Source organism: Microbacterium sp. 22215, assembly GCF_052045655.1.
GTDB classification, from domain to species: domain Bacteria; phylum Actinomycetota; class Actinomycetes; order Actinomycetales; family Microbacteriaceae; genus Microbacterium; species Microbacterium phyllosphaerae.
This window is the reverse complement of sequence record NZ_JBQEPC010000002.1, coordinates 115,344-226,421: the sequence shown is the minus strand read 5'-3', so window position 1 is coordinate 226,421 and position 111,078 is coordinate 115,344. Positions and strand designations below refer to the sequence as shown.

The 111,078-nt window shown below is 67.5% G+C and carries 112 protein-coding genes and 4 tRNA genes (2 of these 116 running past the window's edge); 76 read left to right on the top strand and 40 right to left on the bottom strand.

Features of this window, described 5'->3' with window-relative positions:
- Window positions 1-784: the 5' portion of a lipoyl synthase gene (gene lipA / locus ACTJKH_RS04355; protein ID WP_210097807.1), read on the bottom strand. Its footprint begins 206 nt before the window's first position; 784 of the gene's 990 nt are visible here — the first part of the coding sequence; the start codon lies at window positions 782-784; its stop codon lies off the left edge, out of view.
- A complete protein-coding gene (gene lipB, locus ACTJKH_RS04350) occupies window positions 781-1,434 on the bottom strand; it encodes a lipoyl(octanoyl) transferase LipB (protein ID WP_440735895.1) in 654 nt (217 codons plus the stop codon). Before lipB ends, lipA begins: the two co-directional genes overlap by 4 nt.
- Before the next feature lie 96 nt (window positions 1,435-1,530).
- Between lipB and ACTJKH_RS04345 the strand changes: the two genes are divergently transcribed.
- The 4 genes from ACTJKH_RS04345 (at window position 1,531) to ffh (ending at window position 4,909) form a co-directional block, all read left to right on the top strand.
- Entirely contained in the window at window positions 1,531-2,133 is a 603-nt protein-coding gene (locus ACTJKH_RS04345) for a TetR/AcrR family transcriptional regulator (RefSeq protein ID WP_440735894.1), read from the top strand.
- A gap of 67 nt (window positions 2,134-2,200) precedes the next feature.
- On the top strand, window positions 2,201-2,824 hold the full coding sequence (locus ACTJKH_RS04340; RefSeq protein ID WP_440735893.1) for a hypothetical protein: 624 nt from the start codon (window positions 2,201-2,203) through the stop codon (window positions 2,822-2,824).
- Window positions 2,821-3,342 carry an RNA polymerase sigma factor gene (locus ACTJKH_RS04335; RefSeq protein ID WP_440735892.1) on the top strand — a complete coding sequence of 174 codons (522 nt, stop codon included), beginning with the start codon at window positions 2,821-2,823 and terminating at the stop codon, window positions 3,340-3,342. The genes ACTJKH_RS04340 and ACTJKH_RS04335 overlap by 4 nt, the downstream gene beginning before the upstream one ends.
- Before the next feature lie 13 nt (window positions 3,343-3,355).
- Window positions 3,356-4,909, top strand: a complete 1,554-nt coding sequence (gene ffh, locus ACTJKH_RS04330; protein ID WP_210097812.1) for a signal recognition particle protein — start codon at window positions 3,356-3,358, stop codon at window positions 4,907-4,909.
- A gap of 6 nt (window positions 4,910-4,915) precedes the next feature.
- Here ffh and ACTJKH_RS04325 read toward each other — a convergent pair whose 3' ends face one another.
- The gene (locus ACTJKH_RS04325) at window positions 4,916-5,827 is read right to left on the bottom strand and encodes an EamA family transporter (RefSeq protein WP_440735891.1); all 912 of its coding nucleotides are present in this window, start codon (window positions 5,825-5,827) and stop codon (window positions 4,916-4,918) included.
- A 78-nt stretch (window positions 5,828-5,905) separates the two neighbouring features.
- Between ACTJKH_RS04325 and ACTJKH_RS04320 the strand changes: the two genes are divergently transcribed.
- A complete protein-coding gene (locus ACTJKH_RS04320) occupies window positions 5,906-6,841 on the top strand; it encodes a LysR family transcriptional regulator (protein ID WP_440735890.1) in 936 nt (311 codons plus the stop codon).
- A gap of 2 nt (window positions 6,842-6,843) precedes the next feature.
- Here the strand turns inward: ACTJKH_RS04320 and glpK are convergent, their stop codons facing one another.
- From glpK to ACTJKH_RS04305, 3 genes are all read right to left on the bottom strand, one after another.
- Window positions 6,844-8,358 (bottom strand): glycerol kinase GlpK, encoded by a 1,515-nt coding sequence (gene glpK / locus ACTJKH_RS04315; RefSeq protein WP_440735889.1) that lies wholly within the window; start codon window positions 8,356-8,358, stop codon window positions 6,844-6,846.
- Window positions 8,359-8,387: 29 nt separating this feature from the next.
- Entirely contained in the window at window positions 8,388-9,140 is a 753-nt protein-coding gene (locus ACTJKH_RS04310; protein WP_056509723.1) for an MIP/aquaporin family protein, read from the bottom strand.
- A gap of 92 nt (window positions 9,141-9,232) precedes the next feature.
- Complete coding sequence (locus tag ACTJKH_RS04305; protein WP_440735888.1) at window positions 9,233-10,945, bottom strand: FAD-dependent oxidoreductase; 1,713 nt, start codon at window positions 10,943-10,945, stop codon at window positions 9,233-9,235.
- Between the two features lie 100 nt (window positions 10,946-11,045).
- Between ACTJKH_RS04305 and ACTJKH_RS04300 the strand changes: the two genes are divergently transcribed.
- Window positions 11,046-12,017: a sugar-binding transcriptional regulator gene (locus ACTJKH_RS04300; RefSeq protein WP_210097818.1), complete on the top strand. Its 972-nt coding sequence runs from the start codon at window positions 11,046-11,048 to the stop codon at window positions 12,015-12,017.
- 4 nt (window positions 12,018-12,021) lie between these two features.
- On the opposite strand, the gene ACTJKH_RS04295 is transcribed toward ACTJKH_RS04300, so the two are convergent.
- Window positions 12,022-13,173: a glutamate--cysteine ligase gene (locus ACTJKH_RS04295; RefSeq protein WP_440735887.1), complete on the bottom strand. Its 1,152-nt coding sequence runs from the start codon at window positions 13,171-13,173 to the stop codon at window positions 12,022-12,024.
- A gap of 209 nt (window positions 13,174-13,382) precedes the next feature.
- Here ACTJKH_RS04295 and rpsP point away from each other — a divergent pair, with 209 nt between their 5' ends.
- From rpsP to trmD, 4 genes are read left to right on the top strand one after another with little or no spacing between them, the layout of a single operon-like run.
- The gene (gene rpsP, locus ACTJKH_RS04290; RefSeq protein WP_056307932.1) at window positions 13,383-13,817 is read left to right on the top strand and encodes a 30S ribosomal protein S16; all 435 of its coding nucleotides are present in this window, start codon (window positions 13,383-13,385) and stop codon (window positions 13,815-13,817) included.
- A gap of 6 nt (window positions 13,818-13,823) precedes the next feature.
- Complete coding sequence (locus ACTJKH_RS04285) at window positions 13,824-14,054, top strand: RNA-binding protein (protein ID WP_440735886.1); 231 nt, start codon at window positions 13,824-13,826, stop codon at window positions 14,052-14,054.
- Window position 14,055: 1 nt separating this feature from the next.
- Window positions 14,056-14,658 carry a ribosome maturation factor RimM gene (gene rimM, locus ACTJKH_RS04280; protein ID WP_440735885.1) on the top strand — a complete coding sequence of 201 codons (603 nt, stop codon included), beginning with the start codon at window positions 14,056-14,058 and terminating at the stop codon, window positions 14,656-14,658.
- A gap of 19 nt (window positions 14,659-14,677) precedes the next feature.
- Window positions 14,678-15,388, top strand: a complete 711-nt coding sequence (trmD, locus tag ACTJKH_RS04275; protein ID WP_440735884.1) for a tRNA (guanosine(37)-N1)-methyltransferase TrmD — start codon at window positions 14,678-14,680, stop codon at window positions 15,386-15,388.
- On the opposite strand, the gene ACTJKH_RS04270 is transcribed toward trmD, so the two are convergent.
- Entirely contained in the window at window positions 15,385-15,978 is a 594-nt protein-coding gene (locus tag ACTJKH_RS04270) for a histidine phosphatase family protein (RefSeq protein ID WP_440735883.1), read from the bottom strand. The genes trmD and ACTJKH_RS04270 overlap by 4 nt on opposite strands.
- A 69-nt stretch (window positions 15,979-16,047) precedes the next feature.
- Here ACTJKH_RS04270 and ACTJKH_RS04265 point away from each other — a divergent pair, with 69 nt between their 5' ends.
- Window positions 16,048-16,785: a class I SAM-dependent methyltransferase gene (locus ACTJKH_RS04265; RefSeq protein WP_440735882.1), complete on the top strand. Its 738-nt coding sequence runs from the start codon at window positions 16,048-16,050 to the stop codon at window positions 16,783-16,785.
- 14 nt (window positions 16,786-16,799) lie between these two features.
- On the opposite strand, the gene map is transcribed toward ACTJKH_RS04265, so the two are convergent.
- On the bottom strand, window positions 16,800-17,582 hold the full coding sequence (gene map / locus ACTJKH_RS04260; protein WP_259159210.1) for a type I methionyl aminopeptidase: 783 nt from the start codon (window positions 17,580-17,582) through the stop codon (window positions 16,800-16,802).
- A 111-nt stretch (window positions 17,583-17,693) separates the two neighbouring features.
- Here map and ACTJKH_RS04255 point away from each other — a divergent pair, with 111 nt between their 5' ends.
- The 9 genes from ACTJKH_RS04255 to ACTJKH_RS04215 all read left to right on the top strand — a co-directional run bounded on the left by ACTJKH_RS04255 (window position 17,694) and on the right by ACTJKH_RS04215 (window position 24,699).
- The gene (locus ACTJKH_RS04255) at window positions 17,694-18,182 is read left to right on the top strand and encodes an MFS transporter permease (protein WP_440735881.1); all 489 of its coding nucleotides are present in this window, start codon (window positions 17,694-17,696) and stop codon (window positions 18,180-18,182) included.
- A 179-nt stretch (window positions 18,183-18,361) separates the two neighbouring features.
- The gene (gene rplS / locus ACTJKH_RS04250) at window positions 18,362-18,709 is read left to right on the top strand and encodes a 50S ribosomal protein L19 (protein ID WP_042542128.1); all 348 of its coding nucleotides are present in this window, start codon (window positions 18,362-18,364) and stop codon (window positions 18,707-18,709) included.
- A 118-nt stretch (window positions 18,710-18,827) separates the two neighbouring features.
- Complete coding sequence (lepB, locus tag ACTJKH_RS04245) at window positions 18,828-19,562, top strand: signal peptidase I (protein ID WP_259159196.1); 735 nt, start codon at window positions 18,828-18,830, stop codon at window positions 19,560-19,562.
- Window positions 19,559-20,218: a ribonuclease HII gene (locus tag ACTJKH_RS04240; protein ID WP_440735880.1), complete on the top strand. Its 660-nt coding sequence runs from the start codon at window positions 19,559-19,561 to the stop codon at window positions 20,216-20,218. Before lepB ends, ACTJKH_RS04240 begins: the two co-directional genes overlap by 4 nt.
- Window positions 20,219-20,265: 47 nt before the next feature.
- On the top strand, window positions 20,266-20,592 hold the full coding sequence (locus ACTJKH_RS04235; RefSeq protein ID WP_056509743.1) for a DUF2469 family protein: 327 nt from the start codon (window positions 20,266-20,268) through the stop codon (window positions 20,590-20,592).
- A gap of 102 nt (window positions 20,593-20,694) precedes the next feature.
- Complete coding sequence (locus tag ACTJKH_RS04230) at window positions 20,695-21,057, top strand: YraN family protein (RefSeq protein ID WP_259159186.1); 363 nt, start codon at window positions 20,695-20,697, stop codon at window positions 21,055-21,057.
- Window positions 21,054-22,583 carry a YifB family Mg chelatase-like AAA ATPase gene (locus tag ACTJKH_RS04225; RefSeq protein WP_440735879.1) on the top strand — a complete coding sequence of 510 codons (1,530 nt, stop codon included), beginning with the start codon at window positions 21,054-21,056 and terminating at the stop codon, window positions 22,581-22,583. Before ACTJKH_RS04230 ends, ACTJKH_RS04225 begins: the two co-directional genes overlap by 4 nt.
- Window positions 22,584-22,609: 26 nt before the next feature.
- Window positions 22,610-23,761: a DNA-processing protein DprA gene (dprA, locus tag ACTJKH_RS04220; RefSeq protein ID WP_440735878.1), complete on the top strand. Its 1,152-nt coding sequence runs from the start codon at window positions 22,610-22,612 to the stop codon at window positions 23,759-23,761.
- A gap of 35 nt (window positions 23,762-23,796) precedes the next feature.
- A complete protein-coding gene (locus ACTJKH_RS04215; protein WP_440735877.1) occupies window positions 23,797-24,699 on the top strand; it encodes a tyrosine recombinase XerC in 903 nt (300 codons plus the stop codon).
- A 21-nt stretch (window positions 24,700-24,720) separates the two neighbouring features.
- Here the strand turns inward: ACTJKH_RS04215 and ACTJKH_RS04210 are convergent, their stop codons facing one another.
- On the bottom strand, window positions 24,721-25,257 hold the full coding sequence (locus tag ACTJKH_RS04210; protein WP_440735876.1) for a murein hydrolase activator EnvC family protein: 537 nt from the start codon (window positions 25,255-25,257) through the stop codon (window positions 24,721-24,723).
- Window positions 25,258-25,563: 306 nt separating this feature from the next.
- On the opposite strand from ACTJKH_RS04210, the gene rpsB reads away from it, so the two are divergent.
- The 9 genes from rpsB (at window position 25,564) to ACTJKH_RS04165 (ending at window position 32,273) form a co-directional block, all read left to right on the top strand.
- Window positions 25,564-26,484: a 30S ribosomal protein S2 gene (gene rpsB, locus ACTJKH_RS04205; RefSeq protein WP_440735875.1), complete on the top strand. Its 921-nt coding sequence runs from the start codon at window positions 25,564-25,566 to the stop codon at window positions 26,482-26,484.
- 44 nt (window positions 26,485-26,528) lie between these two features.
- Window positions 26,529-27,356, top strand: coding sequence for a translation elongation factor Ts (gene tsf / locus ACTJKH_RS04200; RefSeq protein WP_056307904.1), 828 nt, complete (start codon window positions 26,529-26,531; stop codon window positions 27,354-27,356).
- Window positions 27,357-27,447: 91 nt separating this feature from the next.
- Window positions 27,448-28,164, top strand: coding sequence for a UMP kinase (pyrH, locus tag ACTJKH_RS04195; RefSeq protein WP_056307902.1), 717 nt, complete (start codon window positions 27,448-27,450; stop codon window positions 28,162-28,164).
- 66 nt (window positions 28,165-28,230) lie between these two features.
- Complete coding sequence (gene frr / locus ACTJKH_RS04190; protein ID WP_056307900.1) at window positions 28,231-28,785, top strand: ribosome recycling factor; 555 nt, start codon at window positions 28,231-28,233, stop codon at window positions 28,783-28,785.
- A 5-nt stretch (window positions 28,786-28,790) separates the two neighbouring features.
- On the top strand, window positions 28,791-29,930 hold the full coding sequence (locus tag ACTJKH_RS04185) for a phosphatidate cytidylyltransferase (RefSeq protein ID WP_440735874.1): 1,140 nt from the start codon (window positions 28,791-28,793) through the stop codon (window positions 29,928-29,930).
- Window positions 29,930-30,532 carry a DivIVA domain-containing protein gene (locus ACTJKH_RS04180; RefSeq protein ID WP_440735873.1) on the top strand — a complete coding sequence of 201 codons (603 nt, stop codon included), beginning with the start codon at window positions 29,930-29,932 and terminating at the stop codon, window positions 30,530-30,532. Before ACTJKH_RS04185 ends, ACTJKH_RS04180 begins: the two co-directional genes overlap by 1 nt.
- A gap of 65 nt (window positions 30,533-30,597) precedes the next feature.
- Entirely contained in the window at window positions 30,598-31,260 is a 663-nt protein-coding gene (locus ACTJKH_RS04175) for a transglycosylase SLT domain-containing protein (protein ID WP_440735872.1), read from the top strand.
- Between the two features lie 9 nt (window positions 31,261-31,269).
- Window positions 31,270-31,557 carry a hypothetical protein gene (locus ACTJKH_RS04170; protein ID WP_440735871.1) on the top strand — a complete coding sequence of 96 codons (288 nt, stop codon included), beginning with the start codon at window positions 31,270-31,272 and terminating at the stop codon, window positions 31,555-31,557.
- A gap of 2 nt (window positions 31,558-31,559) precedes the next feature.
- Window positions 31,560-32,273 (top strand): alpha/beta hydrolase, encoded by a 714-nt coding sequence (locus tag ACTJKH_RS04165; protein WP_440736145.1) that lies wholly within the window; start codon window positions 31,560-31,562, stop codon window positions 32,271-32,273.
- On the opposite strand, the gene ACTJKH_RS04160 is transcribed toward ACTJKH_RS04165, so the two are convergent.
- The gene (locus ACTJKH_RS04160) at window positions 32,270-33,331 is read right to left on the bottom strand and encodes an AI-2E family transporter (RefSeq protein ID WP_440735870.1); all 1,062 of its coding nucleotides are present in this window, start codon (window positions 33,329-33,331) and stop codon (window positions 32,270-32,272) included. The genes ACTJKH_RS04165 and ACTJKH_RS04160 overlap by 4 nt on opposite strands.
- Before the next feature lie 179 nt (window positions 33,332-33,510).
- Here ACTJKH_RS04160 and ACTJKH_RS04155 point away from each other — a divergent pair, with 179 nt between their 5' ends.
- Window positions 33,511-35,484 (top strand): glycosyl transferase, encoded by a 1,974-nt coding sequence (locus ACTJKH_RS04155; protein WP_440735869.1) that lies wholly within the window; start codon window positions 33,511-33,513, stop codon window positions 35,482-35,484.
- Window positions 35,481-36,431 (top strand): tetratricopeptide repeat protein, encoded by a 951-nt coding sequence (locus tag ACTJKH_RS04150; RefSeq protein ID WP_440735868.1) that lies wholly within the window; start codon window positions 35,481-35,483, stop codon window positions 36,429-36,431. Before ACTJKH_RS04155 ends, ACTJKH_RS04150 begins: the two co-directional genes overlap by 4 nt.
- 19 nt (window positions 36,432-36,450) lie before the next feature.
- On the opposite strand, the gene glgB is transcribed toward ACTJKH_RS04150, so the two are convergent.
- From glgB to glgX, 3 genes are all read right to left on the bottom strand, one after another.
- Window positions 36,451-38,655 carry a 1,4-alpha-glucan branching protein GlgB gene (gene glgB, locus ACTJKH_RS04145; RefSeq protein ID WP_440735867.1) on the bottom strand — a complete coding sequence of 735 codons (2,205 nt, stop codon included), beginning with the start codon at window positions 38,653-38,655 and terminating at the stop codon, window positions 36,451-36,453.
- Window positions 38,652-40,727, bottom strand: a complete 2,076-nt coding sequence (locus tag ACTJKH_RS04140; RefSeq protein ID WP_440735866.1) for an alpha-1,4-glucan--maltose-1-phosphate maltosyltransferase — start codon at window positions 40,725-40,727, stop codon at window positions 38,652-38,654. Before ACTJKH_RS04140 ends, glgB begins: the two co-directional genes overlap by 4 nt.
- A gap of 64 nt (window positions 40,728-40,791) precedes the next feature.
- Window positions 40,792-42,864, bottom strand: a complete 2,073-nt coding sequence (glgX, locus tag ACTJKH_RS04135; RefSeq protein ID WP_440735865.1) for a glycogen debranching protein GlgX — start codon at window positions 42,862-42,864, stop codon at window positions 40,792-40,794.
- A gap of 94 nt (window positions 42,865-42,958) precedes the next feature.
- Here glgX and ACTJKH_RS04130 point away from each other — a divergent pair, with 94 nt between their 5' ends.
- The 3 genes from ACTJKH_RS04130 to ligA are packed head-to-tail and all read left to right on the top strand — an operon-like array spanning window position 42,959 to window position 47,599.
- Window positions 42,959-44,134 (top strand): cysteine desulfurase family protein, encoded by a 1,176-nt coding sequence (locus tag ACTJKH_RS04130; RefSeq protein WP_440735864.1) that lies wholly within the window; start codon window positions 42,959-42,961, stop codon window positions 44,132-44,134.
- 9 nt (window positions 44,135-44,143) lie between these two features.
- Window positions 44,144-45,241 carry a tRNA 2-thiouridine(34) synthase MnmA gene (gene mnmA / locus ACTJKH_RS04125; protein ID WP_440735863.1) on the top strand — a complete coding sequence of 366 codons (1,098 nt, stop codon included), beginning with the start codon at window positions 44,144-44,146 and terminating at the stop codon, window positions 45,239-45,241.
- Between the two features lie 42 nt (window positions 45,242-45,283).
- Window positions 45,284-47,599 carry an NAD-dependent DNA ligase LigA gene (gene ligA / locus ACTJKH_RS04120; protein ID WP_440735862.1) on the top strand — a complete coding sequence of 772 codons (2,316 nt, stop codon included), beginning with the start codon at window positions 45,284-45,286 and terminating at the stop codon, window positions 47,597-47,599.
- A 230-nt stretch (window positions 47,600-47,829) separates the two neighbouring features.
- On the opposite strand, the gene ACTJKH_RS04115 is transcribed toward ligA, so the two are convergent.
- Both ACTJKH_RS04115 and ACTJKH_RS04110 read right to left on the bottom strand, forming a co-directional pair.
- Window positions 47,830-49,674, bottom strand: a complete 1,845-nt coding sequence (locus ACTJKH_RS04115; RefSeq protein ID WP_440735861.1) for a DEAD/DEAH box helicase — start codon at window positions 49,672-49,674, stop codon at window positions 47,830-47,832.
- A 47-nt stretch (window positions 49,675-49,721) separates the two neighbouring features.
- Window positions 49,722-51,428: a long-chain-fatty-acid--CoA ligase gene (locus ACTJKH_RS04110; RefSeq protein ID WP_440735860.1), complete on the bottom strand. Its 1,707-nt coding sequence runs from the start codon at window positions 51,426-51,428 to the stop codon at window positions 49,722-49,724.
- A gap of 68 nt (window positions 51,429-51,496) precedes the next feature.
- Between ACTJKH_RS04110 and gatC the strand changes: the two genes are divergently transcribed.
- From gatC to ACTJKH_RS04080, 6 genes are read left to right on the top strand one after another with little or no spacing between them, the layout of a single operon-like run.
- The gene (gene gatC / locus ACTJKH_RS04105; protein ID WP_440735859.1) at window positions 51,497-51,796 is read left to right on the top strand and encodes an Asp-tRNA(Asn)/Glu-tRNA(Gln) amidotransferase subunit GatC; all 300 of its coding nucleotides are present in this window, start codon (window positions 51,497-51,499) and stop codon (window positions 51,794-51,796) included.
- Window positions 51,793-53,310: an Asp-tRNA(Asn)/Glu-tRNA(Gln) amidotransferase subunit GatA gene (gene gatA / locus ACTJKH_RS04100; protein WP_440735858.1), complete on the top strand. Its 1,518-nt coding sequence runs from the start codon at window positions 51,793-51,795 to the stop codon at window positions 53,308-53,310. Before gatC ends, gatA begins: the two co-directional genes overlap by 4 nt.
- Window positions 53,310-54,824 (top strand): Asp-tRNA(Asn)/Glu-tRNA(Gln) amidotransferase subunit GatB, encoded by a 1,515-nt coding sequence (gene gatB, locus ACTJKH_RS04095; protein WP_440735857.1) that lies wholly within the window; start codon window positions 53,310-53,312, stop codon window positions 54,822-54,824. Before gatA ends, gatB begins: the two co-directional genes overlap by 1 nt.
- 47 nt (window positions 54,825-54,871) lie before the next feature.
- Window positions 54,872-56,128, top strand: coding sequence for a DNA polymerase IV (gene dinB / locus ACTJKH_RS04090; protein WP_440735856.1), 1,257 nt, complete (start codon window positions 54,872-54,874; stop codon window positions 56,126-56,128).
- A 37-nt stretch (window positions 56,129-56,165) separates the two neighbouring features.
- Entirely contained in the window at window positions 56,166-56,483 is a 318-nt protein-coding gene (locus ACTJKH_RS04085) for a hypothetical protein (RefSeq protein ID WP_144877562.1), read from the top strand.
- Window positions 56,467-57,048, top strand: coding sequence for a hypothetical protein (locus tag ACTJKH_RS04080; RefSeq protein ID WP_440735855.1), 582 nt, complete (start codon window positions 56,467-56,469; stop codon window positions 57,046-57,048). The genes ACTJKH_RS04085 and ACTJKH_RS04080 overlap by 17 nt, the downstream gene beginning before the upstream one ends.
- 40 nt (window positions 57,049-57,088) lie before the next feature.
- Here ACTJKH_RS04080 and ACTJKH_RS04075 read toward each other — a convergent pair whose 3' ends face one another.
- The 7 genes from ACTJKH_RS04075 to orn all read right to left on the bottom strand — a co-directional run bounded on the left by ACTJKH_RS04075 (window position 57,089) and on the right by orn (window position 61,861).
- Complete coding sequence (locus ACTJKH_RS04075; protein WP_440735854.1) at window positions 57,089-57,580, bottom strand: DUF2017 family protein; 492 nt, start codon at window positions 57,578-57,580, stop codon at window positions 57,089-57,091.
- Window positions 57,577-57,870, bottom strand: a complete 294-nt coding sequence (clpS, locus tag ACTJKH_RS04070) for an ATP-dependent Clp protease adapter ClpS (RefSeq protein ID WP_440735853.1) — start codon at window positions 57,868-57,870, stop codon at window positions 57,577-57,579. Before clpS ends, ACTJKH_RS04075 begins: the two co-directional genes overlap by 4 nt.
- Window positions 57,867-58,214, bottom strand: coding sequence for a metallopeptidase family protein (locus ACTJKH_RS04065; protein ID WP_440735852.1), 348 nt, complete (start codon window positions 58,212-58,214; stop codon window positions 57,867-57,869). The genes clpS and ACTJKH_RS04065 overlap by 4 nt, the downstream gene beginning before the upstream one ends.
- Window positions 58,215-58,250: 36 nt before the next feature.
- Window positions 58,251-58,880, bottom strand: coding sequence for a LysE family transporter (locus tag ACTJKH_RS04060; RefSeq protein ID WP_210097855.1), 630 nt, complete (start codon window positions 58,878-58,880; stop codon window positions 58,251-58,253).
- Window positions 58,881-58,915: 35 nt separating this feature from the next.
- Window positions 58,916-60,958: a heavy metal translocating P-type ATPase gene (locus ACTJKH_RS04055; protein ID WP_440735851.1), complete on the bottom strand. Its 2,043-nt coding sequence runs from the start codon at window positions 60,956-60,958 to the stop codon at window positions 58,916-58,918.
- A 164-nt stretch (window positions 60,959-61,122) separates the two neighbouring features.
- A tRNA-His gene (locus ACTJKH_RS04050) sits at window positions 61,123-61,198 on the bottom strand.
- Between the two features lie 36 nt (window positions 61,199-61,234).
- On the bottom strand, window positions 61,235-61,861 hold the full coding sequence (gene orn / locus ACTJKH_RS04045; protein WP_440735850.1) for an oligoribonuclease: 627 nt from the start codon (window positions 61,859-61,861) through the stop codon (window positions 61,235-61,237).
- A 58-nt stretch (window positions 61,862-61,919) separates the two neighbouring features.
- Between orn and ACTJKH_RS04040 the strand changes: the two genes are divergently transcribed.
- Window positions 61,920-61,992, top strand: a tRNA-Arg gene (locus ACTJKH_RS04040).
- A 21-nt stretch (window positions 61,993-62,013) separates the two neighbouring features.
- Here ACTJKH_RS04040 and ACTJKH_RS04035 read toward each other — a convergent pair.
- Window positions 62,014-62,283, bottom strand: a complete 270-nt coding sequence (locus tag ACTJKH_RS04035; RefSeq protein WP_259159127.1) for a hypothetical protein — start codon at window positions 62,281-62,283, stop codon at window positions 62,014-62,016.
- A gap of 208 nt (window positions 62,284-62,491) precedes the next feature.
- Between ACTJKH_RS04035 and ssb the strand changes: the two genes are divergently transcribed.
- The 5 genes from ssb to ACTJKH_RS04010 all read left to right on the top strand — a co-directional run bounded on the left by ssb (window position 62,492) and on the right by ACTJKH_RS04010 (window position 66,358).
- Window positions 62,492-63,025 carry a single-stranded DNA-binding protein gene (ssb, locus tag ACTJKH_RS04030; protein WP_440735849.1) on the top strand — a complete coding sequence of 178 codons (534 nt, stop codon included), beginning with the start codon at window positions 62,492-62,494 and terminating at the stop codon, window positions 63,023-63,025.
- A gap of 91 nt (window positions 63,026-63,116) precedes the next feature.
- A complete protein-coding gene (locus ACTJKH_RS04025; RefSeq protein ID WP_440735848.1) occupies window positions 63,117-63,614 on the top strand; it encodes a DUF6993 domain-containing protein in 498 nt (165 codons plus the stop codon).
- A 177-nt stretch (window positions 63,615-63,791) separates the two neighbouring features.
- Window positions 63,792-64,088 carry a hypothetical protein gene (locus ACTJKH_RS04020; protein WP_440735847.1) on the top strand — a complete coding sequence of 99 codons (297 nt, stop codon included), beginning with the start codon at window positions 63,792-63,794 and terminating at the stop codon, window positions 64,086-64,088.
- A 94-nt stretch (window positions 64,089-64,182) separates the two neighbouring features.
- A complete protein-coding gene (ettA, locus tag ACTJKH_RS04015) occupies window positions 64,183-65,862 on the top strand; it encodes an energy-dependent translational throttle protein EttA (protein ID WP_440735846.1) in 1,680 nt (559 codons plus the stop codon).
- Window positions 65,863-65,869: 7 nt separating this feature from the next.
- On the top strand, window positions 65,870-66,358 hold the full coding sequence (locus ACTJKH_RS04010; protein ID WP_440735845.1) for an acyl-CoA thioesterase: 489 nt from the start codon (window positions 65,870-65,872) through the stop codon (window positions 66,356-66,358).
- A gap of 111 nt (window positions 66,359-66,469) precedes the next feature.
- Here ACTJKH_RS04010 and ACTJKH_RS04005 read toward each other — a convergent pair whose 3' ends face one another.
- Window positions 66,470-67,357 carry an acyl-CoA thioesterase gene (locus ACTJKH_RS04005; RefSeq protein WP_440735844.1) on the bottom strand — a complete coding sequence of 296 codons (888 nt, stop codon included), beginning with the start codon at window positions 67,355-67,357 and terminating at the stop codon, window positions 66,470-66,472.
- A 51-nt stretch (window positions 67,358-67,408) separates the two neighbouring features.
- On the opposite strand from ACTJKH_RS04005, the gene ACTJKH_RS04000 reads away from it, so the two are divergent.
- On the top strand, window positions 67,409-68,074 hold the full coding sequence (locus ACTJKH_RS04000; protein ID WP_440735843.1) for a hypothetical protein: 666 nt from the start codon (window positions 67,409-67,411) through the stop codon (window positions 68,072-68,074).
- A gap of 28 nt (window positions 68,075-68,102) precedes the next feature.
- Here the strand turns inward: ACTJKH_RS04000 and ACTJKH_RS03995 are convergent, their stop codons facing one another.
- From ACTJKH_RS03995 to pepN, 4 genes are all read right to left on the bottom strand, one after another.
- The gene (locus tag ACTJKH_RS03995; protein WP_440735842.1) at window positions 68,103-69,761 is read right to left on the bottom strand and encodes an FAD-binding dehydrogenase; all 1,659 of its coding nucleotides are present in this window, start codon (window positions 69,759-69,761) and stop codon (window positions 68,103-68,105) included.
- The gene (locus tag ACTJKH_RS03990) at window positions 69,758-70,207 is read right to left on the bottom strand and encodes a globin (protein ID WP_440735841.1); all 450 of its coding nucleotides are present in this window, start codon (window positions 70,205-70,207) and stop codon (window positions 69,758-69,760) included. The genes ACTJKH_RS03995 and ACTJKH_RS03990 overlap by 4 nt, the downstream gene beginning before the upstream one ends.
- The gene (locus ACTJKH_RS03985) at window positions 70,204-71,277 is read right to left on the bottom strand and encodes a mechanosensitive ion channel family protein (protein WP_440735840.1); all 1,074 of its coding nucleotides are present in this window, start codon (window positions 71,275-71,277) and stop codon (window positions 70,204-70,206) included. Before ACTJKH_RS03985 ends, ACTJKH_RS03990 begins: the two co-directional genes overlap by 4 nt.
- Before the next feature lie 74 nt (window positions 71,278-71,351).
- A complete protein-coding gene (pepN, locus tag ACTJKH_RS03980) occupies window positions 71,352-73,904 on the bottom strand; it encodes an aminopeptidase N (RefSeq protein ID WP_440735839.1) in 2,553 nt (850 codons plus the stop codon).
- Window positions 73,905-74,028: 124 nt separating this feature from the next.
- Here pepN and ACTJKH_RS03975 point away from each other — a divergent pair, with 124 nt between their 5' ends.
- Genes ACTJKH_RS03975 through ACTJKH_RS03955 form a run of 5 tightly spaced genes read left to right on the top strand, consistent with a single transcriptional unit; the run spans window position 74,029 to window position 78,894 of the window.
- The gene (locus ACTJKH_RS03975) at window positions 74,029-75,213 is read left to right on the top strand and encodes a ferrochelatase (protein WP_440735838.1); all 1,185 of its coding nucleotides are present in this window, start codon (window positions 74,029-74,031) and stop codon (window positions 75,211-75,213) included.
- A gap of 37 nt (window positions 75,214-75,250) precedes the next feature.
- Window positions 75,251-75,736, top strand: coding sequence for a ribose-5-phosphate isomerase (locus ACTJKH_RS03970; protein ID WP_259159104.1), 486 nt, complete (start codon window positions 75,251-75,253; stop codon window positions 75,734-75,736).
- 1 nt (window position 75,737) lies between these two features.
- Entirely contained in the window at window positions 75,738-76,736 is a 999-nt protein-coding gene (locus ACTJKH_RS03965; protein WP_440735837.1) for an Fpg/Nei family DNA glycosylase, read from the top strand.
- Window positions 76,737-76,759: 23 nt separating this feature from the next.
- Window positions 76,760-77,401 carry an FMN-binding negative transcriptional regulator gene (locus ACTJKH_RS03960; RefSeq protein ID WP_440735836.1) on the top strand — a complete coding sequence of 214 codons (642 nt, stop codon included), beginning with the start codon at window positions 76,760-76,762 and terminating at the stop codon, window positions 77,399-77,401.
- A complete protein-coding gene (locus ACTJKH_RS03955) occupies window positions 77,398-78,894 on the top strand; it encodes an amidohydrolase (RefSeq protein WP_440735835.1) in 1,497 nt (498 codons plus the stop codon). The genes ACTJKH_RS03960 and ACTJKH_RS03955 overlap by 4 nt, the downstream gene beginning before the upstream one ends.
- A 60-nt stretch (window positions 78,895-78,954) precedes the next feature.
- Here the strand turns inward: ACTJKH_RS03955 and ACTJKH_RS03950 are convergent, their stop codons facing one another.
- On the bottom strand, window positions 78,955-79,440 hold the full coding sequence (locus tag ACTJKH_RS03950) for a Dps family protein (protein WP_440735834.1): 486 nt from the start codon (window positions 79,438-79,440) through the stop codon (window positions 78,955-78,957).
- Between the two features lie 141 nt (window positions 79,441-79,581).
- Between ACTJKH_RS03950 and ACTJKH_RS03945 the strand changes: the two genes are divergently transcribed.
- A complete protein-coding gene (locus ACTJKH_RS03945; protein WP_440735833.1) occupies window positions 79,582-80,118 on the top strand; it encodes a gamma carbonic anhydrase family protein in 537 nt (178 codons plus the stop codon).
- Between the two features lie 29 nt (window positions 80,119-80,147).
- A tRNA-Ile gene (locus ACTJKH_RS03940) sits at window positions 80,148-80,221 on the top strand.
- Window positions 80,222-80,247: 26 nt separating this feature from the next.
- On the opposite strand, the gene ACTJKH_RS03935 is transcribed toward ACTJKH_RS03940, so the two are convergent.
- From ACTJKH_RS03935 to ACTJKH_RS03925, 3 genes are all read right to left on the bottom strand, one after another.
- Window positions 80,248-80,580: a DUF7882 family protein gene (locus ACTJKH_RS03935; RefSeq protein WP_440735832.1), complete on the bottom strand. Its 333-nt coding sequence runs from the start codon at window positions 80,578-80,580 to the stop codon at window positions 80,248-80,250.
- A gap of 86 nt (window positions 80,581-80,666) precedes the next feature.
- Window positions 80,667-81,608 carry a helix-turn-helix transcriptional regulator gene (locus ACTJKH_RS03930; protein WP_440735831.1) on the bottom strand — a complete coding sequence of 314 codons (942 nt, stop codon included), beginning with the start codon at window positions 81,606-81,608 and terminating at the stop codon, window positions 80,667-80,669.
- Complete coding sequence (locus ACTJKH_RS03925) at window positions 81,589-82,341, bottom strand: exonuclease domain-containing protein (RefSeq protein ID WP_440735830.1); 753 nt, start codon at window positions 82,339-82,341, stop codon at window positions 81,589-81,591. Before ACTJKH_RS03925 ends, ACTJKH_RS03930 begins: the two co-directional genes overlap by 20 nt.
- An 80-nt stretch (window positions 82,342-82,421) precedes the next feature.
- Between ACTJKH_RS03925 and ACTJKH_RS03920 the strand changes: the two genes are divergently transcribed.
- Window positions 82,422-83,321 carry an alpha/beta fold hydrolase gene (locus tag ACTJKH_RS03920; protein WP_259159090.1) on the top strand — a complete coding sequence of 300 codons (900 nt, stop codon included), beginning with the start codon at window positions 82,422-82,424 and terminating at the stop codon, window positions 83,319-83,321.
- Here ACTJKH_RS03920 and ACTJKH_RS03915 read toward each other — a convergent pair.
- Entirely contained in the window at window positions 83,293-83,766 is a 474-nt protein-coding gene (locus ACTJKH_RS03915) for an Lrp/AsnC family transcriptional regulator (RefSeq protein WP_056307813.1), read from the bottom strand. The genes ACTJKH_RS03920 and ACTJKH_RS03915 overlap by 29 nt on opposite strands.
- Before the next feature lie 168 nt (window positions 83,767-83,934).
- Between ACTJKH_RS03915 and pdhA the strand changes: the two genes are divergently transcribed.
- The 3 genes from pdhA to ACTJKH_RS03900 are packed head-to-tail and all read left to right on the top strand — an operon-like array spanning window position 83,935 to window position 87,412.
- A complete protein-coding gene (pdhA, locus tag ACTJKH_RS03910) occupies window positions 83,935-85,050 on the top strand; it encodes a pyruvate dehydrogenase (acetyl-transferring) E1 component subunit alpha (protein WP_440736144.1) in 1,116 nt (371 codons plus the stop codon).
- Between the two features lie 2 nt (window positions 85,051-85,052).
- Complete coding sequence (locus tag ACTJKH_RS03905; protein WP_440735829.1) at window positions 85,053-86,063, top strand: alpha-ketoacid dehydrogenase subunit beta; 1,011 nt, start codon at window positions 85,053-85,055, stop codon at window positions 86,061-86,063.
- A complete protein-coding gene (locus ACTJKH_RS03900) occupies window positions 86,060-87,412 on the top strand; it encodes a dihydrolipoamide acetyltransferase family protein (protein ID WP_440735828.1) in 1,353 nt (450 codons plus the stop codon). The genes ACTJKH_RS03905 and ACTJKH_RS03900 overlap by 4 nt, the downstream gene beginning before the upstream one ends.
- Here ACTJKH_RS03900 and ACTJKH_RS03895 read toward each other — a convergent pair.
- Complete coding sequence (locus ACTJKH_RS03895) at window positions 87,405-87,998, bottom strand: TetR/AcrR family transcriptional regulator (RefSeq protein ID WP_440735827.1); 594 nt, start codon at window positions 87,996-87,998, stop codon at window positions 87,405-87,407. The genes ACTJKH_RS03900 and ACTJKH_RS03895 overlap by 8 nt on opposite strands.
- 113 nt (window positions 87,999-88,111) lie before the next feature.
- Between ACTJKH_RS03895 and ACTJKH_RS03890 the strand changes: the two genes are divergently transcribed.
- Genes ACTJKH_RS03890 through ACTJKH_RS03870 form a run of 5 tightly spaced genes read left to right on the top strand, consistent with a single transcriptional unit; the run spans window position 88,112 to window position 94,074 of the window.
- Window positions 88,112-89,665 (top strand): carboxyl transferase domain-containing protein, encoded by a 1,554-nt coding sequence (locus ACTJKH_RS03890; protein ID WP_440735826.1) that lies wholly within the window; start codon window positions 88,112-88,114, stop codon window positions 89,663-89,665.
- A gap of 5 nt (window positions 89,666-89,670) precedes the next feature.
- Window positions 89,671-91,593 carry an acetyl/propionyl/methylcrotonyl-CoA carboxylase subunit alpha gene (locus ACTJKH_RS03885; protein WP_440735825.1) on the top strand — a complete coding sequence of 641 codons (1,923 nt, stop codon included), beginning with the start codon at window positions 89,671-89,673 and terminating at the stop codon, window positions 91,591-91,593.
- Window positions 91,593-92,741, top strand: a complete 1,149-nt coding sequence (locus ACTJKH_RS03880) for an acyl-CoA dehydrogenase family protein (RefSeq protein WP_440736143.1) — start codon at window positions 91,593-91,595, stop codon at window positions 92,739-92,741. Before ACTJKH_RS03885 ends, ACTJKH_RS03880 begins: the two co-directional genes overlap by 1 nt.
- Window positions 92,742-92,782: 41 nt before the next feature.
- On the top strand, window positions 92,783-93,271 hold the full coding sequence (locus ACTJKH_RS03875) for a MaoC family dehydratase (protein ID WP_259159074.1): 489 nt from the start codon (window positions 92,783-92,785) through the stop codon (window positions 93,269-93,271).
- The gene (locus ACTJKH_RS03870) at window positions 93,268-94,074 is read left to right on the top strand and encodes an HpcH/HpaI aldolase/citrate lyase family protein (protein WP_440735824.1); all 807 of its coding nucleotides are present in this window, start codon (window positions 93,268-93,270) and stop codon (window positions 94,072-94,074) included. Before ACTJKH_RS03875 ends, ACTJKH_RS03870 begins: the two co-directional genes overlap by 4 nt.
- 35 nt (window positions 94,075-94,109) lie before the next feature.
- Here the strand turns inward: ACTJKH_RS03870 and ACTJKH_RS03865 are convergent, their stop codons facing one another.
- Together ACTJKH_RS03865 and ACTJKH_RS03860 are read right to left on the bottom strand one after the other, a co-directional pair.
- The gene (locus ACTJKH_RS03865; RefSeq protein ID WP_440735823.1) at window positions 94,110-94,697 is read right to left on the bottom strand and encodes a histidine phosphatase family protein; all 588 of its coding nucleotides are present in this window, start codon (window positions 94,695-94,697) and stop codon (window positions 94,110-94,112) included.
- Window positions 94,694-95,533 (bottom strand): Sir2 family NAD-dependent protein deacetylase, encoded by an 840-nt coding sequence (locus ACTJKH_RS03860; RefSeq protein ID WP_440735822.1) that lies wholly within the window; start codon window positions 95,531-95,533, stop codon window positions 94,694-94,696. The genes ACTJKH_RS03865 and ACTJKH_RS03860 overlap by 4 nt, the downstream gene beginning before the upstream one ends.
- Window positions 95,534-95,628: 95 nt before the next feature.
- Between ACTJKH_RS03860 and ACTJKH_RS03855 the strand changes: the two genes are divergently transcribed.
- Window positions 95,629-96,432 carry a TrmH family RNA methyltransferase gene (locus tag ACTJKH_RS03855; protein ID WP_440735821.1) on the top strand — a complete coding sequence of 268 codons (804 nt, stop codon included), beginning with the start codon at window positions 95,629-95,631 and terminating at the stop codon, window positions 96,430-96,432.
- 40 nt (window positions 96,433-96,472) lie between these two features.
- Here ACTJKH_RS03855 and ACTJKH_RS03850 read toward each other — a convergent pair whose 3' ends face one another.
- Window positions 96,473-97,300, bottom strand: coding sequence for an SGNH/GDSL hydrolase family protein (locus ACTJKH_RS03850; RefSeq protein ID WP_440735820.1), 828 nt, complete (start codon window positions 97,298-97,300; stop codon window positions 96,473-96,475).
- Between the two features lie 147 nt (window positions 97,301-97,447).
- Between ACTJKH_RS03850 and ACTJKH_RS03845 the strand changes: the two genes are divergently transcribed.
- Both ACTJKH_RS03845 and ACTJKH_RS03840 read left to right on the top strand, forming a co-directional pair.
- A complete protein-coding gene (locus ACTJKH_RS03845; RefSeq protein WP_210097891.1) occupies window positions 97,448-99,190 on the top strand; it encodes a DEAD/DEAH box helicase in 1,743 nt (580 codons plus the stop codon).
- Window positions 99,191-99,331: 141 nt separating this feature from the next.
- Window positions 99,332-100,435, top strand: a complete 1,104-nt coding sequence (locus tag ACTJKH_RS03840; RefSeq protein ID WP_440735819.1) for a VIT1/CCC1 transporter family protein — start codon at window positions 99,332-99,334, stop codon at window positions 100,433-100,435.
- A gap of 140 nt (window positions 100,436-100,575) precedes the next feature.
- Here the strand turns inward: ACTJKH_RS03840 and ACTJKH_RS03835 are convergent.
- Window positions 100,576-100,658: transfer RNA gene (locus tag ACTJKH_RS03835), tRNA-Leu, on the bottom strand.
- Window positions 100,659-100,770: 112 nt separating this feature from the next.
- On the opposite strand from ACTJKH_RS03835, the gene ACTJKH_RS03830 reads away from it, so the two are divergent.
- Together ACTJKH_RS03830 and ACTJKH_RS03825 are read left to right on the top strand one after the other, a co-directional pair.
- Complete coding sequence (locus ACTJKH_RS03830; RefSeq protein ID WP_440735818.1) at window positions 100,771-102,066, top strand: M20/M25/M40 family metallo-hydrolase; 1,296 nt, start codon at window positions 100,771-100,773, stop codon at window positions 102,064-102,066.
- Window positions 102,067-102,111: 45 nt separating this feature from the next.
- Complete coding sequence (locus ACTJKH_RS03825; protein WP_440735817.1) at window positions 102,112-102,936, top strand: undecaprenyl-diphosphate phosphatase; 825 nt, start codon at window positions 102,112-102,114, stop codon at window positions 102,934-102,936.
- Between the two features lie 21 nt (window positions 102,937-102,957).
- Here the strand turns inward: ACTJKH_RS03825 and ACTJKH_RS03820 are convergent, their stop codons facing one another.
- Window positions 102,958-103,806: a PAC2 family protein gene (locus ACTJKH_RS03820; RefSeq protein ID WP_210097895.1), complete on the bottom strand. Its 849-nt coding sequence runs from the start codon at window positions 103,804-103,806 to the stop codon at window positions 102,958-102,960.
- Between the two features lie 91 nt (window positions 103,807-103,897).
- Here ACTJKH_RS03820 and ACTJKH_RS03815 point away from each other — a divergent pair, with 91 nt between their 5' ends.
- The 8 genes in view from ACTJKH_RS03815 to ACTJKH_RS03780 are tightly spaced (at most 54 nt apart) and all read left to right on the top strand, a layout consistent with a single transcriptional unit that may run on beyond the window.
- Window positions 103,898-104,581, top strand: a complete 684-nt coding sequence (locus tag ACTJKH_RS03815; protein WP_440735816.1) for an HAD family hydrolase — start codon at window positions 103,898-103,900, stop codon at window positions 104,579-104,581.
- Window positions 104,578-105,597, top strand: a complete 1,020-nt coding sequence (locus ACTJKH_RS03810; RefSeq protein WP_309688445.1) for a tRNA (adenine-N1)-methyltransferase — start codon at window positions 104,578-104,580, stop codon at window positions 105,595-105,597. The genes ACTJKH_RS03815 and ACTJKH_RS03810 overlap by 4 nt, the downstream gene beginning before the upstream one ends.
- Window positions 105,598-105,607: 10 nt before the next feature.
- A complete protein-coding gene (locus ACTJKH_RS03805; protein ID WP_440735815.1) occupies window positions 105,608-106,525 on the top strand; it encodes a hypothetical protein in 918 nt (305 codons plus the stop codon).
- A complete protein-coding gene (locus tag ACTJKH_RS03800; protein ID WP_367820262.1) occupies window positions 106,525-107,520 on the top strand; it encodes a helix-turn-helix transcriptional regulator in 996 nt (331 codons plus the stop codon). Before ACTJKH_RS03805 ends, ACTJKH_RS03800 begins: the two co-directional genes overlap by 1 nt.
- Window positions 107,517-108,506 carry a helix-turn-helix transcriptional regulator gene (locus ACTJKH_RS03795; RefSeq protein ID WP_079112786.1) on the top strand — a complete coding sequence of 330 codons (990 nt, stop codon included), beginning with the start codon at window positions 107,517-107,519 and terminating at the stop codon, window positions 108,504-108,506. The genes ACTJKH_RS03800 and ACTJKH_RS03795 overlap by 4 nt, the downstream gene beginning before the upstream one ends.
- Window positions 108,507-108,533: 27 nt before the next feature.
- Window positions 108,534-108,791, top strand: coding sequence for a Sec-independent protein translocase subunit TatA (gene tatA, locus ACTJKH_RS03790; RefSeq protein ID WP_042536676.1), 258 nt, complete (start codon window positions 108,534-108,536; stop codon window positions 108,789-108,791).
- A gap of 54 nt (window positions 108,792-108,845) precedes the next feature.
- Window positions 108,846-109,604 carry a twin-arginine translocase subunit TatC gene (gene tatC, locus ACTJKH_RS03785; protein WP_210099172.1) on the top strand — a complete coding sequence of 253 codons (759 nt, stop codon included), beginning with the start codon at window positions 108,846-108,848 and terminating at the stop codon, window positions 109,602-109,604.
- Window positions 109,601-111,078, top strand: the 5' portion of a protein-coding gene (locus tag ACTJKH_RS03780) for a DEAD/DEAH box helicase (protein WP_440735814.1). It continues 1,000 nt past the right edge of the window; only the first 1,478 of its 2,478 coding nucleotides appear in the window; its start codon is at window positions 109,601-109,603; its stop codon lies beyond the right edge, outside the window. Before tatC ends, ACTJKH_RS03780 begins: the two co-directional genes overlap by 4 nt.

The following is a 111,078-nucleotide window of genomic DNA, read 5'->3' as shown; positions in this document are numbered from 1 at the left end:
AGCGCGCGACCGGCAGGTGGCGGGGCGAGGGGCGCAGGTACTGCGTGATCGTGATGATGTCGCATCCTGCGTCGTGCAGGTCGTTCAGCGCCTGGACGACCTCCTCGGGCTCCTCTCCCATCCCCAGGATCAGGTTCGACTTGGTGATGAGTCCGGCGTTGCGTCCCTGCGTGATCACGTCGAGCGAGCGCTCGTAGCGGAAGGCCGGCCGGATGCGTTTGAAGATGCGGGGCACGGTCTCGACGTTGTGGGCGAACACCTCGGGGCGGGCGTCGAAGATCTGCCCGAGGAACGCAGGATCGGCGTTGTGCTCGTTCGCGAGCAGCTCGACACCCGTGTTCGGGTTGAGCTCGTGGATCTTGCGGACGGTCTCGGCGTTGAGCCAGGCACCCGTGTCGGGGAGGTCGTCTCGGGCGACACTTGTGACCGTGGCGTAGCGCAGGTTCATGCGCACGACGCTCTCGGCGACGCGACGGGGTTCGTCCGTGTCGTACGCGTCCGGCTTGCCGGTGTCGATCTGGCAGAAGTCGCAGCGCCGCGTGCACTGCGAGCCGCCGATCAGGAAGGTCGCCTCCCTGTCCTCCCAGCACTCGAAGATGTTGGGGCATCCGGCCTCCTGGCAGACCGTGTGGAGATCCTCGCTCTTCACCAGCGAGTGGAGCGCGGTGTACTCGGGGCCCATCTTCGCCTTCGTCTTGATCCATTCTGGCTTGCGCTCGATCGGGGTCTCGGCGTTGCGGATCTCGAGGCGAAGGAGCTTGCGCCCCTCGGGTGCGGCGGTCATGCGGTGACTCCAGCGTGGTCGGCGGGTGAGTATTCGGCGAGGAAGGCGGCGGCGATCGAGTCGACGATGTCTGCGGGCGAGACGTCGGCGCCCACGACCTCGCTCACGGTCGTGACACCCGCATCGGTGATGCCGCAGGGGATGATGCCCTGGAACCCGGCCAGGCTGTTGTCGCAGTTGATGGCGAAGCCGTGCATGGTGACTCCCTGCTGCACCCGCACTCCGATCGCCGCGACCTTGTCTTCCGAGAGCGGCCGGCGTACCCACACTCCGCTGCGGCCCTCGACCTGGTAGCCGTCGACGCCGATGGGGCGGAGCACGTCGATCAGAAGGCGCTCGAGGCGGCGGACGTGCGCGACGACGTCCATGGGTTCGGGCAGACGGACGATCGGGTAGCCGACGAGCTGGCCGGGTCCGTGCCACGTGATCTTGCCACCGCGATCGACGTCGATCACCGGTGTGCCGTCCTGCGGTCTCTCCTGGGGTTCGGTGCGCTTGCCCGCGGTGTACACGGCTTCGTGCTCGAGAAGGATCAGAGTGTCCGGTCTGGTCCCGTCGACCACGTCGGCGTGGATGCGGCGCTGGAGATCCCACCCCTCGCTGTAGGCGACGAAGTTCGGGGCGAGACCGGGAGTCAGGATGTCGAGCATGATCAGGTCGCTCTCACTCAATAAATGGATTGCGTCTAAGAATACTCCTCTCCGGCATCCGCGGCGCGCGGGAGCGACGCGCGGTAGCGTGTGATCATGAGCAGCACGAGCCGAGCGGGGCGCCCGAAGGCGTCTTCGCGCGAGACCCTCGCCGAGGCGGCCTGCGAGCTCTTCCTCGAGCGCGGATATGACGCCACGTCCGTCGCGGACATCACCCAGCGGGCGGGCGTGAGCCGCTCGAGTTTCTTCAACTACTTCTCGTCGAAGAGCGACGTGCTCTGGTCCGGGTTGGACGATCGCATCTCGAGTGCGGTCGGCGACCTCATCACGGTTCCGGACGACCGCGACGGTGTCGAGGTGAGGCGCATCCTCTCCGCCCTGGTCGCAGGGTTCGCACCGGACAGTCTCGCCCTCGCCATGACCAATTCCTCGGCGATGGGCCTCGACGATGAGCTCGAGCAGGATGCCGCGCTGCGTCAGGCGCGGCTGGCGGCCGCTCTGGCGGATCTCGCCCGTCGATCCGGTGTCGCGGCACTCGCCGCGGACATCGCGGCGGCGACGTGGGCCGCCGCCGTGCTCGCGGCCGTGCGCGCGTGGGCGGAGAGCGGTGCGGGACGCGGCTCGGTCGGAGACACGTTCGCCGAGGCGGTCCGTGCGATCGACCGCCTGCCCTGGAGTGGCGAACGATCGGATGTGTGAGCGCGCGGACGAAAAGGCGTGAGGCGGACAGGTCGGTAGTGACACCCGTTCCGACCGAGGAGACACCATGACCGCCGATCCGCTCGACGAGATGCTCGACCGTTCCGCGCCCGCACGCGTCGTTCCCGCGCAGGCCGACATCAGTGCGATGATCGTCGCCGCCCGAGACGAGACGCTGCCGCGGCGGCGGCGGCGGCGCCGTCGGACCGCTCTCCTCAGTGGCGCTCTCGCGCTGCTCTTCGTAGGAGGAACCGGTGTCGCGGTGGCGTCATCGGACTGGCTGTGGAGCGCTGGCCTCGACGATCCGGATCGGGTGTACACGTACACGTCCCCGACCTGGGGCGAGTGCGAGCTCCGCTTCAGCGCCATCGACACGCACAACCCGATCACCGACGCCCAGGTCAACGGCATCGTCGATGACTGGTTCGCGACCACGGATGTCGAAGCAGCGGCGGCGCCGCTCATCCCCGAATACCTCGCGACGATGGAAGCCGCCGACGCCTCCGATCCGTCTGCGGATACGGATCCCCGGCGGGCGGACCTGAACGCGTGGACCGCACACGAACAGGCCGTCAACGAACTGATCTACGCCGAGCTGAGAGAGAACGGCTTCGACAGCGCCGCCCTCGCCGGGGCGAACACGCACAGTCAGGTGCACTGCGACGGCGAGGACTGGGGGTCCGGGGAATGAGCCGCGAGCGGGACCTGACGAGGGTTCTCGAGGCGAGTGCGCCCGACCTGCTCGCCTACCTGGCGCGTCGAGTGGGACCCGATGACGCGGCCGACCTCCTCGGCGAGACGATGGTCGTCGCCTGGCGACGATCAGCGGACCTTCCCGACGAGCCGGAACGTGCGCGGATGTGGCTCTTCGGTGTCGCTCGCGGCACGCTGGCGAACCACGCGCGTGGGCAGCGCAGGAAGTGGGCCCTCGCGGATCGACTGCGTCTGCACCTGCGGGGAGCCTCCCACGCGCCCGCCGCGGACGAGGGGATCGAGGTCCGTGACGCCATCGCGCGGCTCGATCCGGATCTCGCGGAGATCGTCCGGCTGGTGCACTGGGAGCGGCTGTCGCTCGTGCAGGCGGCTGAGCTCCTCGGCATCCCCTCATCCACCGTGCGTGGCCGGTACGCCCGCGCGAGAGAACAGCTCAGAGCCGAACTCGCGGTCGGTGCCGTTCCGAGCGCGGAGAACGGGGCGGGATTCGCGTAAACTCGGTGACACCATGGCTACCTTTGGCACGCTCTCCGATCGGCTCACCGAGACCTTCCGCAATCTGCGCACGAAGGGAAAGCTCACCGCGGCCGACGTCGACGGCACTGTACGCGAGATCCGTCGCGCACTCCTCGACGCCGACGTCGCGCTCTCCGTCGTGAAGGAGTTCACCGCCAAGGTGCGCGAGCGTGCCCTCGGCGACGAGGTCAACAAGGCGCTCAACCCGGCGCAGCAGGTCGTGCAGATCGTCAACGAGGAGCTGGTCCAGATCCTCGGCGGCGAGCAGCGTCGTCTGCAGTTCGCCAAGACGGCGCCGACCGTGATCATGCTCGCCGGCCTCCAGGGTTCGGGAAAGACCACGTTCGCGGGCAAGCTCGCGAAGCAGCTCGAGGGCGAGGGGCACACGCCCCTCCTCGTCGCCGCCGACCTCCAGCGTCCCAACGCCGTGAATCAGCTCCAGGTCGTGGCGGAGCAGGCCGGTGCCACCGTCTACGCCCCGCAGCCGGGCAACGGCGTGGGCGACCCCGTCAAGGTCTCCCGTGACGGCGTCGAGCACGCGCGCCGCCATCAGCACGACGTGGTCATCATCGACACCGCCGGTCGTCTCGGCGTCGACGCCGAGCTCATGAAGCAGGCGTCCGACATCCGCAAGGCGACCGATCCCGACGAGGTCCTGTTCGTCATCGACGCGATGATCGGTCAGGACGCGGTCAACACCGCCCGTGCCTTCCAGGAGGGCGTCGACTTCACCGGTGTCGTCCTCTCGAAGCTCGACGGCGACGCGCGCGGTGGCGCCGCACTCTCGGTGGCGTCGATCACCGGCCGCCCGATCATCTTCGCGTCGACCGGAGAGCGACTCGAGGATCTCGAGCCTTTCCACCCCGACCGCATGGCGAGTCGCATCCTCGACCTCGGCGACATCCTGACCCTCATCGAGCAGGCCCAGCAGGCCTTCGATGAGGAAGAGGCCATCAAGATGGCCGAGAAGCTCGCCACCGAGCAGTTCACGCTCGAGGACTTCCTCGACCAGCTTCAGCAGATGAAGAAGATGGGGTCGATGAAGAAGATGCTGGGGATGCTCCCCGGCATGGGGCAGATGAAGCAGCAGCTCGAGGACTTCGACGAGCGCGAGATCGATCGCACGGAGGCGATCATCCGTTCGATGACACCCGGTGAGCGCCGCAACCCCAAGGTCCTCAACGGATCGCGTCGTCTGCGCATCGCGCGTGGCTCGGGCATGACCGTCACCGACGTCAACCAGCTCGTGCAGCGCTTCGATCAGGCCGCGAAGATGATGAAGACCGTCGCCCGTGGTGGCACCCCGAACATCCCGGGGATGGGGTCGATGCCCGGGATGGGCAAGCCGGGAGCCTCCTCGAAGCGTGGCAAGAAGGCCAAGTCCTCGGGCGGGTCCCGTTCAGGCAACCCGGCGAAGCGCGCAGCCGAGAACGCAGGGCTCGCCAGCGCATCCACCCCGACCGGTTCCGGCTTCGGTCTGGGTGGCGCCAAGGCGCCCAGCGAGGCCGATCTCGCCGAGATCCAGAAGCTCTTCGGCAAGAACTGACGCCGGTCAGGGTCGGGACGCCTGCAACTCCTGCTCGCGGGCAGGAGCCGATGAGCGACGCGTCGTCCTGAGCGCCGTCAGCTGGCCCACAACCAGCGCGACGAGTACCAGTGCGATTCCGAGTGCCTGGAGCGGTGTGAACGTCTCGCCGGCCACGAGCGTGCCCAGCAGCGTCGCGACCACGGGCGAGAGCAGAGCGAGCAGCCCCGGAGCGATGACCGGCAGCAGCTGGATGCCGCGGAACCAGAGCGTATAGGCGAGCAGCCCTCCGACCGAGCCCAGCCACAGGTAGCCGAGCGAGGCTCCGCCGTCGATCGAGGCGGGGACGCCTTCGAAGAGCAGAGTGAGCGGCAGGAGGACGAGACCGCCCGCCGTCAGCTGCCATCCCGCATACGAGACCGGTCCGACGCCTGCAGGGCGGCCCCACCGCTTCGTGAGGATCATGCCGAGCGCCGTCGCCGTCACGCCTCCGAGAGCCGCCAGGATTCCGAGGGCATCGAGATGCGCTGCGGGCCCCAGTACGACGAGGGCGACGCCTCCCGCGCCCACGACGGCAGCCGCGGCGGTGAGCGGTCTCATCCGGTCTCGCAGGACGAGCGCGCTCATGCCGAGGATGATCATCGGTTGCACCCCCGCGACCGCTGCGGCGACGCCTCCCGGCAGCCGCTCGGCGGCGAGGAACAGCAGCGGGAAGAACGCTCCGATGTTGAGGGCCCCGAGAACCAGCGACTTCAGCCACCACCCCCCGGACGGCAGGCGCCTGCCGATCGCCAGCGCGATGATCCCCGCAGGGAGTGCACGGAAGAGCCCGGCCAGGAGCGGGTGACCGGAGGGGAGCAGCTCGGACGTCACGAGGTACGTCGTTCCCCACGAGAGAGGAGCGAGCGCCGTGAGCAGCAGAAGGGTGACGCGGTTCATGTCTCCAGCCTGATCGGATCGAACCAATGAGTCCAACACATACTTGTCACGCAAATCATGATGCTGAATCATGGATGGATGGACCTCCAACAGCTGCGATACGTCGTCGAGGTCGCATCCACCTCGAGCTTCACCCGTGCCGCGGAGCGGTGCTTCGTCACGCAATCGGCGCTGAGTCACCAGATCGCCGCCCTCGAGCGCGAACTCGGACAACGTCTCTTCGTCCGCTCGAGTCGCAGCGTCCGGACGACGGATACGGGGGAGGCCTTCCTCGTCCACGCGAAGAAGGCCGTGATCGCCGCCGACGATGCCCGAGATGCCGCGGCTGCTGCGTCCGGCCGGATCGTGGGCACGCTCCGTCTCGGCGTGATCCCCACGGCAAGTGCGGTGTCGGTGCCTCGGGTGGTTTCCCGTTTCCGAGAGGCGCATCCTGACGCTCGCGTCGAGCTCACCGTCGGCAACAGCGATACGCTCGCCGACGCGGTGCGACGGGGGGATCTCGACATCGCCCTCCTCGGCCTGCGCGAGGGGAGCGTGCCGAAGGGCGTCGCTGTGCGGGTGCTCGCCCGTGAACGTCTGGTGGCAGCGGTCGCCCCGACGCACAGGCTGTCCGGACGGACCGGCGTCCGGATCGCCGATCTCGTCGACGAGGTGTTCGCTGATTTCCCTGCCGGCACGTCGGGGCGTGCTCAGGGCGACGCGGCGTTCGCGTCATCCGGTGTCGCCCGCGATGTGGCCTTCGAAGCCGACTCGTCCGAGTTGATCCTCGGACTCGTCTCGGAGGGGCTGGCGATCGCGTTGCTCGCTCCCGGGGTCATCGTCGGCTCATCCACGGATGCCGTCGCGGTCGAACTCGCCGACGGCCCGACGCGCGTGCAGTACGTCGCGTGGGACGACCGTGCGCCGCGGGGCGTCGCGATCGCCTTCCTCGACGTGATCGACTCGATGATCGATGTCACGGAAGACGAAACGGGCCCGGAGGAATCCTCCGCGCCCGCCTCCTCAGAACTCTGAGGTCACTTCACGTCCTCATCGACCCAGTCCATCGACTTGCTGACGGCCTTGCGCCACAGACGAAGCTGGCGGTCGCGCTCTGCGTCCTCCATCGACGGCTCCCAGCGGCGGTCCTCCTGCCAGTTGGCGGACAGGTCGTCCAGACCGTTCCAGAATCCGACCGCGAGTCCGGCGGCGTACGCGGCGCCGAGCGCGGTGGTCTCCGCGACGACCGGGCGAACGACCGGAACGCCCAGCACGTCGGCCTGGAACTGCATGAGCGCGTCGTTCGCGACCATGCCGCCGTCGACCTTGAGCTCGGTGAGATCGACACCTGCGTCGGCGTTGACCGCATCGAGCACGTCGCGCGTCTGGAAGGCGACTGCCTCGAGCGCCGCGCGAGCGATGTGGTTCTTGTTCGCGTAGCGGGTGAGACCCACGATCGCACCACGTGCGTCCGGACGCCAGTACGGCGCGAACAGGCCGGAGAACGCCGGGACGATGTAGACCCCGCCGTTGTCATCGACCTGCTTGGCGAGCTCTTCGACCTCGGGAGCCGAGCCGATGATGCCGAGCTGGTCGCGCAGCCACTGGATCAGCGATCCGGTGACGGCGATCGATCCCTCGAGCGCGTAGTGGGTCGGTCCGTCGCCCAGCTTGTAGCCGACCGTCGTGAGCAGCCCGTTCTTCGAGTGGACGATCTCCTCGCCCGTGTTGAAGATGAGGAAGCAGCCGGTTCCGTAGGTGTTCTTGCTCTCGCCCGTTTTGAACGCGGCCTGGCCGAACGTCGCCGCCTGCTGGTCGCCCAGGATGCCGGCGATCGGGGTCTCGCGCAGCAGTGACGAGTCCTCGGCGGCACCGTACACCTCGGAGGAGGAGCGGATCTCCGGCATCATCGAGCGAGGGACGCCGAACGCCTCGAGGATGTCGTCGCGCCACTCGAGCGTCTCGAGATCCATGAACATCGTGCGCGAGGCGTTGGTGACATCGGTCACGTGCACGCCGCCGTCGACGCCACCGGTGAGGTTCCACAGCACCCAGCTGTCGGTCGTGCCGAAGACGAGGTCTCCTGCCTCGGCCTTCTCGCGCGCACCCTCGACGTTCTCGAGGATCCAGGCGATCTTGGTGCCCGAGAAGTAGGTGGCGAGGGGAAGGCCGACGACCGGCTTGAACCGCTCGACGCCACCGTCGGCCGCGAGGCGGTCGACGATCTCCTGCGTGCGGGTGTCCTGCCACACGATGGCGTTGTAGACGGCCTTGCCCGTCGTCTTGTCCCAGACCACGGCGGTCTCACGCTGGTTGGTGATGCCGACGGCCGCGATGTCGTGACGCGTCAGGTCGGCACGGCTCAGTGCGAGACCGATGACCTCCTGGACGTTGCGCCAGATCTCGGCGGGGTCGTGCTCGACCCAACCGGCCTTCGGCAGGATCTGCTCGTGCTCCTTCTGACCGGTCGCGACGATGCTGCCCTTCTTGTCGAAGATGATCGCGCGGCTGGAGGTGGTTCCCTGATCGATGGCGATGATGTAGTCGGCCATTGTGTTCTCCTTTGAAGTCAGGTTCGGGTTCAGGCGAGGTTGAGCAGGACGGGTGCTGCGACGGCGGCGAGGACACCACCGATGAGCGGTCCGACGACCGGGACCCAGGAGTACGACCAGTCGCTGGAACCCTTGCCCTTGATCGGCAGGATGGCGTGAGCGATACGCGGTCCGAGGTCACGTGCGGGGTTGATGGCGTAGCCGGTCGGTCCACCCAGCGACGCGCCGATGGCGACCACGACGAGTGCGACCGGGAGCGCGCTGAGCGGTCCGAGGCCTCCGGGGGTGCCGATGTCTGCGACGCCGTAGTCCGCGAACGCGAAGACCGCGAACACGAGGACGAAGGTTCCGATGACCTCGGTGACGAGGTTCCAGCCGTAGGAGCGGATCGCAGGGCCGGTCGAGAACACGCCGAGCTTGTTGGCGGCCTCGGGCTCCTCATCGAAGTGCTGCTTGTAGGCGAGCCACGTGAGGATGGCACCGACGATCGCGCCGAGGAGCTCGGCACCGGTCGCGACGGCGAACTGCGAGAAGTCGATCTTGCCGGCGACCAGGAGGCCGATACCGACCGCGGGGTTCAGGATCGCGCCGGAGTATGCCGAGGCGAGGACACCCACGAAGACCGCGAGACCCCATCCCCAGTTGACCATCAGGAAGCCGCCGCCGAAGCCCTTGTTCTTCGCGAGGGCGACGTTGGCGACCACACCACATCCGAGGAGGATCAGCATCGCTGTGCCGACGAACTCCGAGAGGAAGTAGAGACCGAGATTCACATCAGTCATGTCTTCATTGACCTTTCTTGAGTGCCAGGGCCCCTTAGCCCTGGCACTTGTTGGGATTTACACCGCGTGGACGGCGGTGTTCGGATGTCTCGTCAGCCGCGTGCGCGGGACGAGATCTTCAGTCCATGTCGTTCGTTCAGCAGCGTGCGCGTCTGATCCAGTTCGGCATCGTGGCGTGCGCGGTCCCAGTCGAGCAGAGGAGCCAGTGCATCGGCAAGCTCTTCGAGCACATCCGCGTCGGCGTGTCCGGTGAACGCGATGCTGGTTCGGCGCAGGATCACGTCCTGGAGGCGCGCGACCATCTCGTTCTCCACCATCCAGGCGAGCTCGCGCGTCGAGAGGTCGCCACCGGCGAGGGGAGCGTCGTCGCCCTGCTCGATGTACTCCCAGACCTGCGCTGCGCGGGTTCCGTAGCGGGCGAGCAGGCGCTCGGCGCGCTCACCGGCTCCGGAGAGGTTCTCCTGGATCCAGATACGACGGGCCTTCTCCGTGCGCGGGAAGTCGCGGCCTCCACCGATCGCTCGTCCTGCCGTCGAGACCGTGCGGGTGCGGCCGAGCAGCCCGAGCGCGACGTCGGAGAGGGACTCGCCGAGGGCGCGGAACGTCGTCCACTTGCCGCCGACCAGGCTCACGAGAGGCGCTGCACCCTTCTCGTCGACCTCGATGCGGTAGTCGCGCGACACGAAGCCGGGCGCCGTGTCCTCGTGGCGGGGAAGCGGGCGGATGCCGGAGAAGTTGTAGACGATCTGCTCTCGCGTCACGTCGATCTGCGGGAAGACGTGGTGGATGAGGTCGAAGAAGTAGTCGATCTCCTCCTCCGTGCACACCGGGACCTCACGCGGGTCGGCGTCGATGTCGGTCGTACCGACGAGGACGCGTCCCTTGAGCGGGTAGATCAGCACGATGCGGCCGTCGGAGTGCTCGAAGAAGATCTCGCGTCCGCGCGTCGCCTCGAGGAGCTCGGGGTGGTCGAGGACGATGTGCGAGCCCTTGGTTCCGCCCATGAAGCGCGTGTCGGTGCCGAGAGCGTCGTTCGTGAGGTCCGTCCAGGGTCCGGAGGCGTTGACGACCACATCGGCGGTGACGGTGAACTCGGTGCCGCTCTCGCGGTCGCGGAGCACGACGTTCGCACCGTCGCGGGCGACGGCCTCGACGTAGTTCAGCGCGATGGCGCCACCCGGGTGCGCGGCGCGACCGTCCTGCAGGACGTCGAGTGCGAGGCGCTCGGGGTCGTGCATGGACGCGTCATAGTACGTCGCCGTGTACTTGATGTTGGGGTCGAGCGAGGGGAGCTCGGCGAGCGAGCGCTTGCGACCGAGGAACCGGTGACGGGGGACCATGCCGCCGTCGCGGGAGAACGTGTCGTAGATCGTGAGGCCGACCTTGATCAGGAACGCGCCGCGCTCCTGAGGCTTGCCGCTCTTGTGCGTGAGGAAGCGCAGGGGAGCGGACAGGATGCCCGAGAAGGTCGAGTAGATCGGGATGGTCGTCTCGAGCGGCTTCACGTAGTGAGGCGCGATCTTGAGCAGGCCGTTGCGCTCCTCGACGGACTCGCGCACCAGACGGAACTCGCCGTTCTCGAGGTAGCGGATGCCGCCGTGGATCATGTGGCTCGATGCCGCCGACGCGCCGGAGGCGAAGTCTCCGCGTTCGACGAGCAGGACGTCCACGCCCTGCAGTGCGAGGTCACGGAACGTGGAGATGCCGTTGATCCCCGCTCCGATGACGAGGACGCCGGTGCGTCCGGATTCACGGACCGCGCGGACTTCGGCGCGTTCCGGTGATGAGTGTGTCGACTCGATCATCTTCGACCCTTCTCTGTGCTTGCCCCCAGCTTCGACCCATGTGGCCAGGGCGCGCAAGCCCGCTGCACATATGTGCAAAGATCGGGGTGAGGAGGTCGTCATGGGCCAGTCCGACGCGGGATCCCGCGACTCGAAGCTGATCGCCGCGCTCACCGCAGCGCAGCTCTACTACATGCAGGACAAGACCATGGAGGTCATCGCGCAGGAGCTGAAGACCTCCAGGTCATCTGTGTCGCGGCTGCTGAGCTTCGCGCGGGAGAGCGGGCTCGTCGACATCCGCATCAACTCGCCGCTCGAACGGCTGGGGATGCTCGAGCAGCACATCCGAGACAGATACCGGGTCGTCGCTCATGTCGTTCCCATCCCCGAGATCGTCAGCGAGGTCGAGCGGCTGGAGCGTGTCGCGCTCACCGCGGGGCGACTGCTCTCGCAGTTCGTCGACTCGAACATGATCGTCGGGGTCGCCTGGGGATCGACCATCAGCGCGGTCAGTCGCGGACTCACGCAGAAGGAGACGCACAACACGACGTTCGTGCAGCTGAACGGGGCGGGGAACACGCAGACGAGCGGTGTGGAGTACTCGAGCGACATCCTGCAGCGCTTCGGCAGCGCCTTCGGGGCCCAGGTGCAGCAGTTCCCGGTGCCCGCATTCTTCGACGACCCTTCGACACGGGAGGCGATGTGGCGCGAGCGCAGCACGAGGCGTGTGCTCGATCTGCAGTCGAAGATGGACATCGCCGTGTTCAGCCTCGGCTCTCCCGCGGCGGAGGTGCCCAGCCGGGTCTACGTCGGTGGCTACCTCAGCCGCGACGACTATCGCAGTCTGCGTGAGGATCACGCGATCGGTGACGTCGCGACCGTCTTCTTCCGCGCGGACGGCTCGTGGAAGGACATCCGTGTCAATGCGCGCGCGACCGGACCAGGACTCGACAGGCTGCGCCGCGTTCCACGACGTGTGTGCGTCGTCTCCGGCATCCCCAAGCTCGTGAGCCTGCGCGCGGCGTTCGCGGCCGATCTCGTCACAGACGTGGTCCTCGACGAAGGGCTCGCACGCCGACTCGTCGACGACTGAGCGACTACGGCTCGTCGGTGGACGCTTCAGGTCCTGACCGGAATTCGCGGATCAGATGCTGGACGACGGCCGCGAGGTCCCCGCCGGTCGCATTCGCGATCGTCAGCTGCCGCTCGTAGCTCGCCCCGTCGGTCAGGATCGTTCCGATGCTGCCGAACTCGCGCACGCAGCCGAGCTCGACGGCCACCGGGGCCAGGTCTTCGATGATCTGCGCGAGATGGTCGCGCACGGGGCGCTGCGAGCCGGCCGCATCCACGATCACGCGCGCATCGAGGCCGTACCGCGCCGCGCGCCACTTGTTCTCGCGGTGATACCAGGCCGGCATCTGCGGCAGGGTGCGGCCTTCGTCCAGCTCTCGAGACAGATGCTCGACGAGCACCTGGACCAGTGCGGCGACCGCGGCGAGTTCCGGAAGGGTGGACAGTCCGTCGCACGCGCGGATCTCGATGGTGCCCCATCGGGGCGCGGGCCGGATGTCCCACCGCACCTCCGTGGCGTCGGCCATGACACCGGTGCGGACCATGTCATCGAGGTAGGACTCGTACTCCGACCAGTCCTGCAGGGGCCAGGGGAGTCCAGCGGTGGGCAGCTGCTGGAACACGAGGGCACGGTTCGACGCGTACCCGGTGCGCTCTCCCGCCCAGAACGGGCTCGACGCCGCCAGCGCCTGCAGATGGGGGAGGTAGCCCGACAGCGCGTTGATGATCGGGATGACCTTGCGCTGATCCTCGACCCCGATGTGCACGTGGATGCCCCAGATCATCATGTTGCGTCCCCACCACTGGGTCCGCTCGATCAGGGTGTGATACCGCGTCTTGTCGGTCACCTCCTGGTCGTACCACTGGGCGAAGGGATGGCTGCCGGCGGAGAGCAGCTCGATGCCCGCGGGGTCGGTCGCGGATCGCACGGCCGCGATCGCGTTCGCGATGTCATCCACCGCATGTGCGACGGAATCGCCGATGCCGCTCGTGACCTCGATCGTGTTGGTGAGCAGCTCGCCGGTGACGGTGTGCCGCTCGTCCTCGCTCTCGGCCTCGAGTGCAGAGAGGAGTTCCGGCGCACGACCGACCAGATCACCGCTCACCGGATCGGCGAGCATGATCTCCCACTCCAGGCCGACGGTGGACCGCGCCGAGGGCGCGAAATCGAGCTTCACGAGCACAGTCTGACACGCGGCCTCGGCGACACGGCAACCGCCGTGTCGCCGCGTTTCGCTCCTGGGCCGCTCATCTGGCAGAATAGAAGGTCGGACGACGTGCTCGACCCTCTATCCAGCATTCGTCCTCCCTCTTTGAGCTTCCGCCGGGTGTGCACCCCACTCTCCAGGCGATCGGTTCGTCAACTTCCACACAATTCAGGAGAATCGTGGCTGTCAAGATTCGTCTCAAGCGCCTGGGCAAGATCCGTGCGCCGTACTACCGCATCGTCGTCGCCGACTCGAAGACCAAGCGCGATGGTCGCGTGATCGAGGAGATCGGCAAGTACCACCCCACCGAGGAGCCCTCGTTCATCGAGATCGACTCCGAGCGTGCGCAGTACTGGCTCTCCGTCGGCGCACAGCCGACCGAGCAGGTCGCCGCCCTCCTCAAGATCACGGGCGACTGGGGCAAGTTCAAGGGCGACAAGGACGCGAAGTCCACGCTCAAGGTCAAGGAGCCCAAGGTTCCGTTCGAGATCGACGCGTCCAAGAAGTCCGTCGTCAAGCCCAAGGCCGAGAAGAAGGTGGAGGCTCCCGCAGAGGAGGCTCCCGCCAAGGCCGACGCGGAGGCCGCTGAGGCTCCCGCCGCCGACTCGGAGTAATCCGTCGTGCTCGCCGCCGCGCTCGAACACATCGTCAAGGGGATCGTCGATCACCCGGACGATGTGCATATCAACTCGTCCACCTCGCCGCGAGGCGATCTCCTCGAGGTGCGTGTGCACCCCGATGATCGTGGACGCGTGATCGGGCGCGGCGGCCGCACCGCGAAGGCACTGCGTACGCTCATCTCCGCGCTGGCCGATGGGCGACGCGTCCGCGTCGACGTCGCGGACGACTGACGTGGTGTCGAAAGATCGCAACCAGGGCAAGAACCAGCTGCGCGTAGGGCGCCTCGTGAAGGCCCATGGCCTCAAAGGTGCGCTCAAGCTGGAGCTCTACACAGACACCCCGGAGCGCCGTTTCACTCCGGGAGCCGAGTTCACGTTGCAGGTGCCCGAGGCATCTCCGTGGCACGGCAAGACCGTAGTCGTCCGCGAATACCGCGTGATGAACGGCAACCCGGTCGTCTTCCTCAACGATGTCGACGACCGTGAGGCTGCAGAGGGTCTCGTACGCGCCATCCTCTGGATCGATCAGGATGCCGACGAGGTCGAGGACAACGCCTGGTTCGACCACCAGCTCGTCGGACTCGATGTCGTCCGCGACGACGTCGTGGTCGGCAAGGTGGCTCGCGTGGAGCACTTCCCCGCGCAGGATCTGCTCATCGTCCGATCGGGCGATCAGGACATCATGGTTCCCTTCGTCCAGGCGATCGTCCCCACGGTCGATGTGAGCGCAGGACGCGTCATCGTGACGCCGCCCGCAGGTCTCTTCGAAGAGCTTCCCGACTCCTCCGAGTCGTCGGCTGCGGAGGAGTCCTCGGACTCCGACGCCTCCGAGTGACCGCTGGTACGGTTCCTCCGTGCGCATCGACGTCCTCTCCATCTTCCCGTCGTACTTCGACGGACTGACGCTCTCGCTACTCGGGAAGGCGCAGAGCGCCGGCATCCTCGATCTGCGGGTGCGTGATCTGCGTGATTGGACCTCCGATCGTCACCGGACCGTCGACGACACCCCCTACGGGGGCGGTGCCGGGATGGTCATGAAGCCGGAGCCCTGGGGGCTGGCGCTCGACGACCTCGCATCGTCGACTCCCTCCTCGACCGACCAGCGACCGACGATCATCTTCCCGTCGCCCGCGGGCGAGGTCTTCACGCAGGCGACGGCTCGTGATCTGAGCACTCGCGAGCATCTCGTCTTCGGCTGCGGCCGGTACGAGGGGATCGACGAGCGGGTGTTCGAGTATGCGGCCTCCCTCGGCGAGGTTCGGCTGATCAGCCTGGGAGACTATGTCCTCAACGGCGGCGAGGTCGCGACGATGGCGATGATCGAGGCGATCGGTCGTCTGATCCCCGGCGTCGTCGGCAATCCGGAGAGCCTGGTCGAAGAGTCCCATGAGGACGGGCTGCTGGAGTACCCCTCGTACACGAAGCCGTCCGTCTGGCGTGAACGATCGGTTCCCGATGTCCTGCTGAGCGGCAATCATGCGCTCATCGCCTCGTGGCGACGTGACCAGCAGCTCGAGCGCACGCGCCGCCGACGCCCTGACCTCCTGCCGGACGACGAGTCCTAGAGCATCCGCTCCACACCTCGGTCGATCTCGAAGACGACATCATGAGGATGTCGGAGCGACAGGGCCGCTGCGGGGTCGAGACGCCGTAGGTCCGCTCTGAGCATCCGTCCGAGCATCTCGTGTGTCACGAGCACGGGGACCCCGCCGGAGGCCCAGCCGCACGCCGACAGCGCTCGGCGAGCACGTGCTCTCGCCTGCGCGTAGCTCTCGCCGCCAGGGAAAGCCCATCCGTATCGGTTGGCGGCCCTGTCGGCTCGGGCAGAGGGGAACCGCTGGTCGACCTCATCCCAGGTCAGACCAGCCATGTCGCCGTGATGCACCTCGGAGAGTTCGGGAACCTCCACCAGATCCGCGCCGATCCGGTCGGCGATGATCACCGCGGTGCGGAGCGCCCTCCCGAGCGGGCTCGAGCAGACTGTCGTGATCCCGTGGCCGTCGAGCCGTTCGGCGACGCTCTTCGCCTGACGGATCCCGTCATCCGTGAGGGGCGAGTCGAGCTGCCCCTGCAGTCGGTGCTCGAGATTCCATCGCGTCTGCCCGTGTCGCACGAGGAACAGGCGCTCAGGCACATGGCGATCCTGCGGAATCATGCACCCAGGATGGCACAGCCGAGCCATGCTGCGAGGGGCGAATCGGGTGTCGCCTGATAGCGTCGGGGCATGGTCGACGAGGTGCTTGCGAAGTCGTTCGAGCGCATCGCTGCGGACTACGATCGCTATCGGCCCGGGTTTCCCGCGGCGGCGGCCGATCTGATCCTGCCCGAGCGTGTGCGTGCAGCACTCGATCTCGGAGCCGGCACCGGGAAGTTCACGGAGCTGCTCCCGGAGCGGGCCGAACAGGTCATCGCGGTCGAACCCTCGACGGCGATGCTGGACGTCCTGAGGGCCAAGCTGCCGGGAGTGGAGGCTCTGCAGGGAAGTGCCGAGCTGATTCCGGCGGCGGACGGATCCGTCGATGTCGTCACCGTCGCCCAGGCGTTCCACTGGTTCGACCGGGATCCCGCATGCGGGGAGATCGCGAGAGTGCTCGCGCCCGGCGGGACTCTCGGCCTGATCTGGAACCACTCCGACCCTGCGAGCACCTGGGACAGGGCGGCTCATCGCATCGCTCATCCCGCGGTGGCGGACGAGGACGGCACGACGAGCTCTGCCGCCGAGGTGCTGCCCGGTTTCGAGCATGTCCGGAACGAGCAGATCCACTGGGCGGAGCGGATCCGGCGCGAGGACTACCTCAAGCGATGGTCGACCGTGAGCAGCTTCCTGGTCGCTGATGACGACGAACGTGCGCGGATGTCCACCGCCATCGAGACCGTCCTGGACGCCGATCCCGAAACCCGTGGGCGTGACGAGTTCGACCTGCCCATCGTGACGGACGTGTTCGTCTACAGAGTCGACTGACCCGAGTCGACGGCTCAGTCGACTCCGAGGAACGTCCGATCGGTGAGGATGATGGGTCCATCGGCTGTCACAGCGACCGTGTGCTCGGAGTGTGCGCCCCTCGATCCGTCGACACTGCGCAGCGTCCAGCCGTCAGGGTCCGTGACGAGCTCGTCGGTGGTCTCGAGCAGCCACGGCTCGAGCGCGAAGACGAGACCCTCGCGCAGTGGGAAGCCACGACCGGCTCGTCCGTCGTTGGGGACGTGGGGGTCGCCATGCATGATGCGGCCGACACCGTGGCCGCCGAAGTCGGTGTTGATCGAGTATCCCTCGCCGTGCGACACTGCCGCGATGGCCGCGGAGATGTCGCCGATCCGGTTGCCGACGACGGCGGCCGCGATGGCCGCGTCGAGCGCTCGCTCGGTCGTCTCGATGATGCGGAGGTCTTCGTCGCGCGGTGTTCCGACGACGAACGAGACGGCGGAGTCGGCGACCCAGCCGTCCACCGACACGGCGAAGTCGAGGGAGACCAGATCTCCGTCGCGGAGCGTGTAGTCGTGGGGGAGGCCGTGCAGTACAGCGTCATTGATCGACGTGCAGATCACCTTGCCGAAGGGACTGGCGCCGAACGAGGGGTGGTAGTCGATGTAGCAGGACTCGGCTCCGGCCTTCCGGATCATCTCGTGCGCGCGGCGGTCGATCGACAGCAGGTTTGTGCCGACCTTCGTCTCGTCGCGCAGCGTCGCCAGGGTCTCGGCCACGAAGCGACCGGCGGCGCGCATCTCGTCGATCTCGGCAGGGGTGCGCAGTTCGATCATCGGGTGTCCTCTCGTCGCTTCCATTCTCGCCGATGAGCGAGCCTGCGGATGTCCGCGCGCTCACAGCGAACACCACGACAACGACCGACGCCGCGTCGTACGATCTGTGACATGTGGTTGCGTCAGGCGTTCTTCCGGTGGCTTGTTCCGGCTGCCTTCCTGCTGCCGCTCTGGCTTCTTGTCGGCTGGGGAGTGTTCCAGGGCGGCTGGGCGATTCTCTGGGTTCTGTTCATCGCCATACCTTCGGTGTTCGTGGGGCAGCTCCTGCTCACGCTCCTCACGCGGTCTCGTCCGTCCGTGCGTGCCGATCGAGCCGTGTCCTGGTGGGACGTCGGCGGGTTCACCCTGTGGCACGGTCTGACGATCGCCGTCGGATGCTTCATCGACGGCGCGTTCGGATGGCTCCTCACCGCCGCGATCATCGTCGGGATAGGACTGGTCTGGCTGCAGCTCTGGCAGCTGTGGAGCGAGGCGAAGGGGAGCGGTGCGCGCTTCCGCGAGACCATCGCGTGGTCGACCGTCCCCGGCGTCGACGAGCCTGCGCCCCCGACCCGCGCACACGAGGTCATCGTCATCCGGGAGCACGACGCCAGGGAGTGATGTCGGCACGCCCGACGTTTTGGCCATGTGCGGCATCCGTGGCAGAATGGGTGTTTGTGCCGTGACCGGTTCTGCCTCAGGGGAACCCGCGGATGCTTCGGCGCCGTTCAGCACACACCCATTCTTGTTCCTTCCAGCATCATGCATCCGACCTGAGGCGAGTGCAGAGAGAGACGATCATGCAGATCCTCGACGCCGTCGACGCAGCTTCGCTGCGTTCCGACGTTCCCGTCTTCAACCCCGGTGACACGGTCAACGTACACGTGAACATCACCGAGGGCACCCGCTCGCGTATCCAGGTCTTCAAGGGCGTCGTCATCGGCCGCCAGGGCGACGGCGTGCGCGAGACCTTCACCGTTCGCAAGATCAGCTTCCAGGTGGGCGTCGAGCGTACCTTCCCGGTTCACTCCCCGGTGATCGACCACATCGAGGTCGTCACCCGCGGTGACGTGCGTCGCGCGAAGCTGTACTACCTCCGCCAGCTGCGGGGCAAGAAGGCGAAGATCAAGGAGAAGCGCGACAACTGACGCGCAGGTTCTCCACAGCACCCCGGGACACGATGTCTCGGGGTGCTGTGTTTTCCCCGGCGTGTGCGACCCTAGATGGTGCCGTCTCAGAACGGTGCGAGACTGTGAAGGAACCTTGATGACCACCGATTCCGCGCCTGCGTCCACGCCCCCGACCAAGCGGCGTCGCGGGCTCGTCGTATTCCTGCGGGACGTCCTCGTGATCATCGTCATCGCTGCGCTCGTCTCCTTCGTGGTCAAGACGTTCGTGGTGCGTTCGTTCTACATCCCCTCGGCGTCGATGGAGCGCACGCTCATCGTCAAGGACCGCATCCTCGTCGACGAACTCACGCCGCGGTGGACGGGATACGAGCGGGGTGATGTCGTCGTCTTCAAGGATCCGGGCGGTTGGCTCGACCCGCAGCCGCAGACACCTGCGCAGCCGCCGCTCATCCAGGCGTTCGACTGGGTTCTCAATGTCGTCGGCATCTCTGCGACGGACTCGCAGGATCACCTCGTGAAGCGTGTGATCGGACTTCCCGGCGATCATGTCGTCTGCTGCAACGCGCTCGGTCAGATCACCATCAACGGGGCACCGATCGACGAACTCAGCTACCTCAACCTCCCCGACGGCGACACGGCGGCGTCGAACGAGCCGTTCGACGTCGTGGTACCCGAGGATTCGCTCTGGCTGCTCGGCGACAATCGTGATCGTTCGCGTGACTCGCGGGCGCATCAGGACCTTCCCAGCGGAGGGTTCGTACCGCTCGAGAATCTGGTCGGCAAGGCGTTCCTCACCACATGGCCGCTGGATCGCATCGGCACCATCGACGGTCATCACGACAGCTTCAACGGGGTTCCGGACTCGGAATGACCGTCGTCGCCCCCAAGCTCAGCCTCGAGCGTCAGCTCTTGAAAGAGTGCGATCTCCTCATCTCCCTCGATGAGGTCGGCCGCGGTGCGCTGGCCGGTCCCGTGGCTGTCGGAGCCGCCGCGATGGATGCCGCCGGAGCGCGCCGCCGCGTGCCTGACGGCCTCAGAGACTCGAAGCTGGTGACGGAGCGAAGACGCCCTGAGGTCGCTGCGAGAGCGGCCGCCTGGGTGCCGGCGTCCGCCGTCGGGTGGGCGACCTCGACCGAGGTCGACGAAGTCGGGATCATGCGTGCCCTGGGGCTCGCCGCGTCCCGTGCGGTGCAGGCCATCGTCGACCAGGGCGTCGCGATCGACAATGCGCTCGTGCTCCTGGACGGCAACCACGACTACGTCTCGGCCGTGCACCCGGTGCCGCTTCGTGTTCGTCCGGTGATCAAGGCCGACAGGGACTGTGCGTCGGTCTCGGCGGCCTCGGTGATCGCGAAGGTCGCGCGCGACACGTACATGGCGGAACTCCACGTGGGGCATCCGGCCTATCAGTGGGACAGGAACAAGGGCTATGCGAGCCTCGAGCACCGGGATGCGATCCGGGCACTCGGTCTCTCGCCGCATCATCGTTCCTCCTGGGCGATCGCCGACGCCCCGACCCTGTTCTGACGCTCCGTGCGGCATTGACGTGTCGCCGACTCTAGGATGGAGTCATCATGGATGAGGAAGCCTTCGACGACTACGACCGCGAGCTCGAGCTCGCGTTGTTCCGCGAGTACCGCGACGTCGTCGCTCAGTTCCAGTACGTGGTCGAGACGGAACGACGGTTCTACCTGGCCAACGAGGTCAATGTCGTGCGTCGCGACACCGAGCACGACTTCTACTTCGAGATCTCGATGACCGACGTGTGGGTGTGGGATATCTACCGCGCCGACCGCTTCGTGAAGGCCGTGCGCGTGCTCACCTTCAAGGACGTCAACGTCGAAGAGCTCCAGCGCCGCGAGTTCGAGCTGCCACAGGAGCTGTCGCTCGACGGAGAGTGACCGCTCCTGCACACCCGGTGGTTCTGACGGATTGTCCCCGCCCGTCGGGGGTGCGGAGGATTCACGACGCCGACGGTCGCACCCGGTCGACAGGCTGTCGACATGGCAGCAAAAGACGATCTCGGCAGAGCCGGTGAAGAGCAGGCGGTTCGGTACCTGACGAACCTCGGGTATGCAGTTCTCGACCGCAACTGGCGGTGTGCTCAGGGTGAGATCGACATCGTCGCGGCTCACGGATCGCACATCGCGGTGATCGAGGTGAAGACCCGACGGAGCGAGTCGTACGGGCACCCGTTCGAAGCGGTGGATACGCGTAAACTGCGCCGCTTGTGGCAGCTGGCCCATGCATGGGCCGCCGATCACCCTCAGCTCATGCGCGGGATGACGATCCGGATCGATGCGGTCGGGATCATCGGTCCGGACCCGGCGAAGGGCACGCTCGAGCATCTGGTGGGTCTGTCGTGACGACGGCGCGCACGTGGGCGGTGGCGCTGACCGGCGTCGACGGGCACATGGTCGAGGTCGAGGCCGACCTGTCGAACCAGACTCCCGACTTCAAGATCATCGGGTTGCCCGACAAGTCGCTCGCGGAAGCCGTTCAGCGGGTGCACAACGCCTGCAAGAACAGTTCGCTCGATCTCCCGCGTCGCCGTCTCACTGTCAACCTCTCACCGGCGAGCCTCCCCAAGCAGGGCTCCGGATTCGATCTGAGCATCGCCGTGGCGTCGCTGGCCGCCGGAGGCGCACTCTCGCAGCGCTCTGTCGCGCGCACCGTGCACCTCGGCGAATTGGGCCTCGACGGAAGGCTCCGTCCCGTTCCCGGAGTCCTGCCGGCCGTGTTCGCGGCTGCACGCGCGGGATTCGAGACCGTGATCGTTCCCTCGGGCAACGAAGCCGAGGCCCGGCTCGTCCCCGACATCGAGGTGCGCCCGGCCGCGACGCTCTCTCAGGTGGCTGTCTGGCACGGTGCTGACGTCGAAGTGATGGAGTCAGACCCTGTCATGCTGACCGGTCCGATGTCTGAGCCGAGCGACGAGCTGGACCTCGCCGATGTGGCGGGCCAGGAGGACGCGGTCGAGGCATTGATCGTGGCGGCGGCCGGTGGCCACCATCTTCTTCTCAGCGGTCCGCCGGGAGCCGGCAAGACGATGCTCGCGCGGCGTCTGCCCGGCATTCTGCCGCGCCTCACCGAGGATGAGGCGCTGGAGGTCGCGTCGATTCGTTCCCTCGCCGGTGAGGCGGTGCGACGCCTCGATTCGACGCCGCCGCTCGAATCGCCGCACCACAGTGCGTCGGTCGCGGCGCTCGTCGGTGGGGGATCACGGGTGGTTCGTCCCGGAGCCATCTCACGAGCTCACCGCGGTGTGCTGTTTCTCGACGAGGCCGCGGAGTTCTCACGCGTCGCGCTGGACGCCCTGCGGCAGCCGCTCGAATCGGGATCGATCGAGGTCATCCGCTCCGGCCTCACCGCTCTGTTCCCCGCCCGGTTCCAGCTCATCATGGCGATGAATCCGTGCCCGTGCGGCAACTACGGAGCGCGGGGCTCGGAGTGCGTGTGCCCGTCGATCGCGATCCGTCGGTACGCGACGAGGCTCTCCGGCCCGCTGCGCGACAGGGTCGACATCGAACTGCACGTCGCTCGAGTCTCCGCAGCACGTGCGGTGAGTGCGGATCGTTCCGCGATGACGAGTGAGCGCGCCCGCGCTCGCGTGGTCGAGGCGCGAGAGCGCGCGTGCGCCCGCTGGCAAGGCACGCCATGGCGGCGGAACGCCGAGGTCCCGGGCGCGCGACTGCGCCAGCCCGACCTGCGGGTGGCCGCGGACGCGCGAGCGCCCCTCGACCGTGCCCTCGAACGCGGTGCGCTCACGCTTCGCGGCTACGACCGGGTGCTGAGGCTGGCCTGGACCATGGCGGATCTGGGAGGGGCTGACCGGCCCGGGCGCGACGAGGTCGGTCGCGCGCTGTTTCTGAAGAGGGGATACAGGTCATGATCGAATCGCTTGTGGAAGATCCCGAGGTGAGAATCGCGCTCGAGCGGGTCCGAGCTCACGGTGATCCCGAAGAGGCGCTCGCGCGGGTCGCCTGGTCGGTTCTCGCCGAGCCGGGTGACGGCGTCGCCGGGGCACTGATCGCGGAGATGGGAGCGCGGGACGCGCTGGACCTCGCAGTGGGAGCGGGAAGCCGGATTCGGCCCGGGACTACGGGGAGAACACTCCTGGAGGGACAGGCGCGGTGGAAGCCCCGTGCAGATCCGCGGGCGGTCGCGGATGCGATGAGCGGTGCGGGGGATGTCGATGCGCGTCTCATCCTCCCGGGCGACCCGATGTGGCCGGTCACGCTCGACGACCTCGGCGTGCATGCGCCGACCGTGCTGTGGGTGCGAGGCGATCCGGAGATCCTCTGCGCGGAGCCGCGGGTCGCCATTGTGGGCGCACGTGCGGCCAGCGGCTACGGCGAGATGCTCGCCGGGGATTTCGCGGGTGAGCTGGCGGCGGGCGGTGCGGTCGTCGTGTCGGGCGGTGCATACGGCATCGACGGAGCGGCTCACCGAGCAGCACTCGGCGTCGAGGGCAGGACGGTCGCGTTCCTGGCCGGCGGGGTGGATCGCGCCTACCCGCAGGGGCATCAGCAGCTCCTGCGTCGTATCGTCGACACGGGCGCAGTGGTGAGTGAGGTGCCCTGCGGCACGGCGCCCACCAAGTGGCGTTTCCTGTCACGGAACAGGCTCATCGCGGCGGTGAGTCATGCGACCGTGGTCGTCGAGGCAGGGTGGCGCAGCGGTTCGCTGAACACCGCCGGTCACGCGGCAGCGCTGGGCCGCCCTCTCGGCGCGGTCCCGGGGCCGGTCACGTCAGCGGCATCCGCCGGATGTCATCGACTTCTGCGTGAGTACGACGCGCGGTGCGTGACGACCCCTGCGGAGATCCGGGAGCTCTGGGGAGGCCGGACGGATGCTCCTGAGGTGGCGATGCGATCCGACCCCGATCAGGTGCGCCTCCTCGATGCGATCACCGGCCGCTCGGCGCTGCCGGTGCGTGAGATCTGTCGCCGTTCGGGGCTCGCGCCCGACAAGGTGAGCGCGATGCTCGGGGTTCTCGAGCTGGACGGCATGGTCAGGCGCGTCGAGGGCGGCTGGCAACGGTCAGGCGAAGTCGGGCGGCGCGGCTGACGCGAAGCCGGAGCCTGCTCCTGCAAGCTTGCTCCATGGAGTTCGCGGCCGCGGCACAGGCCTTCACCGATCACCTCGAGAAGGTGCGGAGGCTGTCGCCGGCGACGGTTCGAGCCTATCGATCCGACCTGCGCGATCTGGCGCAGACAGTCGGGGAGCTCGGTGTGGAAGAGGTGTCGCTCGAGACGCTACGCGATTGGCTCTGGCGGGCGACGCAGCGCGGTGATGCGCGCTCGACCCTCGCGAGGCGCGCTGCGGCGGCGCGTTCGTTCTTCAGCTGGGCTCAGGAAGAGGAGATCATCGCGCACGATCCGAGCCTGCGCCTCGTCGCGCCCAAGCGCGGGCGTACGCTGCCGACGATCGCCTCTCAGGACGCGATGACGGCGCTCCTCGATGCACAGCGATCTGCCGCGGCGACGGGGGAGCCTGACGCACTGCGAGACCATGCCGTCCTCGAGTTGCTCTACGGGGCCGGCATCCGCGTCTCCGAGCTCTGCGGACTCGATGTCGATGATCTCGATCTCGCCCGCGGAACAGTCCGTGTGCTCGGCAAGGGATCGAAAGAGCGTGTGGTCCCGTTCGGGGTGCCGGCGCGCGATGCCGTCGGCGCATACCTCACCCGAGGTCGGCCCGTGCACATGGCGCGTGGGTCTCGTCCGTCTCCCGCGCTTCTCCTCGGCGCCCGGGGAGGGAGGATCGGTCCCCGGGCCGTGTACTCCCTCGTCGCACGCGTGCTCGCGCCGTTCGTCGGTGCCGACACCGTCGGTCCGCACGCCCTCAGGCACACGGCGGCGACCCACCTCCTCGACGGTGGAGCCGACCTGCGGGCGGTGCAGGAGATCCTGGGGCACGCGAGTCTCGGCACGACACAGATCTACACTCATGTCTCGGCTGAGCGGCTGACTGCGACATACCGGCTGGCGCATCCGCGGGCGTGACACGCCCGCAGTGACCGAGCGTCATAACGGATCGCAGCAGGGGAGGAGCACTGCACGGGGCACTTCTCCGAACAGCGTCATCGGGTTGATGTACTCCCCGCCGAGACGCACGCCGAGGTGCAGGGTGCCTGACTCCGCGTGCCCGCCGGAGGCCACGGTGCCGATCGTCTCTCCCGCGGGCACGACATCTCCGGGGGAGAGGTCCGAGGTCAACGGCTCGAAAGTCGACACGTATCCTCCGGCGTGCTCGATCGTGAGCAGCGGTCGGTCGACGACGGTTCCCCGGAACGCGACGATGCCGTCAGCCGGCGCGCGAACGGCCCGACCCTGGCTCGTCACGATATCGATGCCCCGGTGCCCTGATCCGTACTCGTGAGCGGGCGCGCGAAACGGATTGGCGACGGAACGCGCGCCGTCGATCGGCCATACCCACGTCGCCGCGATCGTTGTGTGCGCAGGTGCGGCGGCGGGGGCCGACGCATCCGCCCGGATCTCGGGGCCGATCGGCAGTGCGCAGAGCAGCAGAAGTGCGAGGAAGGGGAGAGGACGCGCGTGCATCGGATCATGATCGGCGGTGGCAACCCCGCTGCGCTCGGTCCGGCTCCGACCATTGCAGTGGATGTGCGGAATCCACAGACCGACTGCTCAGTGCAGGGCGAGTGACGCCGCAGCATCCTGTATGCTGAAGGAGCACCTCGATCTCGGGGTGACTACGCGTGCCCAGAGCGACTTCAGTCGTGGCATCCACTCCCACAGGTCCTGTTACCGAACAGGTGGGTGTGCGCCGGGCACCAGGGAGTTCGATCGTCCGATCGACTCGACAACCTCAATGGCGCAGAATCGCGCCGGAACCAGGAGACGACCATGGCTGTGGTCACCATCCGCCAGCTGCTCGACAGCGGCGTGCACTTCGGACACCAGACCCGTCGGTGGAACCCGAAGGTCAAGCGCTTCATCCTCACCGAGCGCAGCGGCATCCACATCATCGACCTCCAGCAGTCGCTCGGCTACATCGACAAGGCCTACGACTTCGTCAAGGAGACCGTCGCTCACGGCGGCACGATCCTCTTCGTCGGCACGAAGAAGCAGGCGCAGGAGATCCTCGCCGAGCAGGCGACCCGCGTGGGTCAGCCCTTCGTCAACCAGCGCTGGCTCGGTGGACTCCTCACCAACTTCCAGACGATCTCCAAGCGTCTCGCACGCATGAAGGAGCTCGAGGAGCTCGACTACGAGACCCCCGCGAACAGCGGCTTCACGAAGAAGGAGCTGCTTCTCAAGAAGCGCGAGCTCGACAAGCTGCACAAGTCGCTCGGTGGTATCCGCAACCTCACCAAGACGCCGTCCGCCATCTGGGTCGTCGACGCCAAGCGTGAGCACCTCGCCATCGACGAGGCCAAGAAGCTCGGCATCCCCGTGATCGGAATCCTCGACACGAACGCCGACCCGGACGACTTCCAGTACCCGATCCCCGGTAACGACGACGCGATCCGCTCGGTCTCGCTGCTCACCCGCATCATCGCGGACGCCGCAGCGGAGGGCCTCCAGCAGAAGCACAACCCCGAGACGGGCGACGCCGAGCCGCTGGCCGACTGGGAGAAGGAACTCCTCGAGACGCCCGCGGACGCCGCTGCCGAGGCTCCGGCCGCAGACGCTGCCACCGAGGCTCCGGCCGAGGATGCAGCTACTGAGGACGCAGCCGTCGAGGCTCCGGCCGCAGACGCCGAGGCCACCGAGGCTCCCGCAGCAGAGGCCGCAGAGGCCCCCGCTGAGGCAGACGCCAAGTAATTCCGCGACCACCACACACATCACGAAGCAAGGAGCCACCACACATGGCCAACTTCACCATCGCCGACCTCAAGGCGCTGCGTGAGCAGCTCGGCACGGGAATGGTCGACACCAAGAAGGCGCTCGAGGAGGCTGACGGAGACGTCGAGAAGGCCACCGAGATCCTGCGCCTGAAGGGTGCCAAGGGCAACGCGAAGCGTGCTGACCGTTCCACCAGCGAGGGCCTCATCGTCGCTCGCGAGCAGGATGGCGCAGTGACGCTGATCGAGCTCGCCTGCGAGACGGACTTCGTCGCGAAGAACGAGCGCTTCATCGCGCTGGCCGACAAGGTCGCCGACGCTGTCGCAGCGGTCAAGGCCGACTCGGTCGAGTCCGGTCTCGCCGCGCAGGCGGGCGACAAGAGCGTCGAGCAGGTCATCTCGGAAGAGGCTGCGATCATCGGCGAGAAGGTCGAACTGCGTCGCGTGCGCACGGTCTCGGGCGACAAGGTCGAGGTCTACCTGCACCGCACGAGCAAGGACCTGCCGCCGCAGATCGGCGTCGTCGTCGCCTACTCGGGTGACGACGCCGAGACCGCTCGCAGCATCGCGCAGCACATCTCGTTCGCGAACCCGTCGTACCTCTCCCGCGAGGACGTTCCGTCCGACGCCGTGGAGAAGGAGCGCGAGATCGTCACCGAGATCTCCCGCAACGAGGGCAAGCCGGAAGCGGCTCTGCCCAAGATCGTCGAGGGCCGTGTCTCCGCGTTCATCAAGCAGGTCGCCCTGCTCGAGCAGGACTACGCGAAGGACAACAAGCTCTCTGTCGCCCAGGTGGCGAAGGACGCCGGTATCACCGTGACGGACTTCGCGCGCTTCAAGGTCGGCGCGTAACATCGTCGAAGGGGTTCGGATCAACGCGATCCGGACCCCTTCTTCATGCCCAGAAGGCACTATCTTGAATCGGGACGAGAGGATCACCCCCATGACCGACCGCACAGGACGCCGCCGCGTTCTTCTCAAGCTCTCCGGTGAGGCGTTCGGCGCCGGCCAGCTCGGAGTCAACCCCGACGTCGTGAGCCAGATCGCGCGTGACATCGCCGCAGCGGTCGACCGCGTCGAGATCGCCATCGTCGTCGGCGGAGGGAACTTCTTCCGCGGAGCCGAACTCAGCCAGCGCGGTATGGATCGTGGCCGCGCCGACTACATGGGCATGCTCGGAACTGTGATGAACGCTCTCGCCCTTCAGGACTTCCTCGAGCAGGCGGGCGCACCGACGCGCGTGCAGTCCGCCATCTCCATGACCCAGGTCGCCGAGCCCTACATCCCCCTGCGTGCGGAGCGTCACATGGAGAAGGGCCGCGTGGTCATCTTCGGTGCCGGCGCCGGCCTGCCGTACTTCTCGACCGACACGGTCGCCGCGCAGCGGGCGCTCGAGATCGGAGCGGAGGAGGTCCTCGTCGCCAAGAACGGCGTCGATGCGATCTACACCGCCGACCCGAACAAGCACGCGGATGCCGAGCGCATCGAGCGCGTCACGTATCGCGACGCCCTGCAGCGCGGTCTCAAGGTCGTCGACTCGACCGCGTTCAGCCTGTGCATGGACAACAACATGGACATGCGCGTCTTCGGCATGGAGCCGGCGGGCAACGTCACGCGTGCTCTCCTCGGCGAGCACATCGGAACTCTCGTCACGGCCTGAGCGCCTGCCGGTGCTCGAGAGCCCGGCCCGATAGAATTTCAGAACACCCCGACGATAGGAGTCACCGTGATCGCGGATGTCCTCGCTGAAACCACCTCCCGCATGGCACGAGCCGTCGAGGCTGCCAAGGAGGACTTCTCCACGGTGCGCACCGGCCGCGCCAACCCGCAGCTCTTCCAGAAGGTTCTGGTCGACTATTACGGAACGCCGACTCCGCTCGCCCAGCTCGCTTCGCTGGCGAACCAGGAAGCACGCACGCTCATCATCACGCCGTACGACAAGTCGGCGCTGAAGGGCATCGAACAGGCCATTCGCGACATGCCGAACCTCGGAGCGAACCCCACCAATGACGGCAACCTCGTGCGGGTCACGATGCCCGAGCTGACGGCCGAGCGCCGCAAGGAGTACGTCAAGCTCGTCAAGACCAAGGCCGAGGACGCCAAGGTCCATGTCCGTGGGATCCGCCGTAAAGGCAAGGACGAGCTCGACGCCCTGAAGAGCGAACTCGGTGAAGACGAGATCGCCAGGGGAGAGAAGGAACTCGACGCCCTCACGCGCCAGCACGTCGACCTCATCGACGACGCACTCAAGCGCAAAGAGGCTGAACTCCTCGAGGTGTAGGCGGCATGTCCGACGAACCCACCGGTGACGGTACCGACAAGCCGCAGACGCGCCGTGAGGCGCGCGACTCGTCGACCTCGACCGGCGGGATACCCCTGGTCGACGGCGCCTTCCCGGCATTCGACACCACGAGCATCCCGCCACGACCTCCGCTTCCTGCAGAGGTGCCCGTGCTCGCGGCATCTCCTCTGGACACCGCTGATCACAACGCGATCCGGGAGCAGTGGCGCGCCGCCCGCGACGAGCTGGGCAACCACGTCTCGCATGCTCGAGGGCAGCTCGACCAGGCCAATGAACGCATCAAGGAGCGCACGGGCCGAGATCTGATCCTCGCAACCCTGATCGGTCTCGCGTTCGGAGCGGCGCTGCTCGCGTCTCTGCTGTTCATCAAGGTGCTGTTCGTGCCGTTCGCACTTGCTGCGGCGCTTCTCGGCGTGTACGAGCTGTCGCTCGCCCTGCGCGCCTCCGGTCGTCGGATCGACGTGGTGCCGCAGTTCATCGCAGCGACGATGCTGGTGCTCTCCGCGTTCTTCCTCGACCTCTGGCTCGTGTGGGTCGTGCTCTTCCTCGCCGTCGCATTCGTGATCGTGTGGAGACTCGTCGCTCAGATGGTCGCCAAGGACGGCAGGACCTACGGCGATGTGCTCACGGACGCGGTCATCGGTGGTTTCGTCCAGATCTATGTGCCCTTCCTCGCGGCTGTCGCGCTGATCCTGCTCAAGCAGGAGGGCGGTCAGTGGTGGGTCCTGAGCTTCATCGCCATCGCGGTCGTCGCCGACACCGGCGCGTACGCCGCCGGCCTCTCGTTCGGGCGGCATCCCATGGCCCCCAAGATCAGCCCGAAGAAGACCTGGGAAGGTTTCGGGGGAGCTGTGGTGGGTTCGATCGCGGCCGGAGTGCTCCTCGCGATCTTCCTCCTGCATGTGCCGTGGTGGATCGGTGTCATCTTCGGTGTCGCGATCCTGCTCTCCGCCACGCTCGGCGACCTCGGCGAGTCGATGCTCAAGCGCGACCTCGGGATCAAGGACATGAGTTCCTGGCTCCCCGGCCATGGCGGATTGCTCGATCGGCTCGACAGCATCCTGCCGTCGACGATCCCGGCTCTGTGCCTCTACTTCCTCTTCTCCTCCTGGGCGGTGCTGTGATGGTGTCGGATGATGTGCAGGTCTCGGACGACGTCCAGACTCCGGACGAGGCCGAGCAGGCGCCGCCCGCGTTCTCGTTGACGAGCGGTCGCGTCCGCGGCTACCACCGCGCGGCGGTGGACACCTTCCTCGCCGCTGCACGCGCGGCGTTCGAGGGAGATTCGGACGACCTCAGCGCTGCGGAAGTCCGGGTCGCGTCCTTCCCTCTCGTGAAGAACGGGTACGTGGTGTCGGAGGTCGACGCCGCGCTCGGCCGCGTGGAGGACGCATTCGCTGCGCGCGCTCGGGAACGGGCTGTGCGGGCCGAGGGCGCCGGAGCATGGGTGGAACAGGCGCGTGACGATGCTCAGGTCATCCTCGATCACCTGGCTCGTCCGAAGCGTCAGCGATTCGCACGCACCGGCATCCTCTCGTTCGGGTATCGCATCGATGAGGTCGATCACGTGAGCACTCGCATCGCCCGCTACCTCCGAGACGGAGAGCCACTGACCGCCGAGCAGCTTCGTTCGGCGGCGTTCCGGATGCAACGTGGGGGCTATCGCGAAGAGCAGGTCGATGCCCTCCTCGATGCGACCGTCGACGTGATCCTGGCGGTTCGCTGAGCGTTCCCGTGGCCGTCACAGGCCTCACCGGGTAGACTCCTTGCATCGTGAACTCCCGAAACGACATGACTCCTCATCGAAACGACGTCACCCCTGCGCCTTCGTCGGCGGCTCTTTCGCCGCGCAAGGGCAGCCGTCGCCGTGGCGTCGTGGGGTTCTTCAGCGCACTCGCGGTGGTCGGTTTCGCCGCCGCGATGGTGGCTCCCACCGGCGTCGCGCTTGCCGACCCGCCGGTCGAGGACGCTCCGGAATCCGCGTACTCCGTTGCTCTCGGTGAAACGCAGAATCTGACGGTGACCGTCGAGGGCGCGGCGATCGCGCCGGTCCAGCGCGGAACGTTCTCTGTCTACGTCACGCCGAAGCCGACTCCGAAGCCCACTCCCAAGACGGCATCGTCCGACTCGTCGAAGTCGTCGAGCTCCGGCGGTGGCCCGCTCTTCTACACGGGCGGTGGGGCCCCTGCCCAGTGGATGGCGGCCGCAGGGATCGCGGAGTCCGACTGGGGCTACGTCGATTACATCGTCTCGCGCGAGAGCGGATGGAACCCGAACGCGACGAACTCCTCGTCGGGTGCCTGCGGACTCGTGCAGGCACTGCCCTGCAGCAAGGTCCCCGGCAACGGCTACGACCCCGTCGACAACCTGCGCTGGGCGACGGGATACGCGACGGGTCGTTACGGCAGCTGGGCCGGCGCGCAGGCATTCTGGTCGAACAACCACTGGTGGTGAGCAGGCTTCATGGCCCGCTCCCGCAAGCGCCGTCCGACGCGCCCTGAGACCGAGGATTCGCTCGATCGGCTCCTGGCCTCGTGGAAGCGTACGGAATCACGGCGCGGTATCGAGTGGACGGTCCAGCCGATCTCGGCTGTCCAGGCGCAGAAGGACTACATCTGTCCGGGTTGCGGACGCAATGTCACGACGGGCACGGCCCATCTCGTGGTCTGGCGCGCCGACGGCGTGCTCGGGGATGCGGCAGACCTCGCAGCCCGACGGCACTGGCACACACACTGTTGGAGGATTGCGTGAGCATCGAGATCCGTGGCCCGATCGAACTTCCCGCACGGCGCGAGGACATCGTGTTGGAGACGGCGGACGAGCTGACGCTCGTCGGGGAGCTTGCGCTGCCTGAATCGGCGCCACCGGTCGCCACGCTCGTCACGCTGCATCCGTTGCCGACCGCGGGCGGGTTCATGGACTCGCACATCATCCGCAAGGCGGCCGCACGTCTGCCGGCTCTGGCGGACCTCGCCGTCCTGCGGTTCAACACGCGGGGAACGACCTCGCCTCGCGGGACGAGCGACGGCGCATTCGACGGGGGAGCGGCGGAGCAGTTCGACGTCGCGGCGGCGATGGAATTCGTGCGTGAGCGTGGTCTTCCCCGCCCCTGGCTTCTCGGATGGTCCTTCGGCACGGAGCTCGCGCTGAAATACGGGCGGGAGCATGACGTCGAAGGCATCATCCTGCTCTCTCCACCCCTGCATCGGGCCACCGACCAAGAGGTGGCGGCATGGGCCGGAGCCGACGTCGAGGTGGTCATCCTGGTACCGGAACTCGACGACTACCTGCGCCCGGATGAAGCACGAGAGCGGTTCTCGACGATCCCTCATGCGAATCTGATCGCGGTCGAGGGCGGGAAGCACCTGTGGGTGGGCGAGAGTCAGACTCGACGCGTGCTCACGGAGATCGTCGCCGCGGTCAATCCGGGCGCGCTGCCGCTGCCGACCGAATGGCCGGTCGCCTAGAGCTCGTTCATCCGCGGGATGAGCACCTGGCGGTAGAGGATCAGGATGCTCGCCGCCACAGGGATGGCGATGAGAGCGCCGAGGAGGCCGAGCAGGCTGCCGCCGGCCAGCGCCGCCACCACGACGACCGCTCCGGGCACCGAGACGGCACGGCTCATGATCCTCGGTGAGATCACGTAGGCCTCGATCTGCATGTAGATCAAGTAGTAGATGGCTGCGGCGATCGCTGTCGCAGGCGAACCCAGTCCCGGTATCAGGCAGACCAGCACGATGATCGTCGATCCGGTCAAGGTGCCGACGAGGGGGATCAGCGAGAAGAAGAACGCCACGACGGCCAGTACCGCGGGGAACGGAGCATCGATGATCGTCAGGAAGATCATGCTCAGGACACCGTTGATGACGCCCTGCGTGACCTGGCCCATGACGTAGTACCCGACGGAGTCGGTGATCTGCTCGGCGAGGTCGATGAACCGTTCGCGCTTCGACGCGGGAGCGAGCTGATAGACGGCACGCTTCAGGGAAGGGGTCGAGGCCGTGAGATAGATGGTCAGGATGAGGACGATGAATGCTCCGAACAGGCCGCTGACCACCGCGCCGCTGGCTGCGAGGACGCTCTGACCGATCGAGCCGCCGATCTGCGTGAGGTTCGTCTCGAGCCAGGTGGTCACGTACGCGAAGACGTCGTCGACCTTGAGATTGGGGAAGGTCTCGACCATCCACTCCCTGAGGTCGGGAAGGAACGTGCCTCGCTGAACGATCGCGGTGATCTGCGCGATCAGCTGGGAGATCTGGTCGACCAGCACGGGGATCACGATCAGGATGATCCCGGCGAAGATGCCGAGGACGGCGAGGATCGTGATCAGGACCGCGAGCCAGCGGGGGAGTCTCTTGCGCTCGAGGAAGGTGACCAGGGGGTCCAGGCCCAGACTCAGGAAGAGCGCGGTGCCGACGTAGAGAAGGACGGTCGACAGGTTCTCGAGACTTCCGATCAGCAGGATCCCCAACCCGACGCCGAGCGTCGCCACGAGGGCGGTGCGGAACGGGTTGTGGATCTTCATCTGAGCTCCTCGAAAAGGCGGATGCTGCAAGGTTATCGAGCGTCCGGTGGCTCGACCTCACGACGTGCCGCGTGATGCCGAGCAACCTGCTCGTGGGCAACGCACAGGTGATTTCGCTAGTCTGAAATGTCGAGTGTTCCGGCTCGGACGCGTGTCCGGGCCGTGTGAGGAGACTATTCGTGCGTTTCGTATGGGCCGTCGTGGCCTTCGTGCTGGCTGCGGGACTGATCGCTGCGGGCATCGCCCAGCGAACCATCTTCCAGGGTCCGGCGACCCAGAAGGTCTCGGTTTCCGTGGAAGAACCCGCCCCCTATGTGCTCGTGGACGGCGACGTCCTGAGGGAGCACCCGGGTGCGCAGACGCTGCTGGTGAAGGGCGATGGCGACATCTTCGCGGCGTACGGCCGCACGGCGGACATGGAGGCGTGGCTCGCCGACGCGACCTACAACCTCGTCACCGTCGGCAAGAGCGGCGATCTCGACGTCGAACTCGTCGACGCGGGCGCGTCGGACGACGAGGGCGACGCCACGGCGACACCGGCTCCCACCGAGACTCCCACGGACGATGCCGCCGCCGAGGCGATCCCCGGGCGCAATCCCGCAGGGTCCGATCTCTGGCTGAACTCCTTCACCGACACCGATGCGCTGATCGCTGACATGCAGCTTCCCGAGGGCGTGAGCGTGCTGATCGCTGAGGACGGCACTCAGGACGCACCCGACGACATCGTCGTGTCCTGGCCGATCGACAACTCCACCCCACTCGCTGGTCCACTCATGGCAGCGGGTGCCGCTGTCCTGCTCGTCGGTCTGATCCTCTACGTGCTGGCCATCCGCCATCAGCGTCGCGGTCGCGGACCCCGGCGCAAGGGGCCAGGACCGTTGCCCGCGACCGAGCCGATCGACGTCGCGCAGCTGCCCCCGGCCGAACGCGCGGCGATCGAGGAGTCTTCCGCGCCCGGATCGGACGACGCGGCGGTCTCCGACGGCACCGATGACACGAAGACCTCCGACGGGGACACCCAGACTCCTGCGGAATCGGAGAAGACGACGGGCGAGCGCACGTCGGAGCTGCGCGCGGCGACACCGACCCGCAGACGCCGCCTGATCGCCATCCCGGCGATCGCGTTGACCGCACTGCTCGCGAGCGGTTGCTCGGCTGATTCCTGGCCCCAGTTCGGAGAGAGCAGCCCGACTCCCTCGCCGAGCGCGACCGTCATCGCTCCCGACAACCAGAAGCCGCCGGCTGTGACCGAGTCTCAGGCGAAGCGCATCCTCGACGAGGTGTCGTCCACGCTCTCCGAGGCGGATGCCGCGATGGACATCGATCTGGCGGGAACACGCCTCGACGGCCCGGCGCTGACGGCTCGCACGACCGAGTACACGCTGCGCACCGCTCTTCCGGACACGACTCCGCCGGCGGCCATTCCGACCGATGACATCGAGGTCGTGCTCCCTGAAGCCAGCGACCGCTGGCCGCGGACAGTGCTCCTGCTCTCGAAGAGCAAGGGCGACGACACGGTTCCGCCCGTGATCCTCACCATGACGCAGCAGGACCCGTGGTCGAACTACAAGGTCACCAACATGGCCGAGATGTCTGCGGATGCCGTCTTCCCGGATGTGGCTGCCGCATGGCTCGGGACCTCGCTCGTCCCCGACGATTCCGCCTTCCTGAGCATCCCGCCGGGGGAGCTCGCGGAGAAGTTCTCGGATGTCGTCGACGCGGGGGAGAAGAGCGAGTCCTACGGCCTCTTCGATGAGCTGTCGCAGAACCTCGCGACGTCCATTCGTGACAGCCGTCAGGCGGTGGTGAAGAACCTGGCGGACAACGGCGCGGCCAAGACGTCCAAGACGGCGTTCGACATCGCCCCGGCCGACGTGGCACCCGTCTCGTTGACCACGCTCGACAGCGGTGCGATCGTCGCCCTGTCTCTCATCGACACCGAGACCGTGACCCCGACGTCGGCCGATGCGGTCATCCGCTTCGGTGACAACGCGCAGGCGAAGGCTCTCACCGGGGTGACGGAGTCCGCGAAGGGCGTGACGACCAAGTACGAATTCCAGTTGTTCTTCTCCGTCCCCGCACAGGGCTCCACGGAGCAGATCCGGCTCCTGGCCGTGCGCCAGGATCTTCTCTCCGTCGAGGTGATCAAGTGACCGATATCTCTCCCGCCGCGCTCCGTGGAGCCGTCGACCTCTCCAGCCTGCGAAACCGTCCCGCAGCCCCGCCGCCGGCCACGGGCTCCGGGGGCGCTGCACCAGCCGCCGGGGGCGGCGTGACGGATGTCGTCGTCGATGCGACAGACGAGTCCTTCGGTCAGATCCTCGAACTCTCTCGCACGGTTCCCGTGGTGGTCGACCTGTGGGCCGAGTGGTGCGGACCGTGCAAGCAGCTGAGCCCGATCATCGAGAAGGTGACGCGTGAGCTCGGCGGCAAAGTGCTGCTCGCCAAAGTCGACGTCGATGCCAACCCGCAGCTCGCTCAGGGCTTCCGTGCGCAGTCGATCCCGATGGTCGTCGCTCTCATCGCCGGGCAGCCCGTTCCCATGTTCACCGGAGCGGTCCCCGAGCAGCAGGTTCGAGAGGTCTTCGCGCAGCTGCTCCAGCTCGCCGCTCAGAACGGTGTCACCGGGTCGCTCGACATCGGCGAGGCTCCCGCAGGTGGGGACGAGACCCCCGAAGAGCCGCCGCTGCCCCCGCTCCACGCCGAGGCGTTCGCGGCCATCGAGCTCGGCGATTACGCCGCGGCGATCGTCGCCTACGAGAAGGCACTCGCAGAGAACCCCCGGGATGAGGATGCGATCGCCGGCCTCGGCCAGGTGCGTCTGCTCGACCGTGTGCAGAAGCTCGATCTGCAGGATGCCCGTGCGGCTGCCGCGGCGGGCCCGCTCGACGTGAAGGCGCAGTTCGATGTCGCCGACCTGGACCTCGCCGGCGGACACGTGGACGATGCCTTCGGACGCCTCCTCGACCTATTCGCTCAGCTGCCCTCAGACCAGCGCACTCCGGTCCGCGAACGGCTGGTCGAGCTGTTCGGTCTGATCGGCGCGGCCGACCCGCGGGTGATCTCCGCGCGCAACAGGCTCTCGTCCCTGCTGTTCTGACCTCGGCCCGCGGCGACGGTCAGCCGTGGCTGACCGTCGGGACGTGAGGGTCGCTCTGGTGACGGAGCCAGATCGTCGACAGAGCGGGGATCGTCATGGTCGCCGTGGCGACGCCACGGTCGTCGCGGGGAGCCACGACCACCCCGAGGTTCCCTGATCCGCGCCCACCGTACTCCGACGCGTCCGTGTTGAGGACCTCTTCCCAGACCCCTGAGCTGGGCAGATCGAGACGGTAGCCGCTTCGCTCGACGCCGGCGAAGTTGCTGATGACGACGAGCCGCCCACCGTGGGCGTCGCGACGTTCGAAGGCGATCACGTTCGGATCCCAGGTCGGAGCGCCGAGGCGCGAGAAGCATGACGCGTCGTTGTCGCGTTCCCAGAGCGGTGCCTGCGCACGATAGGTGTGGTTGAGCTGACCGACGAAGCCCTGCAGCTGCGCGTGGGACGGCTGCTCGAGCAGCCACCAGTCCAGTTCGCGGGATTCGGACCACTCGGCGATCTGGCCGAACTCCTGGCCCATGAAGAGCAGTTTCTTGCCCGGATGGCCCCACATGTACGCGAGGTAGGCGCGGACGTTCGCGAGCTTGTGCCAGTGATCACCCGGCATCTTCGTGAGCAGGCTTCCCTTGCCGTGCACGACCTCGTCGTGGCTGATCGGAAGGAGGTAGTTCTCGCCGAACGCGTAGACGAAGGAGAAGGTCATCTCGCCCTCGTGATGGGACCGGTACATGGGGTCACGCTCGATGTACTGGAGAGAGTCGTTCATCCAGCCCATGTTCCATTTGAACCCGAAGCCGAGTCCCGCATGATCGGTCGGCGCGGTGACACCGGGGAAGCTGGTCGACTCCTCCGCGATCATGAGCACACCGGGGTGTACGCGGTAGGCGGTCGCGTTGACCTCCTGCAGGAACCGGATCGCTTCGAGGTTCTCGCGTCCGCCGTGGATGTTGGGCTCCCACTCGCCGTCGTTCCGCGAATAGTCGAGGTACAGCATCGACGCCACCGCATCTACCCGGAGCCCATCGACATGGAACTCGCTGAGCCAGAAGAGGGCGTTCGCCACGAGGAAGCCCCGTACCTCCGGACGCCCGTAGTCGAAGATGAGCGTGCCCCAGTCCTGGTGTTCGCCTCGCCGGGGGTCCGGGTGCTCGTACAGCGGCTGCCCGTCGAACCGAGCGAGCGCGAACGCATCCTTCGGGAAATGCCCGGGGACCCAGTCCATGATGACGCCGATACCGGCCTGGTGCAGGCGGTCGATCAGATAGCGCAGGTCGTCCGGGCTGCCGAATCGGCTGGTCGCCGCGTAGTAGCCGCTCACCTGATAGCCCCACGAGCCTCCGAAGGGATGCTCGGCGAGGGGCATGAACTCGACGTGGGTGAACCCGGCCTCGGTGACGTGAGCGATGAGAGGCTCGGCAGCGTCCCGGTAGCTCAGACCGCCGCGCCACGACCCGAGATGAACCTCGTAGATCGACAGTGGCTGTGCGACCGCGTGCGTCGCTGCTCGGCGGGTCATCCATGCGCCGTCCGACCAGGCGTAGGTCGACTGCGTGACCACCGATGCCGTCTCGGGCGGGACCTGCGCCGCCTGGGCCATCGGGTCGGCCTTGAAGATCCATGCTCCGTCGCGCGTTCTGATCTCGAACTTGTAGGTCGAGCCGATCGCGATGTCGGGGATGAAGAGCTCCCAGATGCCGCTCACGCCCATCGATCGCATCGCGTGGGGTTCGCCGTTCCATCCGTTGTGGTCGCCGACGACGCGCACGGCGGTCGCGTTGGGTGCCCACACCGCGAATGCCACGCCGGTGTCGCCCTCCACCGTCCGCGGGTGGGCGCCGAGCACCTGCCAGAGACGCTCGTGACGACCCTCGGCGATCAGGTGAAGATCGATGTCGCCGAGGGTGGGAAGGTGCCGATAGGGGTCGCCGACGATGTTCTCGTCGTCGTCTCCGTACGCGGTCGCGAGACGATACGGCACAGGAGCGCCGACGTGCTGGGCTTCCCAGATACCGTGCGCGACGTGCTCCAGCGCCAACCGCGAGCCGTCTCCGAACACCGCCGCGACCGAGGCGGCGAGGGGGCGCCGAGCTCGGATCACCGTGACCGTGCGGTCACCCGCGTCGGTGGACGGGTGCGCGCCCAGGACAGCGTGCGGATCGTGATGGGTTCCGGCGGCCACCGCGGCCCACTCGGACGACGTCGTCGCATCTTCCACGTAGCTCATGCTCGCTTCCTCACCTTCAGGATGTGCACCGGTTCGGCGAAGGCGTCGAGGCGCACGTAGTTGTGATCGGTCCAGGCCCAGACGGCGCCGGTGAGGAGATCCTCGACCTCGAAAGGCTCGCCGAGAGGCACGCCCCAGATCGTCGTGTCGAGGTGGACCGTGGTCTCGCGCACGGAATGCGGGTCGACGTTCGCCACGACGAGGATCGTGTCCGCATCCCCGGTGCCGGTGAAGTCGGCGTCGAGATGCTTGCTGTAGACCAGCACCGAGTCGTCGTCGCTCCAGTGGATCGCGAGGTTGCGGAGCTGGCGGAGCGCCGGATGGGTGCGACGTATCTCGTTCAGACGACGCAGAAGCGGGGCCAGAGAGTCGCCTGCGGCTTCGGCTCCCTCCCAGTCGCGGAGCTTGTACTCGTACTTCTCGTTGTCGATGTTCTCTTCCGACCCCGGGCGTGCCACGTTCTCGAAGAGCTCGTAGCCGGCGTAGACGCCGTAGACGGGTGCCGCCGTCGCGGCTATGCAGGCGCGGATGCGGTAGGCGGCACGCCCACCGAACTGAAGGTACTCGGTGAGGATGTCGTGCGTGTTGACGAAGAGGTTCGGCCGCATGTAGTCGCTCGTCTCGTGCGACACGCTGCTGAGGAACTCCTCGAGCTCTGACTTGGTGTTCCGCCAGGTGAAGTAGCTGTAGCTCTGCTGGAAGCCCACGGCGGCGAGCGCGCGCATGACGGCCGGTCGGGTAAAGGCTTCGGCGAGGAAGATGACGTCGGGGTCTTCGGCGTTCACCGTGGCGATCAGCCACTCCCAGAACTGCAGCGGCTTGGTGTGCGGGTTGTCGACACGGAAGATCTTCACGCCTTCGTGCACCCAGTGCTGCACGACCCTCAGCATCTCCCGATAGATGCCCTCGGGGTCGTTGTCGAAGTTCAGCGGATAGATGTCCTGGTACTTCTTCGGCGGGTTCTCGGCATACGCGATCGTGCCGTCAGGCAGTGTGGTGAACCACTCGGGGTGCTCGGTGACCCAGGGGTGGTCGGGCGATGCCTGCAGAGCGAGGTCGAGTGCCACCTCCAGGCCCTCAGCCCGTGCTGCCCGCACGAAGGCGCGGAAGTCGGCGGGCTTGCCGAGGTCGGGGTGGATCGCGTCGTGTCCGCCCTCGGCGGCACCGATCGCGTAGGGGGAGCCGGGGTCGTCGGGCTCGGTGGTCAGCGTGTTGTTGCGGCCCTTGCGGTTCGTGATGCCGATCGGGTGGATGGGCACCAGATAGATCACGTCGAACCCCATCGCCGCGACCGCGGGGAGGCGCTTCGTCGCGGTGCGGAACGTTCCGCTCTTGATCGTGCCGTCCTTCAGTCGCTTCGCCCCCTCGGAGCGGGGGAAGAACTCGTACCAGGCACCGACGCCCGCCGCGGTGCGCTCCACGAGCAGGGTGTGCGCTGCAGACACGGAGCGGAGGGAGGTCAGCGGCCGCTCGAGGAACACTCGAGCGAGGTCGGCATCGGTCGAGAGAGCGATGGTCGTCGCGCCGTCTCCGGCGAGAAGAGCGGCGGAGTCAGCAGTGAGGCGCTTGCGCTGCGCGAGAGGGCGGTCCTTCTCCGAGGCGGCTCGTGCGAGCAGTTCGGCCCCGAGCGCGGCCATCACCGGCACATCCACGCCGGCCGCCACTTTCAGCTCGGCGGCGTGCGCCCAGGTCGCGAAATCGTCGGAGAACGCTTCGAAGCGGAACGTCCATCGCCCCTGCACGTCGATCGCGATCTCGGTGCTCCACCGATCGGTCCCGTCGAGCAGGGGGGAGAGGCGGTGAAGCGACTCCTCGCCGTCGGGAGAGGTCAACCGCAGCTGTACACCGATCATGTCGTGGCCTTCGCGGAAGGCGACCACCGTGAAGGGCACGATCTCGCCGACGAACGCCTTGGGGGCGAACCCGCCGGGGACGGCGGGCGTCGCATTCAGCAGCGGAATGCGAGTGGCTGTGAGCGTCTCACCGTCCGACACGGCGCCCAGCGGACGCAGCGGGATCTGAGCGGGACTCCGGAGAGTCTTGGAACGGGTGCTGCTCGTACGTGCGGCCACCCACCGAATGTACCGCTACCGACGCACGGCGGGTAGCGAGCACACGGTACCGGCGCGCCGCGCGTCACTCGACACGGAAGAGCCTCATGGAGGTGCCGGGGATGGGCAGGATGTCTCCGGGGGCGAACGTCTCCCCGCCCGCGTCGGGGCGCTCGTCTGCGCTGGACCAGAGCGACACGAATCGCGTCGCATCCTCGAGTTCCTCGGGCAGTCGCACATCGATCGGCGACTCCGTGCCGTGCACGATCAGGAGGATGCGGTTCGCTGCCTCACGATCCGGAGTCGAGGCGGCGACGTACTGGAGCGTGCGGTTGCCGGGGTCGGTCCACTGGTCGCTCTCCATCGTCTCGCCGTTCTGGTCGAACCAGTCCATGACTGAGGCATTCGGGATGTGCTCACCCAGGCGTGCGTACTTGCTCGGACGCAACGCGGGGTTCTCGGAGCGGAGCTCGATCAGCCTGCTGACGTGGGCACGCAGATCCTCCTGCCAGGGTTCCGGGTCCCAGCTGAGCCAGGTCATCGCCGAGTCCTGCGCATACGCGTTGTTGTTCCCCCGCTGCGTGCGCCCGACCTCGTCGCCGGCGGTGAGCATGGGGATGCCGGCGGACAGCAGCAGGGTGCCCAGCAGATTGCGCATGGCTTTGCGTCTGGCCGCGAGGATCGCGGGGTCGTCCGTGGGACCCTCGATCCCGTGGTTGAAGGCGCGGTTCATGTCGGCACCGTCGCGGTTGTGCTCGCCGTTGGCCTCGTTGTGCTTGACGTCGTACGAGACGAGGTCGTTGAGGGTGAATCCGTCGTGCGCGGTGACGAAGTTGATGCTCGCGAGCGGTCCGCGCTCATCCGCGAAGGTGTTCGACGAACCGGCGAGGCGGGTGGCGAAGCCTCCGATGCCGACCGGGGCCGAGGCCCTGCGCGCGTAGTCGATGTCGCTCAGCCAGAAGTTGCGTACACGGTCGCGGTATCGGTCGTTCCACTCCAGCCAGCCCTGGGGGAAGTTGCCCGTCTGCCAGCCGCCCATGCCGACGTCCCAGGGCTCGGCGATGAGCTTCGTGTCCTTGAGGATCGGGTCGTTCGCGATGGCCGTGAGCAGCGGGTGCTCGGGCGTGTAGGTGTGCGACGCGTCGCGCGCGATGGCGGCCGCCAGGTCGAACCGGAAGCCGTCGATCTGCATCTCCTGCGCCCAGTAGCGCAGCGAGTCGAGCACGAGGCGGGCACCGGCATCCGTCGAGGTGTCGAGCGTGTTGCCGCATCCGGTGGTGTCGATGTACGCGCCCGAGGCGTCCTGACGGTAGTAGCCCGCGTTGTCGATGCCACGAAGGCTCGAGCGGGGGCCTCCGAGACCCTCCTCCGACGTGTGGTTGTAGACGACGTCGAGGATCACCTCGAGACCTGCCTCGTGCAGCAGGCGCACCATGCCCTTGAACTCGGCGAGCACCGCTTCCGGACCGCCCTTTCGGGCATCCTCGGTCGCATACGCGTTGTGCGGGGTGAAGAAGTTGAGGGTGTTGTAGCCCCAGTAGTTCGTGAGGCCGCGCTCGAGCAGGCGGGGCTCCGGCACGAACGCGTGGACGGGGAGCAGCTCGATCGAGGTGATGCCGAGCTCGTGGAAGTACTCGATCATCGCCGGGTGCGCGAGGCCGGCGTACGTCCCGTGCAGCGCGGGTGGGATGTCGGGCTGACGCTTGGTGAGACCCTTCAGGTGTCCCTCGTAGATCACCGTGCGATCGAGCGGGATACGGGGCTTCGCGGAGTCGCCCCAGTCGAAGCCGTCGACGATCACGACGGATCGCCACTCCTCGTACCCGTCGCCCTGGGCGAGGCCGCGCGCGTACGGGTCGAGCAGGAGCGTCTCGGGATTGAAGGTGTTGCCGGGGCCGTGGGGTCCGCCGACGCGGATCGCATAGCGGGTGCCGGGCTGCAGCAACTCGGTCGTGACCTCCCAGACGCCGCCGGGGAGTCGCTCGAGGCCGACCTGATCGGTCACCCAGTCGAGGTCCGTGGCGTCGAAGACGACGAGTTCGATCGACGACGCGTTCTGCGACCAGACGCGGAGGGTTCCGACGCCGTCGTGAAGGCGAACGCCGAGGTTGTCGAGTGCAGTACCGCCGGGCACGGTGATGTCTCGGATCGCGGGCATGAATACACCATAGGGGGCTGCGCTCGGGTCTCAGGACCGCATGCACTCAGTTCCATGTGCGCTCCCGACCGTGAAAATGGGGGAGAGTTGAGGGATGCAGCACTATCTCGATCACGCCGCCACGACCCCGCTGCGCCCGGAGGCGCGCGAGGCATGGCTGGACGCGAGCGGGGTCGTGGGCAATGCGTCGTCGACGCACGGCGCGGGGCAGGACGCCCGACGTCTGCTCGAGGACTCCCGGGAGCGCGCCGCAGCGGTGCTCGGATGCGATCCCATCGAGGTGGTCTTCACCTCCGGCGGCACGGAGTCGATCAATCTCGCGCTCCAGGGGCTCTGGCACGCGCGCCGAGCGGGTACCGAAGCGATCGTGATGCCGGATGCCGAGCACCACGCGACCATGGACACGGTGGAGGCACTTGTCGCCGAGGGCGCGGTGCTGCGCGCTGTACCGGTATTTCGCACGGCGGCGATCGACGTGGACGCGTTCGCCGCACGGCTTCCCGGCGCGGCACTGGCGACTGCGCTCATCGCCAACAACGAGGCGGGAACGATCAACGACGCCCCGGCGCTGGCGTCGTCGGCCGCTGTCGCCCAGGTGCCGATGCACGTCGATGCGGTGTCGGCGCTCGGTCATGTTCCCCTGTCGTTCCGTGCCCTGAGGGGTGACGCGGCGGATGCCGTGGGGCTGGTCGCGATGAGTGTCGCCGGCCACAAGATCGGTGCCCCTGTCGGCGTCGGCGCCCTCGTCACCTCACGCACCGCGAAGCTCGCCGCGATCCTGCGCGGGGGCGCGCAGCAACGGGGCCTCCGCGCGGGAACCCAGGACGTCGCGGGCGCCGCCGCGTTCGCGGTGGCGCTGGAACTGGCTGAGGTCGAGCGTCAGGCCGAGAGCACCCGGCTGAGTGCGATGCGCGACCGTCTGATCGAGGGCATCCTCGCTCGTGTCCCGACGGCTGAAGTCCTGGGGGACCCCGTCGAGAGGCTTCCGGGGAACGCGCACGTCCTGTTTCCCGGAGCGGTGGGGGAGAGCCTGCTCTTCCTGCTCGACATGGCGGGGATCGCGGCATCGACAGGATCAGCATGCCAGGCGGGCGTGGCGGAGCCTTCGCACGTCGTGATGGCCATGGGACGCAGCGAGCAGGAGGCGCGCAGCGTCCTTCGGTTCTCTCTCGGCCGCACGTCGACGGATGCGGACGTCGATGCCGTCATCGCATCGATCGGTGACGCGTACTCGCGCGCATCCGGCTCCGGCTCAGCCACACGCTCGTAGACTGGGATCATGAGGATTCTTGCGGCCATGAGCGGTGGGGTGGACTCCGCCGTCGCGGCCGCCCGTGCGGTCGACGCCGGTCACGACGTCGTCGGCGTGCACCTCGCGCTGTCCCGCGCGGGGGGAACCCTGCGCACCGGTAGCCGGGGATGCTGCACGATCGAGGATGCGCTCGACGCCCGACGTGCGGCGGATCTGCTCGGCATCCCCTTCTACGTCTGGGATTTCTCCGAGCGCTTCCGCGAAGACGTGATCGCCGATTTCGTCGCGGAGTACCAGGCGGGGCGCACCCCGAATCCCTGCATGCGCTGCAACGAGAAGATCAAGTTCGCCGCCCTCCTCGAGCGTGCGATCGAGCTCGGCTTCGACGCGGTGTGCACAGGGCACTACGCGACGTTGATCCCGACGGATGCGGGCCTCGAGCTGCACCGCGCGGCCGACAACGCCAAGGACCAGTCGTATGTGCTCGGCGTATTGACCGCCGAGCAGCTCGCGCACACGTACTTCCCGCTCGGTACGACACCGTCGAAGGCGGTCGTGCGCGCAGAGGCGGCGGAGCGCGGGTTGACCGTCGCCCAGAAGCCCGACAGCCACGACATCTGCTTCATCCCCGACGGCGACACCCGCGGGTGGCTCGCAGAGAAGGTCGGCACGGCGACCGGCGAGATCCTCGACCGCACGGGTGAGGTCGTGGGGTCGCACGAGGGCGCGCATGCGTTCACCGTGGGTCAGCGTCGCGGCCTCAAGCTCGGAGTCCCGGCTGCCGACGGCAAGCCGCGGTTCGTCCTCGAAGTGCGACCCGTCTCGAACACGGTCGTCGTCGGGCCGAAGGAGGCGCTCGCGATCCGCGAGATCGCCGGCGAGCGGTTCAGCTGGGCGGGAGCCGCGCCGGTCGAATCGGAGTTCGACTGCGAGGTGCAGATCCGCGCTCACGCCGAGCCCGAGGTCGCTCGCGCCTTCGTCACATCCGAGGGCGTGCGCGTCGTGCCCGAGGAGCCGCTCAATGGCGTCGCGCCCGGGCAGACGGCTGTCCTGTACGTCGGCACGCGCGTGCTCGGTCAGTTCACGATCGATCGCACGGTGTCGGCGGTTCCCGTCGACGCGTAGCGTCTGCCTCTGGATGTCGGTGGCCGCTCGTAGACTGGCGGGGTGCCGGAGAACATCTCGCTGGAAGACGCCCGTATCGAAGCCGACGGGCTGATCACTCGCATCCTCGAGGCGAAGGACGCGTACTACGGGCGTGACACCTCCGTCGTCGACGACTTCACCTACGACGGCTGGATGCACCGGCTCGAAGAGCTGGAACGGCTGCACCCGGAGCTGCAGGGCCAGGACTCGCCCACGCAGATGGTGGGCGCGGCCGAGGCGACGGGGCTCGCGACCATCGAGCACGCCGAGCGCATGCTGAGCCTCGACAACGTGTTCTCGATCGACGAACTCCGCGAGTGGGCCGCGAAGACGCGCGCCGCTGCGGGGCGAGACGTCGACTGGCTCACCGAGCTCAAGATCGACGGACTCGCGATCAATCTGCGTTACGAGAACGGACGCCTGACGTCGGCGGCCACGCGAGGAGACGGCCGCGTCGGAGAGATCGTCACCGAGAACGCCCTGCGCCTGCCCGAGATCCCCCTCGAGCTCAGCGGCGGCGGGCATCCTCCGATCGTCGAGGTCCGCGGTGAGGTGTTCATCCCCGTTGCCGCCTTCGAACGGCTGAATGCCGCTCAGGCGGCTTTCCGCGACCGGGCGTATGCCGATGCACTGGCCCGATGGGAGGCTCGGGGTGGTGCGAAGAAGCCGTTCGACGAAGAGAAGGCGCGAACGGCGGCGGCCCGACGGTTCCCCTCGTTCGCCAATCCGCGGAACGCCGCGAGCGGCGGTCTTCGTCAGCAGATCGACAAGAAGGACGGCCTCGAGCTCGAAGCGGGGATGCTGCGCATCGAGTCGCTGGCACTCTACGTGCACGGCATCGGAGCCTGGGAGAACCCGCCCGTGGCTGCGCAGAGCCAGGTGTACGACAGGCTGGCGGAGTGGGGGCTCCCCACGAGCCCGCACACCAAGGTCTGCACGAGCGTCGACGAGGTCGTGTCGTTCGTCGAGCACTTCGGTGAACACCGTCACGACATCGAGCACGAGCTCGACGGGATCGTGGTCAAGGTCGACGAGCTCTCGCTGCACGACGAGCTCGGCGCCACGAGCCGCGCGCCCCGCTGGGCGATCGCCTACAAGTACCCGCCCGAGGAGGTGCAGACGAAGCTCCTCGACATTGTGGTGTCGGTCGGGCGCACCGGGCGCGCGACGCCGTTCGCGGTGATGGCGCCGGCTCAGGTCGCCGGATCCGTCGTCAGGCAGGCGACCCTGCACAACAAGGACGTCGTGAAGGCGAAGGGCGTACTGATCGGCGACACCGTCGTGCTGCGCAAAGCGGGCGACGTGATCCCCGAGGTCCTGGGCCCGGTCGTCGAGAAGCGCGACGGCACCGAACGGGAGTTCGTGATGCCGGTCGAATGTCCCGAGTGCGGCACACCGCTGCGTGCGATGAAGGAGGGCGACATCGATCTGCGCTGCCCGAACGCACGGTCATGCCCTGCCCAGGTGCGCGGGCGCGTCGAGCACATCGGATCCCGCGGCGCCCTCGATGTCGAGGCGCTGGGCGAGGTCACCGCAGCCGCACTGACGCAGCCGACGTCCCCGGAGATCCCCCCTCTCGAGACCGAAGCCGGTCTGTTCGCGCTGACCCTCGACGAGCTCGTGCCCATCGAACTCTTCGTGCGCGATGCCGAGACGGGTCTGCCCAAGGAAGACGACGACGGCCTCTCGAAGACCCGCGCGCCGTTCCGGCGCAATCCCACGGCGGCGGAGAAGAAGTCCGGGCTCGAAGGACCCCAGCCGTCGTCTCAGGCGCTCACGCTTCTGGCCGAGCTCGAGAAGGCCAAGACGAAGGACCTCTGGCGTCTTCTCGTCTCGTTGAACATCCGCCACGTCGGGCCTGTGGCCGCTCGCGCACTCGCGCAGTGGTTCGGTTCTCTCGACGCCATCCGCGCCGCCTCTCGAGACGAGCTCGCTGCCGTCGAGGGGGTGGGCGGCATCATCGCCGACTCTCTGCTCGCGTGGTTCGACGTCGACTGGCACCAGGAGATCGTGCGGCAGTGGACCGAGGCCGGCGTGCAGTGGGCGACCCCGGGCCACCCCGGACCGGGCGCCGCGGTCGTCGAAGGCGGTGTGCTCGACGGGCTCACCATCGTCGCGACGGGCTCGCTCGACGGCTACACCCGTGACGGCGCTCAGGAGGCCATCATCAAGGCCGGCGGCAAAGCGGCATCGAGCGTCTCGAAGAAGACCGACTTCGTCGCCGCGGGGCCGGGTGCGGGCTCGAAGCTCGGCAAGGCGGAGGAACTCGGCATCCGGATTCTCGACGCCGCACAGTTCCATGTCCTCGTCACCGAAGGTCCGGACGCGCTCGGATGATGCGTGAACGGTCGCGATGATCATTCCCGGGGCGCTGCCGAGTGACGGCCGGAGCCACGCTCGTGCTCATCTGACTCGGGAACCGCTGACTCGGGAACCGCTTCTCGAGGTCGTGGAGCAGCTCACTCGCGAGTGAGTCGGGCACAGAACGGATCGGTCTCTCCACCTGACGCGCGCCAGCCCCCGGATGTCCCGAGAGCCGGCGCGCTCGATGTGCACGTTCGTGCCTGTCAGTCCTTGTGCCGGGGCTTGCGGTACGGCTTTTCGCCTCGCTCGTCATTGCGAGCCGGGCGCTCGTCCCGGTCGTATCGCGGGCGGTCGTCGCGGCGGTCGAACCCACCACGAGCGCCGTCACGAGGACCGTCGTTGCGACGGGCTCCCGGTCCGCGGTCGGGCTTGATCTCGATCAGACGACCCGAGATCCGGGTGTCCTTGAGCTTGTCGAGCACCGAAGAGTCGAGGTTCGCGGGAAGTTCGACGACCGTGAAGTCCGGGCGGATGTTGATGGCGCCGAAGTCGTCGCGACCGAGACCACCCTCGTTCGCGAGGGCGCCGACGATCTGACGGGGCTCCACGCGGTGACGGCGTCCGACCTCGATACGGTACGGCTTGTAGTCGCCGCGCCCGCGACGCTCGCGGGGCTCACGGGTCTCACGCCGGTCGCGGGTGTTGTTCTCCCGCGGCGGGCGGTTGTCGTACTCGACGGCCTTCGACAGCGGGTCATCGGCCGGGTCGAGCAGCAGAGGAGTGTCGCCCTGCGCGACGACCGCGAGAGCGGCAGCCACATCGGCCTCCGGCACATCGTGATTGCGCACGTAGTGGTCGATGACGTCGCGGAACTTCTCGATCCGTGCGGCATCGCCGAGAGCCGCCGTGATCGCGTCGTCGAACCTGGTGAGACGTGTGGTGTTCACGTCGTCCAGAGTCGGGAGCTGCATCTGCGTGGGCTGCTGACGCGTCGCCTTCTCGATGGACTTCAGCAGGTAGCGCTCACGCGGAGTGATGAAGCTGATCGCGTCACCGGTGCGACCGGCACGACCCGTGCGACCGATGCGGTGCACGTAGGACTCGGTGTCGGTCGGGATGTCGAAGTTGACGACGTGGCTGATGCGCTCGACGTCGAGACCACGGGCCGCGACGTCGGTTGCCACGAGGATGTCGAGCTTGCTCGCCTTCAGCTGGTTGACGCTGCGCTCTCGCTGCACCTGGGGAACGTCGCCGTTGATCGCGGCAGCGGAGTATCCGCGAGCGCGGAGCTTCTCGGCCAGCGTCTCGGTCTCGTTCTTCGTGCGGACGAACACGATCATGCCGTCGAAGTTCTCGACCTCGAGGATGCGGGTGAGCGCGTCGACCTTCTGCGCGTACGACACCACGAGATAGCGCTGCGTGATGTTCGTGCCGGTCGCGGTCTTCGACTTGATGCTGATCTCTTCGGGCTCGCGAAGGTACTTCTGGGCCAGGCGACGGATCTGCGGAGGCATGGTCGCCGAGAACAGGGCGACCTGCTTCTCCTCGGGCGTCTGCGCGAGGATCTGCTCGACGTCCTCCGCGAAGCCCATCTTCAGCATCTCGTCGGCCTCGTCGAGCACCAGGTACTGCAGCTGCGACAGGTCGAGCGTGCCCTTGGCGAGGTGGTCCATGATGCGACCGGGGGTTCCGACGATCACGTGCACGCCTCGGCGGAGTGCGGACAGCTGCACGCCGTACCCCTGTCCGCCGTAGACGGGGAGGACGTGGACGCCCTTCATCTTGGACGCGTACGACTCGAAAGCCTCGCAGACCTGGAGCGCGAGCTCGCGGGTCGGTGCGAGCACGAGGGCCTGCGGGGTCTTCTGCGAAACGTCGAGGCGCTCGAGCACGGGGAGCGCGAAGGCCGCGGTCTTTCCCGTTCCGGTCTGCGCCATGCCGACGACATCGCGACCCGAGAGGAGCGTCGGGATCGTGGCGGCTTGGATGGGGGAGGGGGTCTCGTAGCCGAGGTCCTTGATGGCCTTGAGGACGGGGCCGGTGATGCCGAGCTCCTCGAATCCAGGGGTCTCGGGGGCGTCGGTGGGCACAGCGTCTTCAGGAGTCACTGACCAAGGGTAGCGCTTCGCGGGATTCCGCGCCTGTGAGGGCGCCCTCAGGAGCCGGATGTGAGGGCGAGGAGCCTCTCCTTGACCTGACGGCGCAGCACCTTGCCGATCAGCGACTTGGGCAGCTCATCGACGATGAAGATACGGCGGGGCACCTTGTACGGGGTGAGGATGCTGCGCGCGTACTCGCGGATCGCCTCGACATCGACATCGACATCCGCATCGCCGTCGACGACGATCGCCGCGACGACCTCCTCGCCGGAGTGATCGCTCGGAAGCCCGACGACGGCGGCATCGACGACCTGCGGATGCTGGCGCAAGGCGTTCTCGACCTCGGTCGGAGCGACGTTGAAGCCGCCGGTGATGATGAGCTCCTTGATGCGGTCGACAATGCGGATGAAACCCGCGTCGTCGACCGTGACGATGTCGCCCGTGCGGAACCACCCGTCGACGAAGACGGCCTCGGTCTCCTCCGGCTTGCCGTAGTACCCGGAGAACACCTGGGGTCCGCGTACGAGGAGCTCGCCAGCGGATCCTGCAGGCACATCGACGGTCGGGTTCTCCGGATCGACGACGCGGCATTCCGTGCCGGGCAGCGGGAGTCCGACGGTTCCGGGCACGCGGTTGTCGGCCACCGGGTTCGCCATCAGCACGGGTGAGCATTCGCTGAGCCCGTAGCCCTCGACGAGGAACCCGTTGGTCGCGGCCTCGAAGGGCACCACGAGCTCGTGGGGCAGCGCCATCGCGCCCGAGATCGCCACCTCGATGCCGTCGAGCGACACGCCCTTGGCATTCGCTGCCGCCAGCAGCCGGTCGGCGATCGGAGGCACCAGCGGCAGGAAGGTCGCCGGGTGCTTCTTCATCACGTCGAGCACGAGATCGGGGTCGAACTTCGGGAAGAGCACGAGTCGTGCACCCATGGACATCGCGAAGGTCAGGCAGAGCGTCAGACCGTATGCGTGGAACATCGGCAGCACCGCGTAGACGACGCATCCCTTGCCGCGCTGGATCGACGGAACCCACGCCTGCGACTGCGCGGCGTTCGCCAGCAGGTTGCGGTGTGTCAGAGCTGCGCCCTTCGGCGTGCCCGTGGTGCCGGAGGTGTACTGGATGATGGCGAGGTCGTCGGTGGCCGGCTTCGGGTGCGAGGCGGGGAGGGGAGGGGACTGAACCAGCGAATCCCAGGTCACGGTTCCCCGCACCTTCTCTGTGAGAGCCGCACGCGACTCCCGCGCCTTGGCGACCGGAAGCCGCAGCGCGACTCGCGTCAGGAGCGGCATCGCGCGGGTGACATCCACCGAGATCAGGTTCGTCACCGAGAGGTCGGTCGGGAACTCCTGCACCGTGGCGACGACCTTGTTCCAGACGATCGCATGCTTCGCGCCATGATCCTCGAACTGCTTGCGCAGCTCGCGCGGCGTGTACAGCGGGTTGTGTTCGACCACGACGGCGCCCAGCCGCAGCACCGCGTAGAACGCCACGATGTGCTGCGGGCAGTTGGGAAGCACGATCGCGACCGGGTCGCCCGCCCGCACGCCGAGGTCGCGGAGGCCGGAGGCTGCGCGGTCGATCGCCTCCTGCAGCTCCGAGTACGTCGTCTCGCGGCCGAAGAACTGCAGGGCAGGGGCATCCGGGTAGTCGCGAGCGGATGCCGCGACGATGTCGATCAGGGACCCGGACACGGGGGAGAGGTCTTCCGGGACGCCGTCGGCGTAGCTGGCGACCCACGGACGAGGAGGCTGGTACGAGCTCACCCGCCCAGCATAGGGCGGGCATCGTCCGGCTGCAGGGACTCGAGGGGCACGGCAAGTAGACTCGGGGTGTGTCTGAAATCACCCCTGATCTTGTGCGCCATCTCGGCGTGCTCGCGCGCATCCAGCTCAACGACGACGAGGTGACGAGGCTCACGAGCCAGCTCGACGCCATCGTCGACAACATCGCGAAGGTGTCGGAGGTCGCGAGCCCCGACGTCGCCGCGACGAGTCATCCGATTCCGCTGAGCAACGTCTACCGCCCCGACGTGGTGGGAGAGACCCTCACGCATGAGCAGGTGCTCCAGAATGCGCCGGACCAGGCCGACGGCCGGTTCCGCGTCACCGCGATCCTGGGAGAAGAGCAGTGAGCGACATCATCCGCATGACCGCGGCGGAGCTTGCGGACAAGCTCGCCACCCGCGAGATCTCGAGCGTCGAGGCGACTCGCGCTCATCTCGACCGGATCGCCGCCGTCGACGGCGACGTCCATGCCTTCCTCCACGTCAACGAGGGCGCGCTTGATGCCGCCGCGGCTGTCGACGCCCGGCGTGCGGCCGGCGAGCAGCTCGGACCGATCGCCGGTGTGCCGCTGGCGATCAAGGACGTGCTCGTCACGACCGACCAGCCGACCACGAGCGGTTCGCGCATCCTCGAGGGCTACCGCTCGCCGTACGACGCCACCGTCGTCGCCCGCTCCCGTGTCGCCGGCCTGATCCCGCTCGGCAAGACCAACATGGACGAGTTCGCGATGGGGTCCTCCACCGAGCACTCCGCATACGGCCCGACCCGCAACCCGTGGGACCTCGACCGCATCCCCGGTGGTTCGGGCGGTGGATCCGCTGCCGCGGTGGCCGCGTTCGAGGCACCCCTGGCGCTCGGCTCCGACACGGGTGGCTCGATCCGTCAGCCGGCGCACGTGACCGGCACGGTGGGCGTGAAGCCGACCTACGGCGGTGTGAGCCGGTACGGCGCGATCGCGCTGGCCTCGAGCCTCGACCAGGTCGGTCCGGTGACGCGCACGGTGCTCGACGCCGGTCTGCTGCACGACGCCATCGGCGGCCACGACCCGAAGGACTCCACGTCGCTGCGCGACGAGTGGCCCTCGTTCGCGGATGCCGCCCGTGAGGGCGCCCGTGGCGACGTGCTCAAGGGGCTCAGGGTCGGTGTGATTCGCGAGCTCCCGGACAGTGGCTTCCAGCCCGGCGTCGCCGATTCCTTCCGCAGCGCTCTCGCGCTGATGGAGGCACAGGGCGCGGAGATCGTCGAGATCGGGGCTCCGCACTTCGAATACGGAGTGGCCGCGTACTATCTGATCCTCCCCGCCGAGGCATCCAGCAACCTGGCGAAGTTCGACTCGGTGCGCTTCGGCCTCCGTGTCACACCGGACGGCAACCCGACGGTCGAGGACGTCATGTCGGCGACTCGTGACGCCGGCTTCGGTGACGAGGTCAAGCGCCGCATCATCCTCGGCACCTACGCCCTGTCGGCCGGGTACTACGACGCCTACTACGGCAGCGCGCAGAAGGTCCGCACGCTCATCCAGCAGGACTTCGCGAACGCCTTCGCCGAGGTCGATGTCATCGCGACGCCCTCTGCCCCGACCACGGCGTTCAAGCTCGGCGAGAAGATCGACGACCCGCTGCAGATGTACCTCAACGACATCACGACGATCCCGGTGAACCTCGCCGGCGTTCCCGGCATCTCGATCCCCAGCGGACTGGCCGCCGAAGACGGCCTGCCCGTCGGCATCCAGTTCATCGCCCCGGCACGTGAGGATGCGCGTCTGTACAAGGTCGGCGCCGCTGTCGAGACTCTGCTGGTCGATTCGTGGGGAGCTCCGCTCCTCACCCGTGCACCCCAGCTCGCAGGAGGGACCCGCTGATGGCCACCGCCAAGCTCATGGACTTCGACAAGGCCCTCGAGATGTTCGAGCCCGTTCTCGGGTTCGAGGTGCACGTCGAGCTCAACACGAACACGAAGATGTTCTCGGACGCGCCGAACCCGGCCAACGAGCTGTATCACGCGGCCGAACCGAACACGCTGATCGCGCCCGTCGACCTCGGTCTTCCGGGCTCGCTCCCCGTCGTCAACGAGACGGCGATCAGGTCGTCGATCAGCCTGGGGCTCGCGCTCGGTTGCTCGATCGCGCCGTCGAGCCGGTTCGCGCGGAAGAACTACTTCTACCCCGATCTCGGCAAGAACTACCAGATCTCGCAGTTCGACGAGCCGATCGCCTTCGAAGGTTCCGTCGAGGTCGAGCTCGAAGACGGCACGATCGTGCAGATCCCGATCGAGCGCGCGCACATGGAGGAGGACGCGGGCAAGCTCACCCACATGGGCGGCGCGACCGGTCGCATCCAGGGCGCGGAATACTCGCTCGTCGACTACAACCGCGCGGGGGTGCCGCTCGTCGAGATCGTCACCAAGACGATCTTCGGCACCGAGCATCGTGCCCCCGAGGTCGCCAAGGCGTACGTCGCGACGATCCGAGACATCGTGCGCAGCCTCGGGATCTCCGAGGCTCGCCTGGAGCGCGGAAACCTGCGTTGCGACGCCAACGTGTCGCTGCGTCCCCGTGGTCAGGAGAAGCTCGGTACCCGCACTGAGACGAAGAACGTCAACTCGATGCGGTCGGTCGAGCGAGCAGTCCGGTACGAGATCCAGCGTCAGGCACAGATCCTCGCCGACGGCGGGACGATCACCCAGGAGACGCGGCACTGGCATGAGGACACCGGAACGACCTCGCCGGGTCGCCCGAAGTCGGACGCCGATGACTACCGCTACTTCCCCGAGCCCGATCTGGTTCCGGTCGAGCCGGCCCCCGAGCTGATCGAGGCGCTGCGGGCCGAGCTCCCGGAGCAGCCGGTCGCCCGCCGACGTCGTCTGATGGCCGAGTGGGGCTTCACCGACCTCGAGTTCCAGGACGTACGCAACGGCGGTCTCCTCGACGTCGTCGTCGCGACCATCGAGGCGGGCGCCACTCCTGCCACCGCGCGCAAGTGGTGGACGGGTGAGATCACCCGCCTCGCCAACGCGCAGGAGAAGGACGCGACCGAGCTCGTATCGCCCGAGAACGTCGCCGCCCTGCAGAAGCTCGTGGATGCCGGAACCCTCACCGACAAGCTGGCTCGTCAGGTGCTCGAGGGCGTCATCGCGGGCGAAGGCACGCCGCAGGAAGTCGTCGACAGCCGCGGACTCGCGGTCGTCTCGGACGACGGCGCGCTGATCGCCGCGATCGATGAGGCGCTGGCCGCACAGCCCGACGTGCTCGCGAAGATCAAGGACGGCAAGGTCCAGGCGGCCGGCGCCGTCATCGGTGCCGTGATGAAGGCGATGAAGGGCCAGGCGGATGCCGCCAGGGTCCGCGAACTCGTCCTCGAGCGCGCTGCGCAGTGACCGCTTCCCCCGGGCCTCGTGTCTGAGGTCCGGGGGAGAATGGTCTCATGGGACACGGTGACGGCAGAGGGCGCATCGTGTCGTCTGCCGACGCCGACGATACCGGTACGAGCATCCTGCACGTCGACATGGACGCGTTCTATGCGGCGGTCGAGGTACTCGACGATCCGAGTCTTCGCGGGCTCCCGCTGATCATCGGCGCGCCCGACGGCCGGTCCGTCGTGTCGAGTGCCTCCTACGAGGCTCGTCGGTACGGAGTCCGCGCCGCGATGCCGGTGTCGCAGGCGCTTCGGCTGTGTCCGTCGGCGAGGATCGTGCCGCCTCATTTCCACCGCTACCAGGCGGTGTCACGCCAGGTGATGGCGATCTTCGAATCGATCACTCCGTTGGTCGAGCCTCTCTCGGTCGACGAGGCGTTCCTCGACGTGCGCGGTGTCCGGCGGCTGTGGGGGAGTCCCGCGCAGATCGCCAGGCTCGTGCGTGAGCGGGTGAGCGACGAGGTCGGCATCACCTGCAGTGTCGGCGTCGCGGCCACCAAACACGTCGCGAAGATGGCGTCGACGATCTCCAAACCCGACGGCTTGCTCGTCGTCGCCGCATCCGAGACGCAGGACTTCCTCGATCCTCGACCGGTGCGGGCGATGTGGGGTGTGGGCCCGAAGGCCGCCGAGGCACTGGAGGGGCGCGGCATCCGCACCGTCCGCGACATTCGGACGTCGTCGATCGAGATGCTCGACCGAGCGGTCGGTCCGGCGCTGAGCGCTCGGCTCGTGCAGCTGTCACGGGGCGAGGACGCGCGCGCGGTCGAGACCGAGCGCATCGAGAAGAGCATCGGTCATGAAGAGACCTTCGACACCGATGTCACCGACCGCACGTACCTGCGTGCCGAGCTGCTCAGACTGGCTGATCGCGTCGCCGCACGTCTGCGCAAGGCCGGCTGGGAGACGTCGACGGTCGCGATCAAGATCAGGTTCGACGACTTCCGCACCCTGAGTCGGTCGCAGACCCTCGCCGAGCCCACGGCGGTTGGCCGACGGATCGGCGAGGCGGCACAGGCGCTGTTCGAGCAGATCGACCGTCGCGATCCTGTACGACTCGTCGGTGTACGTGCCGAGAAACTGCGACCGGCAGGCGGCGGCGGTATCGGGCTGTGGGACGACGATGAGGATTGGCGACGGGTCGAGGGCGCTGTGGACGATGCGGTCGCGCGTTTCGGTTCGGCGATGATCGGTCGCGCCAGACACATCGGCCGCGGCGAAGGGCGAGGCGCGGCCCAGCACCCGAAGGCGCACGGGCTGGATTGACCCTTCCGTGGCTCGATTCCTGGGCTAGCGTGGAGCCATGCCCAACATTGCACTGGAACTCGGAAAGCAGGCCGCCTCGTTCGGCGTCAAGACCGCGTACGGAGAGCCGCAGGACGTCGACGGCGTGAGCATCACCCCGGTCGCCTTCACATACTCGGGATTCGGCGGTGGAAGCGGTGACGGTGCCGAAGGCGGTGGCGGTGGCGGAGTCTCGGTGCCGGTCGGCGTCTACGTGCGTCGCGAAGAGGGGCTTCGGTTCGAGCCCAACATCGTGACCCTGCTGGTCGTCGCTGTGCCGTTCGTCTGGGTCGCCGGACGAGCACTCTCTCGCATCATCCGTGCCCTCAAGAAGTGACGATCCCGTCGCGGCGGCGCTCGAGCACGCCGCGACGCTGATCGTCGACGACATCCACGCCCTTTCCGCGGCGAACCCCGTCGTCATCCTCGACGGCCGCAGCGGAGCCGGCAAGACCACCCTCGCACGCATGCTGGTCGAGCGCTGGCCGATCGTCGGCAGGGTGCAGATGGTCGCCCTCGACTCGATCTATCCCGGCTGGGACGGCCTCGAGGCCGGTGTCGAGCACGCGCTCGACGGCATCCTCCGTCCGCACGGCCGCGGCTACCTCGGGGAATGGCGCCGCTGGGATTGGGAACGCCATGCCGAAGCAGAAAGTCACGCCGTGGACCCATCGCTCGGGGTGCTGATCGAAGGAAGTGGGATCCTGACCCCGAAGACCGCCGCGATCGCCGATGTGCGCGTCTGGTTGGAGTCCGGCGAGGCCGGTCGCAAGGCGCGAGCGCTGAACCGAGACGGTGAGACCTATCGGCCGCATTGGGAACGCTGGGCGGAGCAGGAACGCGCCCATATCGCGAGAGATGATCCTCGCGCGCTCGCGACCCGAGTGATCGAGATCCCCTGAGGGGTCGAATTCCTCTGAAGGTTCGAGTTCCTCTGGGGGTTCAGAGGAGCTCGTCCGCAGCCTCGATCGTGAGTTCCAGCCGGTATCCGAGCCAGTCGTAGACGCCGAATCGCGCATCGTCAGGGTCATGATCGTCATCGTTCTCGATGCCGAGGCGCTCCGCGATCACCAGGCGCAGTGCAGTGAGGGTGCGCAACCACGCGTCGACATCGGCGAGTCGGACCGACAGATCGTGTTCGGCGAACGCCTCTTCCTGAGACATGGAGTCCAGATCACCCCGGAGCTCCGACAGTGCCGTCCGGACGATGTCGGCATCGAGAGCTCGTCGGTCGAGCAGGTCGTCGCGCGTCGCCTCCCGAAAGGCGCTCGATGCATCAGCGTCTTCGGGATACGGGTCGGGTGCCATGCGCTCGATCGCGGGGTCGGTCACATCCCGGTCCGTGCCGACGAGTTCACGGAAATCGTCGACCAGCTGTGCGAGCTGCGCGCCCTCGACCCTGGCCATCCGCACGTGCACCATCTGCTCGGTCATTGCGCGGCCTTTCGCACTGTCGCCCACAGGCCATAGTCGTGCATCGCCTGAGCGTGCACCTCCATCGTCTCGCGGGGCCCCGTGGCCACGATGGCCTGGCCTTCGTGATGCACGGCACGCATGAGCTGCGTCGCGCGATCGAGCGAGTACCCGAAGTAGGTGCGGAACACCCGCACGACATAGCTCATCAGGTTGACCGGGTCGTTCCACACGACGACCTCCCACGGCTCGAGGGGCGCGGCCGCGAGATTCGTGACCTCGTCGATATCGGGCGTCGCCAGGGGACTCATGCCCACCCCAGCTCGTGCAGCTGCGCGTCATCGATGCCGTAGAAATGGGCGATCTCGTGCACCAGAGTCGTGTGGATCTCGTCGCGCAGCTCGTCCTCGTCTTCGCAGGCCGCGAGGTGCGGCTCGCGGTAGACGACGATCCGGTCGGGCAGTTCCCCGGACCCGTACTGCGTGCGCTCGGTCAACGCCAGACCGTCGTAGAGGCCGAGGAGGTCGAGGCTCCCGTCCTCGGGGCGGTCCTCGACGACGAAGACGACGTTCTCGAGTCCGTCGACCATCTCATCGGGCAGCCGGTCGAGTTCGTCGATCACGAGTTCCTCGAAGGGCGCAGCATCCATCTCCATCGGATCCAGCCTATTGCCGCGAGCGCCCGCCCGGCGTCAGTGCAGGAACACGAGGAGTGCGGCGACCGCGATGAACAGGATGCCGAACACGCTGTTCAGGATCCGTTGCCCCCGCACTGAGCGGGTCAGGCGGCGGAACGGACGGGCTGCTGTCGCGAAGAAGCCCCACATCACGACGACATCGACGACCATCACGGTGATGATCAGCGTGAGGTATTGGGGCAGCTGGGGCTCGTCCAGGCGGATGAACTGGGGGATGAAAGCCAGGAAGAAGACGATCGCCTTCGGATTGAGGAGGTTCACCCAGAATCCGCGACGGATCATCGACCAGTGCCCCTCGCGCAGATCGATGCCGGTCTCATCCTCCATGTCGGTGACGGCCGGCTTCGCCAGGATTAGTCGGATCCCGAGGAACACGAGGTAGGCGGCTCCGGCGTAGCGGATGACATTGAACAACATCTCCGACTGCGACACGATCAGGCCGAGCCCGGCTGCGACGATCGCGACGTGAACGATCAGGGCCAGCTGCTGACCCACGATTCCCCAGATCGACCGACGCCATCCTTGGCTGAGCGCGTTCGACATCGTGTTGATGGCGCCGGCGCCCGGCGTGAAGCTGATCACCACGCAGGCGGTCAGGAGCGAGAACCACACGGCGAGTGACACCACGCAATCCTAGGGCTCTCGCTCCTTCGCCGTGGTCAGTCGTCAGCGGCGATGCTCGGCAGACGCAGGTCGAGTCGGCGGAGCATCTGTGCGTTCAGCGCCACGACGATCGTCGACAGCGACATCAGCACCGCACCGACGGACATCGGGAGCACGAATCCGATCGGTGCGAGGATACCTGCGGCCAGCGGCACGGACAGGAGGTTGTACCCCGCTGCCCACCAGAGGTTCTGGGTCATCTTGCGGTATCCCGCCCGCGAGAGATCGATGACCGAGAGGACCGCGCGAGGGTCATCGCCGGCGAGGATCACGCCGGCGGACGCGATCGCCACATCTGTCCCGGCGCCGATGGCCAGCCCGACATCGGCCTGCGCGAGCGCGGGCGCGTCGTTCACACCGTCGCCCACCATCGCGACTCTGCGTCCTTCGGACTGCAGCGAGCGCACTCTGGCGGCCTTGTCCTCCGGTCGTACCCCGGCGAACACCCGATCGATGCCGATCCGGCCCGAGACGCTCTCCGCGACGGCCTGCGCGTCACCCGTGATCATCACGACCTCGATGCCCCGTGCGTGCAGCGACTCGACGGCCGAGATCGATTCAGCACGAATCTCGTCGGCGAGCCTCAGCGCACCGACGACCTGATCGTCGACGAGAACGTGGAGGATGATCGCGCCTTCCGTGCGCCATGCTTCGGCGATCGGGAGCTCCGAGGATCGAGTCTCGCTGAGGAGGTGCGGTCCGCCGACCTTCACCGAGCGGCCGTCGACGACAGCGCTCACACCCACGGCGGGCGACGATCTGAAGTCGCTGGCGGTCGGCACCTTCACGTTTCGATCATGTACGGCGTTCACGATCGCCTTCGCGAGAGGGTGCTCGGAATCCTGCTCGGTCGCTGCCGCGAGGGAGATGAGGTCGTCGCTCGTGTAGGGAGGGAGGGGCTCGATGGCGGTGACGGCCGGCGTGCCCTTCGTGAGCGTTCCCGTCTTGTCGAAGAGGACGGTGTCGATCGTGCGCATCGTCTCGAGAGCGAGCCGATCCTTCACGAGGATGCCTGCGCGTGCCGCACGCTCGGTCGCGATCGACACGACCAGAGGGATCGCGAGGCCGAGAGCGTGTGGGCACGCGATGACCAGGACGGTGATCGTGCGGACGACGGCCTCGTCGGGCATCCCCACGGCTGACCAGACGATCGCGGTGATCGCGGCGGCTCCGAGCGCGAACCAGAACAGCCATGCGGCCGCGCGATCGGCGATCCGCTGCGCCCGTGACGACGACGCCTGAGCCTCTGTGACGAGTCTCCGGATGCCGGCGAGGGTCGTATCCGAACCGACAGCTGTGATCTCGACGCGGAGTCCGGAATCGGTCGCCACGGTTCCGGCGACGACCTGATCGCCGACGGTGCGGCCGACGGCCCGTGACTCGCCCGTGATCATGGACTCGTCGATGCTCGCGGCACCCTGGGTGATGCGTCCGTCTGCGGGCAGGCGCCCGCCCGGCCGGACGACGACGAGATCTCCGATCCTGAGTTCGGCGGGGGAGACCCGGACCGTCTCGCCGTGTTCGATGCGTTCGGCCTCGTCGGGCAGCAGCGCGGCGAGAGAATCGAGCGCTGAGGTCGTCTGGGCCAGCGAGCGCATCTCGATCCAGTGGCCCAGGAGCATGATGACGATCAGCAGCGCCAGCTCCCACCAGAACTCCAGTTCATGGTGAAGCACGCCGAGGGTCGCGCCCCACGATGCGAGGAAGGCGACGGTGATCGCGAGCGCGATCAGAAGCATCATCCCGGGCTTGCGGCCGCGTAGCTCACTCCACGCACCGGTGAGGAACGGTGCACCACCCCAGACGTACATCACGGTGCCGAGGGCTGGTGCGATGTACCGGGCCCACCCCGGTACGTCGTACCCGATGATCATCGCGAACATCGGGGATGCTGCGACGACCGGGAGGGACACGGCGAGCATGATCCAGAACAGGCGTCGGAACCGTGAGGTATGGCCTGTATGCCCGGCATGAGCGCCATGGTCTGTGTGAGCGTCATGTCCGGTGTGCTGTGCCGGAGTCGGTGTTCCGTGTCTCATGTCCTGTGAGGAATGATCGGTCGGTGTCGATTCAGCCAGGCGAGTCATGTTTGGTCCCTTCGGTGTGGTCACTTAGAGGAACCCGATACCCCCTAGGGGTATTCCGAATTGTGGGATCGCAAAACAAAAGAGGTCCGAGTCAACAGACTCGGACCTCTTCTTGATGGGGTGAGTAACGGGACTCGAACCCGCGACATCCGGCACCACAAGCCAGCGCTCTACCAGCTGAGCTATACCCACCATGTGCCAACCGGAGTTGGCAACCAGACGAGTCTATTACATGTTTGGAGTGAACTCTGACACGGTGCGCGTCGCGATGTCTCGGGCATCGTCGCTCGACGGCCCCGGCTCGTCGACGAACACCGCTTCGCGGTAGTAGCGAAGCTCTCGGATCGACTCGAGGATGTCGGCGAGCGCCCTGTGGCCGCCGTCCTTGGCGGGCGCTTGGAAGAAGACCCGCGGATACCAGCGTCGCGACAGCTCTTTGATGCTCGACACATCGACGTTGCGGTAGTGCAGCCATTGATCGACCTGAGGCATGTACTTGGCCAGGAACATCCGATCGGTGCCGATCGTGTTGCCGGCCAGCGGTGCCTTGCGCTCGAGCGGCGCGAAGCGCTTGATGTAGGCGAGGGTCTGCTCTTGGGCCTCGGCGAGCGAGACGCCGTCGGGGATCTCGGTGATGAGCCCCGAGGTCTCGTGCATCTTCGTGACGAAGTCGTTCATGTTCTCGAGCGCCGCATCACTCGCGCGGATGACGACCTGGAAGCCCGGATCGACGGGGCGCAACTCGAAGTCGGTGATGACGACGGCGATCTCGACGAGCTCGTCGACTGAGAGATCGAGGCCGGTCATCTCGCAATCGATCCAGACGAGACGGTCGTTCTCTGACGCAGATACCATTCGGCCATCCTATCGACGGCACCGACATCAGAGCCGGGGCGGTACGGTATATCTGTGCGCCTCCGTAGCTCAGGGGATAGAGCAGGAGCCTTCTAATCTCTTGGTCGCAGGTTCGAATCCTGCCGGGGGCACGGCCTCTGCCGGGTGTCTGTTCACCCGTTGCGCAGGGCAGCGACGGCGTCATCTGCTTTCCAGAAGTCTCCGACGAGGCGAAAAGACGCGGTGGCGAGGTGCAGGCGCTCGGCCCGATACCGCACTCCGAGCGGGTGGTGGACGAGCCGGAGGTGTCCGAGCACCCGGCCTCTCGCGTCCTGTACACGCCACAGGTGAGCTGCGGCTCGAACGAGGTGCTCTCGCGGGCTCGACAGCCGAGGTGTCGCGTACGGAACCTCGGGCGGGGATGTGATCAGGGTGTCGGACATTCGATCTCTCCTTTCGTTGTTCGAACATATGACCGACCACCGACATTTCTCTTCCGGGTGCGCCACGGTATGACTGTCACTCGTTCTGCACGGCCCGGAGTGTTCGCTCGTTGTGCGCCGATCGCGTGTTCTGCATCCGGAGCGTAGGGAGTGGGCGCGCACTCTGGAGGCATCCGGGCGAGCGACCCGGGTCCTTGAGGAGAAGAACATGCATGACACCGTGACAATCGTCGGCAACGTCGCCACCGATCCGACGCTGGGGCGGACCGCCAGTGGCATTCCCGTCACGAACTTCCGATTGGCGAGCACGCATCGCCGATTCGATGAGGCGACCCAGACCTGGATCGATGTGGCGACGAACTGGTACTCCGTCGCCGCATTCCGCCAGCTCGCGGAGCACGCGAAGGTGTCGCTCCGCTCGGGGGACAGCGTGATCGTGACCGGCCGGATGAAGATCAGGGCGTGGGAGAACAACGGCAAGCAGGGTACGAGCGTCGACATAGACGCGGATGTGATCGGTCATGACCTGCGCTGGGGCACCACCGCGTACCGTCGCAGCGCGCGGTCGACCCCGGATCAGAAGGAGAGGGGCCGAGTCGAGGACGGCGACGATGCTCCGCCCGCGTCGTCTCGCAGGGAGCCGGCGGACATCGACACGTCGTGGGCGGACAGAGACGCCGTCCCCGGGCCAGACAGCGAGCTCCTCGATCAATCATCGTCTTCCGCGAGTCTCACGTTCTGAGGCGGCGGGCCGAGACCACGGTCTCAGAACTCGGCGCCGGTTCGATATCGGCGTTCACGCAAGCGGGGGAGTCCGCCCGTAGACTCGGGTCGTGCTTCGACGACCGGACTCCTCCGCATCGCGTGCGGCAATCATGGCCGGTACCGTGGCCGTGCTCACAGCTGTGCTGACCTCGTGCGGACCGACACCGTCTCCGACGCCCGCACCGACGGAAGCGGGTGTTTCTCCGACTCCGTCGGCGACCCCGACGACGCCGGTGTACGTGGCGGATGGCACCGCCAATGACAACCTGCCGTTGTTCGACGCGGTGACCGCGCAGGTGTGGGCCTCCGATCAGAAGGTCTCGGGCCGTGCCTACATCGACGCGCTCATCGCCGCGGGGTTCGATCGCGAAGCGATGCAGGTCACACAGGATGTGTCGACCGTCGGCAATCCGGCCGAGAGCATCCAGTTCTCGGTGCGCTGGGGAGACTCCGAGTGCCTGGTGGGGCAGGTGGGCCCGTCGACGGGTGCGCCCGTGACAGTGGTAATGCCGCAGCTCGCGGAGGGACGCTGTCTGATCGGTGCCACTCGCGCCATCGACTGGTGATCACCGCTCCGGCGTCGGAAGCATGACGTTCACCGACCCTGAGTGCCACCCGACGGTGACCCGCTGAGAGGCCGGTAGGCTGGAGTGTCGATCTTCGACGCCAACAGAAGGAGCGTTTTTCGGTGGCTGAGTACATCCACCGTGACCTATCCCTCCCGCTGATCATGCACTGACGCGATGATCGTGCACGGCGTGATCGCTGGTGTCGTATCGGCGTGGGAAGCTGAGTGGATGTTGCTGCGCGTTGAAGTGTTTCCCGTCGAGACGCGGCGCTGGGTCGCTGTCATCGATGCGCCCGAAGGCGCATTCTCCACCGAGTGCGCGCGACCTGAGGATGTGCCAGAGGAGATTGACGCCGTCATCCGAGGCATGCTGAAGATCCACGGGTTCACGACAGAACTCGTTGATGACCTCGGAAGGGGTTGGAGCCCGTCAGACGGCAGAGCTCAGTCCAGACGCTTGGGAATCGTCTGACGGCTGAGCCGGAGGTAGTCTTAGGGAGGTTTCCGCACTTGTTCAGCAGTGCGATGGCAGGTTCGATTCTGATCAGCAAAGGTGTTTAAACGGTATGGCTGAGTACATCTATTCGATGGTTCGTGCGCGCAAGGCAGTGGGCGAGAAGCTCATCCTCGACGACGTCACGATGGCGTTCCTCCCCGGTGCCAAGATCGGCATGGTGGGCCCGAACGGTGCCGGTAAGTCGACGATCCTCAAGATCATGGCCGGCATGGACACGCCGTCGAACGGTGAGGCGAAGCTCTCCCCGGGGTTCTCCGTCGGAATCCTCATGCAGGAGCCGGAGCTCGATGAGACCAAGACCGTGCTGGAGAACATCCAGGACGGCATCGCGATCAAGGCGAAGGTCGATCGTTTCAACGAGATCTCGATGCTGATGGCCGATCCGGATGCGGACTTCGATTCGCTTCTCGCCGAGATGGGAACGCTGCAGGAGGAGATCGACGCGGCAGACGGCTGGGACCTCGACTCGCAGCTCGAGCAGGCGATGGACGCACTGCGCACGCCGCCGGGAGACGCTGCGATCGCACCGCTCTCCGGTGGAGAGAAGCGTCGTGTCGCACTGGCGAAGCTGCTTCTCCAGAAGCCCGATCTGCTGCTCCTCGACGAGCCGACCAACCACCTCGACGCCGAGAGCGTGCTCTGGCTCGAGCAGCACCTGCAGGCCTACAAGGGCGCTGTCATCGCCATCACCCACGATCGGTACTTCCTCGACCACGTCGCCGAGTGGATCGCAGAGGTCGACCGCGGTCGCCTGATCGGCTACGAGGGCAACTACTCGACCTACCTGGAGAAGAAGGGCGAGCGCCTCGAGATCCAGGGCAAGAAGGACGCGAAGCTCGCCAAGCGCCTCAAGGAGGAGCTCGAGTGGGTCCGCTCCAGTGCGAAGGGCCGCCAGACCAAGTCGAAGGCGCGTCTCGCTCGCTATGAGGAGATGGCCACGGAGGCGGAGCGGACCAGGAAGCTGGACTTCGAGGAGATCCAGATTCCTGCGGGTCCCCGTCTCGGAAGCATCGTGATCGATGCCAAGAAGCTTCAGAAGGGCTTCGACGGACGCTCGCTCATCGACGGCCTCAGCTTCAGCCTGCCGCCGAACGGCATCGTCGGTGTGATCGGCCCGAACGGTGTCGGAAAGACGACCCTCTTCAAGACGATCGTCGGCCTCGAGCCGCTCGACGGCGGTGACCTGAAGATCGGCGAGACCGTCAAGATCAGCTACGTCGACCAGTCGCGCTCGAACATCGACCCCGACAAGACGCTGTGGGAGGTCGTCTCCGACGGCCTCGACTTCATCACCGTCGGCAAGACCGAGATCCCGTCGCGGGCGTACGTGTCGAAGTTCGGTTTCAAGGGTCCGGATCAGCAGAAGAAGGCAGGCGTGCTCTCCGGTGGTGAGCGCAACCGTCTCAACCTCGCACTGACGCTCAAGGAGGGTGGCAACCTGCTCCTCCTCGACGAGCCGACCAACGACCTCGACGTCGAGACCCTGAGCTCGCTCGAGAATGCGCTTCTCGAGTTCCCCGGCTGCGCTGTCGTCATCACTCACGACCGGTGGTTCCTCGACCGCATCGCGACGCACATCCTGGCCTACGAGGGCACCGACGAGAAGCCCGACCAGTGGTACTGGTTCGAGGGCAACTTCGAGGCGTACGAGGAGAACAAGATCCAGCGTCTCGGTGCTGACGCGGCGAAGCCGCACCGTTCCACGCACCGCAAGCTCACCCGCGACTGACACCACGATGTCCGACCTGACACCGGGGCCCCGCCTGCACATCCCGATCCACCTCCGCTGGGGCGATCTGGATGCGTTCAATCACGTCAACAACACCTCGATGCTCAAGCTGCTCGAGGAGGCGCGCGTACGCGCGTTCTGGCGTGCGGGCCCCGGTGAGCAGGCACCGTCCACCGCCGTGCTCGATTCCGGGCTCGACGAGGGGATCCTGACGCTGATCGCGCGCCAGGAGATCGAGTACCTCGCACCCGTGCCCTACCAGCGTCGTCCTATCGAGGTGCAGATGTGGTTCGGCAAGCTGGGCGGCTCGAGCGTCGAGGTCTGTTACGAGGTGCACAACTCCCCGGAGGCGGAACCTCGGACGATCTATGCCCGTTCCACGGCCGTCATCGTCCTCGTCGACGCCGCGACAGGACGCCCGACCCGCCTCACGCAGGAGATGCGCGATGCGTGGCAGCCGTTCACCGGCGCCTCCATCGAGTACGCACACCGCTGACCAGGTCGGCGTTGACCGGCCCCGAACCGGCGGTCTGAGACGATCGGGTGCACGACCTGAATCGGCGGACGCGTATTGCTCGGGTGCTCGGCCCGAATGCAGCGCGGGACGTCAGTCCTGCGACGGGACCCTGACCATGATCTCCTGCGCAACCGAGGCCACGAGCTCACCGGCCTGCGTGTAGATCCGCCCCTGCGCCAGGCCGCGCCCACCCCGGGCATTCGGCGACTCCTGCATGTACAGCAGCCAGTCATCGACCCGAGCCGGACGATGCCACCACATCGCGTGGTCGAGGCTCGCGACCTTGAGGCCGGGCAGCGCCCAGTACACGCCATGCGCGCGGAGGATCGACTCCTGGATGGTCATGTCGCTCAGGTACGCGAGAGCCGCGCGGTGGATGCGCTGATCGTCCGGCAGGGGAGCGCGCAGCCGCATCCACACGCCCTGATGGGGCACGCGGGCGTCATCGCTCGGCAGGAACAGCGGCGAGTCGATATGGCGCACATCTGCGGCTCGGTCGCTCAACATGCGCGCGGTTCCCGGCGGCAGCCCCTCGACACGCTGCTCGTCGGGCAGCAGCGAGTCCGGCGACGGCACACCGTCGGGCATGGAGACGGCATGCTCGACTCCGGGACCCTCGTCCTGGAACGACGCGATCATCGAGAAGATCGGAACGCCGTTCTGGTAGGCCTGCGAGCGACGCGTGGAGAATGACCGGCCGTCGTGGATGCGGTCGACGGCGATCGTGATGCCCTGGCCTGCGTCGCCCGGGCGAAGGAAGTACCCGTGCATCGAGTGGACCGCGCGGTCCTCGGGAAGGGTCCTCTCGGCGGCGAGAAGGCTCTGAGCGAGAACCTGGCCACCGTAGATACGGCCTGACGGCATCGCGTGCGACGAGCCGGTGAAGATGTCCTCGGTCGTGCGTGCCTGCGTGGAGTCGAGGTCCAGCACTTCGAGGAGCTGTTCGACGGTGCGGATCGCGTGTGCGTCGGCGGTCATGACTTCCTTTCCGCGACTGCGGATGCCGCTGGCGTTGCTAGTTTAGAGGGTGTGCCGCACCACCTCCTTCTCGCCGATTCCGATACGTCCAAAGACGTCCTGACGTTCCTCGGGCGAGCGACGCGCATCTCCGGCGAAGGCGTGCGACTCCAGGCGGCGGACGGAGTTCTCGCACTCACGGGCGCTGCTCTCGCGCCCCACGGCCTGTTCGATCAGACCCCGACGGTGCTCGCGATGCGCATCGTTCGGGTCGACCCGGAGCTCGAGTGCGATGTGGTCGTCGCATCTCTCAGCGCGACGGATGACGATCGCGTGCTCACGTTCCCCGAAACCGGTCTCTCTCCCGCCTGGGCAGGGGTCGCACCGCCGCGCGGCCAGTGGCAGGCGACGTCGAGCCTTGCGGCATCCGTCATCGCCCAGCGCGCGCAGTGGGGGATCAGCGCCGTCGCTCGAGGCGCGACACCGGGATCCGGAGAGGAAGCCGTTCGTGCGCTGCGCGCGGCGATCTGGGGCGAGCCGGATGAGGACCTCGGTGGTCTGCCGCGGGGAGTGGCCTTCGCAGCGGATGCATTCGGCTTCATCTCCGGTGAAGAGGACGTGTCCGTCATGACCTCAGGGCGATGGACGCGCCTCGCCTTCCGCCGCGGTCATGTGCTCGCCCGCGGGCCCGTCGCCAGCGGCCTCACGGCCGTGCGGGGCACCGGCGCGACCGACTAGCTCGGCGTCGTACCGAGACGCCGCGGCGTCATCGCGCTGCGGCGCGCCCCGCCTGCCTTCCGGAGAACAGGCAGCCGCCGAGGAAGGTGCCCTCGAGAGCGCGGTACCCGTGCACACCGCCCCCACCGAAGCCGCTCGCCTCACCCGCGGCGAACAGCCCGAGGATCGGCGCGCCGTCGGCGCCGAGAGCGCGTCCGTCGAGATCGGTGTTGATGCCGCCGAGCGACTTCCTCGTGAGCACGTGCAGCTTCACCGCGACGAGAGGGCCCGCTGCGGGGTCCTGCAGACGGTGCGGCGCGGCGGTGCGGATCAGCTTGTCGCCCCGGTATGCGCGCATGGAGCGGAGCATGCCGATCTGCGCATCCTTGGAGAATTCGTTGTCCATCTCGCTGTCGCGTGCGACGATCTCGCGGCGGACGTGATCGATGTCGAGAGCATCGCCGCCCGGGTGACGGTGCATCTGCTCCAGCAGGGATTCGAGATCGTTCTCGACGATGAAGTCCTCGCCCTCGTCGAGAAAGGCCTGGACAGGCCCGGTGGGCCCCTTGGCCAGCCGCGATTTGAGCAGCAGGCCCACATCCTTGCCGGTCAGGTCCGGGTTCTGCTCGCTGCCCGAGAGCGCGAACTCCTTCTCGATGATCTGGCGCGACGTGATGAACCACGAGTGGTCGTATCCCGTCGTGCGCAGATGCGCGAGCGTCCCCAGGGTGTCGAACCCGGGGAACAGCGGAACCGGCAGTCGCTTGCCCGTCGCATCCAGCCAGAGGGAGGACGGCCCCGGCAGGATCCGGATGCCGTGCGACGGCCACACCGGATCCCAGTTCTTGATCCCCTCGACGTAGTGCCACATACGGTCACCGTTGATCAGGCGCGCTCCGGCGGCCTCCGACACGGCGTGCATCGATCCGTCGACGTACGCGGGCACACCCGTGAGCATCTGGGTGGGCGGCACCCCGAGGCTCGCCGGCCAGGCCGCACGCACGAGTTCGTGGTTGCCGCCGATACCTCCGGACGACACGATCGTCGCGCCGGCGCTGATCTCGAAGTCGCCGATCACCGCGCGAGAGGATTCGACGCCTCGAGCCGCCGGGCTGGATTCCAGGATGCTCCCGCGAGCCCCGGTCACGGCTCCGTCCGTCGTGATGAGCTCCGTCACCCTGTGGCGGGGGAGGATCGTGAGTCGTCCCTCTCTCTCGCCCTGCTCGACGGCGGCGGCGAACGGCGCGACGACACCGGGGCCGGTGCCCCAGGTGATGTGGAAGCGGGGCACGGAGTTGCCGGGCCCCAGTGCCCCGTATCCGCCGCGCTCGGCCCATCCGACCACGGGGAAGAAGCTCACTCCGCGTTCACGCAGCCATGCACGCTTCTCGCCCGCGGCGAACTGCAGATAGGCCTCCGCCCAGCGCCTGGGCCAGTCGTCTTCCGGGCGATCGAAAGCTGCCGTCCCGAACCAGTCCTGAGTGGCGAGAGCGAGCGAGTCGCGGATGCCCATGCGTCGCTGCTCGGGGGAGTCGATGAAGAACAGCCCACCGAACGACCACCATGCCTGTCCGCCGAGGTTCGTGCGTGGCTCCTGATCGATCAGGATCACGCGGCGTCCGGCATCCAGCGCCTCACTCGCCGCGACGAGACCGGCGAGCCCCCATCCGATGATCAGGACGTCTGCAGACAGGGGCGTGTGCGTCATGTGTTCTCCGTTGATTCCTGACGTGTTCGCGTCTCGAGCGTGGGGCGCCCGGCGGCGGACGTGCCGATGCCGGACGGCTCGAATGTGTTCACCATGGCATATGCGGCGCGCTCGAGATAGTCCCACAGCGTGGATTCGTGGAGCGGCGACAACTGCGCCTCGTCCACCGCGGTCCGCATGTGTCGAAGCCACCTGTCGCGGGCATCGGGGTCGACATGGAACGGCATGTGCCGCATCCGCAGCCGAGGGTGACCCCGTGTCTCGCCGTAGGTGGTCGGACCGCCCCAGTACTGCTCGAGGAACATCAGCAGCCGCTGTTCGGCGGGACCCAGATCGTCTTCGGGATACATGGGCTTGAGCACCGGATCGAGAGCGACCTCGCGGTAGAACACCGAGACGATCTTCGCGAACGTCTCGCGACCGCCGACTTCGTCGTAGAACGTCACTTCTGGGGGCTCCCGTCATCGGTCGTCTTCTTGCGTCGCCAGATTCCGCGGTCAGGAATGACGGGCACACCCGTGACCGCGTTCGGGCGCGTCTTGGGCGGATTGGCGCCACGCACGCGACGAGCCCCGTCGAGACCGGTGGGGATGACGGTGGTCATGCTCGGGAAGGAGATCTCGTTCTCGAGCATGGCAGCACGCAGACGCTTGCGCAGTTCCTGCGCGACGTCGTCTTTCGCGTTCGCGCGGGCCTTGATCACCAGGCGCACGACGAGGGCATCGCCGCCCACCGATTCCAGGCCCCAGAGCTCGGGCTTCTCGATGATGCGGGTTCGCCACTTCGGGTCCTTGGCGAGCCCCTGAGCGGTCTCGAGCATGATCTTCTCGACCTTCTCGAGGTCGGAGTCGACCGGCACGCCGAGGTCGATGATCGCGCGCGCCCAGCCCTGAGACATGTTGCCGATGCGCAGCACCTCGCCGTTGCGCACATACCAGAGTGTTCCGTTCACATCGCGGACCTGAGTGATCCGCACGCTGACGTACTCGACGACTCCGGTCGCGAGGCCGAGGTCGACCACATCGCCGATGCCGATCTGGTCCTCGGCGACGAGGAAGATGCCGTTCAGGACGTCCTTGACGATGTTCTGCGCACCGAAACCGAGACCGGCACCCACCGCTGCCGTGAGGAGGGTGAGGGAGCCGAGCAGACTGTTGTCGAGGGCGTTCACGACCAGGACCAGCGCGATCACGACGAGCATCACGTTGACGATGTTCTGCAGGATCGTCCCGAGAGTGCGCGTGCGCTGCACGAGTCGCATATCCGCGAGGGGGGAGCGCTCGAGCGCCTGCGTGTCGTCGACCGCGGCCTTGTTCTTCGCGCTGTCGACGATCCGGTGCACGACACGTCTGATGACCACACGCAGGACCAACGCGATGACGATGCACGCGACGATGATCAACGCGACCTGAAGCGCTTTGCCTCCGACGACACCGAGCACGTTGAGGGTGTCGGCCCACCACTTGGGGACCTCGGTCGCGACGGGCTCGGGAGTGGCTTCGAATGGCTGCATCATCACCTCCAGAGTAGCGATCAGGCCTCTGTGCGGGCTGGATGCACCGCACAGAGGCCTGATCGTGGAACCGGGTCTCAGTCCTCCGCGTCGCGGGACTGTGCCGCGAGCGCGCGCTCGACGTCGGCGAGGTTCTCGAGCACGAGGCGACGCAGCGCGGGAGCGGCGTCCTGGTGCGCGGAGAGCCACGCGCGGGTCGCGTCGCGCAGTTCGACATCGGCGATCGCGGTCGGGAACAGGCCGACGACGAGATACTGCGCGATCTGGTAGGTGCGCGCCTCCCAGATCGGGATCAGCATGTCGAAGTACGCCGGGACGAACTCACGGAGTGCATCGGCGCCGGCCGGGTGCACGAAGCCGAGCGCTGCGGAGCGCACGATCGTGTTCGGCGCATCGTCGCGTTCGATCAGCGATGCCCAGGCGGCCTTCTTCGACGCAGAGTCGGGTAGAGCGGCGCGGGCCTGGGCGGCGAACTCGCCGCCCTTCGACGTGTTGTCCGACGCCAGTGCGGCGTCGATCGATGCGGCATCGGTCGCGCCGATCGTGGCGAGGCCGACGAGCAGCTGCCAGCTCAGGTCGGCGTCGATCTCGAGTCCGGGAAGCGTCTCCTCGCCTGAACGCAGACGACCGATGATGCCGGCGTGCTCGGGCGCCACCAGTGCCCCGGCGAATGCCGTGACGAACTGGAGCTGACTGTCGCTGCCTGATTCCGCCGACTCCGCGAGGTTCCAGAGTCCGTCGGCCACCTTCTGACGTGCCGCGCGGCGATCTGCCGGCGTGACGTAGAGGGTCGCCGCCGTGCGCAGCTGCGCAAGGGTGGTGCGGACGGTCGTGGACTCGGTCTCGCTGCCGATGTTGCCGAGGACGAGGTCGATGTAGTCGGACGCGGCGGTCTCGGCGTCGCGCGTCTGATCCCAGGCGGCGCCCCAGACGAGCGCGCGGGCCAGTGGGTCGCTGATGTCGGCGAGGTGCGCGATCGCCGTGGCGAGGGAACGCTCGTCGAGGCGGATCTTCGCGTATGCGAGGTCATTGTCGTTGAGGAGCACGAGATCGGGGCGCTTGTGGCCGTGCAGCTCGGGTACCTCGGTGCGGTCGCCGTCGACATCGACCTCGGCGTAGTGGGTGCGCACGAGCGCGCCGTCCGTGAGCGTGTAGAACCCGATTCCGAGGCGGTGGGGGCGGATCGTCGGGTAGTCGGCGGGTGCGGTCTGGGTGACGGCGAAACGCGAGATCGTGCCGTCGGAGTCTTCGGCGATGACCGGCTCCAGCGTGTTCACACCGGCGGTCTCGAGCCACTTCTTCGACCAGGTGCTGAGGTCGCGACCACTGGTGGCCTCGAGCTCGACGAGCAGGTCGCTGAGCTCGGTGTTGCCCCAGGAGTGCTTCTGGAAGTACTGCGAGACGCCCGCGAAGAACTCCTCGATGCCCACCCAGGCGGCGAGCTGCTTGAGGACCGAGCCGCCCTTGGCGTAGGTGATGCCGTCGAAGTTGACCTGCACGTCTTCGAGGTCGTTGATCGTGGCGACGATCGGGTGCGTGGAGGGCAGCTGGTCCTGGCGGTATGCCCAGGTCTTCTCCATCGCGTTGAACGTCGTCCACGCCTCGGTCCACTCGGTGGCCTCGGCCGTCGCGATCGTCGACGCCCACTCGGCGAACGACTCGTTGAGCCAGAGGTCGTTCCACCACTTCATCGTGACGAGGTCGCCGAACCACATGTGCGCGAGCTCGTGGAGGATCGTGACGACGCGGCGCTCCTTGACGGCATCGGTCACCTTGCTGCGGAAGACGTAGGTCTCGGTGAACGTCACCGCTCCTGCGTTCTCCATGGCGCCCGCGTTGAACTCGGGGACGAAGAGCTGGTCGTACTTCGCGAACGGATACGGCACGCCGAACTTCGACTCGAAGTACGCGAAGCCCTCACGGGTCTTGTCGAAGATGTAGTCGGCGTCGAGGTGCTGCCACAGGCTCTTGCGGCCGTAGACGCCGAGCGGGATCACACGACCCGACGCACTGGTGAGCTCGGAGAACGTGGACTCGTAGGGACCGGCGACGAGGGCCGTGATGTACGAGGAGATGCGAGGAGTGGGCTCGAAGCCCCACGTGGCGACGGTGTCGTCGTCATGAACGATCGGCTCGGGCGTGGGGGAGTTGGAGACGACCTTCCAGGAGGCCGGGGCGGTCACCGTGAACTGGAACGTGGCCTTCAGATCGGGCTGCTCGAAGACGGCGAACACGCGCCGCGAATCCGGCACCTCGAACTGCGAGTAGAGGTAGACCTCGCCGTCGACCGGATCGACGAATCGATGCAGACCCTCGCCGGTGTTCGTGTACTCGCAGTCGGCGTCGACCACGAGGACGTTCTCGGCCTGCAGGCCGGACAGCGCGATGCGCGAGTCGGCGAAGACCTCGTCGGGATCGAGCTGTTCGCCGTTGAGTGAGATCTCGCGGACCTCGCGGGCGATCAGGTCGATGAAGGTGAAGCTCTCCGGCGTCGCGGTGAAGCGCACGACGCTGCGGGAGCCGAAGACCTCGGCACCCTTCGTCAGGTCGAGCGAGACTTCGTACGACTGGGTGTCGACGACGTCGCGGCGCTCCTGCGCTTCGATGCGGGTGAGGTTCTCTCCAGGCACAGCTGTACTCCCAGGGGTGAGGGGATGCTGCCGCAACCCAGCGCAGTTGGCGCCCACGGCAACCATGACAGCCTACGCCAGCGGGACGGCCTGTCTCACGTTCGGAAGGTGAAAGGATGGAGGTGTGACCGCGATCGAGCCGAACCACGTCCTCTTTGCCTCCACTGCCGCTGCCGAGGGAGCGCCCTATGTGTCGACGCCCACCGCGTACGACGGCATCCTCCTCGCCGGGTTCGGGGGACCGGAAGGACAGGATGACGTCATCCCCTTCCTCCGTAACGTCACCCGGGGGCGCGGGATCCCCGACGAGCGACTCGAAGAGGTCGCGCACCACTACCGTCATTTCGGCGGCGTCAGCCCGATCAACGGTCAGAATCGCATCCTCAAGGACGCACTCGAGGCGGAACTCGCGCGCCGCGACATCGACCTGCCGGTGTACTGGGGCAACCGCAACTGGAGCCCGTACCTCGAGGAGGTGGTGACCGAGGCGGCCGCCGACGGCCGCACCACTCTGCTCGCCTTCGCCACCAGCGCTTACAGCTCGTTCTCGAGCTGCCGTCAGTATCGGGAGGACTTCGCCCGGGTGCTCGAGGAGACGGGTCTCGGCGACACCGTCACGATCGACAAGATCCGTCCGTTCTACGACCACCCCGGCTTCGTCGAGTCGTTCGAGACGGGCGTGCGCGAGGCGGTCGAGGCGTTCCTCGCGCAGGGCATCGCGGCCGCGGACATCCAGATCCTCTTCTCGACCCACAGCATCCCGACCGCGGATGCCGAGCGCTCGGGCGCCCGGGACATCGAATGGGGCGAAGGCGGCGCCTACGCGGCGCAGCATCTCGCCGTCGCCGCGTGGGTCATGGACCGGGTGCGCGAGAGCATCCCCGCCGCCGCTGACGTCTCGTGGGAGCTCGTGTACCAGTCCCGCTCGGGTCCTGCGTCGCAGCCGTGGCTGGAGCCCGATGTGTGCGACGTGATCGGCGAGCTTCCCTCGCGCGGTCGGAAGGCCGTCGCCGTGGTTCCCGTCGGCTTCATGAGCGATCACATGGAGGTCCTCTGGGACCTCGACACCGAGGCCGCAGAAGCCGCAGAGGAGGCGGGGCTCGCGTTCACTCGCACACCGACGCCCGGTGTGGCGCCGTCATTCGTCACCGGAATCGTCGATCTGATCGTCGAGCGTCTTGAAGGACGGCCGAACGAGGAGCGCCCGCATGTCACCGCGCTGCCCGGTGCGTTCGACGTGTGCCGTCCCGGATGCTGCGAGAACGTCCGTGCGGGTTTCAAGCCGGCCGCCGCCGGCGTCGCCCCGTGATCACCGGCTGACCCTCTGCGCTTCTAGGATGGATGCCATGCGCATCCATATCGCCACCGATCACGCTGGTCTCGACTTCTCCACGCAGCTGCAGGACCACCTGCGCGGTGCCGGTCACGAGGTCGTCGACCACGGGCCGGTGGAGTACGACGCCCTGGATGACTACCCCGCGTTCTGCATCCGTGCTGCGCAGGCTGTGGTCGCCGATCAGGCGGCCGGTATCGAGACTCTGGGCGTCGTCTTCGGAGGATCGGGCAACGGCGAGCAGATCGCCGCGAACAAGGTCGAGGGAATCCGCGCCGCTCTGGTGTGGAACACCTCGACGGCCGAACTCGCGCGCGAGCACAACGACGCCAACGTGATCTCGATCGGAGCGCGCCAGCACACCTTCGACGAGGTCACCTCGTTCATCGACACGTTCATCGCGACGCCGTTCTCGCAGGACGAGCGTCACGTGCGCCGCATCGGTCAGATCGCCGACTTCGAACGCGACGGCTCGCTCCTTCCGGACCCGCGGGCCTGACATGCCTGAGGGACACTCCGTCCACCGCATCGCTCGGCAGTTCGAGCGGAACTTCGTCGGCAAGACGATGAGCGCGTCCAGCCCGCAAGGGCGCTTCGCGGAGGGCGCAGCCGTGCTCGACGGCCGCGAGGCGCTCAGCGTCCAGGCGGTCGGCAAGCAGATGTTCCTCGAGGCCGAGGGCGACCTCTGGCTGCGCGTGCACCTCGGCCTGTACGGGGCATGGGACTTCGCCGGAGAGATCCTCGTCGATCCCACGATCGCGTCCGCGAACGGCCGCATGGGACAGACGAATCAGCGAGGGACGGACGTCGACGAGGCGATCCTCGACGATGCGGGGGAGAACTCCCTCGCATCGATCGGCGCCCCTCGGCGCACCCGCGTGCACGTGCGCATGTCCGAGCAGACGAAGGGACTCGCGGACGAGGGCATGGAGTGGCCGCCTCCGGTGGTCGGCCAGGTGCGACTGCGTCTGATGACCGACATCACGGCGGCCGACCTCCGCGGGCCGACCGCGTGCGTGCTGCAGACCCCGGAGGAGATGCTCGCCAGCGTCGCCAAGCTCGGCCCCGACCCGCTGGTGGGCGACCCGGCACTGAACGAAGAGCGTTTCGTGCAGGCGGTGCGCAAGAAGCCGACCGTGATCGCGTTGCTCCTGATGGACCAGGCGGTGGTGAGCGGCATCGGAAACGTGTACCGCGCCGAGATGCTCTTCCGTCAGAGGCTGAACCCGCACACGCCGGGCCGCGACGTGCCCGAGGACGTGGTCCGTGCACTCTGGCGCGACTGGGTGACTCTACTGGCGATCGGGGTCGAGACCGGCCAGATGATGACCATGGACGACCTGTCGCCCGACCAGTATCGCGCGGCGATGGCGAGCCGCGACGACCGGCACTGGGTCTACCACCGGGCGGGACTTCCGTGCCGTGTCTGCGGAACCGAGATCGCGCTGGAGGAGATCGGCGCACGCAAGCTCTACTGGTGTCCGCGCTGTCAGGCGTGAGCCTTCGGCCATAGGCTGAGAGGATGCGTCAGAACCCCAGCTTCACGCTCGCGGACGTCACCGAGATCCGGCGGGTCATCGATGCGAACCCGTGGACGACGATCGTCAGCAACGGTCCGGACGGACTCGTGTCATCGCACTATGTGGCGCTGCTCGACGACGATCGTGACGACCTGACGATCGTCGGACATGTCGGGCGTCCCGACGATCTGATCCACGGAATGGGAGAGCGGGAGCTCCTCGTCGTCTTCCAGGGCCCCCACGGCTACATCTCGCCGGGGTGGTACGGCGATGTCCAGGCCGTGCCGACCTGGAACTACACGGCGGTTCACCTGGCAGGAGTCCCCGAGATCCTCAGCGACGACGAGAACCTCGCGGTTCTCGATCGGCTCGTCGACCGGTTCGAGGGAAGGATGCCGGAGCCTCGGCGCATGTGGGAGCGTCCCAACGATCCCGCGTTCGTCACCCGCCTCGCCTCGGGGACGGTCGGGTTCCGACTCACTCCGACGCGTGTGGTGGCGAAGCGCAAACTCAGCCAGAACAAGTCTGCGGAAACGGTCGAGACGATCATCGCGGAGCTCGAGGGCGACGGGCTCTACGCGCATCCCGGGCTGGCCGCCGAGATGCGGCGCGCGCACGAAGCGCGCACGGGTGGGCTCCGATGACCGGCATCGACGCTCTGATCGGCACGATCGCATCCGTACGGATTGCGGGACCGGGACGAGAGTTCCTGATCGACGATGAACCGGTCGACATCTTCATCGACGGGGGTCTCATCAGCGACATCGCACCCGCGGGAGCGATCCCGCCCCGGGGCGAGGTGCTCGACGGGAACGGCGCCTGGGTGGTGCCTGGTCTCTGGGACAATCATGTGCACACCGTGCAGTGGGCTCTCGCGACGGAACGCGTCGCTCTGGGCGGGGCGGCGTCCGCAGCCGAGGCGGCGGCGATCATGTCCGCATCCGCGCCGCTGCCCGACGGTCGCAAGGTCGGCAGCGGATTCCGCGACGCGATGTGGCCGGACGCGCCCACTCTCGACCTCCTCGACCGCGCGACCGGATCCACTCCCACGTACCTGATCAATGCCGACGTGCACAGCACGTGGCTGAACTCGGCAGCGCTGTCGCTCGAAGGCTTCACGAGTTCCGATGGGATGCTGCGCGAGCAGGATGCGTTCGAGATCTCCCGTCGGCTGAACGCCGTGGATCCCGAGCGCGGCGACGTCGCTGTGCGAGCGGCAGGGGAGCGAGCGGCATCCCGAGGCGTCACGGGCCTGGTGGACTTCGACATGGCGTGGAACGCGGATGCCTGGCCGCGACGGGTGGCTGCTGGCTTCGCTTCGCATCGCGTCGAGTTCGCCGTGTACCCGTTCGATCTGACCCGCGCCATCGCGGCGGGCTTGAGGACAGGCGAACTCCACGAGGCACCGGACGCGCCGGAGGCCGGACGCGGTCTGGTGCACGTCGGACCGCTGAAGATCATCAGCGACGGATCGCTCGGAACGCGGACGGCAGCATGCTCGCACTCCTACCCTGGCGACCCCGAGAACTTCGGTGTCCTCACGGTTCCGCCGGCGGAGCTCACCGAGCTGCTGACGGTCGCGACAGGCGCGGGTCTCGCGGTCGCGGTGCATGCGATCGGTGATCGAGCCGTCACCGGGGCTCTCGATGCCTTCACCGTGTCGGGTGCCGTGGGGACGATCGAGCATGCCCAGCTCGTGCGGCACGCGGATCTGGCACGCTTCGGTCGCCTCGGCGTGATCGCGAGCGTCCAGCCGCAGCATGCACTGGACGACCGCGACCTCGTGGGGAAGCACTGGGCGGGGCAGACATCCATCGGGTATCCCCTCGGTGCTCTGCGTGACGCAGGGGTCGAGCTGAGGTTCGGCTCCGACGCCCCCGTCGCGCCTCTCGACCCGTGGCAGGCGATCGCCGCGGCTGTCACGCGTACCGATGATGATCGCGACCCGTGGCATCCCGAGGAGCGGCTCACGCGCGATCAGTCGCTCCAGGCGAGTGTGCGCACGGCCCTGCGGCCGGGCGAGATCGCCGACATCGTCCTGTGCGGGCTCGACCCGCTGACAGCCTCCGGTGCCGATCTGCGCGGTATGCCCGTCCTCGCCACGCTCGTGGCCGGGCGAATCACCCACGGCGCCTGACCTCGCGCCTCAACGAGAAAGGGGCACCGGGAGAACCCGGTGCCCCTTTCGACGTGATGCTTACGCGGCGATGTGCGACACGAGGAACCAGCGGTCCTTCTCGAGTCCGCGCATGATCTCGATGGCGACGTCCTGGCTGGTCAGGTCGACCTCGTCCAGGCCGTCGATCGCGGCCTTGGTGTCGACGAGGATCGCGTCGATGTCGGAGATGACCGCACGGACGAGCTCGTCAGACTGCGTGAAGCCGGCGGGGACCGAGGTCGCGCCGCCCTTCGCGGCGACCGCGCTGATGCGTGCGTCGATCGGGAGGCCCAGGGCCACGATGCGCTCTGCTGCCGTGTCGGCGAAGTCTCCGGCGTGAGCGACGATCGTGTCGAGAAGCTCGTGGACACCGACGAAGTTCGCGCCGCGGACGTGCCAGTGCGCCTGCTTTCCGTTGACCGTGAGAGCCTGAAGTCCGAGGACGACGGGCGAAAGGAACTGAGCCGCTGCAGCTGCCACGGTCGGGTCGCTGGCGGTGGTGGAAACGGTCTGTACCTTGCTCATCTTCGGCTCCTCTGAAGTGCTCTTCTCGTACCTGATGAAGACAACGCTACTCAGCTGAGAACATTCCGCAAGCAAGCGAAGGCTCGGCTTAGTGCCGCGGAATCACGCGGAAATCGGGGGAGGTGAGGGTAGTCTCGCCTCATGAGCATCGCAGCCGGAGCCTCCGTTCTCGCACTCCCGGGGAAGACTCCCTCGATCGCCGAAGACACCTTCGTCGCCGACGGCGCGCGCATCGTCGGCGACGTCTCGCTCGCAGCCGGCGCGAGCGTCTGGTACAACGCGGTCCTCCGCGGCGACTCGGCCGCCATCGTCATCGGCGAGGCGAGCAACGTGCAGGACAACGTCTCGCTGCATGTCGATGCCGGTCACCCCGTCGTCGTCGGGGCGAAGGTCTCCATCGGTCACAACGCGGTGGTCCACGGGTGCACGATCGGCGACGGGTCGCTCGTCGGCATGGGCGCCGTCATCCTCAGCGGTGCGGTCATCGGTGCCGGATGCCTCATCGCGGGCGGCGCGGTCGTGCTCGCGGGCACCGAGGCGCCCGATGGCTCGCTGGTGGCAGGGGTGCCTGCGAAGGTGCGCAGGATGCTCAGCGACGAAGAGAGAGCTGGACTGATCGCGAACGCGGACATCTATCTGGGACACCTCCGGACGCACGCCGAGGCGACGCCGATCTGACCAGGGTCGACCGGTAGGCTGGTGCTCACGGGGCGGTGGCCAAGCTGGTTAAGGCAGTGGGCTCATAACCCAACGATCGCGGGTTCAAGTCCCGCCCGCCCTACTCTCCGTGCACTCCGTCGCGGCGCCTCAGTGGGTCTTGGACGCGTCGGGTTGTCCAGCGGGCTCCAGGAGCTCGTCGACGAGAGTGATCCCGCCGCTCGAGTTCGCCGAGTGCGCCAGATCCTCGATCCATCGGCGGCTCAGCTCCGGTGCCTCGGTCTCGTCGAACACGAATCGGAGCGGAATGGACGGATGCAGCCAGACGGTCGAGCGCCCCTCGGACTGGCCTTCCTGGTGCTTCCAGGTCAGGGTGAAGCTCTCGTTACGGCGCAGCTTGGTGGCGACGACGACCTTGAGGTGGGCGAGCGCTCGGTCTTCGATCTGGATCGGCTCCGAGCCGCCGTAGTAGAGGGAACCCATACCTCGGAATCTATGACGCTCCGAGGCACCGACCCGACAGGACCGCCCCGGCGCGCGAGCGATGCGAACACTCTGTTCGCGTGGTGTCATCGACGGTGGGTCGCCGCTGTCACGGAGGGAAGCACGCCGAAGCTCTCGCGGTAGGCGACCGCGAATCGCGAGGGATGCGAGAATCCCCACTTCCGCGCGACAGCCGCGACGGTGCTCTGGGCACCGGAACGGAGATCACGGTGGGCGCCGTCGAGGCGCGCCCGCCTCAAGCACTCGGCCGGGGTCGTGTCGAGCGCACGCCGGAACGCGTACTGCAGCCCGCGGGTCGAGATGTGGACGGCTGATGCGACGTCGTCGACCGTGATCGGGCGATGCGCGTTCTCTGCGATGAAGTCCAGGGCCCGACGCACTGTCGCGGGCGCAGGGGTCGTCTGAGCGGGTCGATGCCTGTGCAGCCGGCCCGTCGTGGAGAAGGTGGCCAGAGTCGTCGCTGCGGCATGTCGGGCGAGCTCGCTCCTGAGCAAAGCGGTGTCACCGTCATCGTCATCGTCGAGAGACTCGGCGCTCTGCTCGAGGTACGCGAACATTCGAGACCACGCGTCGGCGGCGCGATCCGAACGCGGGGCGAGGTCGGCCACGTGCAGCGCCACGGTGTCGTCCCCGCTGATCTGCTGGGCGAGGCTCTGCAGGGAGGCGCGCTCGAAGATGAGCGCGGTGACCCTGGCCCCACGCTCCCACTGCGCGTGCACTCGAGGGCCGTCGGACAGCCAGGGGCGACTCGCGACGAGCTCGGACCGGTCGGAGCGCAACTGAGCATCGGGCCCCTCGACACGGCACGCGATGAACTGATCCTCGGGTTCGGCTGTCGTGCGGACCTTGGCCGCGAGGTCGTATCGAACCAGAGTCAACTCGCCGAGTTCGACGGACTTCCAGTCGAAGTAGAGGCGGTGGGGATCCACATCGTGCAGGACCGCCGAGGGCACGAACTGCTTCCAGGTGCTCTCGACGCGCGCGACATCAGCCGTTCGGAATCGCATCCGCGTCCACCCCCTCGGTGGTGCGGCGGACACGAACGGGCCACGTGCCGTCGAGGCGGTCTTCGGGATCGAGCCGACCGATGCGGATGAAGTATTCCGTCAGGCTTGCCGCCTGCGAGCGCGCCCAGCCCACCTGCCGCGTGTGCAGTTCTTCGAGTGTCTCCGGCAACACGAACTGGCGCGCCAGCGCCTGAGCCACGCGGCCCGCCGCGACAGCGTCTGCGGCGGCTTCGTGTGCGTCCTCGAGCTGCACCGCGTAGAGCGACGCGACGACCTGCAGGGTCCGCTTGCCGGGGCGGTATCGGTCGTACGCCTTGTCGATGACGAGGGGATCGATGATCGGTGCGGGATTCGTCAGCGCTTCGATGCCGTGGCGGTGGGCCTCGTGCGCCAGGAGCGAGAAATCGTACGCCGCGTTGTAGGCGACGACAGGGACACCCTGCGAGAGGAGCGAGCGCAGAGCTGCGGTCACCTGGCCCACCACCTCGCCCGCCGGACGCCCGAGACGCCGAGCCCGCTCGGTCGTCACCCCGTGAATCGCGGTCGCACCCTCGGGGATCGGGATCCCGGGATCGGCGAGCCAGTCGCGCGCTGCGATCTCGCGGCCGTCCGCGTCGAGAAGGCCGACGTGTGCGGTGACGACGCGATCGTTCTCGACATCGACCCCGGTGGTCTCGAGGTCGAAGACGCCGACGCGCGTGATCCAGTGCGGAAGCGGAGGAGCCGGGGGCATGGAAACACCGTAGATCGAGGTGCCGACATCCGTGCGAAGGCACACGGACAGCGTCGAGGAGCCGCCCATAGACTTGGTCCATGAGCGTCCCCTCTCCGTACTCCGATCGCCTTCGACGCCTCCCGGTCGAGCGCCGCGAGGTGGAGGTGCGCGAGGGTACGACGGTCTACTGGGAGTATGGCTCCGCAGACGCCGAGGTCACCGTCATCGCGGTGCACGGCTTCCGCGGCGATCACCACGGCCTCGAGTCCGTCCTCGCCTTCCTGCCGGAAGCGCGCGTCATCGCTCCCGATCTTCCGGGGTTCGGCGAGACGGCTCCGGTGCCGGGTCGTGCGTACGACCTGGCGGAGTACGTCGCATGGCTCACCGAGTTCGCGGCAGCCGTCGCCCCCGGTGCGGTCATCCTCGGACACTCCTTCGGCTCGATCGTCACGTCCGCCGCAGTCGCGGGCGGACTCGAGACCCCGCGTCTCATCCTGATCAACCCCATCGGCGCCCCGGCGCTGGAAGGGCCGAAGGGCATCATGACCCGTCTCGCGGTCATGTACTACGCCCTGGGCGCTCGGCTTCCCGAGAAGCTGGGCACCGCGCTGTTGCGCAACCGTCTGATCGTCCGGGTCATGAGCATCACGATGGCCAAGACCTCGGATCGTGAGCTCCGCCGATTCATCCATGACCAGCACGACACCTACTTCTCGCGCTTCGCCGACCGTGATGTGCTCCGGGATGCGTTCGTGGCGAGCGTGTCACACGATGTGAGCGAGTTCGCCGCCGCGATCGACGTGCCCACCTTGCTGGTCGCTGCGCAACGCGACGACATCACGCCGATCGAAGTGGAACGAGAGCTCGTGACGCGGTTCGACGACGGGACGTTGGTGGAGATCGCGCACGTCGGCCACCTGATCCACTATGAGACGCCCGCCGAAGCGGCGGGCGCCATCCGACGATTCCTCAGGATTCCCGCCGCGCGAGGCCGATGAGCCCCGCGACCCGGAACGGGATCACCTCGCCCATCGCAAGGGAGGTCTCGGTGCGCTCAACGCCGTCGATCGACAGGATGCGTGCATCCGTGTCGAACAGGTGGCGAGCGTCGCGGCACGCGACACGAGCGAGCAGGTCGATCGAGCCGCTGAGCCCGTGGGCCTGGACGACCTCCGGGATGCGAGCCAGCTCGTTGATGATGCGAGGCAACTCGGTCTGACGGACCCCGATGCTGACGAAGGCCTGCAGGGGGAATCCGAGGACGTCGGTGGAGAACGACCGCTCGTACGACATGAAGACGCCGGTCTGCTCGAGACGCGCCATACGCGCCTGGATGGTGTTCCGTGACAGCCCGAGATTCTCCGCCAGCGCGACGATCGTGACGCGAGGGTCATCGGCGAGAGCGGCGAGAAGTTCCAGATCGATGCGGTCAAGTCCGGCCATAGTGCCAAACGATAGCAGGGGCACCCCCGCCCGGATTGGGCAACATGCTCAAGCCGCTCCCGGTTGCTTGAGCGAGGTGATGAGCGGACGTACTCTCGAGTGAACCGGCGATGATGCCGGGGCCGCGCGTAGAACCCGTGACGACGGCCACTGATGAGGAGGACGATGATGTCACCGCAGATCACCCCGATCGCCGACACGGCACAGGATCTCGAACTCGCAGAGCGCATCCTCACGCCCGACGGCACGCGCATCGCGAACCCCCAGCTCGACGCGTTCGTCGACGACATCGACGCGGCGTCACTGCGCGCGCTGCACCGCGACATGGTCATCCTCCGCCGGATCGATGCCGAGGGCGTGGCGCTCCAGCGTCAGGGGCAGCTGGGCCTGTGGGCCCCGTGCCAGGGTCAGGAGGCGACGCAGATCGGCACCGCGAGGGCGCTCGCCCCTCAGGACTACGTCTTCCCCAGCTACCGGGAGACCGGCGTGATCTACGCGCGCGGCGCGAAGCCCGGCGACTATGTGCGCATGTGGCGTGGCGAGGAGGGCGCCGGGCACGACCCCGCGTCGCTCCGTGTGGCTCCGTTGCAGATCATCATCGGCGCGCAGACGCTGCATGCCGTCGGGTATGCGCTCGGGATCCGGCACGACGGAGCAGACGAGGTCGCCGTCACCTACTTCGGCGATGGCGCGACCAGCCAGGGAGACGTCAACGAGGCGATGATCTTCGCGTCGTCGTATCAGGCGCCCGTCGTCTTCGTCTGCCAGAACAACCACTGGGCCATCTCGGAGCCCGTGTCGGTGCAGTCGCAGTACCCGATCGCCGGCCGCGCTCCCGGCTTCGGCATTCCGAGCCTTCGGGTCGACGGCAACGACGTCCTCGCCTGCATGGCCGCGATGCGCTGGGCGCTCGCACATGCACGTTCGGGCAAGGGCCCCGCATACATCGAGGCCGTGACGTATCGGATGGGACCCCACACGACGGCCGATGACCCGACCCGCTACCGCAAGGACGACGAGCTCGACGCCTGGCGCCGTCGCGACCCGATCACCCGCCTGGAGGCGCACCTTCGCGCACTCGGCGAGCTCAGCGAGGACCACATGGCCGAGACACAGGCCGCCGCCGACGTCGTCGCCCGCGAGATGCGCGCCGAGTGCCTGGGCATGGTCACCCGGCCGCCGCTCTCCGTGTTCGACGGCGTCTACGCCGAGCCGCACACGGGGCTCGACCGTCAGCGCGGCGAGTACGCCGCATACCTCGCATCCTTCGAAGGCGAGGCGTGAACGTGACCGAACTCACTCTCGGAAAGGCCCTGGGCGCCGGTCTCCGCCAGGCGATGCGCGACGATGAGAAGGTCGTCCTGCTCGGAGAGGACATCGGAAAGCTCGGCGGAGTGTTCCGCATCACCGACGGGCTGCTCGATGAATTCGGAGCCTCGCGCGTGATCGACACCCCGCTCGCGGAGTCGGGCATCGTCGGCACTGCCGTCGGACTCGCCTTCCGCGGATACCGTCCGGTCGTCGAGATCCAGTTCGACGGATTCGTCTATCCGGCGTTCGACCAGATCGTCGCCCAGGTCGCGAAGCTCCACTACCGCACGCAGGGCCGCGTGAAGATGCCGATCACGATCCGCATCCCGTGGGCGGGAGGAATCGGTGCGGCGGAGCACCACTCCGAGTCGCCGGAGGCCTACTTCGTGCACACGGCGGGACTCCGCGTGATCGCGGTGTCGAATCCCGAGGACGCCTATCGGAGCCTGCGCCAGGCGATCGCCTCCGACGACCCGGTGATCTTCTTCGAGCCGAAGCGGCTGTACCACCACAAGGGCGACGTCGACCTCGACGCCCCGCTGGCGGACGCCGCGCCCATGGGCCTCGCCCGTGTCGTCCGGTCGGGCACGGATGCGACTCTGATCACGTACGGCGCCATGGTCTCCACGGCGCTGCAGGCAGCAGAGGCCGCCGAGGACGAGGGGACCTCCCTGGAGGTCATCGACCTGCGGTCGCTCTCGCCCGTCGACTACGACACGATCGCGACGTCCGTCCGCAAGACGGGGCGCGTGGTGGTGGCTCACGAGGCGTCGCGCGAGGCCGGCATGGCGGCGGAGGTCATCGCGAGCATCACCGAGCTGTGTTTCGAGTACCTCGAATCCGCGCCTCTCCGGGTCACTGGGCACGACGTGCCGTACCCGCCCGCGAAGCTCGAGAAGTACCATCTGCCGGATCTCGATCGTCTGCTCGACGCGGTCGACCGCGTGCTCGACCGCCCGAACAGTCTGACGGGAGCCGACGCATGATCGCCGAGTTCCGACTGCCCGACCTCGGTGAGGGACTGACCGAGGCGGAGGTCATCCAGTGGCTGGTCGCACCGGGCGACGCGGTGGCGCTGAACCAGACGCTCGCCGAGGTCGAGACCGCCAAGGCCGTGGTCGAACTGCCCTCGCCATACGAGGGCGTCGTGTCGACACTGCACGCAGAGGCAGGGGAGACCGTCGCGGTCGGCTCGCCGCTGATCGCCTTCGATGTGGAGGGAGCCGAGGAAGCCCCTGCCGTGAATTCGCCCGCAGAGGAGAAGGCGCAGCCCAACCTCGTCGGGTACGGCGCCGCGCCGTCGGCATCCGGTCGTCCGGCTCGCCGCGCACGGCGGGCGGGAGGTTCGACGCCGGCGACCGACACCGCGGTCCTCGAAGCGGCACCGCACGACGCATCTCCGACCGTGAGCGTCGAGACGGTCGTCGAACGTCCCCGCTCGACCCCGCCCGTGCGGGCTCACGCGAAGCGTCTGGGAATCGATCTCGTCCTGGTGGCCGCTTCGGTGGGCGACCGCGTCATCCGGCGCGACGACATCGACGAATATGCGGCGCGCACCGGCATCGGCTCCGCGGAGACCGCCCCTCCGACGGATGTGCCCGCTCCCGAGCTCGCGGCGCCGCCGCACGAGGCAGTGCGCGAGACCCGGATCCCGATCCGCGGGGTGCGCAAGCACACGGCGGCCGCGATGGTCGAGAGTGCGTTCACGGCGCCACACGTGACGGTGTTCCACACCGTGGACGTCACAGCCACGATGGATCTCCTCGCGTCACTCAAAGAGGATCGGGCACTGTCAGCGCACCGGATCGGGCCGCTCGCCGTCGTCGCCAAGGCCGTGTGTCTGGCGCTGGGGCGGACACCGGGCCTGAACGCCCGATGGGACGAGTCCGCGGGAGAGATCGTCCGGTACCACTACGTCGACCTCGGTATCGCGGCGGCGACCGAACGCGGTCTCATCGTGCCGAACATCCGCGACGCCGAGGTGCTCACCCTCCCGGGCCTCGCAGACGCGCTTCGTTCCCTCGCCGAGACGGCGCGTGCGGGGAGGACATCGCCCGCTGAGCTGTCGGGAGGCACGTTCTCGATCTCGAACATCGGTGTGTTCGGGATCGATGCCGGCACACCGATCCTGCCACCGGGGCAGTCCGGCATCCTCGCGGTGGGCGCGGTCAGACGTCAGCCGTGGGAGTACCGCGGCGAGATCGCGCTGCGCCAGGTGATGACGCTCAGTCTGTCGTTCGACCACCGTCTCGTCGACGGAGCGGAGGGAGCGACGTTCCTCAAGGACGTGGCCGACGTGCTGGAGGAGCCCGGGCGCGCGATGCTGCTCAGATAGCCGCGCGAAGCGCCGACTCCGCCATCGCGGCGAGCACTGTCGCGGTGGCGGAGCGCTGGCGGGCGGCCGCACGGGTGCTGTGCGGGGTGGAGTTGATGAGCCCGAAGCACGCCTGCACGCGCAACCGCAGCTCGTCGGCATCGGCCTCGACGAGCGGGGCCAGCGTGCTGATCCACAGCTCGATGTAGGCGCGCTGCAGACGCCGCACCTCCGCGTGGTCGCGGGCGTCGAGCTGGGCCACGTCCCTGTCGTGCACGCGGATCACGTCGGCGTGTCCGAGCGCGAAATCCACGTGGAAGGCGACGAGCGCGCGCATCCGTTCCTCGGGGGTCGATCCTTCGGCGGCGACGCGGGTTCCGCCGGCGACGAGGTCGTCGCTGACCTTGACGAGGACGGCCCCGAGCAGCGCCTGCTTCCCTGCGAAATGGCGGTAGACAGCGGGACCGGACACCCCGACGGCTGCGCCGATGTCTTCGAGGCTCACGCCGTTGTACCCGCTGTCGGCGAAGAGTCGTGCAGCTTCTCGGAGGATCGCGTCGGAGCGCTCTGCCTTGGCGCGGTCTCGCGCGGTGACGGGGCTTGTCATCTCAGTTAATCCTCGCTAACCTGATGCAATCGGTTAGTGAACACTAACCGAGAACGCATCGAGTGCGCCAGAGCGAAGTCGCAGGCGCCACGTGGGTCGAGGAGGACAACACGATGCCCGCAACCCAGCAGTCTCTCGCTGCCGAGCTGCACCACCGACTGACGGTCGTCGCTCAGGGTGGGCCGCAAGCCTCTCGCGACCGTCATGTCGCGCGCGGAAAGCTCCTGCCGCGTGAGCGCGTGGCCCGGCTCCTCGATGAGGGGAGCCCCTTCGTCGAGATCGCTCCGCTGGCGGCCGACGGTCTGTACGGGGGAGAAGCACCCGCGGCAGGCGTGATCGCAGGCATCGGCCTCGTGCACGGGCGGCACGTGATGGTCGTCTGCAACGACGCCACGGTCAAGGGTGGCACCTACTACCCCCTGACGGTGAAGAAGCACCTGCGCGCGCAGGAGATCGCCCTGGAGAACCGTCTGCCCTGCCTGTATCTGGTCGACTCGGGCGGGGCCTTCCTCCCCAAGCAGGATGAGGTGTTCCCCGACCGCGAGCACTTCGGTCGGATCTTCTTCAACCAGGCCCGCATGTCGGCCGAGGGCATCCCACAGCTCGCGGCCGTCCTCGGCTCGTGCACGGCGGGCGGGGCGTACGTCCCCGCGATGAGCGACGAGACCGTGATCGTCCGAGACCAGGGCACGATCTTCCTCGGCGGCCCGCCCCTCGTGAAAGCGGCGATCGGCGAGGTCGTGTCGGCCGAGGAGCTCGGCGGCGGCGAGCTGCATGCCCGACGCAGCGGCGTCGTCGACCACCTCGCAGAGGACGACGAGCACGCCCTGGAGATCCTGCGCGACATCGTCGCCACGCTTCCGGCTCCACAGCTGCCCGCCTGGGAGGTGCACGACAGCCGTGCGCCCGCGGAGCTCGGATCGCTCTACGACGTCGTCCCGGTCGACGTCAACGCGGCTTACGACGTGCACGAGGTCATCGATCGCCTGATCGACGCCGACAGCTTGCGTGAGTTCAAGGCGGAGTACGGGAAGACCCTCGTCACCGGGTTCGCCAGGCTCCACGGCCACCCGGTGGGGATCGTCGCGAACAACGGAGTCCTCTTCAGCGAATCGGCGCTCAAAGGGGCGCACTTCATCGAACTCTGCGATCAGCGCGGCATCCCGCTGCTGTTCCTGCAGAACATCACGGGTTTCATGGTCGGATCGGATGCCGAGGCCGGCGGGATCGCGAAGGACGGCGCGAAGATGGTGACGGCCGTGGCGAGTACGCGGGTGCCCAAGCTCACGGTGATCATCGGTGGATCCTTCGGCGCGGGCAACTACTCGATGTGCGGCAGGGCCTACTCTCCGCGCTTCCTCTGGACCTGGCCGGCCAGCAGGATCTCCGTGATGGGCGGTGCGCAGGCAGCGTCCGTGCTCTCCACCGTCAAGAGCGACCAGCTCGCCTCCCGGGGTGAAGACTGGAGTTCTGAGGAGCGGGCATCATTCGAGACGCCGATTCGCGAGCAGTACGAGACGCAGGGCGAGCCGTACTATGCGACCGCCCGACTGTGGGACGACGGAATCATCGACCCCGCCGAGACCCGCGATCTCCTCGGCCTCGCTCTCGACGTGGTCGCCCGCAGCCCACTGCCCGAACCCCGCTTCGGCCTCTTCCGGATGTGACCGCGATGACCATGCAGACCATCCAGCGATTCGACGCGGTCCTCGTCGCGAACAGGGGCGAGATCGCGCGCCGGATCATCCGGACCCTCCGTGCCCTCGGCATCCGCAGCATCGCGGTCTACAGCGATGCGGATGCGGATGCGCCGCATGTGCGGGAGGCCGACGATGCCGTGCGGATCGGCGTCGCTCCCGCTGCCGAGTCCTACCTCGACATCGACGCCGTGCTCGGTGCCGCGCGCGCCAGCGGGGCTCAGGCCATCCATCCCGGATACGGGTTCCTCTCCGAGAGCGTGGGCCTCGCAGAAGCCTGCGCAGAGAGCGGCATCGTCTTCATCGGTCCGTCGGTCGACGCTCTGCAGATCATGGGAGACAAGGCGAAGGCGCGGGATCACGTGATGCGATCCGGCGTGCCGGTGGTTCCCGGATTCGACGCCCGGGGGCTGTCCGACGCGGAGATCGCCGAAGAGGCCACAGCCGTCGGATTCCCGCTGCTGGTGAAGCCGAGCGCCGGAGGCGGCGGCAAAGGGATGGAGGTCGTCGCCGGTGCGACGGCGCTCAGCTCGGCGCTTGCGTCGGCCCGACGGGTCGCGTCATCGGCGTTCGGCGATGACGCCCTCATCCTCGAGCGACTCATCCGGCGTCCGCGTCACATCGAGGTCCAAGTGTTCGGCGACGTCCATGGCACGGTGATCGCACTCGGCGAGCGCGAGTGCACGCTCCAGCGTCGACACCAGAAGGTCATCGAGGAGGCACCGTCTGCAGGCATACCGGAGGCGACGAGGAGTCGTCTTATGGATGCGGCGATCCAGGCCGCCGAGAGCGTGCGTTACGTCGGCGCGGGCACGGTGGAGTTCCTCATCGACGCGGACGAGCCGGACGACGTCTTCTTCATCGAGATGAACACGCGTCTGCAGGTCGAGCACCCCGTCACCGAGGAGGTGACCGGACTCGACCTCGTGGCCCTGCAGATCGAGGTCGCCGCGGGAGGGCGCCTCGGAGAGGCTCCGCCGGTACGCGGCCACGCGGTCGAGGCGCGCGTGTACGCGGAGTCGCCCGAACGGGGGTTCCTGCCGTCCACGGGTCGCGTGCTGCTGTTCGAGCCGCCACAGGGGGTGCGCGTGGACGCGGCGGTCGAGACGGGCTCCGAGGTCACAGGGTTCTACGACCCGATGATCGCGAAGGTCATCGCCGTCGCCGCCGACAGGGCCACAGCTCTCCGTCGCCTCGACGAGGCACTGAGACGGACCGTCGTGCTCGGGGTCGACACGAACATCGCCTTCCTGCGCACGCTGTGCCAGGACGAGCGTGTGGTGGCCGGAGATCTCGACACGGGGCTGATCGAGACCCTTCTCCCTCTGCAGGTCGTCCAGCCGACGGCGTCGATGCTGGCCGTCGCGGGAGACCTGACCCGGAGCGACGCCGCCTCGGGGGCGGGTGCACAGATCACGCGCCGCGCCGGCGCGGTGTGGAGCGCTGTCGGCGCTGGCGCGTCCCGCGAGGCCGCATTCCTCACCGATCAGGACGAGATCCTCTTCGCGCCGGAAGCGCATGACCCACACGGACCGGGCGTCGCGGTCGCCACCGACGGCGACGGCGCGGTCTGGGCGAGCGAGGACGGTCGCACGGCACGACTGCGCCCGGTCGATCGCCGCCAGCGCATGCAGCGACGCCTGCTGGCACGTGATGAGCGAGCCGAGGCGACCGGCCCCGAGGCCCGCGCCCCGATGCCGGGCAGCATCGTCGCCGTGCACGTGGCCGACGGCGACTCGGTGACGGCGGGCACGCCGATCGTCTCGATCGAGGCGATGAAGATGGAGCACCCCGTGCTCGCCCCGCACGACGGGGTCGTGAGCCTGCTGGTCGCCGTGGGCGACCAGGTGCGGCGTGACCAGCCGGTCGCCCGCGTGACGACGGAGGAGAACCGATGATGCAGGATCTGACAGACGAGGAGCGCGAACTCGCAACGATGGTGCGCGACTTCGCCGACAGCGTCGTCGCACCGCAGTCGTACGAAGCCGACCGCACGCACACGCTCTCGATGGACGTCGTGGGGCAGATGGGTGACCTCGGTCTGTTCGGGTTGCCGTTTCCCGAGGAGTACGGCGGGCAGGGTGGCGACTACATGGCCCTGGGCATCGCGATCGAGGCTCTCGGTCGGGTCGACCAGTCGATCGCGATCACCCTCGAAGCCGGCGTGAGTCTCGGCGCGATGCCGGTGTTCCGATTCGGAACCGAGGAGCAGAAGCAGGAGTATCTCCCCGATCTGCTCAGCGGGCGCGCGTTGGCCGGATTCGGTCTGACAGAGCCCGAGGCCGGCAGCGACGCGGGCGCGACTCGCACGACGGCGCGCCTCGACGGGGGAGAGTGGGTGATCGACGGATCGAAGCAGTTCATCACCAACTCCGGGACGCCCATCACCCGATTCGTGACGGTCACCGCCGTCACCGGCAACGAAGGCGGACGCAAGGAGATCTCCACGATCATCGTCGCCAACGGCACGCCGGGGTTCACTGTGGAGGCTCCCTACGACAAGGTCGGATGGAACGCCTCCGACACGCATCCGCTGACCTTCGACGGTGCACGAGTGCCGGCGGGGAACCTCCTCGGAGCGCGGGGGAGCGGCTTCCGCAACTTCCTCAGCATCCTGGATGAGGGGCGGATCGCGATCGCCGCGCTCTCGACGGGTGCGGCGGAGGGATGCCTCGAGGCGGCCGTCGACTACGCGAAGAGCCGCACGATCTTCGGAAGCGCGCTCAGCACACGTCAGAACGCCCAGTTCACCCTGGCGCGGATGCGCGCGCGGGTGCACACTGCTCGGCTCGCCTGGCATCATGCGGCGAGGCTGCGGGACAGCGGACTCCCGTTCGCGGAGCAGGCCGCCATCGCCAAACTCGTCGCAGGCGAAGCCGCGATGGACAACGCGAGGGATGCGACCCAGATCTTCGGTGGCAACGGATTCATGAACGAGTTCCCCGTGGCGCGCCACTACCGGGACTCGAAGATCCTCGAGATCGGCGAGGGCACCACGGAGGTCCAGCTGCTCGTGATCGCGCGGGGCCTCGGGCTCGCCGGGTAGCGTGGCAGCATGCGACCTTCCTATCGACCGAGGGGGCGACAGTGACCGCACGCGACATCATCCAGCGGGGCCTCTACTTCGAGGAGTTCGTCCTCGATGCCCGCTACCTGCACCGTCCAGGGCGCACGGCCACCGAGGCCGACAACGTGCTGTTCACGACGCTGACGATGAACACGCAGGCGCTGCATCTCGATGCGGCGTTCGCTGACGCGCAGGCGCCGTTCGGCGCGCGCCTGATCAACTCGATGTGGACGCTGTCGACGATGGTCGGCGCATCCGTGGCCCAACTCACCCAGGGAACCCTCGTGGCGCAGCTCGGCTTCGGCGACGTCACGTTCCCGCACCCGCTGTTCGCGGGCGACACCCTCTACACGGAGAGCCTGATCACCGACAGGCGACTGTCTGCCTCGCGTCCAGGACAGGGGATCGTGACCATCGCTCACACCGGGCGCAACCAGGACGAGACCGTCGTCGCCACGGCGACGCGGTCGGTGCTCGTGCATTGCCTGCCTGACGGGGGAGCCCGATGACCTTCGAACTCGGACCGGCACTGCTGTTCTGTCCGGCTGATCGCCCCGAGCGTTTCCGCGGCGCGCTGGAGAAAGCGGATGCCGTCATCCTCGACCTCGAGGACGCCGTGCTCGCGGACGCGAAGGCGACTGCTCGGGGCAACCTCATCGATGCCGATCTCGATCCCGATCGGGTGGTCGTCCGTGTCAACCCGCCGGGGTCCGATGCGTTCGCATCAGATCTGGCGACGCTCTCGCAGACGGACTTCCGCACCGTCATGGTCGCCAAGACCGAGAGTCCCGAGAGCCTGGCCGCCTTCGACGAGAGGTTCTCGCTGATCGCACTGTGCGAGACGGCACGCGGCGTGCACGCAGCGGACCGGATCGCGGCCCATCCGCAGATCGTGGCGATGATGTGGGGTGCGGAGGATCTCGTCGCATCTCTCGGAGGGACCTCGAGCCGCCTCGCCACCGGTGGCTATCGCGACATCGCGCGCTATGCGAGGTCGCGCGTGCTCCTCGAGGCCGGCGCGCAGGGCAAGGGAGCGATCGACGCCGTGCACATCGACATCGACGATCTCGACGGTCTCACCACGGAGGCGGAGGATGCTGCGGCATCGGGCTTCGCCGCGACCGCCTGCATCCATCCGAGCCAGGTCTCGGTGATCCGTGAGGCCTATGCGCCCACCGAGGCTGCTCTCCTGTGGGCACGGTCCGTGCTCACAGCGGCCGAGTCCGAGCGCGGTGTGTTCCGTTTCGAAGGGCGGATGATCGATGAGCCGGTTCTTCGGCACGCACGCTCGGTGCTCGCCCGAGCGCGCTGAGTCGGTTCGGAGCGAGGCCGATCTCGGTCAGCGGGTCAGATCAGGACGGACTGGTCCAGCAGGCGCAGCATCCCCGGAGACGCCTCGAAGCGATGCGCGGACCCGTTGACGATCGGGTCGCCGTCGCGGGGGAGAGTGCCCCCGGAGACGTGAGCGATCAGCGAGCGGATCACGCCGCCGTGGGCCACGACGATCACCGATTCCGCGAGGGGAGTCGAGCGTCGACGGGAATCACGGGCGATCGCGTCGAGAGCGCCCATCGAACGCTCCGCGACCTCTTCGAGCGTCTCCGCACCGGGGACCGGAGACTGCCAGTCACCGTAGGTCTGCATGTACTCGGAGACGAGCATCCCCTCGCCCTCTCCGAACTCGCGCTCGCGGATGTCGGGCACGAGCACAGGCGCGCCGAGACCGAGCTGCGCTGCGATGATCTCCGCCGTCTCACGCGCCCGCGCGAGCGGGCTGCTGTAGATCGCGTGGTGCGTGGTTCCTTCGAGGCGCTCGGCCGCGGTGCGTGCGTCTGCACGACCCCTCTCGTTCAGGGGGATGTCCGTCGAACCCTGGATCCGCCGAGCGAGGTTCCAGTCGGTCTGACCGTGACGGACGAGGGTGAGCAGGGTCATTCGAGAAGCTCCTGGATGGCGGGGAGCACGTCGCTGGTGCCTGCGGCGATGGTGACATCGGCCCAGACATCCGCGCGCGTGGGCTCGCGGTTGACGATGATGAGGGGGATGCTGCGACGCCGCGCCCGTTCGACGAGACGGACCCCCGAGTTGACGACGAGCGAGGACCCGGCGACGATCATCGCATCACTCGCACGGAGCAGGGACTCGGCGGCCTTGAAACGGTCCTGAGGGACGTATTCGCCGAAGAACACCACGTCCGGCTTGAGCATCCCGCCGCACACTGTGCAGACGGGGACGATGAAGCCGTCGGTGCTCTCGGGCAGCACGTCGCCGTCGGGGGCCAGTGCGACGTTCTCCGGCACCGAGATCCACGGGTTGCGCTCTTCGATCTGCGCCGCGATGTCTCGACGATCGAACACCTGCCCGCACTTCAGACAGAGCACACGGCGCATCGTGCCGTGCACCTCGATCACGTGCGAGCTGCCCGCACGGAGGTGAAGTCCGTCGACGTTCTGTGTGATGACGCCACTGACGTGGCCGGAGGACTCCATCGCCGCGAGCGTGACGTGCCCGGGGTTCGGGTCGGCTCTGGCGAACGCGCGCCATCCGAGGTGCCCGCCGACCCAGTAGCGGCGCCGAGCGGCTTCATCGGCCAGATACCGCTGGATGGTCATGGGGTCGGACCGGTTGCGGGATCCCTCGCCGCGATAAGCCGGGATGCCGGAGTCGGTGGAGATGCCTGCTCCCGTGAGCAACGCGATCCTGCGACCCCGAAGGAGTTCGGCGGTGCGAGCGATGGTGGCCGACAACTCGACCGGACTCGATGTGCTCACAGGACCTCCTCCTGGGAGTCTACGGCGTGCGGTGAGGGCCACGCTTCGCAGTCGTTCGCGGAACGCGCCGAGCGAGCGATGGCAGACTGGGGCGCGTGGAACTGCTGCGCGTGACGAACCCCGACGATCGACGACTCGACGACTACCGGGGGCTCACCGACACGGCGCTGCGAACGGTGAAGGAGCCGGAAGGCGGGCTCTACATCGCCGAATCCACGAAGGTGATCGCCCGGGCTGTCGCGGCGGGACACCGTCCTCGCTCCGTCCTCGTGCAGGAGCGTCGCATCGACGACATCCGAGCGATCGTCGGCGATCTGGACGTGCCGGTGTACGTCGTCCCCGACGAGGTCGCCGAATCGGTGACCGGCTTCGCGGTGCATCGCGGCACGATCGCGTCGATGCATCGACCCGAGCTGCCGCCCGTCCGTGAGGTGATCGACGGAGCGACCCTGGTCCTGATCCTCGAGAACGTCGGAGACCACACGAACGTCGGTGCGGCGTTCCGTGCGGCCGCGGGACTCGGAGCGGATGCCGTGCTGGTGTCGCCCGGGGGAGCGGACCCGCTGTACCGACGCAGCGTGCGCGTCAGCATGGGGACCGTGTTCCAGGTTCCGTGGACCCGCATCACCGACTGGGACACGGCGATCGCGGATCTCCACGGCGCGGGTTTCGACGTCGCCGCGCTGGCATTGCGCGACGATGCGGTGACGCTCGACACGTACGCCGCGCAGCGCCCGGAGCGTGTCGCGCTCGTGATGGGGTCAGAGGGCGACGGGCTCTCGCGCACGGCACTCGAGAAGGCGGACACCGTCGTGACGATCCCGATGGCCGGAGGCGTCGACTCCCTGAACGTGGCGTCTGCGGCGGCGGTGGCGCTGTGGGCACTCCGCTCGAACTGATCGGCTGACCCGCTGATCATCCGACCCGCAGCCCCGGTCGTCAGTCGAGCTCGGGGAAGACGACCGGCGACGGCTCCGGTCGCTTCGCCATGATGTGATCCCCTGACGACTCGTGGCGCAGACGCCGCAGGACCCAGGGAACGAGGTGCTCGCGCGCCCAACCGAGATCTTCGGAGCGCGCCTCGCGCCAGGTGCGGATCGGGATCGTCCCGGGCTGCATGGCCTCGAGGTCGTTGGGGACGTTGAGCGCGCGCAGAGCCATCCGCGCGACTTCGTGGTGGCCGAGCGGGTTGTAGTGAAGGCGGTCGTCGTCGAAGAAGCGCATGTCCTGCACGACCTTGAGCGCCCACTGGTCCGCGACGATGCAGTCGTGTCGCTCGGCGATCGCCCGGATGTTCTCGTTGTAGATCGCGACCTTGCCTCGGAAGGCGCGGAAGACCGGAGTGAATGCGGTGTCGACTCCGGTGAAGAGGAGTACTGCTGCCCCCGTGGACGACAGACGGGCGACCGCATCCTCGAGCTGGACGGCGATGGCATCCGGATCGGTGCCGGGACGGATCACGTCGTTCCCCCCGGCGCAGATCGAGATCAGATCAGGATGCAGGGCGATCGCCGGCTCGATCTGGTCCTGCACGATCTGGGCGATCAGCTTGCCGCGCACGGCGAGGTTCGCATAGGCGAAGTCGTCGACCTGCTGCGACAGCACTTCGGCCACCCGGTCGGCCCACCCGCGGTGACTCCCGGGATGCGAGGGATCGGGATCGCCGATCCCCTCGGTGAACGAGTCGCCGATGGCGACGAAGCGGCGCCACGGGTGCGCGCTGGCATTGTCGGTCTGCGGGGTTCGGGTCGAATCCTGGTCTGTCATCCAGCTCTCCTTCGCGAACGGACGCGGCCCGTCATGGCGACCGCGCAGTGACCGAGCCTACTCGGATGCGCAGGCCGGCGGCGAGGACGCGCGCGGGCGTCACCATGATCGCGCCGAGTGTCGGCGGCAGCGATTATCGTTGTCTCGATGCTCTCTCCGTCCTTTCCTCAGCGCGCCCCCTGGGGTACCGCGAACAAGCTGCGCGCATGGCAGCAGGAAGCTCTCGAGCAGTACTTCCAAGCCGACCAGCGCGACTTCCTCGTGGCGGCGACACCCGGCGCCGGAAAGACGACGTTCGCCCTCACGCTCGCGGTCGAGCTCATGCGCATGGGCGAGGTCAACCGCATCATCGTGGTCGCCCCGACGGAGCACCTCAAGACGCAGTGGGCCGATGCCGCCGCACGCGTGCACATCCGACTCGACCCGCGGTTCCGGAACAGCGACTGGGCACCCGCCCGGCACTATCACGGCGCCGTGGTGACGTACGCGCAGGTCGCTGCGAAGTCGTCCGTCCACCGGCACCTCACGGAGGACGCGAAGACGCTCGTGGTCCTCGACGAGGTGCATCACGGCGGGGACGCGCTCAGCTGGGGCGACGCGATCCGCGATGCCTACGGGCCCGCGAAGCGGCGGCTGCTCCTCTCCGGTACGCCGTTCCGCAGCGACACGGCGCCCATCCCGTTCGTCGAGTACCACCCCGACGAATCAGGTGCGCGCATCTCTCGCACCGACTACAACTACGGCTACGGCCGGGCGCTGGCGGACGGCGTCGTGCGACCGGTGCTGTTCCACATGTACGCCGGCAAGATGCGGTGGCGCACGAGCACCGGCGATGAGCTCGAGACGCATCTGGGGCAGGACAACACGAAAGACGTCACATCTCAGGCGTGGCGCACGGCTCTCGACCCCGAGGGCGAGTGGATGCCGGCGGTGCTGTCGGCGGCGGACCGCCGCCTGACCGAGATCCGCAACCATGTGCCGGACGCCGGGGGGCTCGTCCTCGCCACGGACCAGACGGTCGCGAGGGCGTACGCGAAGATCCTCCACAGCATCACCGGTCAGCGGCCCACGGTCGTCCTGTCCGACGACGCGACGGCCTCCGAGCGCATCGAGAAGTTCAGCGCGAGCGAGGATCGCTGGATGGTCGCGGTACGCATGGTGTCCGAGGGGGTCGACGTCCCTCGTCTCGCCGTCGGCGTGTACGCGACCTCGTCCTCGACTCCGCTCTTCTTCGCCCAGGCGATCGGCCGCTTCGTGCGTGCGCGGCGTCGCGGCGAGGCGGCGAGTGTGTTCCTGCCCCAGGTCCCGGTGCTCATGGGGCTCGCGAACGAGATGGACAAGCAGCGCGAACACGCGCTCGACCGTCAGTCGAAAGACGACGACGGCCTCGAGGACTCGCTGCTCGAGTCTGCGAACCGCGAGGAGGAGACCTCTGACGCGCTGACCCAGGAGTTCAGCTACCAGGCGCTGTCGTCGGTGGCTCACTTCGATCGCGTCGTGTTCGAGGGGCAGGAGTTCGGACAGCTCGCCGAACCGGGGACGCCCGAAGAGGAGGAGTTCATCGGGTTCCCCGGACTCCTCGAGCCGGAGCACGTGCACGAGCTGCTCATGCAGCGCCAGGCTCGGCAGTCGCGTCTTCGTGAGGTGCGCGAGGCCGAGGCAGGGCCTGCAGAGACGACGACGCTTCCGGCGCCCCTGCATCGCACGCTGCGCGAACAGCGGCAGCTTCTGAACAGTCTCGTGGGGCTGTATGCGAGGCAGAAGGGCGAGCCGCACGGGTCCGTCCACGCGGAGCTCCGTCGTATCTGCGGGGGGCCCGCCGTCGCCCAGGCGACCGTCACCCAGTTGCAGTCGCGCATCGAAGTCCTGCGCAAGCGCGTCCGCACCTGACGGCGGCCGTCGCGGGCCGGAAAAGGCCCGGTTCGGAATCCCGAAAAGCTGGCAATCGCTGCATCCCTGGCGTTGAGAGCGTCACGCGAAGCTAGCGTTGAACGGTTGCCCCGCCCGGGGATCCCTCGATCAGGAGACTTCATGACAGCCCCTGCTGCCGCCGAGCCCACCGCCGCCGATCGCCGCCGCTGGGCGCGCTACCTCGTCGAAGAACGAGCCGAAGGTCGCGTGTATCAGAACCTCGCGAGTCGTCGCACCGGAGAGGAGAAGGAGATCCTGCTCCGCCTCGCCGATGCGGAGCGCCGCCACGAACAGCACTGGCTCGACCTGCTCGGCGACGAGCCGGCACGTCTGCCGCGTGCCGGAGTCCGCTCCCGGCTGCTCGGGTGGATGGCGGGCCGTTTCGGGTCGATCTTCGTGCTCGCACTCGCGCAGAGCGCCGAGGCCCGCTCGCCCTACGACTCCGAGCAGTACGCGACACCGGCGATGCGCGCCGACGAGAAGGTGCACTACGAGGTGGTGCGAGGTCTCGCCGCGCGCGGCAGAAGGCGTCTGTCCGGGTCGTTCCGCGCCGCGGTGTTCGGAGCGAACGACGGCCTCGTCAGCAACCTCGCCCTTGTGCTCGGCATCGGCGCGACCGGAGTGAGCTCGGGTTTCGTCCTGTTCAGCGGTATCGCCGGGCTGCTCGCCGGGGCGCTGTCGATGGGGGCGGGGGAGTTCGTCTCCGTCAGATCCCAGCGGGAGCTGCTGGCGGCGACCGAGGCCAACGAGGACGCCGCTGCCTCCGCCGCCGACCTCGACATCGATGAGAACGAGCTCGCGCTCGTCTACCGCGCGCGTGGGATCGGTCCGGACGAGGCGCTCGAACGTGCGCGAAGGATCGTCTCTGCAGCGCGGGCGGGCGTGGAGCGGACCGCGACCGGTCCGGTCACCGTGCACGCGCATGCGGGCGACGATCACGAGATCGTCGGAAGCGACTGGACCGCAGCGATCTCGAGCTTCCTGCTGTTCGCCTCCGGAGCGATCATCCCGGTGCTGCCCTGGATCTTCGGCCTCGACGGGGCCACGGCGGTCATCGTCGCACTCGTGCTCGTCGGGGTCGCGCTGCTGACCACCGGCGCCATGGTCGGAATCCTGTCGGGTGGGCCGCCCCTCCGGCGCGCGCTTCGCCAGCTGGCCATCGGCTTCGGCGCGGCGGCGATCACATACGTGCTCGGCCTGGTGTTCGGGGTGGGAGCCGTCTGAGGCGCGGTGACGCGTGATCTGACGCAGCAACAGGGGGCGGTTCTTCGCACGGAGATCCGCCTCTTGTCGCATCCGGAACGGGTTCGTCTTCGGATACGAAGAAGGCCCCGGATATCCTGAAGATATCCGGGGCCTGTCTGTGCGCGGAGGGGGACTTGAACCCCCACGCCCTTACGGGCACTACGACCTCAACGTAGCGCGTCTACCATTCCGCCACCCGCGCAGGTGTTGGATGTTCGTTGCCGAACGAAGATTTACATTAGCACGAGCTTCGAGGCTCCCTGAAACCGGCCGTGACGCCCGGGCGCGCCACGGCGTTTCGCTAGCCTGAGCACATGACCGATCCCTCCCTTCCCGAGGTCGTCCGCATCGCGAGCGACCTGATCCGCTTCGACACCTCCAACTTCGGCGGAGGCAACGCGAAGGGCGAACGGGAGGCCGCCGAGTACGTGGGCGCCTACCTGGAGGAGCTGGGACTCGAGGTCGAGTACTACGAGCCGATCCCGCGGCGCACGAACGTGATGGCGCGCGTCCCCGGGCGCGATTCGAGCAAGCCGGCACTGGTCGTGCACGGACATCTCGACGTCGTGCCGGCGATGGCAGAGGACTGGACGGTCGACCCGTTCGCCGGAATCGTCAAGGACGGGATGCTGTGGGGCCGCGGGGCCGTCGACATGAAGAACATGAACGCGATGATCCTCACCGCCGTCGCCGACATCCTGCGAGCGGGGGAGCAGCCCGAGCGCGACCTGGTGCTGGCGTTCTTCGCCGATGAGGAGAACGGCGGGGTCGAGGGGTCGGCACTCGTCGTGCAGAACAGGCCCGAGTGGTTCGCCGGCGCCACCGAGGCAATCAGTGAGGTCGGCGGGTATTCGATCACCGTCGATGATCGTCGCGCGTACCTGCTGCAGGTGGGCGAGAAGGCGCTCATCTGGATCAGACTCGTCGCGAAGGGGCGTGCGGGCCACGGCAGCCGTCTGCACGACGACAATGCGGTCACCAAGCTCGCTGAAGCCGTGGCGGCGATCGGACGCACGCGGTGGCCGCTGCGACTGACCGCGACCACCCAGGCCCTGTTGCAGGGGCTGAGCGACCTCACCGGGCGCTCGGTCGACGATCCGGATGCTCTCGCCGCAGCCGCGGGGCCCGCGGAGGCATTCCTGCGTTCGTCGTTCCGCACCACCACGAACCCCACGGCGCTCACGGCGGGCTACAAGCACAACGTGATCCCCGAGCGGGCCGAGGCGCTGATCGACGTGCGAGTGATCCCCGGGACCGAGGACGACGTGCTGGACGAGCTGCAGCAGATCGTCGGTGAGGACATCGAGATCAAGATCGTCGTGCGCGACATCGGCATGGAGACGCCCTTCGCCGGCGATCTGGTCGAGGCGATGGTCGCGAGTCTCGGTCGCCACGACCCCGGGGTGCCGGTGATCCCGTATCTGCTGGGCGCGGGCACCGATAACAAGGCGCTCGCCTACCTGGACATCACCGGCTACGGCTTCGCCCCTCTGCGGCTTCCTGCAGACCTCGACTTCACGGGCATGTTCCACGGAGTCGACGAGCGCGTACCCGTAGAATCGCTTGTCTTCGGTCAGCGGGTGCTGGCCGATCTGCTGCGCACGTACTGAGCCTCCGGCTCGGTGCCCGCGCACCACGATTCAGAAAGCTCCTCCATGCACCTGCTCGAAGCGCTCATCCTCGGTATCGTCCAGGGACTCACCGAGTTCCTCCCGATCTCCTCCAGCGCCCATCTGCGCATCCTCGGAACCTTCCTGCCCTCCGGCGAGGACCCGGGTGCCGCGTTCACCGCGATCACGCAGATCGGCACCGAGGCGGCGGTGGTGGTCTTCTTCTGGCGCGACATCGTGCGGATCATCGCACAGTGGTTCCGCTCCCTGACCGGCCGCGTTCCTCGCAGCGATCCCGACGCGCGCATGGGCTGGATGATCATCATCGGCAGCATCCCGATCGTGCTGCTCGGACTGCTCTTCCAGGACCAGATCGAGACCGTCTTCCGGTCGCTGTGGATCGTCGCGATCATGCTGATCGTCTTCGGCATCCTGCTCGGCATCGCTGATCACGTCGGCGCCAAGCGCCGCAAGCTCGACCAGCTGACGTACCCGCACGGAATCGCCTACGGCTTCGCGCAGGCTCTGGCGCTGATCCCCGGGGTCTCGCGCTCGGGTGGAACGATCACGATGGGGCTGTTCCTGGGCTACGAGCGTGCCGCTGCGGCTCGGTACGCGTTCCTGCTCGCGATCCCCGCGGTCTTCGGAAGCGGCTTCTACCAGGTGTTCAAGAGCTGGGACGAGCCGTCGTTCTTCTCGCTCGGCGACACGCTGGCTGCGACCGGCATCGCGTTCGTCGTGGCTCTCGGAGTGATCGCGTTCTTCATGAACTACATCTCGAAGCGCAGCTTCCTGCCGTTCGTGATCTACCGCATCCTGCTCGGAACCGTCCTGCTGGTCCTGCTCGGCACGGGCGTCATCGCGGCCTGAGCGCGGAGACACACCCGGGGACTAGCGCTTGTGGTCCCCGGGGCCGTCTCCGCGGCGCTTGAGATACCGCTCGAACGCCTGTGCGATCGCGTCGCCCGAGGCATCGGGGGAGTCCCACGTGTCTCGGGTGCGCTCGAGCTGCTGGATGTACTCCGTCATGTCTTCGTCGTCTGCTGCGGCAGCATCGATCGAGGCCTCCCACGCGGCGGCCTCGGTGCGCAGGTGATCACGCGGTACATCGACGCCGGTCAGCTCCTCGAGCCGGTCGAGCAGTGCGAGGGTGACCTTCGGCGACGGCGTCGCAGACGCGACGTAGTGCGGCACGCTGGCCCAGAGGCTCGCTGTCGGGATGCCGGCGCTCTCGGCGAAGTGCTCGATCACGCTCAGGATCCCGACGGGGCCCTCGTACAGAGAACGTTCCAGACCGTGCGCCTCGCGCACCTGCTCGTTCTGGCTCGAGGCGAAGATCGAGATCGGTCGGGTGTGCGGCACGTCCGAGAGCATGGCGCCGAGGGTCACGAAGCCGGTGATGTCATCACGGAGTGCGACGTCGATGAACTCCGCCGCGAAGGCCTGCCAGGTGCGGGCGGGCTCGACTCCGGTCAGCACCCAGAACTCGGGCCCGGGCGCGGGATTGCGCGGACGCCACAGTCCGGCCTCCGGCCAGGTGAGCTGACGGCGCCCTTCGGCATCCATCTTCGTCGCGGGGCGCGTGTACTGATAGTCGAAGTACAGCTCGGGATCGATCGAGTGCACGAGGTCGTAATCGGTCGTCTCGCGCAGTGCGGCGATCGCGCCGCTCGCGGCCTCGCCCGCGTCATTCCAGCCGTCGAAGGCGACGATGACGATGCGTGAACCGAGGACATCCATCATGGGCTCCCTTCGCGATATCCGGATCGGTATCCCTCCAGGCTAGTCCGACTGCGCGGGGAGGGCGCGGAGCCACGGCTAACATGGTTCAGTGAGCAGACAGCCCCGCGCGATCCTCTGGGACATGGACGGAACACTCGTCGACACTGAGCCGTACTGGATGGCGGCGGAGACCCGGCTGGTCGAATCCTTCGGAGGCACCTGGAGTCACGAAGACGCTCTGCAGCTGGTGGGCAACGGGCTGATCGACAGTGCGATCATCCTGCAGAACGCCGGCGTCGACATGGATGCCGAAGCCATCGTGGCGCTGCTCACCGACGGAGTGCAGGAGGCGCTGCGCACGCAGGGCGTGCCGTTCCGTCCGGGTGCGCGCGAGTTGCTTCAGGACTTGCGATCGGCAGGGATCCCGACCGGACTCGTGACCATGTCGCTCCGCCGGATGGCGTTGAGCGTGGTCGACCTGATCGAGTTCGACGCCTTCGACATCGTCGTCGCCGGCGATGACGTGACCAATCCCAAACCGCACCCGGAGCCGTATCTGCACGCCGCAGGGCTGCTCGAGATCGACATCGCCGACACGGTCGTGATCGAGGACTCGCCGACGGGACTCCGTTCCGGGATCGCCTCTGGAGCCGTCGCGCTCGGCGTCCCGCACATCGTGCCGCTCGACCATGTCGGAGCCCACGAGCTCTGGCCGACGCTCGAGGGACGCACCGCCGCCGACCTCATCGACCTGTTCGACCGCAAGACCTCCATGACGGGAGCCACCCGATGACCGACATCACCTCACAGCGGCCGAGCGGGCCGTTCCGGGAGGGCGATCGGGTGCAGCTGACCGGCCCCAAGGGTCGTCTGCACACCGTGACCCTCCGCGAGGACGGCGAGCTGCACACCCATCAGGGAGTGCTCAGGCATCGTGACCTCATCGGTCTTCCCGACGGTTCGGTCGCCGCGAACAGCTCGGGGCACGAGTACCTCGCGCTGCGGCCGCTGCTGCGCGACTTCGCGATGTCGATGCCGCGCGGCGCGGCGATCGTCTACCCGAAGGATGCGGCGCAGATCGTGATGCAGGCCGACATCTTCCCCGGCGCGGTCGTCGTCGAGGCGGGCGTCGGTTCGGGCGCCCTCTCGCTCTCGCTGCTCCGGGCCATCGGTCCGGTCGGTCGACTGGTGTCGTTCGAACGTCGTGAGGACTTCGCCCAGGTCGCCCGCGGGAACGTCGAGACATTCTTCGGCGAGACGCCGGACACCTGGAACGTGGTCGTCGGGGATCTCGCCGATGCGCTTCCAGCCGAGTTCCCGGCCGGCACGGTCGATCGCGTCGTACTCGACATGCTCGCACCGTGGGAATGCATGGACGTCGTCGCCGACGCACTCACACCCGGCGGCGTCGTGCTCTGCTACGTCGCGACGGCCACGCAGCTCTCGCGCGTCGCCGAGTACATCCGCGGCACCGGGCTGTTCACCGACCCCGAGGCGTCCGAGACGATGGTGCGAGGGTGGCACGTCGAAGGCCTCGCCGTCAGGCCCGATCACCGCATGGTGGCGCACACCGGCTTCCTCCTCACGGCGCGCCGGCTGGCACCGGGTGCCGTGGCGCCGCAGGTGAAGCGCAGGGCCTCGAAGAGCAGCTATGGCGATGCGGATGTCGACGCGTGGACGCCCGGCGCCGTAGGCGATCGGGAGATCAACGACAAGAACCTGCGCAAGCGTGCCAGGGAGGCCGCGAAGGCCGCCGAAGGGGCACGTCTGGCGTCTGGTTCGCGCGAATCCGAGCCACCGACGGAATAGACTGGAGCGCGTGCGTAAAACGTCCGCCGTTCTGGCCACCCTCAGCCTCGCCGTCCTCACTCTGACCGGATGCGCTTCGGCGCCGTCGTTCGCCGGTGATGTCTGCGATCGTGCGGCCGCGTCTACTCCATCCATCAAGGATTCGGTGTCCGTGGAGGGCGATCTGGGTGAGGCGCCCGACGTCACGGTCTACAGCCCCGTGAAGGCGGACGAGACCTCATTCGCCGACATCGTCACCGGCGATGGCCGTGCTATCACGACCACGGGTCAGACCTTTGTGACCGACTTCACGTTCTACGGTGCGAAGAGCGGTAAGGAGCTCACGGCGTCCGCCTACGACGGCGACCTGAGCCGCATCAACAACATCACGTCGTGGGAGAAGCAGGTCCCTGGCTTCGGCAAGGTCCTGGAGTGCGCCACCGCCGGGACTCGTATGATTGCCGTGCTGTCGGCCGAGGACTTCGGAGAGGGCAACGCGCAGTCGTTCGGGCTCGGTGAGGACGAGGGTGTAGTGGGGGTCGTGGATGTGCACGCGGTCGACCTCGCCCGCGCAACGGGTGCTCTGCAGTTCAACGATGCGAAGGGGCTCCCGACCGTCGTACGCGCATCGGACGGCACTCCCGGCATCATCGTCCCCGACAGTGTCGCTCCATCCGAGGCCGTGACGCAGACGCTCATCAAGGGTGAGGGCGCGAAGGTCGAAGAGGGCCAGACGCTCATCATGAATTCGACCACCGTGGGCTGGGACGACAAGAAGGTGACCTCGAGCACGTGGGGCAGCGACCCCCAGCTGGCACCGGCTGCACCGGGACTCGTCGGCTCCACGGTCGGTTCGCAGCTGCTTGTGGTGACACCCGAGCAGGATGGAGCGCCTGCGTCGGCCACCGTCATCGACATCCTCGGCATCGTTCCCGTTCCGGAGCAGTGATGGCCGCCCGTATTCCCGCGGAAGAGCGTCTGACGAACCTCGTCGTGGCGCTCATGGCCACGGAGATCGGGCTCACCAAGCAGCAGATCCTCGACAACGTGTCGGGCTACCGTCAGCGTGCCGATGCGGGCGTGCGCTCGGATGCGCTCGAGAAGATGTTCGAGCGCGACAAGGACGAGCTGCGCACTCTCGGCGTCCCCGTCGAGACGATCGGCGACCAGGCTGATCCCAATGACCTCCGCGAAGCCCGCTATCGCATTCCGCAGGCGGAATACGACCTGCCCAGCGACATCGAATTCACCGCTGCTGAACTCGCCGTGCTGCAACTGGCCGGCAGCGTCTGGAGCGCCGAATCCGCGTCGGGCGACGCCAAGGCCGGCGTGCGCAAGATCCGGGCACTCGGGATCGACGGCGACGAGCCGATCATCGGCTTCGCGCCACGGATCACCGCTCGCGATGCGGCGTTTCCGCAGCTGCAGGACGCGATCGAGAAGAGCCGCGTCGTCGTCTTCGACTACCTCAAGCCGGGGGAGGACGCGCCGCGCCGCCGCAGCATCCGTCCGCTGGCTCTCGTCGACTACGAGGCGAGATGGCATGTCTTCGGCGTCGACGTGGACATCGAGGAGGACCGCATGTTCCTGCTCAGCCGGATCGTCGGGGACGTGAGGATCACGACGAGGGCCTTCGACTCCGCCCTTCGCGAGGGAGCGGGGGAGCGTGCACTGAGCGGTCTCGAGCGCGTCGCCTCTCAGAACTCGGCGCTGCTCGAGGTCACCCCTGGCACCGAGGCCTCGCTGCGTCTGGGCCGCCGTGCGACGCCTGCGGCGACACAGGGAATCCTCGTGCCGTTCGTCGACCTGCATATCTTCGCCGACGAACTCGCCTCGTACGGCCCCGAGGTACGGGTGGTCGAGCCCGTCGCGCTCCGCACCGCAGTCGTCGATCGCCTGAGCGCGGTCGTCGCGACCAACTCGGACGCAGGGGAGTCACGATGAGCGCTCAGGCGAAGCCGCTGCTCGCCGCCGACCGCGTCCGCGTCTACCTGACGCTCGTGCCTTACCTTCTCGAGCACGGCCAAGTCTCGCTCGCTGAGGCGGCTGCGGAGTTCGGGGTGACTCCGGCAGAGATGCGACAGATGGTCGAGAAGCTGACCGTCATCGGCCTGCCCGGTGATTCCGGCTTCTGGCAGCAGCCGCAGGAGATGTTCGACATCAACTGGGACCTCCTCGACGAAGAGGACGTCATCGAGATCACCAACGATGTCGCCCTACGGCGGGTTCCGCGCTTCACCGCCCGCGAGGCCGCAGCGCTGCTCGCCGGTCTGCAGATGGTCGCCGCCGTGCCGGCGGTCTCCGACTCCGGACTCGTCAGCGGTCTCATCTCGAAGCTGTCGCGCGGTGCGGCAGACGCCCCGGCAGAGGTCGTCGTCGCGCCGAGCGCTGTCGACGAGGTGCGCCAGGTCGTGTCGCGCGGTGTACAGAACGGTGTCGCCGTGTCGTTCACATACCAGGCGCCCGATGCCGCACCCACCACGCGAACCGTGGATCCTGTGCAGGTGCTGATCACGAACGCACAGTGGTATCTGCAGGGGTGGTGCCACATGCGACAGGCGATGCGGACGTTCCACCTCGATCGGGTGAGCGATGCGCGTCTGACGGACATTCCGATCACACATGCCGGTGACCACGTCCCGGAGGCGTTCACCGCCGTCGAGGACGAGGGCGAGGTCAGAGTGCGTGTGCCCGAGCGGATGGCGCCTCTGCTCGGTGACTTCCTCACCGCGGACAACGCCGACGTCAGTGACGGGATCGTCACCGTGCGGCTGCACCTGGCCGACCCTCGGGGTGTGAAACGACTGGCGGCGAAGTTCGGCGGAGCCCTCGAAGTCGTGGATCCCGGCGTCGCCCGCACGGCTGCACGCGAGTGGGCCGCCGCAGGACTCGCGCTGTATCGCCGACCAGACGGCGACAACGCCGGTTAGACTGCTACTAAACGACGAAGGAGAATCATGGGCGCTTTCGGTTGGCCACATCTGCTGATCATCCTCGCCGTCATCCTGCTGCTCTTCGGTGCGGCGAAGCTGCCGGCACTCGCGAAGAGCCTCGGGCAGTCCGCCCGGGTTTTCAAGGGCGAGATGAAGGCGATGAAGAACGAGGACGCGACTGACGCCGCGGATCCGGCATCCCCGACTCCCGCGGCCACCACCGCGGACACCACGGTGACGGCTCGCGACACGGATCCGGGTCAGCCTCCTCGATCCGCATAGTTCGTGTCCGCTCTCGAATCCGCCGATCCGGGGACGCCGGGCCGCGACAGGCGGATGTCTCTCGGCGCGCATCTGGTCGAGCTCCGCAGGCGGCTGTTCATCGCCGCCGGCGCGCTGGTGGTCGGGATGGTCATCGCGTTCTTCGTCACCGGCCCGATCATCGAACTCCTGTCGATTCCGATCCGGACCATCGCCGAAGAGGCCGGGCGTGACTATGTCGGCCTCAACTTCACCACCGTGACGAGCGGTTTCGATCTGCGCATGCGCATCGCGTTCGCGATCGGCCTTCTGATCTCGGCACCCGTCTGGCTGTGGCAGGTATGGGCTTTCGTGATGCCGGGGCTCACGAAGAAGGAGACCCAGTACACGTGGGGTTTCCTCGGAGCCTCGATCCCGCTGTTCTTCGGCGGGTGTACCGTGGCGTTCTTCGTCCTTCCACACGTCATCGAGATCATGGCGTCGTTCGTGCCCACGGGAATGGCGCAGTTCTTCGACTACTCGACCTACTACGACTTCGTCTTCAAATTCCTGCTGGTGCTCGGCATCGCCTTCGTCCTCCCCGTCTTCCTCGTGGCGCTGAACCTCGCGGGAGTCATGTCGGGCCGCGACATCCTCAAGGGGTGGCGGGTCGCGATCCTCGTGTGCACGATCTTCGCAGCGATCACCACTCCGCCTGCCGACGTCTTCTCGATGCTGCTCCTCATGGCATCCATGATCGTGCTGTATTTCGCGGCCACATTCGTCTCGATGCTGTTCGACCGCCGCAAGCGCAAGCGCGATGAGGCCGCAGGCATCGAACCCGTGAGCGCATGAGCTCGCCCTCGGAGCGGTACGCCGCCGCCCGTGAGGCCGCAGGGCACCCCGCGACCGTCGCCTTCGGTGCGAGCCAGAAGTTCGAGCTCGATCCCTTCCAGATCGAGGGCTGTCACGCGCTCGAAGACGGCAGCAGCGTGCTCGTCGCTGCGCCGACCGGGGCAGGCAAGACGATCGTCGGCGAGTTCGCGATCCATCTGGCGATGCAGACCCCGAGGGATAAGGCGTTCTACACGACGCCGATGAAGGCCCTGTCGAACCAGAAGTTCCGCGAACTGGTCGATGTCTACGGACCCGACGAGGTCGGACTGCTGACCGGTGACACGAACATCAACGGCAATGCCCGCATCGTCGTGATGACGACCGAGGTGCTCCGCAACATGATCTACGCGGACTCGGCCGCTCTGCGTGATCTGCAGTACGTGATCATGGACGAGGTGCACTACCTCGCCGATCGCTTCCGCGGTGCCGTGTGGGAAGAGGTGATCATCCACCTCCCGCAGCACGTGCGGCTCGTATCGCTCAGCGCGACCGTCTCGAACGCCGAGGAGTTCGGTGACTGGCTCGACACCGTGCGAGGCGACACCGAGGTGATCGTCTCCGAGATCCGGCCCGTGCCGCTGGAGCAGCACGTGCTGGTGCGCGACGACCTCCTGCCGCTGTTCGACGACCGCGCGGGCGTCGCCACCGCGCAGGTGAATCAGGAGCTGATGCGCATCCGCTCCTTCACCGGCTCGAACTACGAGAACAACCGCGACGCGCAGTCGTACCGCAGCAATCGCCACGCGGGGCGACAGGCACAGCGCCCGCCGCGAGGCGGACGGCGACCGGTCCGCGCCTCGAACGTGCGCCGCATCGAGCGCATGGACAGGCCGGACGTCATCCGTCTCCTCGAACGCTCGAATCTCCTTCCCGCGATCTTCTTCATCTTCAGCAGGGTCGGTTGCGATGCCGCCGTGCAGCAGGTCAGGCGCTCGGGCGTCCGGCTCACGTCGGCCGATGAGCGTGCCGAGATCCGTGCGATCGTCGAAGAACGCACGAGGTCTCTGCAGGACGAGGACCTCGGGGTGCTGGGTTACTTCGAGTGGCTCGACAACCTGGAACGAGGCGTCGCCGCTCACCACGCCGGTCTCCTTCCCGCCTTCAAGGAGGTCGTGGAGGACCTCTTCAAACGCAAGCTCGTGAAGGTCGTGTTCGCGACCGAGACCCTCGCTCTCGGGATCAACATGCCCGCTCGAACCGTCGTCCTCGAGAAGATGGAGAAGTTCAACGGCGAGGCGCGCGTTGCGATCACCTCCGGGGAGTACACACAGCTGACAGGACGCGCGGGGCGTCGCGGCATCGACGTCGAGGGCCACGCCGTCGTGCAGTGGACCGAGGGCATGGATCCCCAGTCCGTCGCTGCACTCGCGTCCCGTCGCACGTATCCGCTCAACTCCAGCTTCCGCCCGACGTACAACATGGCGGTCAACCT

Excerpts from the sequence above, each read along its gene's own strand:
- lipB (WP_440735895.1), bottom strand. The coding sequence starts at position 1,434 with ATGCTCGACATCCTGACTCCCGGTCTCGCCCCGAACTTCGTCGCCTAC.
- ACTJKH_RS04345 (WP_440735894.1), top strand. The coding sequence starts at position 1,531 with ATGAGCAGCACGAGCCGAGCGGGGCGCCCGAAGGCGTCTTCGCGCGAG.
- ACTJKH_RS04340 (WP_440735893.1), top strand. The coding sequence starts at position 2,201 with ATGACCGCCGATCCGCTCGACGAGATGCTCGACCGTTCCGCGCCCGCA.
- ACTJKH_RS04335 (WP_440735892.1), top strand. The coding sequence starts at position 2,821 with ATGAGCCGCGAGCGGGACCTGACGAGGGTTCTCGAGGCGAGTGCGCCC.
- ffh (WP_210097812.1), top strand. The coding sequence starts at position 3,356 with ATGGCTACCTTTGGCACGCTCTCCGATCGGCTCACCGAGACCTTCCGC.
- ACTJKH_RS04325 (WP_440735891.1), bottom strand. The coding sequence starts at position 5,827 with ATGAACCGCGTCACCCTTCTGCTGCTCACGGCGCTCGCTCCTCTCTCG.
- ACTJKH_RS04320 (WP_440735890.1), top strand. The coding sequence starts at position 5,906 with ATGGACCTCCAACAGCTGCGATACGTCGTCGAGGTCGCATCCACCTCG.
- glpK (WP_440735889.1), bottom strand. The coding sequence starts at position 8,358 with ATGGCCGACTACATCATCGCCATCGATCAGGGAACCACCTCCAGCCGC.
- ACTJKH_RS04310 (WP_056509723.1), bottom strand. The coding sequence starts at position 9,140 with ATGACTGATGTGAATCTCGGTCTCTACTTCCTCTCGGAGTTCGTCGGC.
- ACTJKH_RS04305 (WP_440735888.1), bottom strand. The coding sequence starts at position 10,945 with ATGATCGAGTCGACACACTCATCACCGGAACGCGCCGAAGTCCGCGCG.
- ACTJKH_RS04300 (WP_210097818.1), top strand. The coding sequence starts at position 11,046 with ATGGGCCAGTCCGACGCGGGATCCCGCGACTCGAAGCTGATCGCCGCG.
- ACTJKH_RS04270 (WP_440735883.1), bottom strand. The coding sequence starts at position 15,978 with ATGATTCCGCAGGATCGCCATGTGCCTGAGCGCCTGTTCCTCGTGCGA.
- ACTJKH_RS04265 (WP_440735882.1), top strand. The coding sequence starts at position 16,048 with ATGGTCGACGAGGTGCTTGCGAAGTCGTTCGAGCGCATCGCTGCGGAC.
- map (WP_259159210.1), bottom strand. The coding sequence starts at position 17,582 with ATGATCGAACTGCGCACCCCTGCCGAGATCGACGAGATGCGCGCCGCC.
- ACTJKH_RS04255 (WP_440735881.1), top strand. The coding sequence starts at position 17,694 with ATGTGGTTGCGTCAGGCGTTCTTCCGGTGGCTTGTTCCGGCTGCCTTC.
- rplS (WP_042542128.1), top strand. The coding sequence starts at position 18,362 with ATGCAGATCCTCGACGCCGTCGACGCAGCTTCGCTGCGTTCCGACGTT.
- lepB (WP_259159196.1), top strand. The coding sequence starts at position 18,828 with ATGACCACCGATTCCGCGCCTGCGTCCACGCCCCCGACCAAGCGGCGT.
- ACTJKH_RS04240 (WP_440735880.1), top strand. The coding sequence starts at position 19,559 with ATGACCGTCGTCGCCCCCAAGCTCAGCCTCGAGCGTCAGCTCTTGAAA.
- ACTJKH_RS04235 (WP_056509743.1), top strand. The coding sequence starts at position 20,266 with ATGGATGAGGAAGCCTTCGACGACTACGACCGCGAGCTCGAGCTCGCG.
- ACTJKH_RS04230 (WP_259159186.1), top strand. The coding sequence starts at position 20,695 with ATGGCAGCAAAAGACGATCTCGGCAGAGCCGGTGAAGAGCAGGCGGTT.
- ACTJKH_RS04215 (WP_440735877.1), top strand. The coding sequence starts at position 23,797 with ATGGAGTTCGCGGCCGCGGCACAGGCCTTCACCGATCACCTCGAGAAG.
- ACTJKH_RS04210 (WP_440735876.1), bottom strand. The coding sequence starts at position 25,257 with ATGCACGCGCGTCCTCTCCCCTTCCTCGCACTTCTGCTGCTCTGCGCA.
- rpsB (WP_440735875.1), top strand. The coding sequence starts at position 25,564 with ATGGCTGTGGTCACCATCCGCCAGCTGCTCGACAGCGGCGTGCACTTC.
- tsf (WP_056307904.1), top strand. The coding sequence starts at position 26,529 with ATGGCCAACTTCACCATCGCCGACCTCAAGGCGCTGCGTGAGCAGCTC.
- pyrH (WP_056307902.1), top strand. The coding sequence starts at position 27,448 with ATGACCGACCGCACAGGACGCCGCCGCGTTCTTCTCAAGCTCTCCGGT.
- ACTJKH_RS04185 (WP_440735874.1), top strand. The coding sequence starts at position 28,791 with ATGTCCGACGAACCCACCGGTGACGGTACCGACAAGCCGCAGACGCGC.
- ACTJKH_RS04180 (WP_440735873.1), top strand. The coding sequence starts at position 29,930 with ATGGTGTCGGATGATGTGCAGGTCTCGGACGACGTCCAGACTCCGGAC.
- ACTJKH_RS04175 (WP_440735872.1), top strand. The coding sequence starts at position 30,598 with ATGACTCCTCATCGAAACGACGTCACCCCTGCGCCTTCGTCGGCGGCT.
- ACTJKH_RS04170 (WP_440735871.1), top strand. The coding sequence starts at position 31,270 with ATGGCCCGCTCCCGCAAGCGCCGTCCGACGCGCCCTGAGACCGAGGAT.
- ACTJKH_RS04160 (WP_440735870.1), bottom strand. The coding sequence starts at position 33,331 with ATGAAGATCCACAACCCGTTCCGCACCGCCCTCGTGGCGACGCTCGGC.
- glgB (WP_440735867.1), bottom strand. The coding sequence starts at position 38,655 with ATGAGCTACGTGGAAGATGCGACGACGTCGTCCGAGTGGGCCGCGGTG.
- glgX (WP_440735865.1), bottom strand. The coding sequence starts at position 42,864 with ATGCCCGCGATCCGAGACATCACCGTGCCCGGCGGTACTGCACTCGAC.
- ACTJKH_RS04130 (WP_440735864.1), top strand. The coding sequence starts at position 42,959 with ATGCAGCACTATCTCGATCACGCCGCCACGACCCCGCTGCGCCCGGAG.
- mnmA (WP_440735863.1), top strand. The coding sequence starts at position 44,144 with ATGAGGATTCTTGCGGCCATGAGCGGTGGGGTGGACTCCGCCGTCGCG.
- gatB (WP_440735857.1), top strand. The coding sequence starts at position 53,310 with ATGGCCACCGCCAAGCTCATGGACTTCGACAAGGCCCTCGAGATGTTC.
- dinB (WP_440735856.1), top strand. The coding sequence starts at position 54,872 with ATGGGACACGGTGACGGCAGAGGGCGCATCGTGTCGTCTGCCGACGCC.
- ACTJKH_RS04085 (WP_144877562.1), top strand. The coding sequence starts at position 56,166 with ATGCCCAACATTGCACTGGAACTCGGAAAGCAGGCCGCCTCGTTCGGC.
- ACTJKH_RS04075 (WP_440735854.1), bottom strand. The coding sequence starts at position 57,580 with ATGACCGAGCAGATGGTGCACGTGCGGATGGCCAGGGTCGAGGGCGCG.
- clpS (WP_440735853.1), bottom strand. The coding sequence starts at position 57,870 with ATGAGTCCCCTGGCGACGCCCGATATCGACGAGGTCACGAATCTCGCG.
- ACTJKH_RS04065 (WP_440735852.1), bottom strand. The coding sequence starts at position 58,214 with ATGGAGATGGATGCTGCGCCCTTCGAGGAACTCGTGATCGACGAACTC.
- ACTJKH_RS04055 (WP_440735851.1), bottom strand. The coding sequence starts at position 60,958 with ATGAGACACGGAACACCGACTCCGGCACAGCACACCGGACATGACGCT.
- orn (WP_440735850.1), bottom strand. The coding sequence starts at position 61,861 with ATGGTATCTGCGTCAGAGAACGACCGTCTCGTCTGGATCGATTGCGAG.
- ACTJKH_RS04035 (WP_259159127.1), bottom strand. The coding sequence starts at position 62,283 with ATGTCCGACACCCTGATCACATCCCCGCCCGAGGTTCCGTACGCGACA.
- ssb (WP_440735849.1), top strand. The coding sequence starts at position 62,492 with ATGCATGACACCGTGACAATCGTCGGCAACGTCGCCACCGATCCGACG.
- ACTJKH_RS04020 (WP_440735847.1), top strand. The coding sequence starts at position 63,792 with ATGATCGTGCACGGCGTGATCGCTGGTGTCGTATCGGCGTGGGAAGCT.
- ettA (WP_440735846.1), top strand. The coding sequence starts at position 64,183 with ATGGCTGAGTACATCTATTCGATGGTTCGTGCGCGCAAGGCAGTGGGC.
- ACTJKH_RS04010 (WP_440735845.1), top strand. The coding sequence starts at position 65,870 with ATGTCCGACCTGACACCGGGGCCCCGCCTGCACATCCCGATCCACCTC.
- ACTJKH_RS04005 (WP_440735844.1), bottom strand. The coding sequence starts at position 67,357 with ATGACCGCCGACGCACACGCGATCCGCACCGTCGAACAGCTCCTCGAA.
- ACTJKH_RS03995 (WP_440735842.1), bottom strand. The coding sequence starts at position 69,761 with ATGACGCACACGCCCCTGTCTGCAGACGTCCTGATCATCGGATGGGGG.
- ACTJKH_RS03985 (WP_440735840.1), bottom strand. The coding sequence starts at position 71,277 with ATGATGCAGCCATTCGAAGCCACTCCCGAGCCCGTCGCGACCGAGGTC.
- ACTJKH_RS03970 (WP_259159104.1), top strand. The coding sequence starts at position 75,251 with ATGCGCATCCATATCGCCACCGATCACGCTGGTCTCGACTTCTCCACG.
- ACTJKH_RS03965 (WP_440735837.1), top strand. The coding sequence starts at position 75,738 with ATGCCTGAGGGACACTCCGTCCACCGCATCGCTCGGCAGTTCGAGCGG.
- ACTJKH_RS03960 (WP_440735836.1), top strand. The coding sequence starts at position 76,760 with ATGCGTCAGAACCCCAGCTTCACGCTCGCGGACGTCACCGAGATCCGG.
- ACTJKH_RS03955 (WP_440735835.1), top strand. The coding sequence starts at position 77,398 with ATGACCGGCATCGACGCTCTGATCGGCACGATCGCATCCGTACGGATT.
- ACTJKH_RS03950 (WP_440735834.1), bottom strand. The coding sequence starts at position 79,440 with ATGAGCAAGGTACAGACCGTTTCCACCACCGCCAGCGACCCGACCGTG.
- ACTJKH_RS03945 (WP_440735833.1), top strand. The coding sequence starts at position 79,582 with ATGAGCATCGCAGCCGGAGCCTCCGTTCTCGCACTCCCGGGGAAGACT.
- ACTJKH_RS03935 (WP_440735832.1), bottom strand. The coding sequence starts at position 80,580 with ATGGGTTCCCTCTACTACGGCGGCTCGGAGCCGATCCAGATCGAAGAC.
- ACTJKH_RS03930 (WP_440735831.1), bottom strand. The coding sequence starts at position 81,608 with ATGCGATTCCGAACGGCTGATGTCGCGCGCGTCGAGAGCACCTGGAAG.
- ACTJKH_RS03925 (WP_440735830.1), bottom strand. The coding sequence starts at position 82,341 with ATGCCCCCGGCTCCTCCGCTTCCGCACTGGATCACGCGCGTCGGCGTC.
- ACTJKH_RS03920 (WP_259159090.1), top strand. The coding sequence starts at position 82,422 with ATGAGCGTCCCCTCTCCGTACTCCGATCGCCTTCGACGCCTCCCGGTC.
- ACTJKH_RS03915 (WP_056307813.1), bottom strand. The coding sequence starts at position 83,766 with ATGGCCGGACTTGACCGCATCGATCTGGAACTTCTCGCCGCTCTCGCC.
- pdhA (WP_440736144.1), top strand. The coding sequence starts at position 83,935 with ATGTCACCGCAGATCACCCCGATCGCCGACACGGCACAGGATCTCGAA.
- ACTJKH_RS03900 (WP_440735828.1), top strand. The coding sequence starts at position 86,060 with ATGATCGCCGAGTTCCGACTGCCCGACCTCGGTGAGGGACTGACCGAG.
- ACTJKH_RS03895 (WP_440735827.1), bottom strand. The coding sequence starts at position 87,998 with ATGACAAGCCCCGTCACCGCGCGAGACCGCGCCAAGGCAGAGCGCTCC.
- ACTJKH_RS03890 (WP_440735826.1), top strand. The coding sequence starts at position 88,112 with ATGCCCGCAACCCAGCAGTCTCTCGCTGCCGAGCTGCACCACCGACTG.
- ACTJKH_RS03885 (WP_440735825.1), top strand. The coding sequence starts at position 89,671 with ATGACCATGCAGACCATCCAGCGATTCGACGCGGTCCTCGTCGCGAAC.
- ACTJKH_RS03880 (WP_440736143.1), top strand. The coding sequence starts at position 91,593 with ATGCAGGATCTGACAGACGAGGAGCGCGAACTCGCAACGATGGTGCGC.
- ACTJKH_RS03870 (WP_440735824.1), top strand. The coding sequence starts at position 93,268 with ATGACCTTCGAACTCGGACCGGCACTGCTGTTCTGTCCGGCTGATCGC.
- ACTJKH_RS03865 (WP_440735823.1), bottom strand. The coding sequence starts at position 94,697 with ATGACCCTGCTCACCCTCGTCCGTCACGGTCAGACCGACTGGAACCTC.
- ACTJKH_RS03850 (WP_440735820.1), bottom strand. The coding sequence starts at position 97,300 with ATGACAGACCAGGATTCGACCCGAACCCCGCAGACCGACAATGCCAGC.
- ACTJKH_RS03845 (WP_210097891.1), top strand. The coding sequence starts at position 97,448 with ATGCTCTCTCCGTCCTTTCCTCAGCGCGCCCCCTGGGGTACCGCGAAC.
- ACTJKH_RS03840 (WP_440735819.1), top strand. The coding sequence starts at position 99,332 with ATGACAGCCCCTGCTGCCGCCGAGCCCACCGCCGCCGATCGCCGCCGC.
- ACTJKH_RS03830 (WP_440735818.1), top strand. The coding sequence starts at position 100,771 with ATGACCGATCCCTCCCTTCCCGAGGTCGTCCGCATCGCGAGCGACCTG.
- ACTJKH_RS03825 (WP_440735817.1), top strand. The coding sequence starts at position 102,112 with ATGCACCTGCTCGAAGCGCTCATCCTCGGTATCGTCCAGGGACTCACC.
- ACTJKH_RS03820 (WP_210097895.1), bottom strand. The coding sequence starts at position 103,806 with ATGGATGTCCTCGGTTCACGCATCGTCATCGTCGCCTTCGACGGCTGG.
- ACTJKH_RS03810 (WP_309688445.1), top strand. The coding sequence starts at position 104,578 with ATGACCGACATCACCTCACAGCGGCCGAGCGGGCCGTTCCGGGAGGGC.
- ACTJKH_RS03800 (WP_367820262.1), top strand. The coding sequence starts at position 106,525 with ATGGCCGCCCGTATTCCCGCGGAAGAGCGTCTGACGAACCTCGTCGTG.
- ACTJKH_RS03795 (WP_079112786.1), top strand. The coding sequence starts at position 107,517 with ATGAGCGCTCAGGCGAAGCCGCTGCTCGCCGCCGACCGCGTCCGCGTC.
- tatA (WP_042536676.1), top strand. The coding sequence starts at position 108,534 with ATGGGCGCTTTCGGTTGGCCACATCTGCTGATCATCCTCGCCGTCATC.
- tatC (WP_210099172.1), top strand. The coding sequence starts at position 108,846 with ATGTCTCTCGGCGCGCATCTGGTCGAGCTCCGCAGGCGGCTGTTCATC.